Origin of the sequence: Streptomyces sp. WZ.A104, from assembly GCF_002382885.1 — a bacterium.
Taxonomy (GTDB): Bacteria; Actinomycetota; Actinomycetes; order Streptomycetales; family Streptomycetaceae; genus Streptomyces.
Genome location: NZ_NWVL01000022.1, coordinates 1 through 105,823, shown reverse-complemented (window position 1 = coordinate 105,823; position 105,823 = coordinate 1). Strand labels below are relative to the sequence as shown.

86 protein-coding genes and 2 pseudogenes are annotated in these 105,823 nt (G+C 69.9%); 38 read left to right on the top strand and 50 right to left on the bottom strand.

Annotated elements, in window-relative coordinates; all coding sequences use genetic code 11:
• Window positions 1–207 (bottom strand): annotated as a pseudogene (locus CIB93_RS14655) (MFS transporter); the annotation flags it as partial.
• Between the two features lie 231 nt (window positions 208–438).
• On the opposite strand from CIB93_RS14655, the gene CIB93_RS14650 reads away from it, so the two are divergent.
• Window positions 439–1,371 (top strand): NAD(P)H-binding protein, encoded by a 933-nt coding sequence (locus tag CIB93_RS14650; protein ID WP_257002193.1) that lies wholly within the window; start codon window positions 439–441, stop codon window positions 1,369–1,371.
• Here the strand turns inward: CIB93_RS14650 and aroB are convergent.
• The 7 genes from aroB to CIB93_RS14615 form a co-directional block, all read right to left on the bottom strand.
• Window positions 1,269–2,432 (bottom strand): 3-dehydroquinate synthase, encoded by a 1,164-nt coding sequence (aroB, locus tag CIB93_RS14645; RefSeq protein ID WP_096627247.1) that lies wholly within the window; start codon window positions 2,430–2,432, stop codon window positions 1,269–1,271. The genes CIB93_RS14650 and aroB overlap by 103 nt on opposite strands.
• Entirely contained in the window at window positions 2,429–2,956 is a 528-nt protein-coding gene (locus tag CIB93_RS14640) for a shikimate kinase (RefSeq protein ID WP_096627246.1), read from the bottom strand. The genes aroB and CIB93_RS14640 overlap by 4 nt, the downstream gene beginning before the upstream one ends.
• A complete protein-coding gene (gene aroC / locus CIB93_RS14635; RefSeq protein WP_096627245.1) occupies window positions 2,953–4,137 on the bottom strand; it encodes a chorismate synthase in 1,185 nt (394 codons plus the stop codon). The genes CIB93_RS14640 and aroC overlap by 4 nt, the downstream gene beginning before the upstream one ends.
• A 61-nt stretch (window positions 4,138–4,198) precedes the next feature.
• Entirely contained in the window at window positions 4,199–5,482 is a 1,284-nt protein-coding gene (gene aroA / locus CIB93_RS14630; protein ID WP_096627244.1) for a 3-phosphoshikimate 1-carboxyvinyltransferase, read from the bottom strand.
• Window positions 5,479–7,641, bottom strand: a complete 2,163-nt coding sequence (tkt, locus tag CIB93_RS14625) for a transketolase (RefSeq protein WP_096627243.1) — start codon at window positions 7,639–7,641, stop codon at window positions 5,479–5,481. The genes aroA and tkt overlap by 4 nt, the downstream gene beginning before the upstream one ends.
• Window positions 7,642–7,931: 290 nt before the next feature.
• Window positions 7,932–9,137: a transposase gene (locus CIB93_RS14620; RefSeq protein WP_257002192.1), complete on the bottom strand. Its 1,206-nt coding sequence runs from the start codon at window positions 9,135–9,137 to the stop codon at window positions 7,932–7,934.
• 118 nt (window positions 9,138–9,255) lie between these two features.
• A complete protein-coding gene (locus tag CIB93_RS14615; RefSeq protein ID WP_096627242.1) occupies window positions 9,256–10,446 on the bottom strand; it encodes a transposase in 1,191 nt (396 codons plus the stop codon).
• Window positions 10,447–10,633: 187 nt separating this feature from the next.
• Between CIB93_RS14615 and CIB93_RS14610 the strand changes: the two genes are divergently transcribed.
• Both CIB93_RS14610 and CIB93_RS14605 read left to right on the top strand, forming a co-directional pair.
• Complete coding sequence (locus tag CIB93_RS14610) at window positions 10,634–11,287, top strand: TetR/AcrR family transcriptional regulator (RefSeq protein ID WP_096627241.1); 654 nt, start codon at window positions 10,634–10,636, stop codon at window positions 11,285–11,287.
• Between the two features lie 90 nt (window positions 11,288–11,377).
• Complete coding sequence (locus CIB93_RS14605; protein ID WP_107470959.1) at window positions 11,378–12,151, top strand: SDR family NAD(P)-dependent oxidoreductase; 774 nt, start codon at window positions 11,378–11,380, stop codon at window positions 12,149–12,151.
• A gap of 144 nt (window positions 12,152–12,295) precedes the next feature.
• On the opposite strand, the gene CIB93_RS14600 is transcribed toward CIB93_RS14605, so the two are convergent.
• Entirely contained in the window at window positions 12,296–13,285 is a 990-nt protein-coding gene (locus CIB93_RS14600) for a ScbA/BarX family gamma-butyrolactone biosynthesis protein (protein ID WP_096627240.1), read from the bottom strand.
• 155 nt (window positions 13,286–13,440) lie between these two features.
• Between CIB93_RS14600 and CIB93_RS14595 the strand changes: the two genes are divergently transcribed.
• Entirely contained in the window at window positions 13,441–14,064 is a 624-nt protein-coding gene (locus CIB93_RS14595; protein ID WP_096627239.1) for a ScbR family autoregulator-binding transcription factor, read from the top strand.
• A 50-nt stretch (window positions 14,065–14,114) separates the two neighbouring features.
• Here the strand turns inward: CIB93_RS14595 and CIB93_RS14590 are convergent, their stop codons facing one another.
• From CIB93_RS14590 to CIB93_RS14570, 5 genes are all read right to left on the bottom strand, one after another.
• A complete protein-coding gene (locus CIB93_RS14590; RefSeq protein WP_096627238.1) occupies window positions 14,115–15,134 on the bottom strand; it encodes a 4'-phosphopantetheinyl transferase superfamily protein in 1,020 nt (339 codons plus the stop codon).
• 13 nt (window positions 15,135–15,147) lie between these two features.
• Window positions 15,148–15,843: an acyl carrier protein gene (locus CIB93_RS14585; RefSeq protein ID WP_096627237.1), complete on the bottom strand. Its 696-nt coding sequence runs from the start codon at window positions 15,841–15,843 to the stop codon at window positions 15,148–15,150.
• A gap of 92 nt (window positions 15,844–15,935) precedes the next feature.
• Window positions 15,936–17,828: an anthranilate synthase family protein gene (locus CIB93_RS14580; protein ID WP_096627236.1), complete on the bottom strand. Its 1,893-nt coding sequence runs from the start codon at window positions 17,826–17,828 to the stop codon at window positions 15,936–15,938.
• 38 nt (window positions 17,829–17,866) lie between these two features.
• The gene (locus CIB93_RS14575; RefSeq protein ID WP_096627235.1) at window positions 17,867–18,532 is read right to left on the bottom strand and encodes an isochorismatase family protein; all 666 of its coding nucleotides are present in this window, start codon (window positions 18,530–18,532) and stop codon (window positions 17,867–17,869) included.
• A 76-nt stretch (window positions 18,533–18,608) separates the two neighbouring features.
• A complete protein-coding gene (locus CIB93_RS14570; protein WP_373558751.1) occupies window positions 18,609–19,751 on the bottom strand; it encodes a 3-deoxy-7-phosphoheptulonate synthase in 1,143 nt (380 codons plus the stop codon).
• 603 nt (window positions 19,752–20,354) lie between these two features.
• Between CIB93_RS14570 and car the strand changes: the two genes are divergently transcribed.
• The gene (gene car / locus CIB93_RS14565) at window positions 20,355–23,798 is read left to right on the top strand and encodes a carboxylic acid reductase (protein ID WP_306454817.1); all 3,444 of its coding nucleotides are present in this window, start codon (window positions 20,355–20,357) and stop codon (window positions 23,796–23,798) included.
• A gap of 133 nt (window positions 23,799–23,931) precedes the next feature.
• On the opposite strand, the gene CIB93_RS14560 is transcribed toward car, so the two are convergent.
• The 3 genes and pseudogenes from CIB93_RS14560 to CIB93_RS14550 form a co-directional block, all read right to left on the bottom strand.
• A complete protein-coding gene (locus tag CIB93_RS14560; protein ID WP_096627232.1) occupies window positions 23,932–25,059 on the bottom strand; it encodes an SPFH domain-containing protein in 1,128 nt (375 codons plus the stop codon).
• A 28-nt stretch (window positions 25,060–25,087) separates the two neighbouring features.
• Window positions 25,088–25,525 (bottom strand): NfeD family protein, encoded by a 438-nt coding sequence (locus CIB93_RS14555; RefSeq protein ID WP_096627231.1) that lies wholly within the window; start codon window positions 25,523–25,525, stop codon window positions 25,088–25,090.
• A 214-nt stretch (window positions 25,526–25,739) separates the two neighbouring features.
• A pseudogene (locus CIB93_RS14550) lies at window positions 25,740–27,907 on the bottom strand (DEAD/DEAH box helicase).
• Window positions 27,908–28,237: 330 nt separating this feature from the next.
• Here CIB93_RS14550 and CIB93_RS14545 point away from each other — a divergent pair.
• Entirely contained in the window at window positions 28,238–28,975 is a 738-nt protein-coding gene (locus CIB93_RS14545) for an alpha/beta fold hydrolase (RefSeq protein WP_096627230.1), read from the top strand.
• 70 nt (window positions 28,976–29,045) lie between these two features.
• On the opposite strand, the gene CIB93_RS14540 is transcribed toward CIB93_RS14545, so the two are convergent.
• From CIB93_RS14540 to CIB93_RS14505, 8 genes are all read right to left on the bottom strand, one after another.
• Window positions 29,046–29,939 carry a cytochrome c biogenesis CcdA family protein gene (locus CIB93_RS14540; protein ID WP_096627229.1) on the bottom strand — a complete coding sequence of 298 codons (894 nt, stop codon included), beginning with the start codon at window positions 29,937–29,939 and terminating at the stop codon, window positions 29,046–29,048.
• 5 nt (window positions 29,940–29,944) lie between these two features.
• A complete protein-coding gene (locus tag CIB93_RS14535) occupies window positions 29,945–30,532 on the bottom strand; it encodes a redoxin domain-containing protein (protein ID WP_096627228.1) in 588 nt (195 codons plus the stop codon).
• Window positions 30,533–30,619: 87 nt separating this feature from the next.
• A complete protein-coding gene (locus tag CIB93_RS14530; protein ID WP_257002190.1) occupies window positions 30,620–31,168 on the bottom strand; it encodes a Crp/Fnr family transcriptional regulator in 549 nt (182 codons plus the stop codon).
• Window positions 31,169–31,510: 342 nt separating this feature from the next.
• Window positions 31,511–32,299 (bottom strand): class I SAM-dependent methyltransferase, encoded by a 789-nt coding sequence (locus CIB93_RS14525; RefSeq protein WP_096627226.1) that lies wholly within the window; start codon window positions 32,297–32,299, stop codon window positions 31,511–31,513.
• Complete coding sequence (locus CIB93_RS14520) at window positions 32,296–33,864, bottom strand: radical SAM protein (RefSeq protein WP_096627225.1); 1,569 nt, start codon at window positions 33,862–33,864, stop codon at window positions 32,296–32,298. Before CIB93_RS14520 ends, CIB93_RS14525 begins: the two co-directional genes overlap by 4 nt.
• Before the next feature lie 30 nt (window positions 33,865–33,894).
• Window positions 33,895–34,212 carry a mercury transporter gene (locus CIB93_RS14515; RefSeq protein WP_143660047.1) on the bottom strand — a complete coding sequence of 106 codons (318 nt, stop codon included), beginning with the start codon at window positions 34,210–34,212 and terminating at the stop codon, window positions 33,895–33,897.
• A 20-nt stretch (window positions 34,213–34,232) separates the two neighbouring features.
• Complete coding sequence (locus tag CIB93_RS14510) at window positions 34,233–34,685, bottom strand: MauE/DoxX family redox-associated membrane protein (RefSeq protein ID WP_096627223.1); 453 nt, start codon at window positions 34,683–34,685, stop codon at window positions 34,233–34,235.
• A gap of 265 nt (window positions 34,686–34,950) precedes the next feature.
• Window positions 34,951–35,520 (bottom strand): SRPBCC family protein, encoded by a 570-nt coding sequence (locus CIB93_RS14505; RefSeq protein WP_096627222.1) that lies wholly within the window; start codon window positions 35,518–35,520, stop codon window positions 34,951–34,953.
• A 162-nt stretch (window positions 35,521–35,682) separates the two neighbouring features.
• Between CIB93_RS14505 and CIB93_RS14500 the strand changes: the two genes are divergently transcribed.
• Together CIB93_RS14500 and CIB93_RS14495 are read left to right on the top strand one after the other, a co-directional pair.
• A complete protein-coding gene (locus CIB93_RS14500; protein ID WP_096627221.1) occupies window positions 35,683–36,354 on the top strand; it encodes a CDP-alcohol phosphatidyltransferase family protein in 672 nt (223 codons plus the stop codon).
• Window positions 36,355–36,672: 318 nt separating this feature from the next.
• Complete coding sequence (locus CIB93_RS14495; protein ID WP_096627220.1) at window positions 36,673–37,950, top strand: APC family permease; 1,278 nt, start codon at window positions 36,673–36,675, stop codon at window positions 37,948–37,950.
• Window positions 37,951–38,251: 301 nt separating this feature from the next.
• Here the strand turns inward: CIB93_RS14495 and CIB93_RS14490 are convergent, their stop codons facing one another.
• Window positions 38,252–38,563 (bottom strand): PadR family transcriptional regulator, encoded by a 312-nt coding sequence (locus CIB93_RS14490; protein WP_096627256.1) that lies wholly within the window; start codon window positions 38,561–38,563, stop codon window positions 38,252–38,254.
• Between the two features lie 508 nt (window positions 38,564–39,071).
• Here CIB93_RS14490 and CIB93_RS14485 point away from each other — a divergent pair.
• Window positions 39,072–39,653, top strand: coding sequence for a Uma2 family endonuclease (locus tag CIB93_RS14485; RefSeq protein ID WP_096627219.1), 582 nt, complete (start codon window positions 39,072–39,074; stop codon window positions 39,651–39,653).
• A gap of 235 nt (window positions 39,654–39,888) precedes the next feature.
• Here CIB93_RS14485 and CIB93_RS14480 read toward each other — a convergent pair whose 3' ends face one another.
• The 7 genes from CIB93_RS14480 to CIB93_RS14450 form a co-directional block, all read right to left on the bottom strand.
• Window positions 39,889–40,989 (bottom strand): tyrosine-type recombinase/integrase, encoded by a 1,101-nt coding sequence (locus tag CIB93_RS14480; RefSeq protein WP_257002188.1) that lies wholly within the window; start codon window positions 40,987–40,989, stop codon window positions 39,889–39,891.
• A 401-nt stretch (window positions 40,990–41,390) separates the two neighbouring features.
• On the bottom strand, window positions 41,391–43,535 hold the full coding sequence (locus tag CIB93_RS14475; protein ID WP_096627218.1) for a DEAD/DEAH box helicase: 2,145 nt from the start codon (window positions 43,533–43,535) through the stop codon (window positions 41,391–41,393).
• A gap of 17 nt (window positions 43,536–43,552) precedes the next feature.
• Window positions 43,553–45,160, bottom strand: a complete 1,608-nt coding sequence (locus CIB93_RS14470; RefSeq protein WP_257002187.1) for a serine/threonine-protein kinase — start codon at window positions 45,158–45,160, stop codon at window positions 43,553–43,555.
• A gap of 116 nt (window positions 45,161–45,276) precedes the next feature.
• The gene (locus CIB93_RS14465) at window positions 45,277–48,513 is read right to left on the bottom strand and encodes a type I restriction endonuclease subunit R (protein ID WP_306454814.1); all 3,237 of its coding nucleotides are present in this window, start codon (window positions 48,511–48,513) and stop codon (window positions 45,277–45,279) included.
• Window positions 48,510–49,796, bottom strand: a complete 1,287-nt coding sequence (locus tag CIB93_RS38435; RefSeq protein WP_218839776.1) for a restriction endonuclease subunit S — start codon at window positions 49,794–49,796, stop codon at window positions 48,510–48,512. Before CIB93_RS38435 ends, CIB93_RS14465 begins: the two co-directional genes overlap by 4 nt.
• Window positions 49,793–51,796, bottom strand: coding sequence for a class I SAM-dependent DNA methyltransferase (locus CIB93_RS14455; protein ID WP_096627253.1), 2,004 nt, complete (start codon window positions 51,794–51,796; stop codon window positions 49,793–49,795). The genes CIB93_RS38435 and CIB93_RS14455 overlap by 4 nt, the downstream gene beginning before the upstream one ends.
• A gap of 121 nt (window positions 51,797–51,917) precedes the next feature.
• Entirely contained in the window at window positions 51,918–54,002 is a 2,085-nt protein-coding gene (locus tag CIB93_RS14450; RefSeq protein WP_096627216.1) for an N-6 DNA methylase, read from the bottom strand.
• Between the two features lie 136 nt (window positions 54,003–54,138).
• Between CIB93_RS14450 and CIB93_RS14445 the strand changes: the two genes are divergently transcribed.
• A complete protein-coding gene (locus tag CIB93_RS14445) occupies window positions 54,139–54,978 on the top strand; it encodes a hypothetical protein (protein ID WP_096627215.1) in 840 nt (279 codons plus the stop codon).
• A 256-nt stretch (window positions 54,979–55,234) separates the two neighbouring features.
• Here CIB93_RS14445 and CIB93_RS14440 read toward each other — a convergent pair whose 3' ends face one another.
• Window positions 55,235–57,391, bottom strand: coding sequence for an AIPR family protein (locus tag CIB93_RS14440; protein WP_096627214.1), 2,157 nt, complete (start codon window positions 57,389–57,391; stop codon window positions 55,235–55,237).
• 489 nt (window positions 57,392–57,880) lie between these two features.
• Here CIB93_RS14440 and CIB93_RS14435 point away from each other — a divergent pair, with 489 nt between their 5' ends.
• A complete protein-coding gene (locus CIB93_RS14435) occupies window positions 57,881–58,387 on the top strand; it encodes a hypothetical protein (protein WP_096627213.1) in 507 nt (168 codons plus the stop codon).
• Window positions 58,388–58,459: 72 nt separating this feature from the next.
• Window positions 58,460–59,068, top strand: coding sequence for a phosphoribosyltransferase (locus tag CIB93_RS37470; RefSeq protein ID WP_141746022.1), 609 nt, complete (start codon window positions 58,460–58,462; stop codon window positions 59,066–59,068).
• Here CIB93_RS37470 and CIB93_RS37920 read toward each other — a convergent pair.
• Window positions 59,046–59,528: a hypothetical protein gene (locus tag CIB93_RS37920; RefSeq protein WP_176735293.1), complete on the bottom strand. Its 483-nt coding sequence runs from the start codon at window positions 59,526–59,528 to the stop codon at window positions 59,046–59,048. The genes CIB93_RS37470 and CIB93_RS37920 overlap by 23 nt on opposite strands.
• 24 nt (window positions 59,529–59,552) lie before the next feature.
• Here CIB93_RS37920 and CIB93_RS14430 point away from each other — a divergent pair, with 24 nt between their 5' ends.
• Window positions 59,553–60,617, top strand: a complete 1,065-nt coding sequence (locus CIB93_RS14430; RefSeq protein WP_179500105.1) for a serine/threonine-protein kinase — start codon at window positions 59,553–59,555, stop codon at window positions 60,615–60,617.
• A 113-nt stretch (window positions 60,618–60,730) separates the two neighbouring features.
• Here CIB93_RS14430 and CIB93_RS14425 read toward each other — a convergent pair whose 3' ends face one another.
• Window positions 60,731–61,087, bottom strand: coding sequence for a hypothetical protein (locus tag CIB93_RS14425; protein ID WP_096627211.1), 357 nt, complete (start codon window positions 61,085–61,087; stop codon window positions 60,731–60,733).
• Between the two features lie 370 nt (window positions 61,088–61,457).
• On the opposite strand from CIB93_RS14425, the gene CIB93_RS14420 reads away from it, so the two are divergent.
• The 4 genes from CIB93_RS14420 to CIB93_RS37465 all read left to right on the top strand — a co-directional run bounded on the left by CIB93_RS14420 (window position 61,458) and on the right by CIB93_RS37465 (window position 64,543).
• Window positions 61,458–61,715, top strand: a complete 258-nt coding sequence (locus CIB93_RS14420) for a hypothetical protein (protein WP_143660046.1) — start codon at window positions 61,458–61,460, stop codon at window positions 61,713–61,715.
• 181 nt (window positions 61,716–61,896) lie between these two features.
• Window positions 61,897–63,516: a DUF262 domain-containing protein gene (locus CIB93_RS14415; protein WP_096627209.1), complete on the top strand. Its 1,620-nt coding sequence runs from the start codon at window positions 61,897–61,899 to the stop codon at window positions 63,514–63,516.
• Between the two features lie 6 nt (window positions 63,517–63,522).
• Window positions 63,523–64,340 (top strand): IS5 family transposase gene (locus CIB93_RS14410; RefSeq protein ID WP_373558750.1). Its coding sequence is split into 2 segments (ribosomal slippage): window positions 63,523–63,870 and window positions 63,873–64,340, totalling 816 coding nucleotides; the frame shifts between segments, so codons are not numbered across the junction.
• Window positions 64,337–64,543 carry a hypothetical protein gene (locus CIB93_RS37465; RefSeq protein ID WP_143660045.1) on the top strand — a complete coding sequence of 69 codons (207 nt, stop codon included), beginning with the start codon at window positions 64,337–64,339 and terminating at the stop codon, window positions 64,541–64,543. Before CIB93_RS14410 ends, CIB93_RS37465 begins: the two co-directional genes overlap by 4 nt.
• Window positions 64,544–64,733: 190 nt before the next feature.
• On the opposite strand, the gene CIB93_RS14405 is transcribed toward CIB93_RS37465, so the two are convergent.
• On the bottom strand, window positions 64,734–65,270 hold the full coding sequence (locus CIB93_RS14405; RefSeq protein ID WP_069739098.1) for an NUDIX domain-containing protein: 537 nt from the start codon (window positions 65,268–65,270) through the stop codon (window positions 64,734–64,736).
• Window position 65,271: 1 nt separating this feature from the next.
• The gene (locus CIB93_RS14400; protein ID WP_096627252.1) at window positions 65,272–66,627 is read right to left on the bottom strand and encodes a transcriptional regulator; all 1,356 of its coding nucleotides are present in this window, start codon (window positions 66,625–66,627) and stop codon (window positions 65,272–65,274) included.
• A 223-nt stretch (window positions 66,628–66,850) separates the two neighbouring features.
• Between CIB93_RS14400 and CIB93_RS14395 the strand changes: the two genes are divergently transcribed.
• The 4 genes from CIB93_RS14395 (at window position 66,851) to CIB93_RS14380 (ending at window position 69,863) form a co-directional block, all read left to right on the top strand.
• Window positions 66,851–67,600, top strand: a complete 750-nt coding sequence (locus tag CIB93_RS14395; RefSeq protein ID WP_096627207.1) for a hypothetical protein — start codon at window positions 66,851–66,853, stop codon at window positions 67,598–67,600.
• Window positions 67,601–67,676: 76 nt separating this feature from the next.
• A complete protein-coding gene (locus CIB93_RS14390; RefSeq protein ID WP_069739100.1) occupies window positions 67,677–68,588 on the top strand; it encodes a phosphotransferase family protein in 912 nt (303 codons plus the stop codon).
• A gap of 1 nt (window position 68,589) precedes the next feature.
• Window positions 68,590–69,282: a class I SAM-dependent methyltransferase gene (locus tag CIB93_RS14385; RefSeq protein WP_096627206.1), complete on the top strand. Its 693-nt coding sequence runs from the start codon at window positions 68,590–68,592 to the stop codon at window positions 69,280–69,282.
• A gap of 35 nt (window positions 69,283–69,317) precedes the next feature.
• A complete protein-coding gene (locus CIB93_RS14380; protein WP_069739102.1) occupies window positions 69,318–69,863 on the top strand; it encodes an HAD domain-containing protein in 546 nt (181 codons plus the stop codon).
• Between the two features lie 91 nt (window positions 69,864–69,954).
• Here CIB93_RS14380 and CIB93_RS14375 read toward each other — a convergent pair whose 3' ends face one another.
• The gene (locus CIB93_RS14375; RefSeq protein WP_256095017.1) at window positions 69,955–70,458 is read right to left on the bottom strand and encodes a DUF2716 domain-containing protein; all 504 of its coding nucleotides are present in this window, start codon (window positions 70,456–70,458) and stop codon (window positions 69,955–69,957) included.
• A 181-nt stretch (window positions 70,459–70,639) separates the two neighbouring features.
• On the opposite strand from CIB93_RS14375, the gene CIB93_RS14370 reads away from it, so the two are divergent.
• Window positions 70,640–71,338: a hypothetical protein gene (locus CIB93_RS14370; protein ID WP_069739104.1), complete on the top strand. Its 699-nt coding sequence runs from the start codon at window positions 70,640–70,642 to the stop codon at window positions 71,336–71,338.
• 165 nt (window positions 71,339–71,503) lie between these two features.
• On the opposite strand, the gene CIB93_RS14365 is transcribed toward CIB93_RS14370, so the two are convergent.
• The 4 genes from CIB93_RS14365 to CIB93_RS14350 all read right to left on the bottom strand — a co-directional run bounded on the left by CIB93_RS14365 (window position 71,504) and on the right by CIB93_RS14350 (window position 76,086).
• Window positions 71,504–73,201, bottom strand: a complete 1,698-nt coding sequence (locus tag CIB93_RS14365; RefSeq protein ID WP_096627205.1) for a relaxase/mobilization nuclease domain-containing protein — start codon at window positions 73,199–73,201, stop codon at window positions 71,504–71,506.
• Window positions 73,191–73,766, bottom strand: a complete 576-nt coding sequence (locus CIB93_RS14360) for a hypothetical protein (protein WP_096627204.1) — start codon at window positions 73,764–73,766, stop codon at window positions 73,191–73,193. Before CIB93_RS14360 ends, CIB93_RS14365 begins: the two co-directional genes overlap by 11 nt.
• A 315-nt stretch (window positions 73,767–74,081) precedes the next feature.
• Window positions 74,082–75,476, bottom strand: a complete 1,395-nt coding sequence (locus CIB93_RS14355; RefSeq protein WP_373558752.1) for a DUF3631 domain-containing protein — start codon at window positions 75,474–75,476, stop codon at window positions 74,082–74,084.
• A 415-nt stretch (window positions 75,477–75,891) separates the two neighbouring features.
• Window positions 75,892–76,086 (bottom strand): AlpA family transcriptional regulator, encoded by a 195-nt coding sequence (locus CIB93_RS14350; RefSeq protein ID WP_030808354.1) that lies wholly within the window; start codon window positions 76,084–76,086, stop codon window positions 75,892–75,894.
• A gap of 121 nt (window positions 76,087–76,207) precedes the next feature.
• On the opposite strand from CIB93_RS14350, the gene CIB93_RS14345 reads away from it, so the two are divergent.
• Together CIB93_RS14345 and CIB93_RS14340 are read left to right on the top strand one after the other, a co-directional pair.
• Window positions 76,208–76,708 carry a helix-turn-helix transcriptional regulator gene (locus CIB93_RS14345; RefSeq protein ID WP_096627202.1) on the top strand — a complete coding sequence of 167 codons (501 nt, stop codon included), beginning with the start codon at window positions 76,208–76,210 and terminating at the stop codon, window positions 76,706–76,708.
• 24 nt (window positions 76,709–76,732) lie between these two features.
• Window positions 76,733–77,851: a site-specific integrase gene (locus CIB93_RS14340; RefSeq protein ID WP_096627201.1), complete on the top strand. Its 1,119-nt coding sequence runs from the start codon at window positions 76,733–76,735 to the stop codon at window positions 77,849–77,851.
• Between the two features lie 108 nt (window positions 77,852–77,959).
• Here the strand turns inward: CIB93_RS14340 and ychF are convergent, their stop codons facing one another.
• The gene (gene ychF / locus CIB93_RS14335; protein WP_096627200.1) at window positions 77,960–79,048 is read right to left on the bottom strand and encodes a redox-regulated ATPase YchF; all 1,089 of its coding nucleotides are present in this window, start codon (window positions 79,046–79,048) and stop codon (window positions 77,960–77,962) included.
• A gap of 426 nt (window positions 79,049–79,474) precedes the next feature.
• On the opposite strand from ychF, the gene CIB93_RS14330 reads away from it, so the two are divergent.
• Window positions 79,475–80,089, top strand: coding sequence for a DUF6542 domain-containing protein (locus CIB93_RS14330; protein WP_096627251.1), 615 nt, complete (start codon window positions 79,475–79,477; stop codon window positions 80,087–80,089).
• A 182-nt stretch (window positions 80,090–80,271) separates the two neighbouring features.
• Here the strand turns inward: CIB93_RS14330 and ppgK are convergent, their stop codons facing one another.
• Both ppgK and CIB93_RS14320 read right to left on the bottom strand, forming a co-directional pair.
• Window positions 80,272–81,024 (bottom strand): polyphosphate--glucose phosphotransferase, encoded by a 753-nt coding sequence (ppgK, locus tag CIB93_RS14325; protein WP_096627199.1) that lies wholly within the window; start codon window positions 81,022–81,024, stop codon window positions 80,272–80,274.
• Between the two features lie 38 nt (window positions 81,025–81,062).
• On the bottom strand, window positions 81,063–82,103 hold the full coding sequence (locus tag CIB93_RS14320; protein ID WP_373558749.1) for a 4-hydroxy-3-methylbut-2-enyl diphosphate reductase: 1,041 nt from the start codon (window positions 82,101–82,103) through the stop codon (window positions 81,063–81,065).
• Window positions 82,104–82,199: 96 nt separating this feature from the next.
• On the opposite strand from CIB93_RS14320, the gene CIB93_RS14315 reads away from it, so the two are divergent.
• From CIB93_RS14315 to CIB93_RS14300, 4 genes are all read left to right on the top strand, one after another.
• A complete protein-coding gene (locus CIB93_RS14315) occupies window positions 82,200–83,564 on the top strand; it encodes an APC family permease (RefSeq protein WP_096627197.1) in 1,365 nt (454 codons plus the stop codon).
• Between the two features lie 240 nt (window positions 83,565–83,804).
• Window positions 83,805–85,016, top strand: coding sequence for an exodeoxyribonuclease VII large subunit (gene xseA / locus CIB93_RS14310; protein ID WP_096627250.1), 1,212 nt, complete (start codon window positions 83,805–83,807; stop codon window positions 85,014–85,016).
• A gap of 65 nt (window positions 85,017–85,081) precedes the next feature.
• On the top strand, window positions 85,082–85,342 hold the full coding sequence (locus CIB93_RS14305) for an exodeoxyribonuclease VII small subunit (protein ID WP_096627196.1): 261 nt from the start codon (window positions 85,082–85,084) through the stop codon (window positions 85,340–85,342).
• A gap of 186 nt (window positions 85,343–85,528) precedes the next feature.
• Window positions 85,529–86,119 (top strand): malonic semialdehyde reductase, encoded by a 591-nt coding sequence (locus tag CIB93_RS14300; RefSeq protein WP_096627195.1) that lies wholly within the window; start codon window positions 85,529–85,531, stop codon window positions 86,117–86,119.
• A 164-nt stretch (window positions 86,120–86,283) separates the two neighbouring features.
• Here the strand turns inward: CIB93_RS14300 and CIB93_RS14295 are convergent, their stop codons facing one another.
• Complete coding sequence (locus tag CIB93_RS14295) at window positions 86,284–86,823, bottom strand: DUF4245 domain-containing protein (RefSeq protein WP_096627194.1); 540 nt, start codon at window positions 86,821–86,823, stop codon at window positions 86,284–86,286.
• Window positions 86,824–86,992: 169 nt separating this feature from the next.
• Between CIB93_RS14295 and glpX the strand changes: the two genes are divergently transcribed.
• Window positions 86,993–88,024 (top strand): class II fructose-bisphosphatase, encoded by a 1,032-nt coding sequence (gene glpX / locus CIB93_RS14290; RefSeq protein ID WP_030580130.1) that lies wholly within the window; start codon window positions 86,993–86,995, stop codon window positions 88,022–88,024.
• 105 nt (window positions 88,025–88,129) lie between these two features.
• Here glpX and CIB93_RS14285 read toward each other — a convergent pair whose 3' ends face one another.
• Window positions 88,130–88,501 carry a WhiB family transcriptional regulator gene (locus CIB93_RS14285; protein ID WP_096627193.1) on the bottom strand — a complete coding sequence of 124 codons (372 nt, stop codon included), beginning with the start codon at window positions 88,499–88,501 and terminating at the stop codon, window positions 88,130–88,132.
• 174 nt (window positions 88,502–88,675) lie between these two features.
• A complete protein-coding gene (locus CIB93_RS14280) occupies window positions 88,676–89,377 on the bottom strand; it encodes a DUF1707 domain-containing protein (protein WP_096627192.1) in 702 nt (233 codons plus the stop codon).
• Between the two features lie 188 nt (window positions 89,378–89,565).
• On the opposite strand from CIB93_RS14280, the gene CIB93_RS14275 reads away from it, so the two are divergent.
• Window positions 89,566–91,233, top strand: coding sequence for a fumarate hydratase (locus CIB93_RS14275; RefSeq protein WP_096627191.1), 1,668 nt, complete (start codon window positions 89,566–89,568; stop codon window positions 91,231–91,233).
• Between the two features lie 98 nt (window positions 91,234–91,331).
• Here the strand turns inward: CIB93_RS14275 and CIB93_RS14270 are convergent, their stop codons facing one another.
• Window positions 91,332–92,333: a LuxR C-terminal-related transcriptional regulator gene (locus CIB93_RS14270; protein ID WP_096627190.1), complete on the bottom strand. Its 1,002-nt coding sequence runs from the start codon at window positions 92,331–92,333 to the stop codon at window positions 91,332–91,334.
• Window positions 92,334–92,415: 82 nt separating this feature from the next.
• On the opposite strand from CIB93_RS14270, the gene CIB93_RS14265 reads away from it, so the two are divergent.
• The 7 genes from CIB93_RS14265 to CIB93_RS14235 all read left to right on the top strand — a co-directional run.
• A complete protein-coding gene (locus CIB93_RS14265; RefSeq protein ID WP_096627249.1) occupies window positions 92,416–93,867 on the top strand; it encodes an MFS transporter in 1,452 nt (483 codons plus the stop codon).
• Window positions 93,812–97,018: a type I polyketide synthase gene (locus tag CIB93_RS14260; RefSeq protein WP_096627189.1), complete on the top strand. Its 3,207-nt coding sequence runs from the start codon at window positions 93,812–93,814 to the stop codon at window positions 97,016–97,018. The genes CIB93_RS14265 and CIB93_RS14260 overlap by 56 nt, the downstream gene beginning before the upstream one ends.
• A complete protein-coding gene (locus tag CIB93_RS14255) occupies window positions 97,015–102,660 on the top strand; it encodes a MupA/Atu3671 family FMN-dependent luciferase-like monooxygenase (RefSeq protein ID WP_096627188.1) in 5,646 nt (1,881 codons plus the stop codon). Before CIB93_RS14260 ends, CIB93_RS14255 begins: the two co-directional genes overlap by 4 nt.
• The gene (locus CIB93_RS14250; RefSeq protein ID WP_096627187.1) at window positions 102,657–103,958 is read left to right on the top strand and encodes a M18 family aminopeptidase; all 1,302 of its coding nucleotides are present in this window, start codon (window positions 102,657–102,659) and stop codon (window positions 103,956–103,958) included. The genes CIB93_RS14255 and CIB93_RS14250 overlap by 4 nt, the downstream gene beginning before the upstream one ends.
• Before the next feature lie 74 nt (window positions 103,959–104,032).
• Window positions 104,033–104,758 carry a thioesterase II family protein gene (locus CIB93_RS14245; RefSeq protein ID WP_096627186.1) on the top strand — a complete coding sequence of 242 codons (726 nt, stop codon included), beginning with the start codon at window positions 104,033–104,035 and terminating at the stop codon, window positions 104,756–104,758.
• Window positions 104,755–105,594, top strand: a complete 840-nt coding sequence (locus CIB93_RS14240; RefSeq protein WP_096627185.1) for an SDR family oxidoreductase — start codon at window positions 104,755–104,757, stop codon at window positions 105,592–105,594. Before CIB93_RS14245 ends, CIB93_RS14240 begins: the two co-directional genes overlap by 4 nt.
• Window positions 105,595–105,634: 40 nt before the next feature.
• Window positions 105,635–105,823: hypothetical protein (locus CIB93_RS14235; RefSeq protein WP_143660044.1), on the top strand; the 189-nt coding region annotated here is incomplete at its 3' end.

The window sequence follows — 105,823 nt, the reverse complement described above, 5'->3', positions numbered from 1 at the left end:
GGCGCCCGCCGATCCGATACCGAAGAGCATCGCGCCGCCGAGCAGGAACTTCAGCCGGCCGTGCCGGTCGCCGAGGTTGCCGAACGCGATGAGCAGCGAGGCCACCACGAAGCCGTAGATGTCGACGATCCACAGGGACTGGCCCGCGCTGGGGGAGATCGCCTCGTTGATGCTCGGCATCGCGAGGTAGAGCACGGAGTTGTCCATCGCCACCAGCCCGACCAGGCTGAGGACCAGGGTGAAGCCGAGCCAGGCCCGGCGGGGTGTTGTGCTGTTCGTGGTCAACGTACTTCCTCCAGGGTGAGTGCGGCCGGGCCGCGGAGCGGCGGGGGGGAACGGCCGCCCGACAAAAAACATAGTGCTCATTATTATCTTTGCATAGTGATCGCCCCCGGGCCAGCCGTGGTGATAGTCATGGAGCCGGAGAGAGGAGAGGCCTTGCGTATTGCACTGACGGGCGCGACGGGGACGGTGGGGAGCCGGGTGGCCCGCCTCCTCGCCCCGCAGTACGACCTGCGCTGCCTGACCCGCTCCCCGGAGCGGGCGGCGGCCCGCCTACCGGTGCCCGGCGCGGCCGTCGAGGCGGACCTGGACGACACCTCCTCGCTGACGCGGGCGCTCGCCGGGGCGGACGCGCTCCTCGCGGTCACGTTCGACCCCCTGCGGGACACCCACGACGAGCACCTCCTCACCGCCGCGCGCCGGGCCGGCGTCCGCCACGTCGTGAAGGTCTCGGCCCTCGCGGTGACCGACCCGCAGGCGCAGGACGCGATCACCCGCTGGCAGCGGGCGTGCGAGGAGCGCGTACGGGCGTCCGGGATGTCCTGGACGCTGCTGCGCCCCCGCGCCTTCATGTCCAACTGCCTGGACTGGACACGGTCCGTGCGCGACGAGGGCGTCGTGCGCACGCTGCACGGCGCTTCCGCGAACTCCTGCGTCGACCCCCGGGACGTGGCGGAGGCCGCCGCCCGCGCCCTGACCTCCGCGGAGTGCGCGGGACGCGCGTACGCGTTGACGGGACCGGCCGCCCTGTCTGCCCGGCAGCAGGCGGCGCAGCTCGGCGAGGTCCTCGGCCGTCCGGTACGCCACGAGGAGCTGACCGAGGCACAGGCCCTGGCCGTGTGGCGCTCCCGCTACCCCGACGCCCTCGCGGCGGCGCTCCTCGAAAGCGCGGACCGGCAGGCCCGGGGAGCCAAGAGCGCCGTGGACCACGGGGTCCGGGAGGCGACCGGCCGGGAGCCCGGTACGTTCCGGGCGTGGGCGCGCCGTCACCGCTCGGCCTTCCGCGCGGCGGAGCCGGTGGAGGCGGCCGGGGAGGAGCCGGTGCGGGAGGCCGGGGAGGCCGCCGTCGAGGCGCAGCCCCCGGCGTAGACGGTGTGCAGGAGCGCCGGGTCGGGGCCCGCCAGCACGGCGGGCCTGGCCAGGCCGTCCAGGACGATGAAGCGCAGCAGATCACCGCGCGCCTTCTTGTCGAGCCGCATGGTGGCCAGGAGCCGGGTCCACTGGTCACCCCGGTAGGTCACCGGGAGGCCCACCGAGCGCAGGACCGTGCGGTGCCGGTCGGCGGTGGCCTGGTCCAGGCGGCCCGTCGCCCGGCCGAGTTCCGCGGCGAAGACCAGGCCGACGGAGACAGCCTCGCCGTGCCGGAGGCGGTAGCCCTCGTTCCGCTCGATGGCGTGGGCCAGGGTGTGCCCGTAGTTGAGGATCTCGCGTCGGCCGGACTCCTTGAGGTCCTCCGACACGACGTCCGCCTTGACCCGGATCGCCCGCTCGATCAGCTCAGCGGTGTGCTTCCCCTCGGGGCTGCGGGCGGCCTCCGGGTCGGCCTCGATCAGGTCGAGGATGACCGGGTCGGCGATGAAGCCCGCCTTGATGATCTCGGCGAGGCCGGAGACGTAGTCGTGGACCGGCAGCGAGTCGAGCGCGGCGAGGTCGCAGAGCACGCCTGCCGGAGGGTGGAAGGCGCCGACGAGGTTCTTGCCCTCGGCGGTGTTGATGCCGGTCTTGCCGCCGACGGCCGCGTCGACCATGCCGAGGACGGTGGTGGGCACCGCGATCCACCGCACCCCGCGCAGCCAGCTGGCCGCGACGAAACCGGCCACGTCCGTGGTCGCGCCGCCGCCGATGCCGACGATCACATCGCTGCGGGTGAAACCGGCCCGCCCGAGGGCCGACCAGCAGCGGGCGGCGGCATCGGCGGTCTTGGCCTCCTCCGCGTCCGGCACCTCGACGGCGATCGCCTCGAAGCCCTGGGCGGCGAGGTCCGCGCGTACGGTCTCGCCCAGCGGGGCCAGCGCCGCCGGATGGATCACCGCGACGCGGTGGGCCGGCCCGACCAGCTCACCGACGGCACCCATGAGCTGACGCCCGACGAGGACGTCGTACGGGTCGCTCCCGGCGCTCCCCGCGACGGGGATGCGGACGACGGTCATGGCAGGGCCCCCACGGACGCGCCGATCAGCTCGGACTGCACCGCCGAGGCGACCTGCCCCGGGGTGCGCCCGTGTGTGGACACCACGGCTCGGGCCACTGACAGGTACAGGGGGCGCCGCGTGGCCATCAGGCCGAGCCACCGGTTCGCGAAGTCGTCCCGCAGCAGCGGCCGGGAGTCGTCGTCCCCCAGGCGTTCGCGGACATCGGCGAGGGTGGCGTCCAGGAAGACGACCGGCAGCCCGCGCAGCGCCTCGCGCGTCCCCGCCCGCACCACGGCCCCGCCGCCCAGGGCGAGCACCCCGGAGTGCTCGTGCAACGCGGCGCGGACCGCCTCGTGCTCGATGGCACGGAAGTGCCGCTCGCCCCGTTCGGCGAAGATCTGGCTGACGGTCCGGCCGGTCAGCCGCTCGATGTCCTGGTCGGTGTCGCGTACCGCCGTGCCCGTACGCGCCGCGAGGATGCGTGCGACCGAGGACTTGCCCACGCCGGGCGGGCCGACGAGCACGGCCAGGGGGGAGGTCATGCGATCTCCAGGTGGGCGAGGAAACCGGAGACGTTACGACGGGTCTCGGCCACGCTGTCGCCGCCGAACTTCTCCGCCACCGCGTCCGCGAGGACCAGGGCCACCATCGCCTCCGCCACGATCCCGGCGGCGGGCACCGCGCAGACGTCCGAGCGCTGGTGGTGCGCGACGGCCGCTTCGCCGGTGCTGACGTCCACGGTGGCCAGGGCGTGCGGAACCGTCGCGATGGGCTTCATCGCGGCCCGTACGCGCAGGAGTTCACCGGTGGTCAGGCCGCCCTCGGTGCCGCCGGAGCGGCCGGAGGAGCGCCGGATGCCGTCGGCCGTGGGCACGATCTCGTCGTGGGCCTGCGAGCCGGGCACGCGCGCCAGACCGAAGCCGTCGCCGACCTCGACCCCCTTGATCGCCTGGATTCCCATGAGCGCGGCGGCGAGCCGGGCGTCCAGGCGCCGGTCCCAGTGCACGTGCGAGCCGAGCCCGACGGGCACCCCGTGGGCGACGACCTCGACGACGCCGCCCAGGGTGTCGCCGTCCCGGTGGGCCTGGTCGATCTCGGCGACCATCGCCTTGGACGCGTCGGCGTCCAGGCAGCGCACCGGGTCCGCGTCGAGCCGCTCCACGTCGCCGGGTCCGGGCACGTCCCCGTACGGGGCCTGCGCGGCGCCCAGCTCCACGACATGGCTGACGATCTCGATCCCGGCCGTCTCCTTCAGATACGAGCGGGCCACCGCCCCGAGCGCCACCCGCGCCGCGGTCTCCCGGGCGCTGGCGCGCTCCAGCACGGGGCGCGCCTCCTCGAAGCCGTACTTCTGCATCCCCGCCAGATCGGCGTGGCCCGGACGCGGGCGGGTCAGGGGGGCGTTGCGGGCGAGGCCCGCGAGTTCGGCGGGGTCGACCGGGTCGGCCGCCATGACCTGCTCCCACTTGGGCCACTCGGTGTTGCCGACCATGACGGCGACCGGGGAGCCCAGGGTGAGGCCGTGGCGTACGCCACCGAGGAAGGTCACCTCGTCCTGCTCGAACTTCATCCGCGCGCCCCGGCCGTAGCCGAGCCGCCGCCGGGCCAGGGCCTGCGCCACCAGCTCCGTGGTGACCGGGACCCCTGCGGGAAGCCCCTCCAGCGTCGCGACGAGTGCGGGGCCGTGCGACTCCCCCGCGGTCAGCCAGCGCAACCTGCTCATCCTTTCCCTGCTTTCCTGTGGGCTTTGGACTGCGCCTTCCTCCGGCGCGCGTACGTGGTCATCAGCGGTACTCCGGCACTTCGTAGTACGGGAAGAGCCGCGCCATCTCCTGGTGGAAGCCGGGGAAGGTCTTCGTGACGCAGGACGGGTCGTCGAGCGTCAGCGGAACCTGCGCGGCCAGCCCCAGGACCGAGAACGCCATGGCGATCCGGTGGTCGCGGTGGCAGGCGATGCGGGCGGGCCGCAGCGGGCCGGGGTGGACGGTGACCGAGTCCTCCGTCTCGTCCACCCGGATGCCGCAGGCGCGCAGGTTCTGCGCCACCGCCGCTATGCGGTCCGACTCCTTGAACCGGGCGTGCCGCACCCCGCCGATGGTCAGGGGCGCGTCGGCGAGCGGAGCGATCGCCGCGAGGGTCATGAAGGTGTCGGAGATGTCGCCCATGTCGAGGGTGAGACCGCCGCGCAGCCGTCCGGTGCCTGTCACGGTGACGTCCCGGTCCGACACCTCCACTTGGGCGCCCAGCTGCCGCAGGGTGTCCACGAACCGCAGGTCGCCCTGGAGGCTGCGGCCGCAGAGGCCGGGCACGGTCACCCGGTGCTCGGTCGCGGCGGCGGCCGCGAAGACGTACGAGGCGGTGGAGGCGTCGGGTTCGATGACGACGGCGGCGGGCCGGTAGCCGCCAGGCCGCACCTCGACCACCCCGTCCCCGGACTCCTGGACGTCCGCGCCGAAGCGCCGCATCAGGGCCAGCGTCATGTCCAGGTAGGGGCGGCTGACGGAGCCGCTCAGGTCGGCCCGGACCGGCCGCCGCATCAGGGGGGCGGTCATCAGCAGGCCGCTGAGGAACTGGCTGCTCATGGAGGAGTCCACCCTCAGCTCGCCGCCCTCCAGGCCACTGGCCCGTACGGTCAGCGGGAAGCGCCCCGGGACCGGGGTCTCCAGCTCGGCGCCGAGCGCGGTCATGGCCTTCATCAGCGGGCTCAGCGGCCGGGCCCGGAGCTGTTCGGAGCCGTCGAAGGTGAAGGTCCCCTCGCCCGCCGCGCTGAACGGGGGCAGGAAGCGGGCCGCCGTACCGGCGTCGGCGCACCACACCTCGCCCGTGCCGACGGGGCCGCGGCCGTTGCCGGTCACGTCCCAGAACTGGTCGCTGGGGCTGGTCTCGACCGCCACGCCGAGGCTGCCGAGGGCCGCCCTGAAGGCGAGGGTGTCGTGGCTGACCAGAGGGGCCCACAGCGTGCTGGTGCCCTTCGCCGCAGCGGCCAGGAGCAGGGCCCTGGTGGTGATGCTCTTGGAGCCGGGGATACGCGCGGACAGCGGGCGCAGCCGGGATATCTGCGGTGTCATCGGCGGGCCGCCTTCTCCATGGCGGTCTCCACCTCGGCGGCGACCGCCTCGGGGGTGAAGCCGAACTCGCGGAAGAGCAGCGCGCCGTCGGCCGAGGCGCCGAACCGCTCCAGGGACATCACGCGCCCCGCCTCGCCCGCGATGCGGTCCCAGCCCAGACCCACTCCGGCCTCGACCGTCACCCGTACGCGTACGTCGGGTGGCAGCACCTGGTCCCGGTAGGAGCGGTCCTGCTCCATGAACCACTCCAGGCAGGGCATCGACACCACCCGGGCCGCGACACCGCGCTTCGCCAGCAGCTCCTGGGCGGCGACCGCCAGGGACACCTCGGAACCGGTGGCCACGAGCAGCGCCTGCGGAACCCCGCCCTCGGCCTCACGGAAGACGTAACCGCCTCGCGGGACAAGCTCGTTGGGCGGGTAGACGGGCAGGTTCTGCCGGGACAGCACGATCCCGTGCGGGGCCGGGTCGGCGCTGTGCCGGCGCAGGATCTCCGCCCAGGCGGCCGCCGTCTCGTTGGCGTCGGCGGGGCGTACGACGTTCAGCCCGGGGATGGCCCGCAGGGTGGCGAGCTGCTCGACCGGCTGGTGGGTGGGGCCGTCCTCGCCGAGCCCGACCGAGTCATGGGTCCACACATAGGTGACCGGGAGCCGCATCAGCGCGGCGAGCCGCACGGCGGGGCGCATGTAGTCGGAGAAGACCAGGAAAGTGCCCCCGTAGATGCGGGTCGCGCCGTGCAGCGCCACCCCGTTCATCACGGACGCCATGGCGTGTTCCCTGATGCCGAAGTGCACGGTACGGCCGTACGGGTCGGCCTGCGGCAGGGCGTTGCCCAGTGGCAGGAAGGACGAACTGCTGTCGATCGTGGTGTTGTTGGACCCGGCCAGGTCGGCGGAGCCGCCCCACAGCTCGGGCAGCAGCGGCCCCAGCGCGGCGAGTACGGTGCCCGACGCCTTGCGGGTGGCGACGGAGGTGCCGGGCTCGAAGACGGGGAGCTTGTTCTCCCACCCGGCCGGGGGCTGCCCCTGGGTGATCCGGTCGTACTCCGCGGCCCGGCGGGGGTGGGCGTCGCGCCACTGCGCCAGCTTCCCGGCCCAGGCGGTGTGTGCGGCACGGCCGCGGACCAGGGCGGTCCGGGTGTGCGCGAGGACCTCGTCCGGTACGTGGAAGGAGCGGGCCGGGTCGAGGCCGAGGACCTCCTTGGTGGCCGCGACCTCCTCCGCGCCGAGGGCGGCCCCGTGCGCGGCGGCGGTGCCCTTGGCACGGGGGGCGGGCCAGGCGATGACCGAGCGCGCGGCGATCAGGGTGGGCCGGTCGCGCACCTCCTTGGCGGCGAGGAACGCCTCGCGCAGGGCACGGGGGTCCAGGTCGCCGTCGGGCTTCGGCTCCACCCGCTGCACGTGCCAGCCGTAGGAGGCGTACCGCTGGAGGACGTCCTCGGAGAACGCGGTGCTGGTGTCCCCCTCGATCGAGATGTGGTTGTCGTCGTAGAGCACGACGAGGTTGCCCAGCTTCTGGTGTCCGGCGAGCGACGAGGCCTCGGCGCACACGCCTTCCTGGAGGTCGCCGTCGCCCGCGATGACCCAGACCGTGTGGTCGAAGGGGGAGGTGCCGGTGGCGGCCTCGGGGTCGTAGAGCCCCCGCTCGTAGCGGGCGGCCATGGCCATGCCCACCGCGTTGGCGATGCCCTGCCCCAGCGGCCCGGTGGTGGTCTCCACCCCGGGGGTGTGCCCGTGCTCGGGGTGTCCGGGGGTGAGGCTGCCGTGGCGGCGGAAGGCCTTGAGGTCGTCCAGGGTCAGCGGGTAGCCCGCCAGCATCAGCTGGACGTACAGCAGCAGGCTGGCGTGACCGGCGGAGAGGACGAACCGGTCCCGCCCCTCCCAGCCGGGGTCGGCGGGGTCGTGGGCCATGACCTTCTGGAAGAGGACGTACGCGGCCGGGGCGAGGCTCATCGCCGTTCCCGGGTGTCCGTGCCCGGCGTGCTGCACGGCGTCCATGGCCAGGGCGCGGGCGGTGTCGACGGCCCGCTGGTCGAGCGCGCTCCAGTCCTGTGCGCTCCGGTCCTGTGCGCTCCAGTCCTGTGCGCTCCAGTCCTGTGCGCTCCAGTCCTCGGGGTGCTGCGTCGGCTGATCCTGTGCGGTCTGCGGTGGTGACTGCATGGGGTCGTCCCTACGGAGTTCGGCGGTCCGGGAGAACCGCGGGGGCTGGTCATGAAGCGCTGCTCGCGGCAGCGAGGTCGAGACGTGCGTGAGTGAGCGAGGGAGGAAGTGGGGGGGTGCGGGTGCGGGGGTTGGTCCCCTGCCCCGGGCCGGTCCTCGGTGCGGACAGCGCCGCGGCGGACCGTGTGCGCCGGACGGGCCCGGCGGCGGGGCGCCGGTGGGGGGCCGTTCCTCGGCTGCCGCTCCAACTTATGGGCCCGTGGGTGGGGACCCAAGCCGGACTTCGATAACTAGCCCGCGATGTACGGCAGGTGCGAGGTGCGGTCACCCAGGACGGTGACGGCGTGGGCGGCCGAGGCGAGCGTGACGTGCCGGTGCCAGCCGTTGAAGGAGCGCCCGGTGAAGTCCCGGATGCCCACGCGGTCGGCCACCACCGTGGCATCGTGGGCCGCCCGGTCCGTGAGCTGCCGCAGCCTGGCCAGGTACTCCATGGGGACCGTGGTGAGGTTGGACAGCCACAGCTCGGCCGGCCAGCGGCTGCCGTAGTCGCCCACGCCCAGGAGCACCAGCTGCCGGTGTTCGGAACCCCGGGGATACGAGGGGAGTTCGACGCGTACGGCGGCGGCGAGGGGCATGTCCTTCACCACTCCCGACAGGGGGCGCCTGCCCGGCACCGGTCGCCGCATGTTCCCGGCCATGGCCATGATCCGGTGTGCGGGGAGCGTGCTCTGCTCCCGCCCCGACATGACCCGGTCGGTCACGGTGAGCAGGGTGTCCCCGCCCACCCTCGCCATGAGCGGAACGTGCGTGGTGGCCAGCGTCTTCAGGAGCGGCTCGGACGCCTCGTCCAGGTCGAAGACGACGGGCCGCACCGGCAGCCCCCAGCCGAGCTGGGTCTCCCGGGACGCCTCGACCGCGCAGCCGTGCAGACTCTCCGCGCTCGTACCCTCCGGGACCGCCGCCTGACTGCGCCGGGCGTCGTCGGTGTGCCACGAGGAAGGCAGCTGTAGCCGCCAGTTGACCGGTACGCCCGCGGACTCCGACGTCGCCCAGACGCCGATGGCGCGCTGCGCGTTCAGGGTCTGCCCGAGCGCTGGGGAGAAGTGCCGGCCCACCCCCACGGAGTTCTGTCCGGCCTTGGGGATGGTCATGGGTCTTACTACCCAGGCCCGGGTCGGCAGGGAGGCGTCCACGGCTTCGGCCAGCGCCCGGCGGATGGGCACCCAGTCCCAGGTGGAGTCGCTGATGAAGTGGTGCAGGTTCTGCTCGGAGGCCTGGGTTCCGAGCAGCTTGGCGATGTTGCGGATCGACTTGCGCCCCTGGACGGTCAGCAGTCCGTCCAGATACTGGAGGCCCTTGCGGCGCTGGTCGCTGCGGGGCAGCGAGGCGAAGACCCTGGAGGCCAGCTCGGCGAGGACCAGGTCGCGGGAAGGGGAAGGCGGCAGAACCGGCAGGGCGTGACCGGTACGGACAGCGGGCGGGCAGTGGTCAATCATGGGCTTCCTCACTGTTGCCCGAGGGCGGAGCCCCCGGAGGGATCGACGGCAGGACGGCGCGGTGTCCGGCTGAGCGACACCTCGGCCACGGCAGGCCCCACGGCAGGCCCCTGGTGGGTCAGGGACCGACGGGCCATCCCTGCGGCGCGCTCGCGCCACGCAGTTGGCGGTAGAGGTAGGCGGCGGAGGCCAGCGTCATGTGGTGATGCCAGCCAGGGAAGGAACGGCCCTCGAAGTCCAGGAGCCCGAGCTCGGTCTGCACGTCCCGGACCGCCACATCGGTCAGGACGGTGCGGTGCGCGAGCCCGCGCACGGTGGTCGGCGGTGCGTCGCGGAGCGAGGTGATCCAGAACCGGGAGGGCCGTTTCGGCGCGGTGGCGACCTCCGCGACCAGCCGGTGCGATTGGTGCACGGCGGTTGCCGGGGGGCGCGACGGGAGGAGACGTACGGCGGTCGAGAACAGCTGCGCCCGCCCGGGCAGTGCGGAGGCGGTCTGCCGGCAGCGCGCCGCCACGAGAGCCGCCGCGTCGCCCGGGGAAGCGGTGGCCGGGGACGGGGCCGCCCCTCGGGGGGACGCCGGTGTGAGCGGCTGTCCGGGCGGCACCTCCAGGATGAAGTCCCGGCTCTGCCAGGTGAGTTGGGAGGCCAACTGGTGGACGCCGGGGGCGAAGTCGCGTCCGAGCACCACGGGCGCGGACTCGGCCACCCCCGCGGCGGCGAACTGCTCCACCATCTCCAGCACGAGGGCCCAGGCGGGCCGGGGCGTCACCGCGTCCGGAATCCGCGCGCGGCGGCGCCGCTCGGGGTCCTCGCACCAGGTGTCGTCGAGGAGGAGGCGCCAGCCGACCGGGATGCTGCGGCCGCCACCGGAGAGGAACAGACCGATGCCGACCTGGCAGTTCACCCGTCGGCCGGTACCCGGGAGGATGCCCGCGCGCAGGCCCACCGAATGGCTCCCCCGCTTGCGCAGCAGCACAGGCCTGGCCGTCCAGACGGCGTCGGGCAGCAGTCCGGCCGCGATCCGGGCCAGCTCCACCCGTGCGGGCGCCCACTCCCAGGGGCTGGCACTGATGAACTGCTGGAGCGCCTGCGGCGCACTCTCGGGCAGGTCCAGCGTCCGGGCCATGCGCCGCACGGTCTTGCGCCCGGGCGTGGTCAGCAGTCCCCTGAGATAGGCGTCCGCCCAGCGGCGCTGGTCACTGCGGGGCAGATACCCGAAGACCCGCTCCGCGTAGGCGGTCAGGCCCTCCGGCCCTGCGCGCCGCGCGCTCTCCGGTGCGCCGAGGACCGCCGTGGCCTGTGCAGACATGACTGGCTCCTTGAAGGCTCCTGGCCGGCGGTGGTTGCCGGCGACATCCAAAACATAACCATCATTCTTATTCTTTTGAAGAGTGAGGATGCCTTCCGGGTGCAAGTTCGTCAACTCGGCGTTGTGAACGGCGGATGACGCGGGGAGCGTAGGGAGTTGATCAGCGAACCAGGAGTGGGAGGTCACGGTGGCACCGGACGGAACGGGAAGGAGGCCGGCGAAACAGCAGGAGAGGTCCCTGCTGACGCGCGGCGCTCTGCTGGACGCCACCGCACGGGAGATCGACCGGCACGGCTACGGCAGCATGGTCATGCACCGCATCGCCCGCGAGGCCGGTGTCACGACGGGTGCGCTGACCTTCCACTTCCCCACGAAAGGGCAGCTCCTCGCCGAGCTCGGGGAGCTCGGCCTCGCCCGCGTCGAGGAGCGGGTGAGCGAGGTGGCCGAGCTCCCGGTGACCCCCCTGCGCAGGGCCCACCTACTGCTCCTGGCCCTGCTCGAACTGCTCCACCGCGATGTCGTGGCGCGTGCGGCCGTACGGCTCTCCAGCGAGATCCCGGGGGCCGACGACTGGTCGGACTCCTGGCTCCGGCCGGTACGGGAGATGTTCCGCAGCGCGGGCGAGGAAGGGCAGTTGAGGGCGGGCGTCACCCCGGAGGCGGTGGCGCAGATGGCCCTGCGACTGGCCGCCGGGACGGAGGTGCACGCCCGGGGTGACGGCGCAGGACCCGAGGACGCCGAGGCCGCCAGGGTGCGCTTCACCCAGTTCTGCGACCTGCTCCTGTACGGCATCTCAGCCATCCGCCCACCCGAGCCGGACCCCGCTAGTAAAAATACATAAGAACCATTATTCTTTTCCTGTCCAGGGGGCCGCCCGCGAGGGCGGCCCTTGGGGGGTCAGAAGCAGTCCATGGGGAGTGGGGAACTCGGCATGACTAGGGACACAGGCTTGCTGCGGGACAGAGTCATGATGATCACGGGGGCATCCAGCGGGATCGGGGCGGCGGCGGGGCGCGTATTCGCCGACGAGGGCGCGACTGTGGTGCTCATGGCGCGGCGCGAGGACCGGCTGCGCGAGCTCGCCGACCGGATAGCCGCGGGCGGGGGGCGCGCGATGGTCGCCGCGGGGGACGTGACCCGGGAGGGCGAGGTCGAACGGGTCGTCACCGAGGCGGTGGCGCGCTTCGGCCGGCTGGACGGCGCCTTCAACAACGCCGGATACGCGACGTCCGGCAGCTTGCTGCACGAGACGGACGGCTCGGTCTTTGAACAGATCATGGCCGTGAACGTCAGGGGCGTGTGGAACTGCATGCGCCACCAGATCCCCGCGATGCTCGGCTCCGGCCGCCCGGCGTCGATCGTGAACACCTCCAGCGTGGCGGGCGTGCAGGCCACGGGCGCGTCCTCCGCCTATGTGGCGGCCAAGCACGCGGTCCTGGGGCTGACCCGGGCGGCCGCGGCCGAGTACGGCCGACGGGGGGTCCGCGTGAACGCCCTGGTGGTGGGCAGCACGCGCACCGAGATGATGGACCAGGTACTGAAGGACACACCCTCGCTGGAGGAGGACTTCGTCGGGCGCTCCATCCAGAAACGGATGGCCGAACCGGAGGAGATCGCGCGCAACGCCGCCTGGCTCTGCAGCGATCAGGCCTCGTTCGTCACGGGCGTCGCGATGCCGGTGGACGGCGGCTGGACCGCCGCCTGACGCCCGGCGGGTTCACACCACGGCAGCGGCGGCCCGCCCCCGGGAAGGGGGCGGGCCGCCGCTGCCGTATCGATAAGGACGGATGCGGGCGGCCCCGCCAGGGCGTTCACGCGAACATGCGAACCCCCACCGGGGAACGGCCCTCTACCGGGGGAACGGAATGACGTCCCCGCCCGCCCGCACCAGGGCGGCGGGCCCGGGGCCCGCCTTCCGGGCGAGCCGCACCGTGGCGGTGAAGCACTCGACCCCGTCCTGCCACAGCGAGACGACCGTACGCCGGCGCCCCTCCGGGTCCGGGTCCAGCGGGCGCGCCTCGATCCGGCACGGAGCGTCGAGCTCGACGTAGCGGTGGAAGGAGGTCTCCATGCCCGTCACGGACTGGGGGTGGTCGGAGGGGAGCATCAGGGCGGCCTGGCGGGCGGCCTCCAGGAGGAGCAGGCCCGGGGCGTGGTCGAGGGGGTGGTCGAAGAAGAGGGGGTGCGTGGTGTCCACCCGCAGCCGCCACCGGCCGAGGCCCACCGCGGGGCTGAGGACGACATCGCGCAGCCGGGTGCGCCCCAGGACCGACGGCGCGATCGGCGCGATGGGGGCGGCGGGCAGGGCGGTGACGGCTTCGGGGGTGCCGCGGCCCGCCCGCAGTCGCCGGTAGACGGCCGGGGACTGCACGGTCAGGCGCGTGGTGCACTCGGCGAGCGGCCGCCCGCCCCGGACCACGGATATGAGCAGGGTGAGCGCTGCCGCCCGGCTGCCGCGACGGGTCGACTCCAGGCAGGTGACGTGGAGTTCGACGGGTCCGCTCCGGTCGCCCGGGGCCAGGGCCGCCGGGGTCAGCTCGTAACCGAAGTCGTCCCACAGCAGGTGATGCCCGAGAGGGACGTCGTAGGCGCTGTGGCACAGCAGGGGGAAGGACTGGCGCACCGTCTCGGTGAGGAGGAGCAGGTCGAGCGCGGCCCCCCTGGCCGCGTAGTACTCGTGCACCTCGGGCCAGTGGGCCGAGACCACGAACCCGTCACTTCCGTCGGGCCGCAGACCGGTGAGCAGCACCGATCCGGGGCGGGCCTTGTGAACAAGCTCCCCCGCGACGAACGCGACGGGCGGGGCAAGGGTGACGGTGGCGGTGGCGGTGCTTGGCATACGGATACTCCCCCGGGTAGAGAGGCATGAGAGGTATGGGCACAAAGCGCACGGTTGGTACGGGGCGCACCTGCCTGGACGACCGGGGCCCCGAGAGATAAAATAAGGATGATTCTTTTTTTTGTCCAGACTTTACCGGCGAACGGAGCCCGAACATGGAACGTCAGATGCAGGACCGTGCGCTGCGCACACGTGAATTGCTGTTGCGCGCCGCGGCGGAGGAGTTCGACGCGGCCGGGTACGCGGGGACGGGGCTCAACAAGATCGCGAAGCGGGCCGGGCTGACGGTGGGGGCGCTGTACTTCCACTTCGAGTCGAAGGAAGGCATCGCGAGGGCGGTCATGATGGCGCAGCCCGAGAGCATCGAGCCGCACGTCGACACCCAGGGCCTGCAACGCATCGTGGACATCACCCGGGTGTGGTCGCACCAGCTCCTGAAGGACCCGCTGCTGCGCGCCGGTGTACGGCTCTCGGTGGAGCAGGGCAGCTTCGGCGTCAACGACATCTCGCCCTACCTCCAGTGGCGGGACGTCATGGAGCAGTGCCTGTGCGATGCCCGGGACAGCGGGGAGCTGCTGCCGGGGGTCGACCCGAGGTGGGTGGCCGAGTTCGTCGTCAGCGCGTGCACCGGCGTCCAGCTGTACGCGCAGCTGGTGAACGGCCGGAAGGACCTGCCGGAGCGCACGGTCGAGATGTGGCGGCTGCTGCTCCCGGGGATCGCCACGCCCGGGACCCTGCCCCGTATCGATCTCAGCCCGCGGCGCGGCGACAAGTCCTGAGCCGGCCGGCCGTTCAGTTCCCCGTGCGGCCCGCCACCGCCCGTGCCGCGTCAGCGGCCGGCGACCGGCTCCGGCAGCCCCAGCAGCTCCGGCGCCTTCCGGCTCCAGGGGAAGCCGCGGTGCAACTGGAGGACGGAGGGTACGTCGGCGTCGGCGAGGAGTGCCACTGCCGCCAGCACACCGGGCTCGGGTTCGAGCTCCAGGAACCGCCACGGCAGGGCCGCTTCGGACTCGGGCGGCCTGAACGCCAGGACCCCGCGCTCCTCGTGCAGGGTGAAGGAGAAGCTGTCGAAGGGGAGCCCGAGGCCCAGCCCGCGCGCCTTGGAGTACGCCTCCTTCAGCGTCCACAGCCGCAGGGTCCGGCAGTCCCGGGTACGGCCCGGCGCGGCCCGCGCCACCCAGTCCCGTTCGTCCTGCGCGAAGGTCTCGATGATCGCGTCGAGCCCCTGCTCACCGCGGTCGACGCGCTCCACGTCCACCCCGATCCGGTGGCTGCGCACCACGCCGAGCAGGTTGTGGCCCTCGGCATGGGACAGGTTGAAGTCCAGCTCCTGACCGCCGCGCGGCAGTCCGACGGGGGGCCGCTCCAGGAACGGCCGCCCCCGTGCGGACCGCCAGATCACGGCTTCCGCCTCGGGCAGGCCGCTCTCCAGCGCGAGTACGCGCCGAACGAGGGCGTGGGCGACCAGATACTGCCGCCGGTCGTGTTCGAACAGAAAGCGGCTCGCGGTCTCCTGCTCCTCCTCGTCGAGCCAGTGCCGGGCCAGGGTGACGGCGAGTGCGGAGTCGAGCTCGTCGTTGGAGCAGTACCAGAGCTTGATGGGCTCATGGGCCCCGCCGGGCAGCGGCAGGAACACCGGAGCCGCCGCACCTGACACCGGAGCCGCCGCCGCACCGGACGCCGGGGCCGGGGAGGCGGATACCGGGGCCGGGAAGCCGCCGTCCGCTGCCGGGAAGCCGCCGTCCGCTCCGCGTCCGGGTGCCCTTCGCCGTTCCGCGAGGAGCCACACGGCCTGCTCGCGCTCCAGGAGGCCGGCCTTGAACCGGGTGAGTATTTCGCGTTCGTCCATCGTTGTCGCCCGTTCACGCCTGGTGAGGCAGCCGCGTGAGCGCCTCGTCCACCGAAAGCCGGTCCGCGCGCACCGCGTCGAGGAGCGCGCCCAGTTCTTCGTCGGCCGCCGGGCCGCCGACGGCGGGCGGCCCCTCCGCCTTGGCTACGCGCGCGATATGAGCGGCCATCGCGGCGAGCCCGGGGCGGTCGAGCAGGGTGACGGCGGGCTCGTTCATGCCGTACGCGTCGTTGATGGCGGCGACGAACTTCGCCCCGCGGATGGAGTCGACGCCCAGCAGGTTGAAGGGGGCCGAGGGGTCCAGGGCCGCCGGCTCGCAGCCCAGTATCCCCGCCAGACGCTCGCGCAGAAAGCCGAGGATGTCCTGCGTGGCGTCGGGCGTGACAGACGTGGCGGGCTCCGGGGGCGCCGTGTCCCGTTCCTCCACGACACCGGCCTCGCGTGCCACCTGCCCGGCGAACGCCAGCAGCGTGGGGTGGGCGAACAGGGCTGTGGGCTTGAGGCCGGTTCCGTAATGGGCGTTGACCACGGAGACGAACTGGAGGGTCGCTACGGACCCGATGCCCATCGAGCGGAACGTCAGCCCGGGATCGAGCTGCTCGGGCCGCACCTTCAGCACGTCGGCGAGCAGCGATATGAGCTCGGCGACCACCGCGGCCGGTGCCGCGTCGAAGGTCGCCGAGGCGAGAGTCTGGTCTTGAAAGGACATGCGTGGGCTCCAAGTATCCGTCTGTCCGTGTATCCGTGCGGGGTGCGGCGGCTCCCGGGCCCGGCCGTTTCGCCGGGCCCGGGAGCGGCCGGTCAGCCGACGCGTGCGGCGGCCAGGCTCTCCAGGAGCGCGGCGATGACCCCGGGGCCGTTCTGGGTCAGCACGGACTCGGCGTGGAACTGCATGGAGGCGAAGCCGCGGGCGTGCAGACCGTGGACCTCACCGGTCTCCGGATCACGGCTGATCCGCACCGGCCCGTGCTCGGGGTGGTCGAACCCGTCCTCCTCGGCGTGCGCGGCGAAGGTGTTGTAGAAGCCCACCCGCGCACGTCCGCCGAACCAGTCGATCTCGTGCTGGACGCCCTGGTTGGGGACCGGCCTGCGGTGCAGGGGCAGGCCCAGGACGGTGCTGAGCACCTGGTGGCTCAGACAGACGGCCAGGAAGGGGCGGCGCTCCGCCAGCAGCCCGGTGACGGCGGCTCGCAGATGGGCGATCTTGGGGTGGTCCGTCTCGCGCGGATCGCCCGGCCCGGGCCCTAGGATCACCAGGTCGTGCGCGGTCACGTCGTAGGGCTCGTCGAAGCGACGCACCGTGACCTCGCACCCGAGGGAGCGCACCTGGTGAGCGATCATCTCGGTGAAGGTGTCCTCCGCGTCCACCACCAGGACCCGCAGCCCCGCCAGGGGCTGTTCCTGCCCGGAGTGGCCGCCCGGATCGCGCAGCCAGAAGTCGGCGATCCCCCCGTTCCGCCGGTCGAGCGCCGTGCGGACGGCGGGGTGGGCACCGAAGCGGAGGGGCTCGGGTTCACCGAGCGCCGCGAGCAGCCCCGCCGCCTTGGCCCGGGTCTCGCGCACCTCGGACTGGGGGTCCGAGTGGCGCACCAGGGTCGCGCCCGTCCCGATGCTCATCCGTCCCGAGGCGTCGATGTCGGCGGTACGGATGAGGATCGAGGAGTCGAGGGTGCGGCCCCCCGCGGCGTCGCGCCCGATGAGGGCGGCGACCCCGCTGTAGTAGCCGCGCCCGACGGGCTCGTAGCGGCGGATCACCTTGGCCGCGCTCTCCAGCGGGGAGCCGGTCACGGTCGGGGCGAACAGCGTCTCGCGGAGGATGTCGCGGACGTCCCGGTCGGTCGCGCCCTCGATGAAGTACTCGGTGTGCGCCAGGCGTGCCATCTCCTTGAGGTAGGGGCCGACCAGCCGGGCGCCCGAGGGGCAGACGCGCCCCATCATCTTCAGCTCCTCGTCGACGACCATGTAGAGCTCGTCGGTCTCCTTCCGGTCGTCGAGGAACTCCAGGACGCCGTCCAGGGAGGGGCCGTCGGCGGGATAGCGGTAGGTGCCGCTGATCGGGTTCATGACCGCCACGCCGCCGTGCACGCTGATGTGCCGCTCGGGCGTGGCGCCGACGAACGTACGCCCGCCCGTGTGCACGAGGAACGTCCAGTACGCACCGGACTCGCGCTCCATGAGCCGCCGGAAGACGGCCAGGGCCACCTGCCGCGAGAAGCCGGGCAGTTGGGCGACGAAGGAACGCTTGATGACGAAGTTGGCCCCCTCTCCGGTGCCGATCTCGGTGTCGATCACGCGGCGCACGATGTCCGCGTACTCCTCGTCGGGCACGTCGAACCGCCCGTCGACGAACTTGACCGGCCCGCCCGGGAGCCGGGACAGCGTCGCGCCGAGCGGCACCGTCGCCTGCTCCCGTACGGCCATGGAGAGCAGGGACTCGCCGTCGGCGCGGGCCTGGTACCCCCGCTCGGTGATCTGCCCGTACGGGATCATGACCAGCAGGTCGTGCCCCGCACCGGGCGGCGGGTCCTCGGCGAGCGGCAGATCCTTGAGCGCGGCGACCTCGGTCACCTCGCCGAGGAGGATCTCCAGGGTGTCGGCCCCGGCCTGCTCCGGCCTGTGGAGCAGGGCGAAGTCGTCGGCGCCGCCGTCGAGGATCCGCGCCAGGAGGTCGGGGGTTTCGTGTACTGATGCCATGGTCTTCCCCGTGGGGTGAGGTGGTACGGACTGCGCGTTCACCGGCCGGCTCCGGACTCGCCGGGTTCGCCGAGCTCACCGAGTGCGGTCTTGGTCGTGAGCACCCGACCGGCGCGCCGTGCGACGTAGTCCAGGGCGAGGCGGTGGTCGTCGGCCGAGAAGTCGGCCACGGCGTCGGCAACCAGGAAGGGCTGGATGTCGTGGGTGTACGCGTCCACCGCGGTCATCAGGACGCCGATGTGCGCGTAGACGCCGCAGACGATCAGCTGGTCGCGCCGGTGGAAGCGCATGCGCTCCAGCAGGTCGGACCGGTGGAAGGCGCTGTACCGCCACTTGGTGAACTCCCAGTCGCCCGGACGGGATTCGAGCCCGGGGACGATCCTGCGGTCCTCCGGGGTGGGGTTCATCCCCGGCCCCCAGAAGTCGCGGAGCAGACCGCGCTGCCGCGTGGTCATGCCGCCGGGCTGGGCGGTGTAGGCGACGGGGATGCCCAGCTCGGCGCAGCGGTCCCTGAGGAGGGCGGCGTTGGAGACGAGGGCGCCGCCGGGTTCGCCGGTGCGGGGAAAGGGCCTGAGGAAGAACTCCTGCATGTCGTGGAGGAGCAGCACGGCCCGGTCCGGGTCGGGCGCCCAGCTCACGGTGTTGTCGGGGAGGTCCCCTTCCGCCGGCATGGGGTAGGGCTCGACGGGCGGTATGTGAGGCACGGGAAGTCGCGTCCTTTCCGTGGTGACTGGTGAGTGGTGAGTGGTGACGGGATGTGTGAGGGAGGTACGGGGAGGGCTATCCGCGCCAGGCGGAGACGACCTCGACCGCCTGCTGGGGGTTGAGCCGCGGGTCGCAGAAGCTCAGGTACTTCTCACCCAGCCGCCCGAGCTCGGCTTCGTCGCGCACGCACTCGACCACCGCCTCCGGAGTGGTCTCCAGGTGCAGCCCGGCGGCCACCCCGCCGTTCTGCGTGACGGCCTCCTGGAAGTTCACGACCTCCTGGACCACGGTCTTCACGAGGCGGGTCTTGGTCCCGTCCGGGCCGCTGACGGTGTTGCCGTGCATGGGGTCCGACATCCACAGCACGGGGTGCCCCGCGTCGTGAACCGCCTTGACCAGCGCGGGAAGGGTGCGGGCCGCGTGGTCCGCGCCCATCCGCGAGATGAGGGTGAGGCGACCGGGCTGGCGCTGGGCGTCGAGCCGGTCGCACAGGGCCAGCAGCTCGTCCGGCGTCATCGTGGGTCCCACCTTGACCGCGACGGGGTTGGAGACGGCGGCGAGCAGCGCGATGTGCGGGCCGTCGAGCTGCCGGGTGCGCTCCCCCACCCAGGGCCAGTGGGTGGAGGTGAGGAGCAGCGAGCCGTCCGATTCCCGCCGCAGCAGGGGGAGTTCGTAGTCGAGCAGCAGCGTCTCGTGGCTCGTCCAGACGGGCACGTCGAGGTCCGTCCTGCTCTCGGTGCCGCGCCAGCCCAGGAAGTGGATGATGTCGCTGGCGGAGCGGTACCCGGACAGCAGGTTCCGGGGGTCGGGGCGGCGCAGCTCGGCGTCGGGCTCCGGGCGGTTGACCATGTGGCCGCGGTAGACGGGGAGTTCCTGCCCGTCTACCTTCTCGACGGCCGCCGAGCGGGGCTTGGCGTACTGCCCGGCGATCCGGCCGACCCGCAGCACCGGCAGACCGGAGGCCAGGCGCATCGTCCCGGCGAGGACGTCGAGCAGCGCGCCCTTGCGCCGGACGTCCGTCGGAGTCGCCTCCGCGGGGTCCTCCGCGCAGTCACCTGCCTGGACGATCTGGAGGCGGCCCGCGGCGGCCTCCATGAGCAGGGTGCGCAGCCGCTGCGCCGCCTCGGCGTCCACGAGGGCGGGCATCCGGCTCAGGTCCGTGCGGACCGCTTCGAGCTCGGGGTGGCCTTCCCAGTCGGGCTGCTGGAGTGCGGGCATGGAACGGAGATAAGAGACTATGTCGATCATTGGGTTCCCTCGCGTGGGCCGGACACGGGCGGTCCGGCTGTCGACAGACCTGGTGGTGCGCCAAGGAGCACGGAAAAGCAGGCGCAGAATCGGACGCGGAAGCACATGCGGATGCAGATGCGGATGGTGATGTCGCGCGCCCTTCGGCGGCTTTCGGCCGGAGAGTTCTTTCCCGGCATGAAAGCCCATGGAGATCCCGGGGTGTTGAGCCGCGTATCCATTGCTCAGCTCAGACGTGGAAATCCGGCGCTTCTCGCACCGCCGGCCGACCGGGACCATCTCTCGGACGGGTATCACTCTTGAGCCACGGCGGCCGACGGACAACCCGGCGGAACATAGTCCGTCAGGTGGACGGCGTCCCCGGGCCCAGCTCCTGCCGTTCGGCGGATCACCCAGGGCGGACCTGACGGACTCCAACTCATGGGCTCGAATGTTCGGTTCGGCCCCGCCTAGCATCACGGCGCGCCCTGGGCGATGGGGAGGGGATTTCGCCGGCCGCGCCCCGCGGGGCGATTCCCTGTTCGTCCGGCCTCAAGCGTCCGACGTCAAGAGTCGGCGTAATCCAGTGATGCGATACGGAGATTCATCATGCGACTTGCGCGAGTGATGGCCGACATAATGGAGCAGTTCGCCGAACGCCCCGCCCTCGGGGAACGCGCGAAGGAACTCGTCGAGGAAGCCGGTACGGGCCGTACCCGTATCGGCCTGCTGCCCCGGTACGAGATGACCACCTACGGCGAACTCTGGCAGCGGGTCCGCTCGGTGGCGAGCGCCTGGCACCACGACGGCAGCCCCTACGCGGTACGGGCCGGGGACCGGGTGGCGATTCTCGGTTTCGCCAGCATCGATTACACGACGGTCGATCTCGCCTGCGCCCATCTCGGTGCGGTCAGCGTTCCTCTCCAGACCAGCTCCGCGGTGTCACAGCTGAACGCCATCGTCGAGGAGACCGAGCCGGTCGTCGTCGCGACGAGCATCGAGCGCCTGGACACGGCGGTCGAACTGGCCCTGGCGAACCCGTCGGTGCGGCGCCTGGTGCTGTTCGACTACGTACCGGAGGTGGACGATCAGTCCGACCGGTTCACCGCGGCCCGGGAACGCCTGGCGGAGCACGGGCGCGAGCCGGTCATCGACCTCCTGGAGGACGTACGCGCACGAGGGGCCGAGCTCCCCGAGGCGCCGCTGTTCGACATCGAGGGCGACGAGGACCCGCTCGCCATGCTCATCTACACCTCGGGCAGCACGGGAACCCCCAAGGGCGCCATGTACACCGAGCGGCTGGCCCGGGCCATGTGGGGCGGGGCCTGGTCGCAGCTGTTCTCGGACGAGCACGCGGCGAACCTCCACTACATGCCGATGAGTCATGTCGCCGGACATTCCTCGCTGAAGAACACCCTGGCGCGCGGCGGCACCACGTACTTCACGGCGAACAGCGACCTGTCCTCCTTCCTGGAGGACATGGCGCTGGCGAGGCCCACGGAGATGTCGCTTGTTCCGCGCGTGTGCGAAATGCTCTTCCAGAAGTACCAGAGCGAACTCGACCGCCGGTCGGCCAAGGGCGGCGACGGAGACCTGGAGCGGATCGAGACCGAGGTCAGGAAGGACATTCGCGAGAATGTCCTGGGCGGCCGTGTCGGATGGGCCAGTTGCGGATCGGCCCCGCTCTCCGCCGAACTCAAGGAATTCACCGAATCCCTGCTGGGGATCGAAGTGCACATCATCTACGGTTCCACCGAGGCCGCCGCCGTCTCGGTCGACGGAAAGCTCCTGAAGCCCCCGGTCATCGACCACAAACTCGTCGACGTACCGGAACTCGGCTACTACCGGACCGATTCACCGCACCCCCGGGGTGAACTCCTCCTCAAGACCGAGGCGATGGTGCCCGGCTATTACAAGCGGCCGGATCTCAACGCCGAGATATTCGACGAGGACGGCTATTACCGTACGGGCGACATCGTCGCGGAGATCGAGCCGGGACGTCATGTCGTCGTGGACCGGCGCAAGAACGTACTCAAGCTGTCCCAGGGCGAGTTCGTCGCCACCTCCCGCCTGGAGGCGGTCTTCGCGGTCAGCCCGCTGGTCCGGCAGATATTCGTGTACGGGAACAGCGAGCGGTCCTATCTGCTCTCGGTGGTCGTCCCGACCGCGGATGCCCTGGAGCAGTCCGGCGCCGACGAGACGACGCTCAAGAAGCTCCTCGGGGAGTCGTTCCAGGAGATCGCGAAGGAGGTCGGGCTGAACTCCTACGAGATACCGCGCGACTTCCTGATCGAGACCGAGCCGTTCAGCCAAAGCAACGGCCTGCTCTCCGACCACCGCAAGCTCCTGCGCCCCCAGCTCCTGGAGAAGTACCGCCCGGCCCTGGAGGAGACCTACTCCGCCATCGCCTCCAGGGAGAAGGACGAGCTGCGCGACGTACGCCGCGGCGGCAAGGACCGGCCGGCGCTGGAGACGGTGCAGCGGGCGGCCCAGGCGCTGCTGTCCACCGCGACGTCCGGGATCGGCCCCGGCACGCGCTTCCGGGAGATCGGCGGGGACTCCATGTCCGCGGTGACCTTCTCCGATCTTCTTTACGACATCTTCGGCATCCGCGTCCCCGTGGACGTGATCATCAGTCGCGGCACGGACCTGCGGCGGATCGCGGGCTATGTGGAGGAGAAGCTCGCGGCAGGTCCCGGGCGGGTGAGTTTCGCGTCGGTCCACACGGAGGGCAGCACGCGGGTCCGGGCCGTGGACCTGACCCTCGACAAGTTCATCGACGAGGAGACGCGTGCCGCCGCCCCGGCCCTGCTGAGGACCGTGGGACAACCTCGCACCGTGCTGCTCACGGGGGCCGGCGGCTATCTGGGCCGGTTCCTCTGCCTGGAGTGGCTGCGGCGGCTCGCCCCAGTGGGCGGCAAGCTGATCTGCGTGGTGCGCGGGACGGACGACGCCGCGGCCCTGGCACGGCTGGTGGAGGCCTTCGGCGACCAGGACGGGGCCGGGGACGGCGAGCCCGCCCGGACGTTCCAGGACCTGGCCCGCGACCACCTGGAGGTCCTGGCGGGCGACATGGCGGAGCCCCGGCTCGGCCTGGACGAGCAGGTGTGGCAGCGGCTGGCCGGCGAGGTGGACCGGATCGTCCACGCCGGCGCCCTGGTGAACCACGTGCTGCCCTACAACCACCTCTTCGACGCCAATGTGGTCGGGACCGCCGAGCTGATCCGCCTGGGGCTCACAGGCCGGCTGAAGCCGTTCACGTACATATCGAGCGTGGCGGTCGCGGCGTCGCTGCCCGGCGGCGGGGCCCTGGACGAGGACTCCGACGTCCGCGTCGCCCTCCCCGACCAGCCGGTCGACGACGGTTACGCCAGTGGCTACGCGACCAGCAAGTGGGCCGGTGAGGTGCTGCTGCGGGAGGCGCACGACCTGTACGGCCTCCCGGTCACGACGTTCCGCTCGAACATGATCCTGGCGCACACCGGTTACGCGGGGCAGCTGAACGTCACCGACATGTTCACGCGGCTGCTGCTGAGCCTCATCGTCACGGGCATCGCCCCGCGCTCCTTCTACGAGACCGACGGCACGGACCGCCGCCCACGCGCCCACTACGACGGCCTCCCGGTCGACTTCACCGCAGAGGCCGTGGTGACGCTGGGAGGCGAGGCACGGGCGGGGTACCGGACCTACAGCCTGGTGAACCCGCACGACGACGGCATCTCGCTGGACACCTTCGTCGACTGGCTGAACGAGGCCGGTCACCGCATCGACCGGGTCGAGGACTACGACGACTGGCTCGCGAGGTTCGAAACGGCGCTGCGCGCGGCTCCGGAGCCGCAGCGGAAGCACTCGATCCTTCCGCTGCTCGACGCACACCGGACTCCGGAGCCTGTCATCAGCGGATCGGCCATTCCGTCCGCCCGCTTCCAGGCAGCGGTAAAGGAGGCGGGCCTGGGCCCGACGGGCGCTGTCCCGCAGCTCTCCCCGGCGTTCATCAAGAAGTACGCGGAGGACTTGGGGCACCTGATCGCTCCGTGACCTCCGTGACCTCCGTGACCTCCGTGACGGAGGGGGGCGGTGCGCACACCTGACAGCGGGGCTGGGCGCACCGCCCGGCGGGAGGGACGCTCAGCCGTACCCGTACCGGTAAAGGTCGCGAGTGGCCCCGCTCTCACTCACCGTCGCCGTCGCCGGAGGTCCGCCCCCTGGAATTCGTCCCGGGCAGGCGGGCCTCCCCCACGGCCTCGGCCTCGGCCTTCGCGTCGCTCACGGCGGCGGCGGCCTGCATGGCGACCTCGTTGGCGGCCTCGGCGGCGTCCAGCGACAGGGACGAGGCGGCCTCCAGCTCCGGCGCGGCGCCCTCGCCCGAGGCGGACGTCCCCGCGGCGGCCGCCTCGTCGTCCTCGGCGGACGGAGGAAGCCCCGTGTTCGACTGGTCGCCGAAGGCGCTGGTCACGGCGCGGACTGCCTCGGTCAGCTCGCCGGGGATCACCCAGAACGTATTGTTCTCGCTCTTCGCGAGGTGCGGGAGCGTCTCCAGGTACTTGTAGGCGAGAACCTTCGCGTCGGCGTTGTTGCGGTGGACGGACTTGAAGACGAGCTCCACCGCCTTCGCCTCACCGTCCGCGCGCAGGATCATGGCCTGCTGCGTGCCCTGTGCCTCCAGGATGTCCTTCTGCTTCGTACCCTCCGCGGTGAGGATCTTGGCCTGCCGCTCCCCTTCGGCGTGGAGGATGGCCGCGCGCTTGTCACGCTCGGCACGCATCTGCTTCTCCATCGCCTCTTTGATGGTGTTCGGCGGATCGATGGCCTTGATCTCGACGCGGTTGACCCGGATGCCCCACTTGCCGGTCGCGTCGTCGAGGACCGCACGGAGCCGGGCGTTGATCTCCTCACGGGAGGTGAGGGTTCCCTCCAGGTCCATACTGCCGATGACGTTGCGCAGGGTGGTCACCGTGAGCTGGTCGATCGCCTGCAGATAGTCGGCGACCTCGTAGGCCGCCGCCCGCGGATCAGTGATCTGGTAATAGAGCACGGTGTCGATGTTCACCACGAGGTTGTCCTCGGTGATCACCGGCTTGGGGTCGGACGAGTACACCTGCTCACGCACGTCGAGCTTGGTGTTGACCCGGTCCGCGACCGGCATGACGAAGTTCAGACCGGGCTGGAGCGTCCGGCGGTACCGGCCGAACCGCTCGATGTTGTAGCGGCGCGCCTGCGGAACGATCCGTACCGTGGCGGCGACAAGAAAGACGACGACGATCACGGCCACAAGAATCGGGATGACAACCGGATCCATGCTTCCTCCTTCGCTCGTGTCCAGCCGTTCACGGGAGGAGCTCGCGGGGGTACACGACAGCGGTGGCGCCCTCGATCTCCATGACGTCCACCAGTGCTCCCACCGGGATCACATGGGTTTCGTCGAGAGCACGGGCGGACCATTCCTCACCGGCTACCTTGATCAGCCCGTGGGTCGCGGTGACCTCCTGCACGACCTCGGCCCGCTTGCCGATCAGCGCGTCGCTGCCCTCGTGGGTGAGGGGTGACTGCGCCATGGCCCGCAGGGCGATGGGACGGACGACGAGGAGACCTGCTGCCGCTGCCAGTCCGAGGGCCACCAGCTGGCCGAGAAGACCGATGCCCACACCGGCCACGACAGCCGCGACCAGCGCCGCTCCGGCCAGCAACCCGAAGACCAGCGTCAGGGTGAAGAACTCCGCAGCGCCCAGCGCCGCGGCGGCGAGCAGCCAAGCAAGCCACGGCATCGAATCAGCCTCCCCAAGGGGACCTATACACCAATCTACCCTCCGGACACCGACCGGAACCGCTCATGCGTACGTCCGTACGAAACCGGCGACGCCCCGGGCCGGGCCCCGGCCCGCTTCGCCGAGTCCGTCAACGACCTGGGCGACCACGGCCGAGCGATCCTCCGCTCCGGTTCTGGCGGGTGGGCGCCCCCACGGCCCGACTGCGCCCGATTCACTCGGTCGGCATGAGCCTCTCGTCCGTCATGCCGAGACGAGCCTGTTCCTCCTCGACGATCCGGCGTGCCAGCTCGGTGTCCGACACGTCGACCGCGTCCGGGGTGGCTTCGGCCACGGCGCTGCGGCGGGCGTAGGCGTCGAACAGGCGCGTCTCTCCACCATGCGTTCGTCCACGCCCCCGGTGGCGAGGAGACGGTGCACGCGAACGGGCCTGACCTGGCCCATACGGTGGGCCCGGGCCACCGCCTGATGCTCGATGGTCGGCTTGATCTGGGGTTCGCAGATGACGACCACGGATGCGGCCTGCATGTTGAGGCCGATGCCCGCTGCCTGGATCTGCCCCAGGAGCACCGCAGGGCCCTGAACACCGGCGAAGTCGTCGACGATCTCCTGGCGACGCCCGGCCGGGACGCTTCCGGTCAGCGGACCGAGCACCGGAGTGGCCCCGGTGGTTCCGGCCGCGAGGGCCTCCCGCACAACGCCGAGTACGTCCTTGAAGTTGGAGAAGACCACCGTCTTCTGCCCGTTCTCGCCTGCCTCCTGAACGATCTCCCGGAGCCGGTCCAGCTTGGCCGACTTCTCGGGGCGCATGTACGCGGCCCTGCGCATGGCCATGAAGTTGCCCGCGCGCACGGCTTCGCGGTACGCCTCCTCGTCCGATGCGCTCAGCTCCTCCCACTCGTCGGTCTGCTGGAGGCTCGGGAGTTCCGTGAGCACGTCCTCCTGGTTGCGCCGCAGGTAGACCGGGGCCACGGCCTTGCGGAAGGCCACCGATCCGGCCAACGCGTCCCGCTCACCTAGGGAGTCCGCGACGTCGCCGTCGAGCATCCGGACCAAGTTGCGGAACTCCACGACCCTGTTCTCCATCGGGGTTCCGGTCATGAGAAGGGTGCGCTCACAACGCTCCGCCCACAGGCCGACCGCTTGGGACCGCTTGGTCTTCGGGTTCTTCACGGCGTGCGCCTCGTCGACCACCAGCAGCCCGACCTCCCCGCCGCCCGGTGCGGGAAAGCCGCGCAGCGCGTCGAACGTGGTCACCCCAACGCCGCCCCGCCCCTTCCAGTCGGCGAACGCGTAGTGCCGGTCGGGTCCGTGGAGCACCATGACGCGCAGGGCGCTGCGGGCCCCGATCTCCCGCGTCCAGTTCACGAGGACGCTCGCCGGGCAGACGACCATGAAGTGACTCTGTCCCTCGGCGGCCAGGTGGGCGAGGACGGCGATCGCCTGGATGGTCTTCCCGAGGCCCATCTCGTCGCCGAGTATCACCTTGCGCTGCGCAAGCGCGAACCGTGCGCCGAACGCCTGGTAACCGCGCAGGGAGACCCGCCGGTGGGTGTCGTCGAGGTGCTGGGTCCGTACCCGCTCCGCGATCTCGTCCGACAGGAAGCCCTCTGCGGCAGCCGCGTCCGGCAGCCGCCCGGAGATCTCGGCGAGCAGGCTGTAGTACTCGGCGGAGCGGAGTTCGAAGTCCACCCAGGCCGCGACGTCGGACGAGAGCCCCCGAAGCAGGTCCACCGACGCCTGGGCGAGCAGCTCGGGCAGACCGGCCCGCTCCGCCTCGTCCACCAGCGACCGGATCTCGGCGACCGCCGCCCACGCGCGGGCCTTCTTCTCCCGGCCGGCCAGAAGCATCCGGACCCTGCTGGCGGCGGGCCTCGAGTCGGCCAGCAACGGACCGAGCCGTTGCGCCAGCTCGGTGGCCTTGTCGACCGCACGCCGGGCCTCCGGGCCCGCCTCCACCAGGACGTGCAGGGCCATGACGAGCGCGGTGGTACGCGGCTCCGGCCGGTCCACGTCGATGTGGACGGCCACGGTCTCGTGCACAGCCTCGGAAAGCCGGCGCGCGGCGGCGAGCATCTGGTCGACAGTGCGCTGCCCGACACCGGGAATCTGCCGCAGCCGGTAGGGGCCTGCTTCCAGGACGCTGCCCAGGGTGCGCAGTCCGCTCTTCTCGACGCTCCCCAGCCGCAGCCGCCCTTCGGTGACGTCCTGAAGCCGGGCGACGGGAATGGCGTCGAGCTCCCGCTTCACCGCCGCGTCGTGGATCGGCTTCAGTGCCGCGCGTACCGCCTCCACTGCCCGTCCGTGGTCACCGGCCACCGCCTGCGCCGCCTCATACAGTCGCGCTCCCCTGGCGACTGTGTCCCGCTCGCCACGCCCCACGCTTCCCGCCCCTCTCCGGCCCTCCCCGCATCCTCCCACCGCCCGCACGGGCCCCGACGGGCGTTCGCAGCTCCCTGCGGACCGATCGGACCCCACGGGGAGCTGTTCACCCCGAAGCCGTACGACCGCCGGCAGGATTGGCACCAAGGACCGCCGCCATCGCCCGCAACGCGCCCCGGCCTGTCACTGTCCCGATTGCCCACTGCCCACCCAGGCGGAACGCCGACGCCCGCCCCCCGCCCACCCCGTAGCCAGACCCCACCCACCAGACACCACACACAGAAAACCGCGCTGGGACAGGGGCTCACCGCGCGCCGCTACGCTCGCCTCATGAGCGAGATCGTGGTGGTGCGGGATGGCTCCGGGCCGGAGATCCTGCTTGTGCATGGCGGTGCGGGCCCGCGGACGACGTGGGGCCCTGTAGCTCCACTGGCCGACCGGTGGACACTGGCGTACGTTCATCGCCGCGGATATCCGCCGAGCCCACCACCGCGGAAACGGCAGGACTTCGCGGTGGACGCCCTGGACCTGGCCCCGCTGCTCGTCCGTCGGCCCCACGTCGTGGCCCACTCCTACGGCGCCCTCGGTGCGTTGGCCGCAGCCGCTGCCGCCCCGGGCAGCGTGCGCTCGCTCACCCTGATCGAGCCACCGCTCAACTACCTTGTCCCTGATGACCCCGAGGTGGCACGGCTCGAACGCCTCGGCGATACGGTCCTCGCCCGCGGTATGGATACGGCCCCGACCCAACTGCGGGAGTTCCTCCAGCTCACAGGTGCGCCCGTGGTCGATGGTCCGCTCCCCGAAGACGTGGTCGCCGGTGTTCGACGGGCGCATGGTGGCCGACCGCCCAGCGAGGCGCGCCCGCGGCTCGACGTGATCCGGGACGCCGGCGTCCCGGTACTCGTCACGTCCGGAGACCACGCGGCCGCGCTTGAGCGGATCTGCGACGCCCTCGCGGATGCGCTCGGCGGGGAGCGCAGCGTGCATCCGGGCGCCGGTCACTTCGTCGCCGCAGCACCGGGCTTCGCCGACCGGCTTGAGACCTTCCTGTGCGAGAACGTCACGTGACGATCGGGGCCGGCTCCGCATGACGACCCGCAGACCGTCGCCGAGACCGGCTGCGCCGCCCAGGGCCGGCTCAGGCCGGGTCTTCGGGTGCGCGAGATGAATCGAGCTCCGTAGCGTCGGGCTTGCGTGTGGCCCTGCGTCTGCGGAACACCAGCGCCGCGATCAGCAGGGCCGCGAACAGGGCGGCCAGCGCTGCCGGACCGATGCTGTCCACGCTGTCGGCGATCGCTCGCTGGACAGTCGCCGCCGCCTCGATGACGGGGTCCACGGTGGCGGGGTCGCGCTGCACGCGGATTTCGTACCAGCCGTAGTACGCGACATACGCACCGACGAGGAGGAGGAGTCCCCCGCCGAGGCGGGGGGCGATGGCACCGGCCCGGCGGAGGTGTGTGACGGCGGTGGTGCGAGTGAGGGCGACGGTCAGCGAGGCGGCGCCGACGATCAGGCCCATGCCGCCGGCGTAGGCGGCGAAGAGGAGGGTGCCTTCGGCCGTGGAGCCGCTGCGGAAGGCGGAGACGACGATGGCGAGGAACGGGGCGATGGTGCAGCCCAGGGAGGCGGTGGCGTAGGCCATCCCGAACAGTGCCATCGACGGGACCGAGCGGGTGACGGTCGGGGCCCGGCGAACTTTCGGCATCAGGGCCGGCAGTTGGCGTCCGGCCAGCATCCAGGCGCCTGCGGCGGCCATGAGCAGTCCGAAGGCGATGGTGAACCAGGGCAGGTGCTCCTGGACCTGTCCGGCGACGGGCTGGATCGCGAGGCCGAATATGCCGAAGAGGGCGGCGAAGCCGACGGTCATGGCGGCGGTGGCGGTCAGGGCCCTGCCGATGGCGACGGTCCGGGTGGGAGTGTCGTCGCCGAGGACGAGGAGGGAGAGGTAGGCCGGGAGCAGGGCGAACCCGCACGGGTTGACGGCCGCGAGCATGCCCGCGGTGAGGGCGAGGGCGAGGGGCAGGTCGGACATGGGGTTCAGCCGGTGAGTCCGGCGACCTTCTCCCCAAGTCCCTTGCCTCCGGGCAGGACGCCCTCGTAGACCGTCTTGCCGTCCTTGTCGAGGATGACGTAGCGGCTCTGCTCGGTGACCTTGAACCGCTTCCAGACCTCGCCCTTCTCGTCGGAGAGGTGGGGGAAGGCCGAGGTGCCGGTGTCGGCGACGAAGTCCTTCATGGCCGCGTTCTTGTCCAGGCCCGCCACGCCCACGACGTTGGCCTTGCCCGCGTAGTCGGCGGCGACCTTCGCGGTCTCGGCGGCCTGCGCCTTGCACTTGGGGCACCAGGGCGCCCAGAACCACAGCACGGTCGGCTTACCGGCCAGCGTCTTGGCGTCGAAGGGCTTGCCGTCCACCGTGGTCGCGGTGAACCGCAGTACCTGCGGTACCTGCGCCCCCGTGTCTCCGCTCTCGCCCGTTTCGGCGGATGCGGGCGGCTGCGCCGGGGAGGATGCGGTCGAGGCGGACGCGCCCTCCGCCGCGTCGTCGGAGCTGCTGCCGGAGCCGCATCCCGTCAGGGTGATCAGTGCGGCGGTGAGGGCGGCTGGGAGGAGGGTGCGGGCGCGCATGGAGGACTCCTGTGTGCTCGGGATGGATGTGACTGTAGATCCATCACGCCGCCTCACGGGCGCTGGTGGTCTTACGGTTCGGTGACGTCAGCCCGCGGCGTCCCTGAGCCGTTCGGGGTCGAGGACGGTAGTGCGCCCCCGGGCCAGGCGGAGCAGGCCGTGGTCGGCGTAGTCGCGCAGCACCTTGGTGCAGGTCTCGCGGGGCGTGCCGGCGAGGACGGCGAGCTGTTCGTGGGTGAGGGCGATCTGCGGGTGGCGTCCGACCGGCCGCAGCGGGCCTGCTGGGGGCTGTGCGCTGGTCAGGGTGGTGAGCGTGGTGGCGATACGCTGAGCGACCGTCTTGAACACGCTGCCGGACAGGCGCTGTTCGAGGTCGGCCGGGCGGCGGCCGAGGATCGCGGTGATCCGGGCGGCGATCCGGGCGTCCGCCAGCAGGAATCTTTGTACGTCCGCGCGGCTCATCACGCACACCATGGTGTCGTCGAGAGCTTCGGCGTAGGTGTCGTACATGCGCTGTCCGAGCAGCACCATCTCGCCGAAGATGGTGCCCGGGGAGATGATCGCGGTGGTCAGCGCACGGCCGTCGGCGGAAACCCGGAAGACACGTACCCGGCCCTTCTTGAGGATGAACAGCACCTCGGAGGGCTGGGTGGGCAGCTGGCCAGCGCGTCGGTGCTGCTGGCCAGGCAGTAGGGCAAAGCCGCGCCGTCGACGGCTGTGCGGCGCGGTGCCGCGCCCGGTGGCGGGGTGCCGGGTCCGGGTGTTGACGCGGGAGCCTCATGGTTCATCGGGCCGGACCGGTGTGCTTGCCGCGTACACCGGGATCGCGGCGCTCTTCGTGGATGCCTGCACAGTGGCGGCCATGGTGATCGTCCTTCCTCCAGCGGTGACATTCCGCTCTCGTCACCGACGCCAGGACTCAGGGCACGTGTGGGTATGTGAGGGCGCTTACGTACCCGGGGGTAGTCCGCTCGGCTGTCAGGGGGACTTCACCGCGGTCAGCAGGGCGTAGCCGAGTACGCCGTCGGTGACGGCGGCGCGGGCCGCGTCCAGCACGGCCGGGGCCGCGGCCAGGTCCACGCCGGCGTCGGCGAGGCGGTCGGGGGCGGTCATGCGCAGCAGGCCGAGGCGTGCCTGGATCTGGTCGATCATGCGGAGCATCGCCTGGTCGTGCCGCTCCGTGACCGCGCTGCGGAGCCCGGCCGCGGCCAGGATCCGGGTGTACTCGTCCAGGGACCGGGCGTCAGCGACGCAGGCGATGCGGGCCCTGAGGCCGCGGAGCCCCGGCGGGAGCCGGTCGGAGTCGGCGGTGACGTCGGTGATGCCGAGGCGGCCGCCGGGTTTCAGGACCCGGGCGAACTCGGCCGCGGCGCGTTCCTTGTCGGGGAAGGTACACAGGGCGCACTCGCTGACGACCCTGTCGAACCCGGCGTCCGGGTAGGGCAGGTGCTCGGCGTCGCCGGTGGTGAAGACGGCCCGGCCGACCAGCCCGGCGGCCTCGGCGGCCCCCCGGGCCAGGGCCGTGTTCACCGGCGCGTAGTCGACGCCGTCCGCCTGTACGCCGTAGGCGTCGGCAAGCAGGAGCGCGGTGGTGCCGCGGCCCGAGGCCACGTCGAGTACCCGCATGCCGGGGGCGAGCGCGAGACGGTCGGCGAGGCGGCGCGTGAGGGCGGTGCCGCCGGGGTGGTAGGAATCGCCGAGCAGCATCGCGACGATGTCCCTGGAGTAGGCGTCGGCGCAGCAGGATTTGATCTCCTCGTGGTTCACGGCCGGCGCTCCTCAGCCTCGGTACGCGTGGTCTTGGAGCCGTACGGGGTCGCGGTGAGCCGGTCGGCCAGCGGCAAGGCGTTGGGGGCGACCGGGGCGACAGCGACGCCGGACATCTGCTCGCGGACCTGTTCGCGGTAGCCGACGGAGTTGTAGGCGCAGAAGGGGATGAGGCGTCCGTCGGGGGTGATCTCCTCGACACAGCACTTCATCAGCTGTTTGACGTTGAGGGTGTAGGGGTCCTGGAAGTCCTGTACGACGATCATGAATGCCTTGTCGTTCAGGTCCTTCACCGCTTGCGGGAGGTCGATGCCGCAGGCGTCGGCGCAGTCCAGGGCCTCGGCGGTGGCCCGTAGCTTCTCCTCAGTCGTCGCCGTTCCCATGAACGCGGACGCGGACCACAGCTTCTCCAGGGCCTCGCGGATGCCGTCGTCGGGCATGACCCGGTTGGTGACGTAGTCGAGGTAGTCCTCCACGTTCAGCAGCCGCGGGATCGGGACGACAGTGCGGTTGCCCGGTTCGCCGTCCACCAGGAGGTAGGTGATGGAGCGGCAGGTGGGGAAGCAGCAGGGGACGGGGAAGAAGTCGCCCTTCTGGAACCAGTCCGGGCGCTGGGCGCTGATGAGGCGGATGACGTCGGGGTTGGTGAGCCGCTGGAGCGGGTCGAAGGCGACGTGCCTGCCGGAGTGGGTGACCGGCTGGAATGCGACGGAGCGGACGGCGGGGTGGCCGATGCCGTACTCGATGATCGCCCCGAGTTCGTGTTCGTTCAGGCCGTGTTCGACGGCCGCGACAAGGGTGACGGTCAGTCCGTACTCGGCGCAGTTGTCCAGGGCCCGCTGCTTGAACGTGCGCAGGTCCCGGCCGCGGATCTCCAGATGGGTGCGCTCGTCGAAGCCGTCGAACTGGAGGTAGACGTTCACTGACTTCCCCGGCACCCGGTTGCGTTCGCCGAGCCGGGCGACGAAGTTCTTGTCGTTGGCGAGGCGGATGCCGTTGGTGTTGAGGTTGACGTTCTTGATGGGGCGGGCCTGGGCGAGGTCGATGAAGTCGAGGATGTGCTTGTGGATGGTGGGCTCGCCGCCGGAGAACATCACCACCTCCGCCTCCCCCTCGGAGGCCACGAAGACGTCGAGCATCCGCTCGCACTGCTCGTGGGTGATGGAGTAGCCGTCCGGCTGGTGGCCGGAGTCGGCGAAGCAGATCGGGCAGTCCAGGTTGCAGCCGGTGTTGACCTCGATGATCCCCAGGCAGGCGTGCTGCTTGTGCTCCGGGCACAGCCCGCAGTCCGACGGGCAGCCGTCCTTCACCTCGGTCTGGAAGGTCAGCGGGATCGTGCCGGGCTTGTTGAACCGGGCAGATGACATGTACTCCTCCGCGTCCCCGTAGACCAGCGCCTCGAACTCGCCGTGCTCCGCACAGCGTTTCCGCAGGTACACCTTGTCCGCGCGGATGTTGACCTGTGCGTCGACGGGCGTCTTGCACAGGGGGCAGATGGACTTGGTGAACTCCACGAACACCTCGTCGCGGTCCGACTTGCGCTTCGGCGCTGGCGCCTGGGGCATCGAGGAACTCCTCTTCCTTGGACTCACCCTTCAGCGGACGTCACCGCTGGGGTCGATGTCTTTGGGTGGCTGTGGCTGCGCCGGGACGGCCGGGCAGCGGCCATCCGGCCCGGCGCCGCGGGCGCGACGGGTCCGGCAGCGCAGGGCGTAGTCGGCGCCGACAAGCAGCAGTACCGCGCCGACGGTGACCAGCCAGGGATTGGCCGGCGCCTCACCGACGGCGCCAAGCGCCACGCCCGCCACGCCCGCCAGGAGCAGCGGGCCCGCACAGCAGTGCACCATCGAGAGCCCGGCACTCACGGCCGCCGCCGGGGTGCCGAGACCGGTACGGTCACGGGATGCGGACACCGCCACCCGCCTCCTCCCGGTCACCACGCGCCGGGGCATGCGCCCGGCGGGCGGAGTGGCTCAACTCGACGCCGTACGACAAGGGCGGAGTGGATCAACACGGCGGCGTACAACAAGGCCAGTGCGTCCTGGAGCAGCACGATCCAGCTCAGACGCTGCGTGAGGTGGATGCCGAAGCAGCCGCAGTTCGCCACCGTCAGGCCGCGTGCGTATGCCTGCACAGCCAGCCCCGTCCACACCAGCGACACGCCCGTGTACACCCACACCGGGGCCAGGGCCTTCGACCGGGGGCGGACCAGGAACCAGGCTCCGCACACCGCCTCGCCCGCGATCAGCGCCACGGCCAGCACGGTCGCGGCGCCGCCGGTCACGAGTCCGTACGAGGACAGAATCCGCGGCATGTGCCCGAGGGAGGCCATCTGGCCCACGGCCATCGCCGTGTACACCGCTCCGAGCGCGACCCTCAGCACCATGGTCCGACCGTAGGGTGCCGACAGCGGCGAGAACTGTAAGCGCGCTCACCGAACCGTCGCCTCGCCCCTGGCACGACCGGAGACGCGAAGCGGCGTTCGCACGCTGCGCGAGCCGCGTCCCAGCCGTCTCGGAAGGTGCCAGGTCGACGTTCAACCGCCCCGCAGGGCCTCAGTGGAAGACGCCCTCACCGACCTCGGCCCCGGCGACTGACCGCACAGCCACGCCATCGCCACCGTCGGCCCGCCCCGGGGCACGGCCGGCCGCTCACCTCGGAGCCGCTCGCCGCTCCGCCTCCTGCCGGACCGAGGCCAGGGAGGCCGCGACGGTCGCCTCCCACCGCGGGGCGACCAGGCCGCCCCACCACTGCCCGGCCCGCCACAGATCCGTGGCGAGTTCACCCGTGTAGACCAGCCGCGTACCGGACTCGCGCTCGGTGAGGGTGAACGACTCGGTGACAGCGGGCACCGGCCCGCGCACCAGGCGGAAGTCGACCCGCTCCGGGCGGGTGAACCGCACCGTCTCCACCGTCGTCGCCGTCAGCCGCCCGCCCGCGACCGGGGTGCGATGGGCCGCCAGCACCATGTCCGAGCCATGCTCCAACACCTGGACCTTTTCGCGCATGCCCCGGGTCGCCCGCCCCAAATACGGCTGGGCGATGACGTCGAACACCACCTCACGCGGCGCCGCGATGTCGACGGTCTGCGGCCCCAGCGGCCGTTTGCGCCGCCCGACGCCCACATCCAGCGGCAGTGCCCCGGTCACCAGTCCCAGATACCCGGCCCCCGCGCCCGCGCACGCTGCGGCCGCCGCCCCCAGAGCACCGATCCACGCCATCGTCCCGACCTCTCCACGCGTACGTCCCTGTGTCCCGGCCGACGCTAGGCCGGACATCCCCGCCGATCAGTGAGCGTGCTCACCTTCCCCCGGGCGCGTCGGCCCTACCCTGAGCACCTGAGCGCCTGAGCCCGATCCCCTGGTGGTGGAGGACGGAGGAGCGTGGAGTCCGTATCCGAGTCGGCCGACAGCCGTGCCGCAACGAACGCGCTGCTGGCCGGCCTGTGCGCAGACGGCCTCGCCCCGGCCGCCGTCGTGCGCTTCCTCGGGCTCGCCGCACACCGGTCGCTGCGCCAGGCCGCCCGCCGCCCCCGTGCTCTGGCCGAGCTCACAGTCCTGCACGGCGCCCTGTTCGTGCTGGCGTCGGGCAGGCGGCCGGGACGGCGTTGGGTGGCCGCCGGCTGGGTCCTCGCGGTCCTGCACCTGGGGCTGCTGGAGCACCGCACCCGCCTCGCCACCGCAGACGTCCTGACGCTGATGCGCGGCAATCTCCCCGCCCTGCCCGGCGGAGCCGGGCGTGCCTCCGGGGTGCTGGCGGTCGGTCTCGATCTCGCCGACGGGCGCCAGGCCCGCCACCAGGGCACAACCTCCCCCTTCGGTGAGTACGCCGACACCTTCGCCGATGCCGCCTACTGGACGTGGCTCACTCTGCGCCACGAACCCAGCCGCACCCTACGTACGGCGGCCATCGCCGCCTGGGCACTCCCCGTCGTCACCGTCACCGGGCTCGCACTGCGCCGCGGAACCATGCCCGAGCGCCCCCGCCCCGTCCTGCTGCGCCCGGCCGCCGCCCTACAGGCCGTCGTCGCCCTGAGGCACCTCACCCGCCGCTGACCGCCAGGCTGTGGTGGCGGGCCACTCCCTTCCAGAAGCACAGCCACCTGGTCCTGCTCGGCGTGAGGCTCTGCCGGTGCACCGATTCGGACGGGTCGGCGCAGTCGGGCATTCATTACGCGGCATTCACCCTGGACGCCATGACACTCCCCGTGGTCCGTTTGGATCAACGCACGCACAGAAGGGCCGGGCCCCCCGCGGCTGGTCGCTGCCGGTCGCCGCTGGCGCTCAGAGCCCTGTGGCCCGGCGACAGACTCATATATCGTCTTCCGATATCGGAGCTCGTTAGTGGTGGCTCCGCCGCCCAGGGAGTGGTCCATGAGCAGTCCAGCAACCCCCGCCGCCGATGTCCCGGGAGGGCTGCGGCGGCACCTCGGCGTGAGTGACGCCGTCCTGATCGGTCTGGGATCGATGATCGGCGCGGGGATCTTCGCGGCGCTCGCCCCGGCCGCCCGCGCCGCCGGTTCCGGACTGCTGATCGGCCTGGCTCTGGCGGCGCTGGTGGCGTACTGCAACGCCACCTCCTCCGCGCGGCTCGCGGCCCGCTACCCGGCCTCCGGCGGCACCTACGTATACGGCCGCGAACGCCTCGGTGACTTCTGGGGCTACCTGGCCGGGTGGGCGTTCGTGGTCGGCAAGACCGCCTCCTGCGCGGCGATGGCGCTCACGGTCGGTTCGTACGTGTGGCCGGGCCAGGCCCAAGCGGTCGCGGTCGCGGCGGTGGTGGCGCTGACCGCGGTGAACTACGCCGGGGTGCAGAAGTCCGCGCTGCTGACTCGCGCGATCGTGGCCGTGGTCCTGGCCGTGCTCGCCGCCGTGGTGGTCGCCGCGCTCACCTCCTCCGCATCGGACGTGGCCCGGCTCGACGTCGGCTCGGACGCCACCTTCGGCGGCGTGCTGCAAGCGGCGGGCCTGCTCTTCTTCGCTTTCGCCGGATACGCGCGCATCGCCACCCTCGGGGAGGAGGTCCGCGACCCTGCTCGCACCATTCCTCGGGGCATCTCGATCGCGCTGGGCATCACCCTCGTCGTCTACGCCCTCGTGGCGACCGCCGTCCTGATGGCGCTGGGCCCGAAGGGGCTGGCGGACGCGACCGCGCCGCTGTCGGATGCCGTCCGGGCCTCGGGCGCCGACTGGCTGGCTCCGGTCGTCCGTGTCGGAGCGGCGGTGGCCGCGCTCGGCTCGCTGCTCGCGCTGATCCTCGGCGTCTCCCGCACGACCCTCGCCATGGCCCGCGACCGGCACCTGCCGCACGCCCTGGCCGCCGTCCACACGAAGTTCCAGGTCCCGCACAGGGCCGAACTCGTCGTCGGCGCCGTCGTCGCGGTCCTCGCCGCCACGGCCGACGTACGCGGCGCGATCGGCTTCTCCTCCTTCGGCGTGCTGGCCTACTACGCCATCGCCAACGCCTCGGCCTGGACCCTCACTCCGGCCGAGGGCCGCCCGCCCCGGACCGTCCCCGTCCTGGGGCTGGCCGGGTGTCTGGTCCTGGCCTTCGCGCTGCCGCTGACCTCGGTTGTCTCGGGTGCCGCCGTGCTCGCCCTGGGGGCTGCCGCGTACGGCGTGCGTCGCGCGGTCGCTGCCCGCAGGCCGTAGTCCGGCGCGCCACGCCCGGGCGGCGGGCAAGTATCCCCGCCCCTCTGCCTCCCGGGACGACATCGGCATCCGATACGCCCCGGGAGGCGCATCCCCCTATGGCACAGTCCAGCATCCGGCAAGCGAATCTGACCACGACCAGTGCACCCCCGCCGCGACGGTCCTTATCCGCGCCTACGTTGGTGCCGTATTCCTGCCCGAGGGCCTGCTCCTCGTCGGCGCGGGCGCCTACTCCCCCGACACCCGCCCGGCCCGCACGCAGGCCGCCACCCCGGCAAGCTCACCGGCCGTCTTCGACTGATCAGGCCGGGGCGTCGTCGTCTCCGAGGACCTCGCGGGCCAGCTCCTTGAGGGCTCTGCGGTCTTCGGCGAGGGCCTTCTTCCCGGCCTCGGTGGCCCGGTAGACGCGCCGCGCCCGGCCGTCGACGACCTGCTGCTCGGAGGTGAGCAGTCCGTCGGCCTCCAGACGGTGCAGTGTGGGGTACAGGGTCCCGGGGCTGATCTGGTAGCCGTGGCGGGCCAGTTCCCCCGTCATCCACGCGCCGTGGATCTCCTCCTCGGCCGCGTGGTGCAGGATGTGCAGCCGCACCGCGCCCCGCTGGAACTCCCGCACCCCGTACACCTCCACGCCGCTGTCCCGGCAGTGACGAAACCGATATCGGCCTTCGAGTCTACGCCGCCGGGGGCTCTTCCCGGCCCGCCCGGCAGCAGACCACGGCATGGCAGTGAGGAGACGTACGGCGCCTGACCGCCACACCGGCCCCTGCGAGTCCGGCACTCCGCGACGACCTCAAGGGGCGTGGCCTGATGCCGCCGATGACGTACGGTTCCACCTGCTCCCGTTGGGCCTTCTCCGTGAGGACGTTGGCCCGGGCAACCGCCCTCGCCCGACGCTGGTTCTCCACGCGGGCCCAAAACTTCTCCACGCGGGCCCGAAACACGGCCGTCGTGGAGAAGACAAGAGCCGCCAAGGAAATGCCCACCGCGGCGACCTGAACCGCTGAGTCGCTCACGACGGGATGCGAGGCAGGTGGCTGGCTACCGCGTGGAAAGCCACCGAAAGTCGTCCGGCCGAGATCGCCGGCTCCCCGGCCTGAGCTCCAGGCCGCTACCGTCAGGCCATGACCGCACTGCCCGACTGGATGCGCCCGCCGCGTGCGGAAGGCTGGTTCGCGGACGACCTCGACCGCCTCCCTGAGGCGCCCCGCCACACCGAGCTGATCGACGGAGCCCTCGTCTTCACGATGGCGCCCCAGATGTGGTGGCATGGCCACCTCGTCACGATGCTCACGGTCGCGCTCATGGAGCAGGTGCCCGCCGACTCCGGAGTCGGCCGCGAGATGACCATCAAGCTCGACCCGCGCAACCGTCCCGAACCGGATCTGCTGGTGACGACGGCCGCCTTCGACGGGGACAGCACCTGGTTCGCGCCAGAAGACGTCCAGCTCGTCATCGAGGTCGTCTCCCCCGATTCCGCCCGTCGCGATCGCACAGTAAAGCTCCGCAAGTACGCGGAGGCCGGCATCCCGCACTACTGGTGCATCGAGGACGAGGGCGGGGCACCTGTCGTCCACGTCTACGAGCTCGACGACCCCACCGGCGCATACGCGCCCGCCGGGATCTTCCGAGGCACCCTCCAGCGCCCCGTGCCCTTCGAGGTCAGCCTGGACCTCGACAAGCTCACACCGCCCCGAAGCAGCTGAAAAGCCGGCACGGGCACACGGAAGGGGTCGGACTCGCCAGAGTCCGACCCCTTCTGGTCTGCTCGTTCGACGAACCTGGCCAACGTGGAGCAACGGAGCGACTACACGTTGAAGCGGAATCTGTAGCACAGAGCTCCCACCTGCGGAAACGCGGGTTTTGCAGGGGTCATCCCAGCACCATCCCAGCACGGGCGTCTCATCCCAGCACCACGCAGGCCCGACGCCTCTCGTACGCCTACGCTGCTCGAGCGTCAGCGCTCCAGCTCGCCTCCGCCGCCGGCAGGGACGTCGCGTCCAGGGGCGCGGGCCGCATGGCGCGCTGCAGTACCTCCCGGCAACGGTCCCACGCGCTGGGCAGCAGATGCCCATAGATGTCGACCGTCGTCTTGACCGAACGGTGCCCGAGCCAGCGCGAGACCTCATGGATCGGCACGCCGTTAGCCAGGGCCGTGGAGGCGAAGAAGTGCCGCAGGCTGCGGGGCGTGTACTTGGCATTGCCATCCAGATCGACAAGGCCGGCCGAGAGGCATGCCTTCTTGAACTGGTATCCGTAGGACGCGATGGACGGCATTACGCCAACGCCAGGCTGACGCGAGGCAAAGAAGGTCTCGAGCCGAACCCGTTTCCCCTTTTGCCCAGTGAAGACGACGGGCACCGGCTTCCACTTCAGGAGGTGCGCGTCGATCTCCTGCTCAACGAACAGGGCGGTTGGGACGTCTCTGTACTCCTTCTCCAGCCGATGCTTGAGCGGCACGAAGGGTGTCTGGCAGTCCTCACGGTGCGCCTTGGCACTGACCTGCCATCGAATCCTGACGTAGCCAGGCCGCCTGCACTCTGTGGAGAAAGCCAGGGCTTCACTGGGGCGCTGGCCTGTGCCGGACTGAAGGTAGACGGTGAGGCGGAAATGTGGCGCGATGTGCGCAGCAATCAGATCCACGTCGGCCGACGTCGGGACTTCGTCCTCGTCCACCGCCACAGCCTCGCTCCGGGAAATACGGATGCCCCGGGCAGGGTTCTCCGTGACGCGCTTGTCGGCGACGGCCGCCTCCATGATGGCGGCCACCATCACCATGCGGTCATTGACAGTCGATGCAGCCAGCCCCGCGCCGCCTCGGTAGATGTCCTTGACGAACCTCTCGAAGTCCCGCCGCGCCAGCCCAGCCAGGGACTTACAGCCGAGGCGCGGCACGAGATGGTTGCGGATGAACCCATCGTAGTTGCGACGGGTCGATTCGCCGATGACTCGTCGCTCAAGCCAATCCTCAGCCCAGACCGACAACACCATGGCACCGCGCGCAGGATCCACAAAGACACGAGCCTTCTTGTCCTTCTCCACACCAGTGGCGAAGGCGTCCGCACCGTCGAGGCCGATCCTCCGCAGAAACGACTTCTCCCGCTGCCGCCCACTTCTGCCGCCTGGCTCCCGATACCGCACGGTCCACGCGTGACCGCACCTTGGACGCTCACACGGGTAGTGCCGATCTCGGGCGTCCCGCTTGCACCTCTGAAAGACACTCGCCACCAACACTCCGATCAGCCTGGCCCCCGACCTAAAGCGTTTCCATCACTTCGTAACCAGACAAGATGCACGACGCTAAACCGCCCCTTTCAGCGAAAGTGACGCTTGATGCGCGGACGAAGCAACCGTGCTCTCGTGACCGTAAGATTCCCCCGACGGCTGGGCGCCGGGCCCTAGCCTCAAGCTGGAGCGCCAGTGCGGCGCACACGAGGAGACTCCTATGCCGCTCCCACTTCAGCGAGAAAGCGACTCGCTGGACCGCTCCACGACACGTGCAGTCGGTCGCGTGCGCGCGTACAGGCTACGAAGAGCAGACAACGCTCCGCTGTCAGATCCGTGTGGTGCTGGATGGGGTCAAGTTCCATTGGCGTGATGGCTCCTGGGTACGGAACCGTCCCTTCACCCACCCCAACGACCGCCACACACCTGAACTCCAACCCTTTGAGAGAATGCATGGTTGCGACCCTGACGCCCTCAGCGTCTGCGCTTCCATCTTGCCGTAGCCGGACCGCAGGGATTCCCTCGTCCCGCAACCGCTGCGCCACGCGGTACACGATCTTGTTGAACCGGGCAGCCACCGCGATATCAGAGAACTCAACTCCGCTGTCGGCCCACTCTCGGATGCGCGCCACCAGCTCAGCCAGTTCCGCATCCGGGTCAGCCGTGGCACGCACGGTCGGGCGGGCGCCGCGGAGCGAGGACCGGAAACCTGCCAGCGTGTCCGCACTCCCGTTCTCCAATTGCTCCACAGGCCGACCGTCCAGCAACGTCACCGCCCAAGCGAGAATTTCCTGCGTGCTGCGGTAGTTCTTGTGCAGCCGGGTGGAGCGTCCGGTCACGGCGACCCCCAACGATCGCAGAGACACCTTCGAGTCGTAGATGCGCTGATGCGGGTCGCCAGCAATGAACAAGTCGTCAGGGCGATGGGGCGCCACGGCCCGCAGTAGCCTCCACTGGGCGGGGTGCAGGTCCTGTGCCTCGTCAACGACCACATGCCGGTAGGGCGGCACTCCGGATGCGGTGACCCGCAACGCCGCTTCATCGCACACACCCAGATGCGTACGCGCGGAGCGCTTGTCGAGCGCAACCTGGAACGCCTCCACCGCCTGCCAGACCTCGTGCCGTAGAGCGGAGGCGAGCCGGGAGCCCCGACCGCTTCTGGACGCCTCACGGTAGGCGTCGAGCGAGCGCAGACCCTGCGCCAAGATGACATGCTTGTACTCTTGGGCCAGGAACTGGCCGTTCCACGGCAGACCCAGCTGGTCGCCGATCTCTCCCCAGAGAGCAGTCTCCTGAGCCCCGTCGAGGTAAGAACGCCGGACGGTGTCATGTGGTTCAACAATTTCTCGTGCCAGGGCGTTGACCGTCGACACGTCCACCCGACCACGCAGCTCCTCGTCCTCAATCAGCAGGGCCAGCCCCTCGCGAAGAGCCGATGTGAGCGCCCCGGTGTACGTGGTGAGCAGGATGCGCTCGCCGGTCCGTAGATGCTCCAGGAGGTGCTTGACCCGATGAAGTGCCACCACAGTTTTCCCCGTGCCCGGTCCACCGGTCACTTGGGCAGGACCCGAGTAGCTGGGCCGGTACGCCATATACCGCTGAGACGGATGCAGGAAGATCCTCCACGCGGCGAACGGCTTGCCGAGGATGTCGGACAGTTCTCCCGGGCCAGTCACCAGGGCGATACGCGATGGGGTGTTCCGCATCGCGCTGGACAGGTCTGTACGGTCCACCGTAAGCGCGCCGTTCCGGGCACGGAAGGCGACCAGCTCACCCCATACCGTCTGCACGCTCAGTCCCTCGGCGAGGAACTGCAGCACCTGCCACTGATCCTCCGGCATCAACGGAGCGAATGCATCGAGCTGCTTCTTGGAGGTCAGAGAACGGGCCGCGCGCAGCACATCATCCTCGATACCCAGACCACGAAGATCTCCGTCCGGGTGACGAGCGAAGAGAGGTTCCGCCGCGGCGGTGGCCGCCTCCGTCTCCCATGCCGGCACCAGCTGCTCCACTGTGACGACGTCACGGATCTCCAGTCCATGGGTCACCGCGTTTACGCTCGGCACCTGCTTGGAAGCCCAGGCGTAGGCGTCGTCGTGCGCCATCACACGCAGCAGCAGAAAGTCCTCGCCGGTGCCCGGCGCGAGTACGACTCCCCGGTAGAACCTGTCGATACGGCAGGTGTAAATATGCTTGTCCCTGGCCCCCTTGGGCTGCTTGAAATCGAGTCCGGCGTCCGACCAGAGCTGTTTGAGCGTGAGCTGCTGGAACTTCAGAGCCGTCTTCACGACCCCGGACCGCGCCTTGGAGTCGAGCTTCCCGAATTCATCAAGGAACCGGACCGAGAGAGCCAGCTGTGCCATGCGAGATGCTCCTTCGGTCAATTTCTGCGTGTGACGGCCCTGCCGGAGCCGGTTGTACGCGAGGTCCGCAGCCGGATACGCACGAGTGCGTCCCGCACCTGGGCGGTCTCCGGGGCGTCCGGTCCGTACTCGGCCATTAGGTCCCGGTACAGCGGCATCAACACCTCAACCGCCTCCCGGAGCCGGTCGACCGCCTGAAGCAGCAGGCCGACATGCCTGCGTACCTCAAGGACATCCATGTCGCTGTCCGGCAGCCCCTGCCTCATCTGTCCCAGTACGGCCTCGAACTCGGCCAGCGCACCTTCGCTGTCGCCGAGCTCCATCCGGCAGAAGGCGGCCTGCCTGCGGCAGTAAAGGGCATCCTCGCCACGGTTAGGACCTGCGGCTTCCAATACTTCAACGAGTGCCTCGTACTCCGGCAGTGCTCGTCCGTAGTCATCGTCACAAAAGAGCGCGAGCGCGTGGACAAGACGGAGGCCGACCATCAGCGGTTCGGAAGCGCTACGCACCGCAGCAGCGCGGGCCAGGACGTCCTCCAGCATTCCGGATGCCTGGGAGAACCGCTCCTCCTCGACGAGCGCCGCTGCGTGCCCGCGGGCCTGCTGCAGTTCCTCATCCGGTACAGCAGGGGCGGCCGACCGCAGTGGCGAGTCCACAGCGGTCGGCGTGTACACAGCCTTCTCGCTCGGGCGGGGACGGGGCGCGAGCGGGCGACGGTAAGGCCCCGTGGGGTCAGTGGCTTCCTGCCCCCGCTGCTCGGTGGTCCGCTCAGGGTCGGGTGCGGGGAGAAAGGGCACCAGACGGTCGTAGACATCCTGGGCTGAGTCAGGCCGCTGATGGGGCACCTTGGCCAGCAGATCCAGAACCAGCCGCTCCAGTGCCGTGTCCACCTCAGAGCGCAGCCCGCATAGCGGCGCCGGCGCCCGGTACATATGGTCCTCCATCAGCTGGAACTCTGCCTCGGCCGTGAACGGCGGTTTCCCGGCGAGCAGTTCATGAAGGATGCAGCCCAGCGCATAGAGATCGCTGCGCGGACTGACCGCGGCCGCTTGGATCTGCTCGGGCGACATGTAGCGGCGGGTGCCGATGATGTGCCCGGTGGACGTCAGCTTGGTGACATCGGTTCCGAGTACCGCGGCGACTCCGAAGTCGAGAACCTTCACGGTGCCATCCCCGGCGACCATGATGTTGTCCGGCTTCAAGTCGCGGTGAACGACGGGCACGGCGTGAGCGTACGAGAGCACCGAGCAGACCTGCGCGGCGACGGAAACCGCCCAGGGGACCGGCAGCACACCGGGCCTGGCGAGGATGTCTGTGAGCAGGGCGCCACGCACCAGCTGCATCACCATGTAGACGCCGTCCGCCGCCCGGTCGAGCACCGCGTCATGGACGGCGGGCACCCCTGGGTGGTCGAACTTGGCTGTAACCCGGGCTTCCCGCTTGAAGCGCTCGGCCAGCTCTTCCGCGTCCGGGCCCGGCGTGGTCAGGTCCCGGCGGATGAGTTTGACCGCTACGTCCCGGTTCAGAATCGGGTCGTAGCCAAGCCAGACCTGTCCCATACCCCCGGTGCTGATCCTGGTCCGCAGCTCATAGCGTTCGGCGATGACTCGTACTTCTGGCGCCACCTGCGCTGCCCTCCCCGTGCCCCGTGATCATGTGTGCCCAGTGTGGCGCGTGTCGCCGTAAACCGTCCACGGTTACGGGGAGTTGCCGTGGACGGTTCGCGCTGCCCGCGGCGGGTTCAGGCCGCGTCGTCCATCCCCAGTTCGCGGCGCAGCATGCGGAAGGCGTGCCGCCGCAGGTCACGCTTGATCGACTCCCGGTGATCGCGGTCGTCGTGGAAGTAGTGGTCCCCCAACTCACGAACGGAGTCGATATGCTTCATCATCTCGGCGTCCAGCACCGGGTCGATGACGTGCTTGAATCCGTCCTCGTCGTCCTGCGAGGCGGACCGCCGCACCTTCTCGTCGGCCATCACCGCCCGCAGCGGCACGATGAAGTCGTCCTCGGTGAAGTCCGTACCGAACCGCTCGTTGAATTGGTCGATCACCTTGGCCAGCGGCGATTTGTCGGGTTCAGCCGCCCCACCGGCACCACTGCCGAAGCCCTTCAGTTCGACCGCGCCCTCGGCAGTCAGGCTCACGTTGACCTCCCCAACCTTCTCCAGGCGCACGGCCTCAAGCCGGGTTTCTCCGATATCCACCCCACCTCCCTCGCGCGGGGGCAGCCTGCGCAGCAGATGCTGCCCGAAGAGGTGCAGGCGCTCTAGATCGATGTCGATGTACGGCACGATCTGCGCAAGGAAGCTGTACTTGCGCACATAGTCGGCGAGGTCGGCCCGGAACTGCTCGGCGCTTTCGTGCTCGGCCGGCACTTCGCTTTCCCTGAGCACGATGAACCTGTCGCGGGCGGGGTCGGTGTGCCGGTAGAGCTCCGCGTGCAGCTTCTCCCAGCGGGTGCCGTCCCCGGCCGCCGCGTCCTGTGCCCTGAGGTACGCCGCAACGAACGACTGCATCTCGTCGACGAGCAGGATCGGCGGATCCATGACTTGATGCTGCGCGTCATAGATCAGATTGGGGTCGGTGGGCATGGTCTGGGCTTCTTCGAAGAACGGCCGGAACTCGCTCTGGATGTCGTGCGCGTCATTCGCGAAGTCCAGGACGCAAAGATCCTGCTGGTCCTTGAGAGGATGCGTGCGGTTAAGGCGGGAGAGCGTCTGCACAGCGGCGACACCCTTCAGCTTCTTGTCGACGTACATCGTGGTCAGCAGCGGCTGGTCGAAGCCCGTCTGGTACTTGTCCGCGACCACCAGGATCCGGTACTCGCGCCGGCTCCTGGCTGACGTGCCCTTCTTGTCATCGGCCGCGGTGTACGCGAACCTCTTGCGTAGCTCGCCCTCCGAGAAGCCGTTGAGCTTCGCCTCGGTGACCTCCTCCTCTCCCTCCTTGAGAGAGCCGGAGAAGGCGACCAGCACCCCGGGGTCCGGATAGCCGTTGTCGTCGAAGTACTTGACGATCTGCCGGTACAGCTGGAGCGCGCCGTACCGCGAACGGCACACCACCATGGCCTTGGCCCGCCCTCCCAGCCGCCTGCGGGTGTGGGCCATGAAGTGCTCCGCGATCACCCTGGCCCGCTGCACGGCGGTCTCGGTGTGACCGTGCGCGGTCAAGGCGAGCAGTGCGTTGGCCTTCTTCTTGTCGACCTCGCGGTCCGCCTCGTGCGGGTCCTCGTTGACCATCTGCCAGTACGTCTCGTACCTCACGTACTGGCACAGCGGGTCAAGGATGAACCTCTCTTCGATCGCCTGCCGCATCGAATAGGTGTGGAAGGGCTCATAAAGGCCGGTGAGCGGGTTCTTGGTGCCGAAGAGCTTCAGCGTCTTGTGCTTGGGGGTGGCGGTGAAGGCGAAGTAGGAGAGGTTCGCGCTCTGGCCACGGGCACGGGCGGACGCGGCGAGACGCTCGTCGGTGGTGGGCTCCGACACTTCCGCCTCGGCCTCCGTGGCTCCGGTCTCTTCGTCGTCGGCGTCGAGGCCGAGATCGCGCAGGGCCTTCTTGACGTCGGTGGCGGCTTCGCCCGACTGGGATGAGTGCGCTTCGTCGACGACGATCGCAAAGCGATTGCCGCGTATCTCGACGGGCGACTTGCGCAGGTAGGCGAGCAGCGCGGGGAAGGTCTGGAGGGTGACGATGAGGATCTTCGCCGTTTCCTGCGCGAGCGCATCCGCCAGCTGCGACGACTTCGAGCCGCCCTTGCCGCCAATGCCGAGGACCAGGCCATTGGTCTGCTGGAAGTCACCTATGGTTTCCTGCAGCTGATCGTCCAGGACGGTACGGTCCGTGATCACCAGTACCTTGTCGAAAACCGACTCGTGTCGTGCATCGTGCAGGTCGGAGAGCCGGTGGGCGAGCCAGGCGATGGTGTTCGACTTGCCGGACCCCGCGGAGTGCATGACCAGGTAGTTGTGCCCCGCCCCGTGCCGCGCGGCGTGCGCGGTCAACTCCCTCACGGCGTGCCACTGGTGGAAGCGCGGAAAGATCAGCTTCTTGACGGTGCTGCCGTCATCCTTCTTCTCCGTGCTCTGGTGAACGTACCGCTCCAGAAGATCCAGCCAGGTGTCCGGGTGCCAGATCTGTTCCCAGAGGTACGAGGTCCGGTACGTGCCGGCGGGAGCCGCGTCGGGGATCGCCGGATTTCCGGCACCGCCACGGTTTCCGGGGCCGTCGGAACCGGTGTTGAAAGGCAGAAAGACGGTGTCCCTACCCTTCAACTGGGTGGTGAGGAAGACAGCGTCCGGGTCGACCGCGAAGTGCGCGAGGGCGCGCTTGGCGAAGAGCGGTTCCCGGTGGTCCCGGGTGGTCCGGTACTGGTGCATGGCCTCGGCTGTACCGGTGCCGGTGAGCGGGTTCTTCAACTCTGCGGTGGCAACGGGGATGCCGTTGACGAAGAGAGTGAGGTCGGGCTTGTTGCCCTCGTCGTTGCTGGTCGCGCCGTCCGGCACACGGCGGGTGGCGTAGACGAGATCACGGACTACGGTGAGCCGGTTCTTGCTGTACAAGGTGAGGGCGCCGGGGTCGATCGTCTGTGACGGCTTGAAGTAGGCGAGGTCGAAGTGGATGCCGTGCGCCTTGACCCCTTGGCGGAGGGTCTGGAGGGTGCCCCGTTTGTCGATCCACCGGGCGAGGTGCTCGGCAAACGCACGCTGGGCGATGTCGGGGTCGTCGTCGTAGTAGCCGGCGTAGCTCAGCCAAGCCTTGTTCTGGGTGGCCCCGATGAAGGCGAAGACCTGCGCGGTGTCGAGGGCGAGGTCACGGCGGTAGTCGGAGCTGAGGCCCATCCTCCAGCGGAGGGCGAGGCCCCCCTCCCAGCCGTGGGCGAGGAGCCGCTCGATGATCGCGACGCGGAACGCCTCTTCGTGGTGAACCTTGTGCTGGGGTTCCTTCGAGCCTTTGTTGCTGAACGGGTTGCTGTGAATCACGGAACTCGCACCCCCCGTGCGGTTGTTACATCAATTTGGCCGGTCACTGCGGCGGTAATCAGGGCGCGGCGGCGATCAATCAGCAGGTCGATTTGACGCCGAATAGTCGACTTGAGCTGCTCAGTGGACCGAGCCGCATCACTCATAGTGGCAACGAGTTGCTTCTGGGCAGTCATACACGCCACCGGAATAGGCCAATTCTTGATATCCTCGCCACGAAGCTTGACCATTGACTGCGAGGACCCACGCGCATCAGCCTTAACCAACGCCCGAATTCGGCCACTGAGTGCGACTTCTGCGACATAGTCAGCATCGAGGGTCGGATCAAGCAATACGCGATAGATAAGGTCAGGCAGTAGCCGCCGCGCAGGCGTTTCTCGCACTACGGCTACATCCCCCACGAGATCTGGTGTATTGGCTCGGGTCACAAGAAAGTCTCCCGGCTTCACTTCATTCTGATGGGCAATGTTGCCCAATTCTGGAAGCCGTTTATTTTCCTCAGCGGCGAACACTCCCCGTTTCACGCTGCTGAGCTTCAACACCGCCCACTCGTCAGCTCCGGCTGGACTGTTGTCACACTGAGGACTCGCACCTTGCTCAATCCTTGCAGTGAAGCGACGCAGGGGAACTAGCGAAAAACGCTCGGCGTACTCTTCAACGAGGGCATCACGGATCGCTGAGAGACGCCTATCGAGGATGGCGAGCTGCGTGAGCCTGGCGCTCACAACGTCATCAATAAGAGCGACCTCTGCATCAAGGAAGCCGGAGATCCTACGCTGTTCCTCAGCAGGCGGAAGGGGTACTGGCGCATCGCCGAGTCGATCGCGATTCAACTCGATCTGGTTCGTCGCCCCTACTACCAACGCCGCATAGATGTATTCCTGAAAGGGAATCGATGACAGCCAGTAATAGAGAAATCTGGGCCCCACTTCGGAGGGGATCACTCGCGCCACGGTCACATGCGTGTCCGCCATGCAGGGAATCCCTTCTGGGGCACCCTGGAAGAAGCCAATTCGCCCCAGGGTTCCGGTCCCAGTGGAGTTGATGAGGATATCTTCGGACACCAAGTAGCCCTTAAGCTTGCGGGGTTCCCCAATCGCATTGTGAAACCGAGTCCGCGCCCAGTCCAATCCCCCAGGTTGATTAGCCGCCTGACTAATAGCACGCACGGGGCCATCGTCAACGTAGTCCGGAGCAGATCCCCGGTTCAGCAGGGACGTGACGCGCTTCAGACGGGAAGCGGTCCAGCCCTCCGGCAGCGTAGTTCCAAGCACCTCGGTCACTTCGTCACCTCCCCGAGCAGCCGCTGAATCTCGGCCTCCAGCGACGCCAGCTCCGCGTCAATCTCTTTCAACGGCCTCGGCGGCTCATACACATAGAACTGCCGCGTGAACGGAATCTCGTAGCCGATCTTCGTCTTTTCGTGGTCCACCCACGCGTCCGGTACATGCGGCAACACCTCGCGCTTCATGTACGCGTCGATGTCCTCCTCCAACGGCACGTTCTCGTTGTCACGGAGGTCAGGGTCCGGCTCCGGGTGCGGGTCGCCCTTCTTGAGGTACTGCTCCTCGCCCTCGGGGTCGCGCACCCCCACCACATCCCGTAGCGCCTTCTGGAAGGGCTTGCCCGTCGGCATCATCAGGCCCGTCGGCACCATCGCCTGACGAATCGCGTCCCACGCCTCCGCCTTCGTCGCCCAACGCTCGCCCACCAGCGACTTCAGCGCATCTGCGAACGAACCCGCATCAATCGCCTTTTCGATCGCAGCGGAAGCCCGGAGCGCAGCCAGCGTCTCCTGCGTGATCTCAAAGTGCAGCTTCAACGGCCTTTCCACGATGATGCGTTGGTAACCGAACCTCTTCGTCTCAAAGATCTTTACGTTCTCCGGCAGGGACAGCCGCTCGTCGGTCGCCGCAGCCACCGCCTTCATGTACATGCCCGTCACCGCTGTAATCTGGGCATCGGAGATTACCTTGCGCTTGTCGCCCAGCGATTTACGCATCCTCGTCGACTGGCCTCGCGCGTCCAGCAAGATGACCTTGTCCTTGAGGCTCCGGTGCTTCCTGTTCGACAGGATCCAGAAGTAGGTGGAAATCCCGGTGTTGTAAAAGAGCTGATCCGGCAGCGCCACGATAGCCTCCAGCAGGTCCTCTTCCTCCAGGATCCACCGACGGATGTCGGACTCGCCGGAGCCCGCCCCGCCGCTGAACAGCGGCGACCCGTTGAAGACGATCGCGATACGGCTTCCGCCTTCGAAGCCGCCCTTCCCGTCAGGATGCGCCGGCTTCATCTTCGAAATCATGTGCTGGAGGAAGAGGAAGGAACCGTCGCTGATCCTTGGCAGTCCCGCGTGAAAACGATCTCCGTTTCTGGCGAAGCGTTCCACTTCCTGCTTGACCTTCTTCCACTCCACTCCGAACGGCGGGTTCGCGACCAAGTAGTCGAACTTCTGGTCCTTGTGGCCGTCCTGAGTGAAGGAGTTCCCGGACTTGATGTTGTCCGGTTCCTGCCCTTTGATCAGCAGGTCGGACTGGCAGATGGCGTGCGACTCGGGGTTCAGTTCCTGCCCGTACAGCCCGACGGTCGTATGCGGAGCCTTTCGCTTGATGTGGTCCTCAGTCTCGCTGAGAATGCCGCCCGTCCCGCAGGCCGGGTCGAGGACCGTCCGCGTCTTGCCCGCACCCAGCGCCCCCTCATCCGGGGCTAGCAGCAGGTTCACCATCAACCGGACCACCTCGCGGGGCGTGAAGTGCTCACCAGCGGGGTTGTCCTCGGAGAACTTCCGGATGAGCTCCTCGAAGATGTAGCCCATCTGGTGGTTGTCGATGCCGTCCTTGTCGTCCGGCCGCTTCGGCAGCCTCAGATCGATCTTGGCGAATTCACCGACGACCTGATATAGCAGCCCCCTCTCCTGAAGATCGGAGATGTGCTGGTCGAAGTTGTACCGGTCAAGGATCTCCCGAGCGTTCTCAGAGAAGGCGCCGTAATACGACTTCAGCAGTGTCTTTGCCTGCGAGTGGTCCCGGCCGATGCGCTCGAAGGTGAGATTACTCGTGTTGTAGAAACCGTGCCCCGCAACTTCGCAGAGCCTCATCTCCCGGTATGCCTGCTTGCGTCCCCGCTCCTCCAGTTCCTCGACCTCCGCAAGCACTTCGGCCTTCGTCGGCTCCAGCACACAATCCAGTCGCCGCAGCACCGTGAACGGAAGAATGATCTTCCCGTAGTCATGCGCCCGGAAGTCGCCGCGCAACAAGTCGGCGACCTTCCAGATGAAGTTGATCATCTCCGAGTGCCTGCTGTGGTCCTGCTCCACCGTTGTCCTTCCGGGCCGCCGGGGCGGCGAATACTTCAGTGCGGTATGTACGCGGTCAGTGTGTCGTGTGTGCGGGACGGCCCGCATGGGTTCAGGCCGGTGGCGGTGGCCGCAAAGCGCCTGCTGTGAGCGCGGCCCGCAACTTCCCGGCCGTCTCCTCACCCTGGAGCGCAGCCCGGCGCAGAGCCGTTGTAAAGGTGTGCAGCCGCCGGAACGCCGCCCCGTATGTCTGCTGCTCCTCAAGCGGCAGCAAGGGAACTTGGAGCCTGCGCGGATCCACCCGAACGATCGACGTCCCCTGGCTCGCCCGCTGCACATTGGCCGGGTCGGCGAGGAAGCCGGCCAGGAACCACGGGTCGAGCCGCGCCTCGTCCGGGCGCAGCAGGTGCAGGTTCCTGCCGAGCAGCGCCCCCGCGTCGGTGTCGTCCGCAACCCGCGCGGCGGTCCTGTCCGCGGACAGCAGGGTCCCGGGGATGATCACGTCCCCGACCTTGATCCGCACCGCGTCCTCATCCCCTGCCGGACCGCGCCCGGACGGGGAGCGCCCCTCGTTCACATCCGCAGCCGTGAGGACGGGATCGTCGCCATCCGAATCCCCGCTGCCGCCCTTCGCCTTGGCCCTGAGCAGAGTCAGCGCCCCCGTACGAATCAGATCGGCGAGCGGGGCCATCGTCCATGGCCCGCCCGTCCGGGAGACTCCCCAATCATCGCTCGGGGCGAGTGCCGATGCCTGCGACAGTACGGAGCCGAGGCTGTCTCGACGGCCGCTCAGGGTACGACGGAGGTCGGCTACCGGCGGCAGGTCGCGCTCCCCCGCGAGTCGTGGCGCGGGCGTGAGGTCGACTGTGTCGTCGAGCAGATCCGTGATCGGAACGGCACGGTAGACGCCTGGCATGGCAGGGCACTTCTCAGGCGCTGTAAGCAGCTCTCGGTAGGTGACGGAGGGGCGCCCGCCACGGCTGTTCATGTCCGGCAACGACTTGCAGTTCATGAACAACACATGGCTGGCCTCTGCACCGTTGCCCCCGCCCGGCCTCCGCAGCACCCACAGATGCAGCCCGATGTGCGCCGGCGGAGCGGCCCCGGCAGGCAGCGCCAGCACAGCGCGCAGCGCGCCGTGCCGTACGAGCGCCGCCCGGATCCGCCGCCCCGAACTCCGGGAGGCGACGGACGGCGGCAGCAGCATGACCACCACACCACCCGGGCGCACCCGCGACAGGCAGTGCTGCAGCCAGGCTAGCTCGGACTCGGACCGGGACGGCAGGCCGTACTCCCAGCGGGAGTCGTAGGCCAACTCGTCCGCGCCCCAGTCACGTTCGTTGTACGGGGGATTGCACAGGACCGCGTCGAACTCCCCACCCGTATGCCGGGATCGGGCGAGAGCGTCCTCGGCGTCGACAGAGCAGTGCCCCTTCCCGCCCAGCCGGAGGGAGAGCCGGGACGCGGCCAGCTGGGCCAAATGCAGCTCCCGGTCCTGGCCGTCAAGCTGCGTGGCCCCCTGGATCCGGGCCGCCTCCAGCAGGTCCCCCGTCCCGCATGCCGGGTCGAGTACGGCGCTCAGCGCGTCGTCCGGCGAGGCGGCCTTGGCCAGTGTCGCCATGAAGTGAGCCACCGCCGCCGGGGTCCCCGGCCTGCGCCATCGCGACTCCTTCGCGTAGCGGTCGAGCAGGTCCGACAGGACTTCGTCCGGCGTCTGCCGTGTCGCGGCAGCCGCAAGCTCACGCGTCAGCGACGCGGAACGTAGTAGGGCGACCGGCTCAGGCATGTCCTGAAGTGCTCTGCCGATCTCGTCGAGCATGCCGACACTGAGACCCTCGGCGTCCACGCCCGGCCCTTCGGCGTAGTGAACGTAACGCGTCTCCCGTGAGGTGTGACCTTCATGTTCCAGGAAGGCGAGGAAGAGCGCGGCCCGGGCCATCGCTTCAGTCAGCCCCGACCCCTCGGCCTCTCGCAGCAGCTCACGCCACAACCGCTGCTGCTCGGTGAACTGCGGTAGGCGGCCATGCTCGGCCAGCCACCCCTCCACATCCTCCAGCGTGAACGTGGGGCGCGATTCCGTACCGCCCGTGGGAGCAGGGAAATCGGAGTGGCGGCGCCGCCAATTGGTCACGGTCGCGCGGCCGACGTCCGCGATACGGGCGATGTCGGAGGTACTTACCGTGGTCGGTGCGGCCATCAGTAGCCCCCTTCGTCTTCATCGAACACGCACGAACAGTACAGCATGGCAGAATGTCGTTTGACAATGCTTTCAAGCGATGCTGTCATCGTTGCTATCGACGAGTGCTGCCGGTGATGGCAATGGAGGGGACGTCATGCAGAGCAACGTAGAAGTGATCACGCCCGAGCTGGCCCGCGACTGGCTGCTTCTCAACACCAAGAACCGCCCGCTGAGCAAAGCGTTCGTCCAGCAGCTCACCCACCAGATCGAGCGCGGCGAGTGGCAGCTCACCCACCAGGGCATCGCCTTCGACGACCACGGCACACTGATCGACGGCCAGCACCGGTTGGAGGCGGTGGCGAAGGCGGGCGTCCCCGTGCAGTGCGTGGTGACACGCGGAGTGGCGCAGTCCGCGTTCACCGTGATGGACAACGGCCGCAAGCGCAGCGGGCGCGACGCGCTGGCCCTCGCGGGCGAGGAGCACAGTACCCACCTGGCGGCAGCCCTGCGCGGACTGCATCTCTATCTGACCGCCCCGGACTCCGCGTGGAGCGGGCAGAGCGCCGCCGTCAGTAACGATCTGCTGCTCACCGTCCTCGACCAGCACCCCGGTATGCGGGACGCTGTCCGGGCGGCGATCCCGATGAACAGGGCTTTCCGCATCACCGTGACGGCCGCCGCGGTCGGCTGGTACGCGACCACCGACGCCCGTCCCGAGCTCGATCAGCTCCCCTGGCACGAGGCCCTGGTCACCGGCGCGGGGCTGCGCATCGGTGACCCGCGGCTGACTCTACGCAATACGCTGCTGAACCTGGCGGCCGGCAAGACCCACCGCAGGCGCGACGACTCGCGGGAGCACCTGCTCTACTACCTCAAGTCCTGGAACGCCTGGGTCGAGGGCCGCGACATGAAGCTGCTCCGTCGTTCACCAGGCGAGACGATGCCACGCATCTCGCAGCACACGGCTCGTCCCCGATTCGCAGAAGGGGCCTGAAACATCCTGGAGAAGTTCGGCATCAGGGACAGTGGGGGGCAGCCGCCCAAATCAGCTCACGCGTCGTCGGACGGGACTTCGACTTCCGATTCACGTTGAGGCCGTGCACTTTGCGTATCGAAGTCACCGATGCTCGCGCAGGGTGCCGCGCGCTCCTCGCTAGCACCTCGCCCACCGGATGCCGAAGCGAGAGGAGGCCGAGGCGTAGCTGGTTCGCCGATCGCGTCACTGTGTCGGGCGTTGCCGCAAGCTGCCCTTACTGGAGCGACTCGAACTGTTCCTCCTCAGGCAAGGACTCCGTCAGGAGCTGCTGCCAGAGCTGCTCTGCAAGGTCAACAAGCGTTCCATCCTCGCCCAGCACACCCCACTGTTTTGGCCCCTGGACCGCGCTCCACGCCTCGCGCCACTCGGCCTGCTGCCAGATATGAGTGACCAGGCCGCTGGGCGAGTAACGGCTCCCGTCAGCCTCCCAGAGCAACGGCTTGCGCCGGTCGTTGACCCAGGTCGCGTAGGCCCGACGCGGGTCAGCGTTCAGCCAGTCCCCGATGGCCTGCTCCTCCGTCGCGCTGGGGTGGTACATCAGCCTGGTACCGGATGGAATACGGTCATGGTCGATCAGCAGGGTCACGGTATTGGGGCGCCTGGGCGGCTTCGAGTCGTCCCGCTGCTGGTACGCAGCGAGGTCTCCGGCATCCGTACCGTCGGAGAGCGCCTGAAGGACGGCGGCGACCAGTTTTCGGGAGCGTTCCTCGCTGGCGAAGGTGCTGGTGATGTAACTTCCGCCCCCAAAAAGGTGGTTCACCAGCGGGATAAGCTGGGCAAGCGTTGCGCCGACCCGCGCCGGTACGTCCTCCAGAGAGGACTCCCAACCTGAGTCTGGTTCGTCGATTCCCTCTGAGCCGACCTGCTGGGCGACCATGTGCGCCACCAGCAGAGCACCACTGTCAGCGATCGAACCCGCCCGTCCGGTGAGCGTGGAGCGGACCTCGTGCAAGGACTCCCGCACCCGCCGCATAAGTAGGACGCTACGCCAGATCTGATAAGCGCTGGGCCTGCGCCCGAACAGCCGGGTGTAGATGCCTCCAGGACCGTCCTCCCAGAGCGCGTCGGCTGAACCCTTCACCCGTACCGCCAGGGCCGGGTCTGGGTGAGCGCAGGCAAGGGCGGTGGCGGCCTCGCGGACCGAGCATCCGAACGCCGGCGACGGCTCAATCTCACCGCGCTTGAATACGTAGTCCTTGTCAAGAGAGAGTCGGAAGTCCTCACGGATCAGGCTCTGTACTGGCTTGATCGCGATGAAGTCCGACCGCTCCATGTGGTTCTGCGTGTTGGTCGCCTCGGTGATCTCGCCCGCGAACCCCTCCGGGGCACCGGAAACTGAGATGATCCGGACGGTGACGTACGCCTCTCCCACCGCTTCTTCGTTCTGCTGGAACGCCCGGTGGGCAGAACTGACGGTCTGCGCACCGTTGACGACGCTTGCGTTTTCGAGGACCAGCTTCACGGGCTCACTGGGTTTCTGCTTCGCGAAGAAATGCGGCTCGATCTTGTCGCACTGAACCGTGATGCCGTTATGGCGGTACCAGAAGCCCTGCGGATCCCGTATCAGACTCTCGACGAGCGTCTGGTTGACTCCGGTCAGGCCCAGCGATCTGCGGACGTTGCGGTCGTACAACCGCTCTCCGTTGTCGGCGTACCACTGAGCGAGTTCGTCGGCCGCCACCAGCCCCGAATATGCCTGAAATGGGGTTTCCCGGGAATGCCAGCCCTGCGTCATGGTGGCGGTGAGGGTGATCGGCTCTGGGGTGAGGTCCTCGCGGACGGCACGGTGGAAGTCCGTCTGGTTCAACACCCGGTGCTCGATGGAGCGCGTGTAGCCGCCGAACTCCTCAGCCGCTTCGACGAGTATGGCCTCGGTCTCCGTAGACAGGTGCCCCTCGCCCATGACAGCGATGACGAGGACCACCTTGCAGGTAGGCACGTCAAGCACTGACCGCACACGGTCAGCGAGACGGCGGAACCGTTCGTTGAACTGATCGAAGTCCCGGTTGTCGAGCTTCTTCAGGCCGTGCACCAGCTTGTGTGCGGCACTCGTGTCAAAGCCGGCCTTGCCTTTGTCGCTCCATTTGGCCTGGATCAGCCACAGTTCAGGAGCGGAGGCGGAGAAAGCGACGGCGTCGATACCGAAGTCGTCCCGGCCGTCGATCACCGACTCGGCAGCTTCCTCGGACGTACAGTCCGTGAGCATGCGAGCCGCCCTGGCGGACAACGCACGCGAGTTGAAGGCATTCTCACGTTCCAACGGCTGACGTTTCTCGTAGTCAGCGAGCGAGATCAGCGGATCGAACTCGCGCTTCAACGCATCGCGAACATGCCGGACTTCCAGCGGCATTGCCTGCCCGCTCTTGCTCATCCCTGCCCCCAGTCACGACCACGCGTTTGAACTTCTCTTATGCTACGAGAAGCGTGGGCCGGCGGGACTGAACGGATGAGTTGGCGTCACGGCTCGTACTGACGGCGAGACGCACCAGCCGCTCGTTTTCGACGCTCCCGGCAGGCGCCCCGCCGCTGGCAGTGACGCAGACCCCAGGAGGACAGCTTAGGCCCTTCGTGCACCGTCAAAGATGGCGGGCATGACTGATGAGGTCGGAACGAGGTCATCCCGGCCTCATCACTCACTTGTACTTTCGGGCTGAACTCCACCACATCAGCGACGTGGTGGAGTTCAGTTGTTGAAGCGGAATGTCTGAAGCCAGATCCTGACCTGCGGCGGAGCCCCTTCTGGGGCTCTGACCTGGGGTTTCCTCGTTGGCATGCGTTGGCTCCCGACAGCCGTTTACGGGTGTCCTGCGGACTGGCTGCGGACCGGGCGCACCCGCCGCTCGCCCGGCACAATGCTCAGATGCTCGATTTCGACCTCGCCACCTACGCCCTCGAGTGGCTTCGTGGCCATGCCGCGATCAACGCCAGCCACGGCGACCGGCTGCGTGCACTGGTCGGGAAGACACTGACACGTACCTGGCTGCTTTGGGACGTCGCGGACGACACATGGTTCGCCGACGGTCCTGTTCTGCTCGACTTCGACGGGGAGCAGGTCGAGATCCAGCACCAGAAGTTCGACGACATCTCGGTGGGCTGGAACTCCCTCACCCCCCACGGGTCCGCCCGTTGGCCTGGGTTCGACCTCTGTTGGCGCCACGATGCAGTGCCAGCCCTGACCTCTCTCCATGGCCAGGTGCTACAGGAGACCGAGCTCCTGGAATGGCAGGGCAACGACACGGCGCAAGGGATGGTGGCCATCGGGTTCGTCTTCCCGCACGGCCGGGTCACCGTCTTCAACGCGCTCGACGAGAACGGCCTGAGCTTCACGGCGCCCGAGCCCTTCTACGAGTGCCACCCCCTGGAGTAGCTAGCCTTGTACGCCCTCTGGATGCTGCGCTCACTCGCTTGATCGGCTATCGGCGGCACGCTCCCTGGAGACGTGACACGCCTCAGGACGGGTGATGGGTTGCCGTTCGGCTTGCCGCGCACAGCGGCCGAAGGCAGTGTCGTTGGTAACGGAATCAGCGTCGGTATTGGCACGCCGCCGTTGCCCATCAAGACTGCACATACCGAAGACCAGCGTTCCTATGGGGGTGTACCGATGAGCGACCTGCTGGACGCGGTGGACACGGCTCGCAACAACATCGAGCGCCTCACCGATCCAGGCGCACTACGCGACGCCACCGAGCAAGTGATCACTGTCGCGCGCCAGTGCGGCGCCCAAGCGGTCCTTGCCGCCAGCCCCGTTGCCGAGCGCCTAGTCGGCGCACTCCTGTCTTCGTGCAGCGACTTGGTCAGCTTGTCCTCGCAGACAGCCACAGCCTCACAGAACGTACTGATCGTGGACGTCAACCTTGCCAGCGGCACTTCGGTGGCACAGGCTGCCCGCCACGCCCGCAGCCACGGAGCACGACGCATCCATGCAGTCGTCCTCCATCAACTGACCGCGGTTGCAGCCCAGGCCGAGGACTGCGGCGTAGATGCGTTGGACGTCCTCGGAGAACGACCGCCGACCCGCTCGTCTTCTACGACAGATTCGGGTCTGTAGTAGATGCAGCGGGCAAGGCCGTGAGGGCCGCAGCAGCGGCCGCCGATCGCCTAGAGTCCAGCGCCTTACCACGTGCGAGCGCCTCCGCCTTGCTCAGGCCAAGCGCCTCGCCGACTTCCTTGCCGTTGCGGTACACAACCTGCTGGATCTTGTGATCACGGCACACGTACCCGAGAGCACCTTCGATCATGAGGCGATGGCGGGGTGCCGCCTTGCGGTTCCCGGCGGGGCTAACGTCCGCGACGCAGATCACTACGGCGTTGGGGTTCAAGGCCGAGAGCTTGCTGCTGAGCATGCGCCCCAGGTCTTCAACCTGGTCGATGACCTCCAACGCCGCCGTTCGAAGCTCACAAGCCTCCTGAATCTGGGGCTCGCCCTGCGACCCCCTGAGAACAACGCAGGTAACTACAGGGCCTCGCCCTGCCGCTGGAAAGCCCACACTGATCCCGAGTACCTCCATGCACAGCACTATAGAGTGACGGGCATGTCGGGAACGGTCATCGCCCAGGTCGGCAACCGCCAGGTCGGGAACCGCATCAGTGATCGCTACAAGGTGTTGGAACGCCTTGGGGGCGGGGCTGGTGGCCAGGTCTATCGGGTCGAGGACGAGCATCTGCGCACAGTGGTGGCGCTCAAGCTCTTCGAACCGCAGTCAGGTCAGCCAGCCACGTGGGACGAGGCCCAAGCGCTCAAGGAGCTGCAGAGCCAGTACCTCCTCCCCGTCTACAACGCCGACATCGCCAGCGGGACCGACATCCGCTACATCACGATGCCCGTCATGGACGGCGATCTTGAATCGGCTTCAGCACCGTTCGGCGTCGACATCGCTAAGGCGGTTCGCTGGGGCCAGCAACTCGGGCACGGACTTGAGCGCGTCCACGCCGCCGGCCTACTGCATCGCGACGTCAAACCAGGCAATGCGTTCGTCGACACCGGCAACAACGTCCTGCTGGGAGATCTTGGTTTTGCCGCGCGGATGGACGCTGACGGCTATACCGCCGCGAACGGAACATACGCCACCGTAGCTCCGGAAGTACTGAGTACAGGCAAATGCTCGGTGGCCTCAGACGTCTACTCGCTGGCTGCCACCATGTTCTACCTCCTGTCCGGGCAGTACCCGAACGGACCGAGACCCCTGGGACTAAGCGCCCGCAAGGATCGAATCCTCCACGGCCAGTTCGACAAACTGCGCGATGTCGCCCCGCATGTCTCCCAGGGCCTCGGCAGCGTTGTTGAACGAGGACTCTCCCTCGATCCAGTTGCTCGTCCCAACAGCGCGCAAGCTCTCGCAAACCAACTCGCTCAATGTTCACGCCCTCACAGATCTTGGCGCCGCGTCACACCCCACGACGGTCACGACCAGTGCTTTGAAGGGGGCGCCACCAATACGGCGAAGGCAGTCTCGGTCTGCGCGGTGCAGGACGCACGCGGCCGCTACAGCGTCGAGGTGCGCCACGAGACAGGCCGGCGGGCACGCCAGCACGAGAAGAGCGGCGTCCAACGAGACAGCCTTCCTGCCACATTGCGCACTGTGCTTCGCAACGTCTAGCACGGCGCCGAGGACCGCAGAATTCCGTACCGTGCTGTCCCGCCCACCCGCACGAGTGAGCGGGTTACTGGATGCCTCCCCGCCAAGCTACACACGCTTACGGGCGGAAGCAGTCACGGCCTCAGCAGCCGAAGCTGCGGGTCACAGCAAACGAGCCCCATCGATGCCGCGAGATCGGCGGCGTAGGCCGAAGCCTCCTCGGCCATGCTGTACCGCATCGGGAAGTAGATGAACGGCCCGGACGCCTCGCCGATCAACGGCCCCGTCGACCAAGGGGAGGTGTCCTCCTCGTCCTCCGTGAGATCCACCCACCGCGCCAAGAGCCCAGCAACGTACTCCGCGATACGCGGTGAGTGTGGAAACTCTTCCTCCGTGTCGATGTAGCGGTCGTACATCTGCGCGAGGACCTCGCCCGCGATCACATCGTCAGTGGGCTTGCTGCCTTCCCACACCGCCAGGTCGTAACTCATGGCCGAACTGTGCCACGCCCTACTGACAGCACCCGCTGGCGTCGACCAGCAGGCCAGCCGCACCAGACGTCCGACGGCGCTGTTACGTTCCGTCCCATGACCGCATCAGACGACCTGCTCCGCCGGGCCTTCCCTTGCCACCGCGCTCGCCCGGCCTGGCGATTTCGACGTCGAGCGCCGGGATCCCGTTGAGGACCTTGCCCTTCCCACCGGGATCCCCCTACACCCGATAGCCGGCTGCGGAGCCGGCGGCACATACTTCCTGTGCGGGGAAGCCAGGGCCGAGGAAAGGCCCGTCCTGTACGCCGACTCGGAGGGCCAGGCCACTCTGATCGGCGCCGACCTCGTCGAGGCCATCACACTCATCGTGGTGCTGCCCTTCTGGCGCGACCTGGCGAAGGGCTTCACGATCAGCGAGCTGGGGGCGGACATCCGCGCCCACCGCCCCGACTTCAACACCAAGCGCGATCGCCTCCTGCACGCCCTCGGACTCGCCCCTGCCTCCGAGGAAGATGCCGCCTCTCGGCTCTTGGCCGTCGCCGCACGCACGACCCCGGACTACGTACCGCTCGTTCCGGACGACAACCACCTGCCGTACGAACCTCTCTTCGAGGACTGCGACAGTTAGCGGAACGCAGCCCCGTGTTCCGCATGACGCCCTCTGGCCTTGGAATGCGCTCCTCGCTCGGCCCAGACACGGGGCGGCGCTCGAAGGAAACAAGGCCAAGGTCCCAGGCTCGCTGGCAGACCGGACCGCCAGAGGACCGAGATGCCTGCGCCGCGGTCAGTTGGCGTGCCAAACTGAGCGCATGGCCGAACTCGACTCACAGCCCAAGTCTATTCAGTCCATCTACGCCTGGTATAGCGAGGACAAGATTTGGGTCAATCGCCGATATCAGCGGAAGCTCGTATGGACCCTAGAAGAGAAACAGCGGCTGATTGAGTCTGTGCTCAAGAGGTATCCGATCCCCGCTATCTTGCTGGCCGAGCGGGAAGGCGGGGAGTACGAGGTAATCGACGGACTGCAGCGGCTTCACACCATCGTCTCTTTCATCGAAACAGGATTCTCGACGATCGATGACAGGTATTTCGATGTCGCCCAGTTCGTTACAGCAAAGACGCGCGCTTCGGAAGAGAAGGTATTCTCCGTAACGGACGGTACCACCCTCTCAGCTCGCGAGGTGGGGACGCTCCTCGACTATTCGCTTGCGATCTCGGTCATGCGTGGCGCCACGGATGACGAAATCGACGATGTGTTCGCACGCATCAATACTTACGGACACCAGCTGAGCGATCAGGAACGCAGGCAGTCGGGAGTGCGGGATGAATTTTCGGCGCTTGTGCGTGAACTCTCTTGCGACATCCGCGGAGACGCTTCGAGCGACATCCTCAGCCTAGACAAGATGCCGTCCATCAGTATTGATCTACCCAAGACAAAGCATGGGTATGAGGTTGCAGCCGAAGATGTCTTCTGGGTTGAGCAGGGAATCCTGCGATCCACCGACCTTCGAGACTCGATGGACGAACAATGCGTTGCAGATATCGCGGCCTCCATCATTGGCGGCAGTCTCGTTGAGAGATCCAAGGTCGCACTCGACGAGATCTACCAGACGGGATCGGAGGATAACCAGCGAATCATCCGGGCGCTGGACAGCTACGGGGCCGACAGGTACGCGGCAGAATTCAAGCTGTGCATCGACGAGATTGACGCAGTCTGCACCGAGGGAAGCGATCAGAAGCTGCGGGGGATCATTTTCTCCAAGAAGAACACGAACCCCTTCCCCGCAGTATTCGCCGTGCTCTTTGTCGCATTTCACGAACTTCTCATCGGCGAGAACAAGAAAATCGCGAGCTACAAGGGGGTAAAATCTGCCATCACGGACCTCGATAGGCGCATCGAAACAAGCCGCGCCTCGACATCCCCCGACGAACGCCGTAGAAACGTGGACACCATCAAGGGTCTAATTCGCCCTCATTTCATCGATAGCGAGCCTCGGGATATATACGGCGATCACACGACGACGGACATCGATGCTGCGATCAGGCGCTCAGAAATCGAGGCACCACACTACGAACTGAAGCAAGGGATGCTTCGGCTCTACGGTGACCGTGAAATCGACCAGACCGTATTCGATAAGGTAATTCGCACAATCTGCGCCATCGCCAATAACGGCAAGGACCGGGCCGGAACGATCCTCATTGGTGTCGCAGATAAAGAGGCCGACGCGAAGAGGGTACATTCGCTCGACGGCGTGGAAGGCCGCAAGGTAGGCCACCGCATCGTTGTCGGAGTACACAGGGAAGCGAAGGTGCTCGGCGAGACGCCAGAAAGATACTTCGGCCGCTGGAAAGACGCTATTCGCTCCTCAGGGCTATCCCAGGGCCTTAGAGGATGTCTCACGTGGCACACGGCTGATGCGGCATCATGATCGGTCGTGAGCGCTGACTTGTCTCAGCGGCTGGTGCCTGACGAACTGTGGGAACTGGTCGCCCCGTTGCTGCCGCCGTTCGCCGCTCGTCCACAGGGTGGCGGGACCGCGCCGTGTGACGAACGGGCCGTATTCACGGCAGTGGTGTACGTGCTGACCAGCGGTTGTGCCTGGCGGTATCTACCGCCGACGTTCGGGACGTCCCCAGCGACGGCGCATCGCCGGTTCACGGTATGGACCGAGGCGGGCCTGTGGCGTCGGCTGCACCGGGCGGTCCTGGACGAACTCGGCGCCAGGGGCGAGGTGGACTGGACGTCGGCGATCATCGACGCGGCGTCCGTCCGCGCGAAAAGGGGGGCTCGCTGACCGGGCCTAACCCGGTCGATCGCGGCAAGAAGGGCAGCAAGCTGCACGTCCTGTCCGACGCCCAGGGCATCCCGTTGGCCCTCGCGGTGTCCGGGGCGAACCTGCACGACAGCCAGGCATTGAAGCCGCTGATCCTCGCAATACCCGCCATACGCTCCCGGCGCGGACCACGCCGACGGCGGCCGGTCAAGGTCCGCGCGGACAAGGCGTACTACTCCGCCGATCACCTGGCCTGGCTCCGCGGCCGGGGCCTGATCCCGCGGATAGCCCGACCGGGCATCGAGTCCGGCGAGCGGCTCGGCCGCCATCGCTGGAAGATCGAGCGATCGATCTCCTGGCTGTTCGGCTACCGCCGGCTCACCGTCCGATACGAACGTACGAGCAGTCACTTCCTGGCCTTCCTCGGCCTCGCCGCGGCCCTGACCTGCTACAGGAAACTCGCAAAACTCGCCACGTGAGACATCCTCTTAAGGACAGCGTTCTCGCCAGCTTGTCTCATTCCGATTACTACGGACTCGGTGTGATCGTTATCCGAATTCCCGAGCAGCAGGAGGTATCCCTCCTCGACGGCAAGATGTTCATCAGGGAGGGCGACGACACTGCAGAGGTGACCGAGGTCTCTAGGATGCTTGAAATCGGCAAGCGATTCACCGCAGGGTAGCTACACCATGCGCAAGCGTAGAAGCAGAATTTAAGCGGGGGGGCAACTAGGCTAACCTCGCCGGGCGTCGCCCTCTGTGTTCCAGCCCCGTAACCGACGCTGGAACACAGAGGGACACTCAAGGAGCCGCTCCTGCTGGCGCGGGCAAAAAATCCTGAGACCCTGGGTCAAAGGTGAATCAGCGTAATTCTCATGCTGGCGCCCAGCCGTCCAAGGAAACCTCGGAGCCGTTGTTAATGTACTGGTGGAGTGCGCTGGCGGTGGTGTCCACGAAGTTCTCGGGAATGGCGTCGGCGTCGACCCAGCGGACCTGGGAGTGCTTGCGGGGTTCGCGGTTTTCGGGTTCGCCAGTCCATTCGTGGGCGGCGAAGACGACCGTGAGGAAGCCGTTGGGGGCTTCGACACCCCAGGCGCCGTGGATGATGTGGGCGACCTTGAGGGACTCGGGCTTCACCGTGAGGCCGGTCTCCTCGTAGAGCTCACGGACCGCGGTTTCGGTGATGGGCTCGCCCGGCTCGCTCTTGCCGACGGGGAGGTCCCACATGCCCTGGGCGAACTTGGCGTTTTCGCTGCGCTGGAGGAGGACGACGCGGTTGGTCGCCTTGTCGTGGACGATGACGGCGGCGACCAGCAGGGTCATCGATTCGAGCGCCGGCTTGAGGGCCTTCGGCTGGTCGTCGGTCTGCTGGGTCACAGTGTTCCCTTCGTCGAGCGGGTTGTTGGGCATGTTAGGCGAGGGCCTCGCGGGCGCGGCGGGCCAGATCGGCGGCACCGGGAACGCGGCGGCGCTGGTAGACCGCGAGCGTGGAGCGGATTGAGGTGATCGCCTTGCGGGTGCGGTCGGAGGTCATGCCCTCCATCAGGACGAGGGCCTGTGTCCATGCGGCGACCGCTTCGTCGGCTCGGGCCTGGGCGGCGAGGCTGTCGCCGAGGTCGGCGTGGGTAAGGGCGTGGACGCGCTTGTACTTCTCCGGGTCCCAGCGGGTGAGGGCGTCGCGGTGCTGATGCTCGGTACCGATGTGGTCGGCGAGATCGGTCAGGGTGCGTGCGGTATGGCTGGCCACGGTGCCGGCGGCGGGGCCGCTCACGCGGGAGTAGCTGGGCTGGGGACCATCGTCTCGTAGGAGGGCGTCCTCGGCAGCGAGCAGGGCGCGCGCGGCCAAGGGGTGCCCATCGACGGCTGCGTAGGCGCGGGCGTGGGTGATGTGGAGGAGAGCCTCGGTCTGGCCGTCGACGTGGCCGAGACCTGTGCGGAGCGCGCCTTCGACGAGGTCGACGCAATGGTGGGGCTGCTTGAGGCTGAGGGCCTGGTGGGCGAGGGCACGCATCATCCAGGCGGCGTGGCCGTGGGGGTCGGCTTCGCAGGCGAGCTTGTAGCCGACCTGGTAGTAGCGCTGGGCGGCGCCTTCTTGGCCGAGGTCGTGGTGCTTCCACCCTGCGAGGTAGGCGAGTTCGGCGACGGCGCCGAAGGCGGCCCGGCGTAAGGCTTCGCTGGGGAAGCGTCCGCGCAGCATGGGGGCGGCGGTGTCGGCGAGGTACGCGGTGACGGTGGTCAGGCCATGGCCGCCGCCGAGGCGCTCGTCGGCGGCGCTGAAGGCCGCGGTGATCTGCCGTACGACGTCCACATCCTCCGTCCCGACCATGGACGTGCCGGTGCGGGCGCGGAGCATGCGGGCAGTGGCGTCGTGGTCGTATCCGAGCGGCATGGCGACGCCGGCGGTGGTGAAGGCCGCGATGGCGAGGAAGCGGCGGCGCTCGACGTCGGCCCGGCCCAGGTCGGTGGCGGCGAGGACAGGGTCGGATTCCGCCGACGCTTCGTCATCGCTGGTCTGGAGGCTGATCTCGGTCTGGGTCACCGTGCGCCCCGCTCGGCGGGACAGCGCCTCGGCCAGGTACTGACCTACCCGGCCCGACGGGGCGCGGGTGCCGTTCACCCAGTGCGAGATGGCCGACTTGTTGGTCTGGAGGATCTCGCCGTTCTCGGCCGCGATGCGCCGCACGTCTCGGGCGAGGGCCTCGTAGGTGCAGCCGACCGCCGCGATGACGTCGCGCAGACGGGAGTTGGGAACTCTCGGCGCCGCCACGATCGCCTCCACTCCGGAGCTGTAAACCGCGTATACCGCTTCAACTGCCTTCCACCGTACCCACTGAGCGTGACCACCGGTTCACTTATCAGCAGCCGCCCGGAACGGCACGACCGTGATCCAGGCTCCCCCTTGGTCCGGGCGGCACCCCGAAGTTCCGTACGCCCACACCGGGCTCGGGCATTCCTGTGCCCGAGCCCGGCCAATCAGAGACGGAGACACGGTGACCACCATCGACACCACGGCCATCACGGTCGAGCTGCCCGAGGCGTTCGACCCGCGCTGGAGCCGCCTGCCCGGCATTCAGGTCGACGGCCGGCGCATCACGATCGACCCGGCCGAGTACTTCTTCCGCTTCGAGTCGAGCACCTGGCTCGTCGCCGACTGGGAGCTGGTCAAGGCCCAGCTCCTGGAGGCGGACGAGACGACCGAGAGCGCGGTCGAGCAGCTCGCGCTCGACTTCATCAAGCAGCACGGTGAGTCGACCTCCGACGCAGCCCGCGTCGTGGCCACCGCGTACGAGGTGTACGCGTACCTCTTCCGCGACGAGCACCTGGCCGGCCTCGGCCTGCCGCAGATCACCGCCGACCACCTGCGGATGCTCCGCGAGGCGGCTACGCTTATGGCGCTCAACAAGGTCGAGCTGGACGGGTACATTTCTAACGTCGGCCCGTGCTGGTTCTTCCCCGCCGCCACCTCCGTCGTCTTCGACCTGGACGACGAGACGGGCGGGATGCTCGACGAGGTCTACCACGGCGGCTGGTTCAACGAGCACCGCCGGATCGAGTCCATCAAGGCCCACGCCGCCCTCGGCGGCCGGCTCGTGCACGGCTGCCAGTCCGTGCCGGACCAGTCCGGCGGCGTCGTCGCGCCCTACGGTGCCTCGATGGCGAACTTCCGCGACGACCTCGCCGCGTTCAAGGCGGGCTGGATCGAGCAGGTCTACGCCCACCGCGTGAACCCCGCCGCGTAACCCATCCGATCAGGCTTCCGGGGCGGGCCGGCATCCCTCGCCCGCCCCGGACGCCACCGTCCCCCGGAGCCCTCACGTGACCACGAATCCCAGCACCGAACTCCTCGACAACCTGCTCACCGCGACCGGCCAGACCACCGCCGCACGGGAGGAGGTACGCGTGTGGTCCATGTCCGGCGTCGAGCGCGTGGCCTTCCCCGACGGCTCCACGGCCATCTTCAAGTACGCCAAGAAGCCCTTCGACAGCGAGGACCAGGCCCTCCGCCTGGCCCACACCCTCGGCGTACCCGTCCCCCAGGTCCACGCCTCCGCCGTCCTGGACGGCTGGCTCGGCATGCTCATGGAGGACCTCGGACCGTCCGTCCGCGAGGCCGACGACCTCGACGGCGTCGCCGCGGCCGTGATCCTGCACGGCACCCGTACGGCTCCGCCCTTGCCCGTTCTCGGCCAGGAGCGGCTGCGGACGCTCCCGGCCCGGGCGCTGGAGCACCTCGAACGGCTGCGCAAGGCCGACCGGTGGCAGGATGCCGACGACGTCGAGGACGCGCTCGACCGGATCGCCCAGGCCGCCGAGGCTCGCTCGGCCGGAGCGACGCTGGAGCCGTTCGGCTGGGTGCACTCCGAGTTCCACCCCACCAGCCTCCACATCGGCGAGCGCGGCTGGCGGCTGCTCGACTTCGCCCGCACCTTCACCGGCCCCGGCCTGCTCGACCTCGCCAGCTGGCACGGCACCATCGAGCCCCCGCACCCCGTGCGCCTGCGCGTCTTCCTGGAGCAGTACGTCACCGCCGGCGGCACCCCCGACGCCCTCGCCCCGCGCGGAGGGCTCACCGCCGAGAACTGGGCCCTGGGCTGGCACCGCATGTGGGCCGTCGAGTGGTTCATGGAGCAGTCCATCCGCTGGATCGACGCCCCGGCCACCGACCCCGCCTACACCAAGGCCGTCCGCCGCCACCTCACCGACGTCCTCCACCTCCTGGAGATCTGACGTGCTCGCCCAGGCATCCCCCTGGCACGCCCACGCCGCCCAGCGCACCGCCGCCGGCCTCGCCGAACCCCTCTCCGTACCCGCACGGATGGAATGGACCACGAGACCCGGCCAGGGGCCCGGAGCTGACGTCCTCGGCCCCGACCTGCGCGGCAAGCGACTCCTGGAACTCGGCTGCGGCCCCGGCCACAACGCCGCCCACCTCGCCACCCGCCACGGAGCCCACGTCACCGGCGTCGACCTGGTCGGCCTCCAGGTCCGCCGCGCCCGCTCCCACTACGGACGGCTGAACAACCTCACCTTCGTCGCCGGCCACGCCCTGCACTACCTGCACACCTCCGACGAGCAGTTCGACGCGATCTACTCCGTCTTCGGAGCCATCGGTCTCGTCGCCCCCGAGCTCCTGCTCCCGGTCATTGCCCAGCGCCTCACGCCCGGCCGGGTGCTCGCCTTCTCCGTCCCGCACCCGCAGCGTGGCGGCCGAAGCCCCTCCGGCGACGACCGGCCCCGCCGCGACTTCGTCACCCTGCCCGACCGCACTCGGCTCCCCATCACCCGATGGGAGTTCGATACCGACCGTTGGGAGAGGCACCTCAGCCGGGCGGGCTTCTGGCTCACTTCGGCCCAGGAGTTCCACGACCCCCGCATGGGCCACTGGCCCACCACCCTGCTGATCCGCGCCCGCAAGCTCTGACCAGCCATTCGCCCCGGCTTACCTTGGAGGAACCGATGCGCCCGCCCTATCTGCTCCTCGACATCGACGGCGTCCTCATACCCTTTCCCAACGCCGACGGCTCGACCCCGGCCACCCACGCCCGCCACGACGTCGTCCCCGCCGGCCGCAGCGCCGACAACCCGATCACCGTCTGGCTCAACCCCAACCACGGCCGCCTGCTCATGAACGTCATCCGCACCGGCCTGGTCACCCCGATCTGGTGCACCAGCTGGCGCCAGGACGCCACCACCCTCATCGGCCCGCTCCTTGGCCTTCCAACCCTGCCGTACGTCGATCTTCCGCGTCCGCAGATCACCACCAGCCACCCCAACGGCTACCTGTGGAAGCGCGACCACGTCGACGCCTGGCTCGGCGACGCCCCCGCCGTCTGGATCGACGACGACTTCACCGGTCTCGACCACGCCTGGGCGGAGGAGCGCACCGCCCGCGGAACGGCGACCCTCCTCGTACAGCCCGACCCACACCTCGGGCTTCAGCCCGACCACCTGACCGAGGTGACGAAGTGGGTCGCGCAGGTACCCACAGTCCGAGCCGCCTGACGACTGATGCCCTCGCTGCTACGGGCAGCGAGGGCATCAGGGTGCGTTGTTGGGTCTGACTACCGGGGTGCCTTTGGAGTCGGGATCCAACTCAGGCGGTGCCGACTGCCCTGCCGGACCTACGGATCGGCTGGCCGAGAAGCTTCTCTACCTCCGCGGATGCGGCGTCGAGGAGTTCCTGACCGAACAGACAGAGGGACTCTTCCCAGGGGTGCCCAAAACTGCCTATACGGAAGTCTTCCGAGAGGCAGATGTAGTAATCCCCGTCGGGGTACGGACTCAAAGGCCATGCCGGCTGCCCAGGGTCACCGACGCCCTGCGGTGCGAAGCGATACGACGTGTGCTGCCAGTCGAGCGCGAGCAGCGTTCCGCTCGGGCCAATGCAGGAAGTCAGCCCCTGCTCGACCACCTCGACCAGGCGGTCCAAACGCTCGTATTCAGGGTCGTCGTCAAGCGCGGCAAGGCTCCAGGTAACCGATGCGACGGGCTCCTTGATGGCTGGCCACTTGAAAGAACTCGTACTCGGCTGGAACTTGAACTCGTCGTAGAAGCGGTCCCAAACGCGTCGATACTCGGCCTCAAGCAGCTCGACCACGGGACTCTCCATCATGGCCCGATCCTATCGAGTCGCCCGTGTGAGGATCGGAGATAGATCCTTTACGAAACCTCGAACCCCCTCCACTCCGGCCATCAAGGCATTCCGTGAGAGGTGGGGCACGGCCTGATAGCCTGCGATCTTCGCCGGTCACCCGGTCGGAGTCCCCCGGCAGGTCTTCATGTCTTGCTCTGAGCAGCTCATGACAGCTCTCGATGCCCTGGACCACACCTTCGCCTCAGAAGATCCCTTCCTCGTCACAGGGTGCACGTACTGCTACGTCGAGAAAGACTTCGCCGAACTCTCCGGGCCACTGCACCTCATAGCCGACGACCTTGTCTCCTCCGTTGCCGCAGAGGTACCTGATCATTGGGGAGACTTCCCTCGTCTCTATCGCCGCCTCGTCCCGCGCATCATTCGCCCACTCGTCACTGGCCAGCTCCACGTCGACGAGGAGCTCATCGCCTCCCGCCTGGTTCAGGCGGGCTGGACTACCTGGGACTTGCCCCTGACCGAGGCCCTACGGGACGTCTGGTCCGCTTGGTGGCAGAGCACGCTGCATACCCACCCCAGCCCCGTGCCCGTCAGGGATTCCCTCAGCCTCATCACCGTGGCCACCAACAGCATGCGTCCTTGGCTGGACACATGGACCGCGACCAATACCCCAGCCGCCGACGCGCACTTGGCAGACCTCGTTAACGACGTGATGTTCGAGTTCGAGATCACCGACTTGCGCATGGGCTTCTACGATGAGTACGACGCCGCTGCCGAGCTGCTGGGCTGGCTTCTCACCGAAGTGCGCGATCGTGTCGTCGACACACGTCTCGACGACCCCTTCCTCTCTGAGCACCTTCAGGCAACCGCTCAGCGCTCCAGCTGATCTGGTACGCCATCCGGACTGAACTGAAAGCCCCGTCTCCGCAGGGTTGGGCGTTCCCCGAGGAAGCACTTGCGATGTTCCCTCGGGGAACATGTCGCACCAGGGGGCTGTGTCGGCCTTCGCCTGCTGGACCCTTCGTCGGGAATCTGGCTGGGAGAAACCGGGTCAGCGGTGCCGACTACGCTCTTCGGGCCTCGTAGCCACTGGCGTGGCCGGAGGATGCGGCGTGGCAGACCTGGCCGATGTGCGGCTGATGGTGCTTCGGCTGCGAGCGGCTTGCGTCCGCCTGTTCGGCTGAGCGGTGATGCGCCAGTTGAGGACCTCGGCGGGGCGCTCCGCGCTGTCGAGTTCCCGCTGGGCGCCCACCTTTGCCAGAAGACGTCGGGGATTGTGGCCGGCGGTCTCGGCGTGGGCGAGGGTGGTGGTCAGGGCGGTCCAAGTGGGGTCGGCGAGGATCCGGTCGGCGTGGTTGGGGAGGGCCGCGCGCACGTCTTGCTCGTAGCGGCGGGCGGTTGCGGCTCGTGGTGCGCGACGGGTCAGGTCAGCCAGGACGGGTGCGGCGACCTGTTGGTAGCCCGCCTGGAGGTGGCGGAGGGCTTCCTCGGCCGCAGCGGCCTGCTGTTCGTGGCCGCGCTGCTCGTGCCACGTGGCGGCGGCGCGGGCCAGGTGCACGGTGGCGAAGAGTAGGGCGATGGCGAATCCGCCCGGCTCGCCGGAGGCGTAGGCGAGTTCCTTGGCGGCCTTGCGCAGGGCGGTGGCGGCCTGGTGGTCGGCGCGGGTGGCGGAGCGGCGGGCGCGGTTGAACGCCATGGCTGCCGACCGCAGTTCCGCCCTGTGTGGGCCGGTCGTGGCGCTGGCGATGTTGTACAGGGCGTCGCCGAAGGCGGCCAGGTGGCCCTGGGCGGCGGCATCGTCATCGGAGTCGAGGACAGTGCGGGCCGCGTGGATGGCGGTGGTGGTGTGGCGCCATGGGTCGGCGGGGTCCACCACATGCCGGGGGCGGTCGGCCAACTTCTGGTCGGGAAGGCGTTCGCGTAGGCGGTTGATGGAGAGGTCGGGGGCGAGTTTGGAGCCGCCGTACCAGACGGGTTCGCCAGCCGCGTTGGTGTCGCCAGGTGCGGCGAGGCTGTAGCCGATCACGTCGCCGGTCTCGGGGCCGAGGCGCGTCTTGACCTTGATGCCGAGGGACTGCAGCACGGTGAAGTAGTCGGCTTCGGTCCGTACGGCGGCAGCGACCGCGTACGCCTGCTCGCGCAGCCACTGCCGTGCCGTGACCGTCTGGCCCTGGCGTTCCGCCTTGGCGCGTTCAGCGCCGGTGGGAGTGCGGGGCGCGGTGAGGTCGCCGGACTTCAGGCGGCGTAGGCCGAACTCGGCTTCAATCTTGCGGCACTCGGCTTGGGCGCGCTGTCCGTCGCGGTTGGTGCGCGGGCGGCGCCCGTCGGCGCGGACGGTGGTGGCCATGATGTGGATGTGGTCGTCGGCGTGGCGCACGGCGATCCATCGGCATGCCTTATCGTCGCCTTCGGGGGCGATGCCGGTGGCGTGGACGATGCGGCGGGCGACCTCGGCCCACTCGGCGTCGGTGAGGTAGCGGTCGCCGGGCGCGGTACGGACCGGGCAGTGCCAGACGTGCTGAGGTGGTTTCCTGCCGCCCAGCTCGCGGGTGCGCAGGTCGACGTGGTGGTCGAGGCGCTTGGCGAGCTGGGAGTAGGTGGCTGCCGGGTCACGGCCCGGGTCCGGGGCGCCGGCCATGTCCCAGGCGGCGACGATGTGAGGGTCGGTGTGTTCGTCGCGGCGGCCGGGGCCGAAGAGGTAGACGATCAGTCCGCGGGAGTCGGAGCCGGTGGAGACGTCAGGAACCATGCGCGGTGCCTTCCGCCAGAAGCTGGTCGATCAGTCGGTAGCTGCTCTCGGCTGCTTGCTCGACGCGGTCCAGCACCGCCTCGGCACGATCGGGCACTGTTCCTCGGTGGATGGCTGCGCTGATCTGGTTGAGGTTGCCGCCGATGCGGTTCAGCGCGACCGTCTGCGCCTCGACGGCCTCGATCAGCGGGCGGACCGGGTCGTCCTCCGGGCTACCGACCAGCCCCGCCTTGCCCAGGGCGACGGCCAAGGCGGCGTCCCCGACGAATCCGGCGAACTTCTGACCGCGCTGGTGAGCGGCAGCGCTGATCACACGGACGGCAGTCCGTGTGAAGCGGATGGTCTTCTCCTGGTCGCGCTTCTCCACGGTGCGCTTGCGGTTCATCAGCGCGGGCAGGACGGGGGCGTCGAGATCCCGCCAGGAGGGCTGCTCGACAGGCGGCGGGATATCGGTCTGCGGCTGAGTGCTCGGGGCGACGGAGTTGGCTGCGGGCAGGCAGCTGGTCTCGGCTGTGCCCTTCTCCGGCTCGGGCGCCCCCTGGCGCTCGGCCTTCTCCTCCGCCACCCCCGGGGCGGGGGCAAGCGCGGACGAAGCATCGTTAGAGGCTCGTTCGCTCCAGCTTGCTGCTGATCGGCGGGTCAGGCCGAAGAATCCCTTGCGGCGGCGGGTGGGGGAGTTGTCAGTGCTCGTGTCGGGCATGGTGGCGCTCCGGTGGTCGTGTGCGGTGGGGCTTCGTCACGTCCGTTGCAACCGTCCCGTAGCTGGTCAGGACAGGTACGGAGAAGGTCGAAGGTACGGAGTGATCCGTATCGGCAAGGAACTCCGTCCCCGCGCTGACCTGCGCGGGGACGGATGCGACGGATTGATACGGAGCTGGTGTCAGCGAGTGGGCCTGGGGCCTGCAGGCCCGCCGGGAGGACCGATGGGCAACGTCCCCGACGGAGGGGCCGGCGGCTTGCCCTGGGGTCGACGTGCGAGCGCGGCCTCGCCGGTTGCGGGTGCCGGTGGGGCGGGGTCGGGGCAGTAGCGGGCCCAGACGTCGACGAACTGGTTGCGGGCGTACGCCTTCGCCTGCCTGCCGTTCTCGAAGCGGTGGTTGGCCGGGCTGACGCCGAAGTCGCGCAGCAGGTTGGCCAGGTGGTAGGCGTTCAGACCCTTCGTCCCGTACTCGGCCCACGGCGCCTCTGCGTCCTGGATGAGGGCGGCGAGCAGGTCGTGGCTGCGCAGTGCCTCCACGTCGCCGTGTTGCTCAAAGACACGGCGGATGTCCCGGAGCAACCGGGTCTTCAACGTCGTCTGCTCGTCCTGGACCAGCTCGGTGCGGGTCATCGACAGGCAGGCGGCGCGGGCCAGGGCGGGCCAGTGGCCGCCGGCCAGGTCGGCGACGATGACCAGCGGCTCCCAGGTGTCCGCGGCTCGGTCTTCGACCGGCATCCGTGGCACCAGCCGGTGCGCTGCCCCGCGCAGTGGGGTCAGCCACGCGGCCAGTCGGTCGCGCAGCGCGTTCAGTTCCGGGACGGAGTGCCGGGAGCGGAAGGGAGTGACCTTCTCGCCGGGCTTGCGCTTCTGCATGCGGAGCAAGACGGCGCGGTCCATGATCGTGTCCGGCAGGTCGCCGATGCCTGCCAGCGCCGCCATGGCGAAGGTCGGGAACGCGGTCGGCTTGTGCTCCGGGCCGGAGATCCGCCAGGCGGGGCGGTTGCGCTGGTGTCCGGCGTTCAGCAGGCCGCGCAGGTCCTCCTTGTCGCCGGCCTTGGGGCCGAAGATGGTGTCGGCCTCGTCCACCAGCAGTGTCGGCGGGTCCTCGCCGATGATCCGGAAGACCACCGCCGACGAGGTGTTCACCGTCATCATCGGCCGGGACACGGTCTCGTGGAGCACGTCCAGGACACGGGACTTGCCGCAGCCCTTGGTCGGCCCCACCACCGCCAGACGCGGAGCGTGCTGGAGGGCGGGCTGGATGTGGGAGGCCGCCACCCACAGGGTGACCGCGGTCAGGGCCTCCTCGCTCGGCAACACCACGTAGCGGCCGATCGCGGCGCGCAGCTCGTCCAGTACGACGGTCCCGTCCTGGTCCCGGTCCGCCGAGAAGCCAGCACGCTCGCGCTCCTCGGTCCCCGGTCCGGGTTCGGGGACCGTCCCCGGAGCACCGTGGTGACTCTGGTCAACCCGGACCGACGGTCCGGGTTCCCCGGCCGACCGACCAGAACTCTCCGTCCGGTCCTCGGCTTCCGGACCGGGTGCATGGTCCGGGTTCCCGATCCGGTCTGTCAGGCCGCTGAGCTGCGCGTTCTCCGCCGGTCCGGGTTCCTGGTCCGGGTTGCCCGGAACTTCGGTCCGGGTTTCGGTCGCGGACCGGTCCGGTCCCGGACCGACCGGACCAGCGGCACGGTCCGGTCGGTCGCCGGTCCCCGGAAAGGCGGGCCTGCCGTCCGCTCGATCTTGACCGAGCCACGGGATGCCCTGGCCGGGGACCGCAGCGATCGGCCAGACGACCTTGTGGGATGTGTTCGAGGTGGAGGGGGACGTAGAGTCCTCCATCGACGTTCCTTTCAGGTGAGGGGCGGGACGGGCAAGGTCCCGCCCCTCACCGGTTCGTTCGTTCAGGGATGGGCGACGTGCAGGGGAATCTCCGGCCCTCGGCGTTGGCGCGCCGGGGGCCGTTGCTGTGTCCGGGGCTGTCGGCGGCTCATGAGGCCAGGCCCCACTCGTCTCGGCCGTCGATCAGCGTGCGCTCGTAGCGCAGCAGCTCGGCCTCGGGGTAGAGCACCCTCTTGCCGACCTTGATGCCACGCGGCCCCTTTCCGATGTGGCGCCAGTAGCGGACGGTGCTCTCGGCAGTGCGGTAGCGCTCGGCGACCTCGGCGGTGGTCAGGTATCGCATGCATTCCCATTCGGCTAGGCAGCGATTCGATCTGCATAAAGTTGTACCCCAGGATCGGCGGTTACCCAAATCGAGAAGTCCATGTTTCAATTGGGATAGCGACGGTGACGATGGAGGCGTGATGGCAGGCGACAGGCCCGAGGGCGGCGAGGTGCCGCTGCTCTACAGCGAGGGAAACGTGGCCGCGCGCGTGGCCCTGGAGCGCGAAGTCAGAGGGTGGAGCACGACCGAGCTGGCGGAGCGGGTGACCAGAGCCGGCGTCAAGATGAACCAGACTGCGGTCTGGCGCATCGAGAACGGCACGCCCCGCCGCCGCATCAACCTCGACGAGGCCCTCGCCTTCTCCCGCGTCTTCGAGCTCCCCCTCGAAGAGCTGATGTCCCCGCCTCTGGAGGGGCTCGACATCGACGGCCGGCGCCTCGTCCAAGAGGCCGTCGAAGCGTTCTACGAGGCCCGAGACGCGCGCGACCGTCTCCATCACGCCGTGGTCGCCATCGCCGACCACATCAAGGCCCATCCCGACAGCTCGCGGGCCATCCACGAGCAGTGCCTCCGCCTCATGGGCGACGAGCGGGACGCTCGCACTCTCAGCAGCGACATCGAGGACGGTGGCCACTACTGACAACCGACACGAAGGAGAAGCCACTTGGCCAACATCCAGAAGCGCCCCAACGGCAAATGGCGAGCCCGCTACCGCGACCTCGACGGCAAGGAGCACGCCCGCCACTTCGACCGCAAGATCGACGCCCAGCGATGGATCGACGAGGTCACGGCCAGCCTGGTCACCGGCCAGTACGTCGACCCGCGGTCGGCGAAGAAGCCCTTCAAGGAGTACGCGGAGGAATGGCGGGCCATCCAGCCGCACCGGCCTTCCACTGCCAAGGCGGTGGCACAGCACCTGCGCTGCTACGTCTACCCGGCCTGGGAGAAGCGGGCGCTCGGCGCAATCAAGCCCGGCGATGTACAGAGCTGGATCACCAGCCTGACCACCACGCACGGGCTGGCCGCCAGCACCTCACGGACGGTCTTCAACACGGTCAACGCCGTCTTCCGGGCGGCCGTCCGTGACCGGATGATCCCTCACAACCCGTGTGCCGAGGCGAAGCTGCCCTCAGTGCCCCGGAAGAAGGTCGTGCCGCTGGCCGTCGAGCAGGTACGGACGCTGTCCGAGGAGATTCCCGCCCGCTACAAGGGCCTCGTGCTGCTCGGCGCGGCCACCGGACTCCGCCCCGGTGAGCTGTTCGGCCTTCAGGCGCGTCACCTCGACCTGCTGCATGCCACAGTCTCGGTCGAGCAGCAGATCCAGCAGACCGCCAAGCACGGCGTGTACGTCTGCCCGCCCAAGACCGCTCGCTCGCATCGCACAGTCCCGCTCCCCCGCATGGCGGTGGATGCGATGAAGGCCCACCTGCGGGACTTCCCCGCCGATGGGCCCGAGGGCTGGATCTTCACGGCGCCGCAAGGCGGGCCCGTGGTCTACACGCACTTCATGGACGGAACCTGGCGGCCCGCCTGCGCCAAGGCTGGCATACCGAAGGGCACCGGACCCCACGCCCTCCGGCACCACTACGCCAGCCTGCTGATCAAACACGGCGAGTCCGTGAAGACGGTCTCCGAGCGTCTCGGCCACACCAACGCGGCCATGACGCTGAACATCTACACCCATCTGTGGCCGGACTCCGAGGAGCGGACCCGGGCCGCCGTCGACAAGGCGTACGCGGACCAGTCCGCCGATGCCCGGCCACAGGTCGACGAAGCGGCGTAGCCGCTCCCCCGCGCGCTGACCGAAGTCAGCGCGCTGCGGACTCCGTGCGGACCGGAAAGGCCGGCCAACCCGCTCCGTCGCAGGTCAGACGGCCTTTCGCCGAACGTATTAGACGTTGAAGCGGAACTCCACCACGTCCCCGTCCTGCATGACGTAGTCCTTGCCCTCCATGCGGGCCTTGCCCTTGGCACGGGCCTCGGTGACCGAGCCGGTTTCCACCAGGTCATCGAAGGAGACGATCTCCGCCTTGATGAAGCCCTTCTGGAAGTCGGTGTGGATCACACCGGCCGCCTCCGGGGCCGTGGCGCCCTTCTTGATGGTCCAGGCCCGGGCTTCCTTGGGGCCTGCCGTGAGGTAGGTCTGGAGGCCCAGGGTCTCGAAGCCGACGCGGCCGAGGGTGGCGAGGCCGGGTTCTTCCTGGCCCATGGACTGGAGCAGTTCGAGGGCCTCGTCGTCGTCCAGTTCGATCAGCTCGGACTCGATCTTGGCGTTCAGGAAGATCGCCTCGGCGGGGGCGACCAGGGCGCGCTGTTCGTTCTTGAAGTCCTCGTCGACCAGCTCGTCCTCGTCGACGTTGAAGACGTAGAGGAAAGGCTTGGTGGTGAGCAGGTGCAGCTCGTGGAGGAGCTTGCCCTTCTCGGTGCCCGCCGAGATGCCTGCGGCGAACAGGGTCTGGCCGGTCTCCAGGATCTTCTTCGCCTCCTCGACCGCGGCGAGGACCGCGACCTTCTCCTTCTGGAGGCGGGACTCCTTCGTCAGGCGCGGGACGGCCTTCTCGACGGACTGGAGGTCGGCGAGGATCAGCTCGGTGTTGATCGTCTCGATGTCGTCCTTCGGCGAGACCTTGCCGTCGACGTGGACGACGTTCTCGTCCTTGAAGGCCCGGATGACCTGGCAGATCGCGTCGGACTCGCGGATGTTCGCGAGGAACTTGTTGCCCAGGCCCTCGCCCTCCGAGGCGCCCCGGACGATGCCCGCGATGTCGACGAAGTCGACCGTCGCCGGGAGGAGCCGCTGGGAACCGAAGATCTCCGCGAGCTTGTTCAGGCGCGGGTCCGGGACTCCGACCACGCCGACGTTCGGCTCGATCGTGGCGAACGGGTAGTTGGCCGCCAGCACGTCGTTCTTGGTCAGGGCGTTGAACAGGGTCGACTTGCCGACATTCGGCAGACCGACGATTCCGATCGTGAGCGACACTTTGGCGACTTCCTGGAGTGAGGAGGGGGTCAGGGGCGTCCGGGTCCGGCTCGGCCGTTCGGGCCGGGTCCCGGAGTGGACCGATTCCCCAGTTTACGGGCCTCCCCCGCGGGCCCGAACAGTGCGGCTTTCCGGCCCCTCCCGCCGGTCCGAACAGTGCGGCCTTCCGGCCCCTCCCGCCGGTCCGAACAGTGCGGCTTTCGGCCGTGTGACATCGAACGCAACCCCAAGGTCGGCCAAAGCGCGTGTCCATCGCCTGATTCCCCCCGTCCCGCGACCTACGTTGGGCAGGTGGAGCAGCACAGGACACGTCCCCCGCAGCGCCGGCCGTCCCCGCGGGCCGCGACCGCCCCGCCCGCGCCCGGTGCGTCCGCGCCGCCTCCGCCGGGTGGTTCCTTCGGTGAGAGTTCCGCCGTCTACCGGGTGCTGGGCAGGCCCGGAGGGCGGGCACGTGCCGTGCCGCCCGTGGTCCTCGCGCTGCGGCGGTTCCCCAATCCCCGGCTCACCGGGATCGGTGCCGGACTGTTCGCCGCCCTCACCATGTTCGTGCTCGCCTGTATCGACCGGTTGCTCTTCGGCGGCTCCGAGCTTGTGTACGGACTCCTCTTCCTGCCCGTGAGCGCGCTGACCGCGCTCTGGGTCAGGCCCGCCGACCTGGTCACCGCCCCGATCAGCGTGCCCATCGCCTTCGCCGTCGGCATCTTCCCGATCTCCGGGGGCTCCGACGGCTTCGGCGGGCAGGCCATGGGCCTGGTGACCGCCCTCGCCGTCCACGCCGGCTGGCTGTACGGAGGAACCCTCGTCGCGGGCCTCATCGCCTCCGTACGCAAGGTGCGGCAGATGCGTGCCCGGCGGCGGTATCTGCTCTCCCAGAGGTGGGGCGGCGAGCCGGGGAGAGCTCCCCGTGCTGCCTCTGCCGGCGCCGGTACGGCCGCCACCGCGGCTGCCACCGCTGGTGCGGTCGGTGGTGCTCGTGCCGGTGCCTCCAAGCCCGTACGCGCCGGGGCGGGGCCGACCTCACGCCGTTCCCAGCGGGGCTGACTGCGGTGTCCGCGCGGCTCTGAGACCCAAGTGGTCCCTGCCTCAGGTCCCTGTCCGAGGTCCCTGCCTCAGGTCCCTGCCTCGTTGTCCGTGCGGCGGCGTTGTCCGTGCGGCGGCTCCGGGGTTCCCACGTGACCATCTCCGTACGGTCCGAGGGGCCCTGCCGCGGCCCCTCACCTGCCTCAGGGCCGCCCGTGCGCCGTGCCCGCCGCCGCCATCGCCGCTCCCACGATCCCCGCGTTGTTCTGCAGCTGCGCCGGCACCATCTCCGCCCGCACCTTCTCGATCAGCGGCAGGAACTTCTCCGCCTTGCGGCTCACGCCGCCGCCGATGATGAACAGCTCGGGCGAGAACAGCATCTCCACATGGCGCAGGTACTTCTGGACCCGGTGCGCCCAGTGCTGCCAGCTCAGGTCCTCGTCCTCCTTGGCCTTCGTGGAGGCGTGCTTCTCCGCGTCGTGGCCGTTCAGCTCCAGGTGGCCCAGTTCGGTGTTGGGGACGAGGGCGCCGTCGGTGAAGACCGCGCTGCCGATGCCCGTGCCGAACGTCAGCACGATGACCGTGCCCTTACGGCCCTTGCCCGCGCCGAAGGTCATCTCGGCGACCCCGGCCGCGTCCGCGTCGTTCAGGATCGTGACGGGCTGCCCGATGCGCTCGCCCAGCAGCGTGCGGGCGTCCGTGTCGATCCAGCCCTTGTCGACATTGGCCGCGGTGCGGGTGACCCCGTCCGTGACCACCCCCGGGAACGTGATGCCGATGGGGCCCGACCAGTCGAAGTGACCGACCACCTCGGCCACGCAGTCGGCCACGCCCTTGGGCGTGGCCGGGTGCGGTGTCAGCACTTTGTGGCGTTCCCGCGCCAAGTCTCCGCGGTCCAGGTCCACGGGAGCGCCCTTGATCCCGGATCCGCCGATGTCCACGCCGAAGATCTCCATGGAATCCACCGTACGGGCAGGCCGGGCCCCTTGCCCGGCTACTCGGCGGAAAGGGCGGCTGCCTCGGCGCGCAGGTCGCGGCGGAGCTCCTTGGGGAGCGAGAAGGTGATCGACTCGTCGGCCGTCTTCACCGTCTCCACGTCCGCGTAACCGCGCTCCGCGAGCCACTCCAGGACCTCGTCCACCAGCACGTCGGGCACCGAGGCCCCGGAGGTCAGGCCGACCGTGGTCACGCCCTCCAGCCATGCCTCGTCGATCTCGCTCGCGAAGTCGACCAGGTGGGCGGCGGGGGCGCCCGCGTCGAGGGCGACCTCGACCATGCGAATGGAGTTCGAGGAGTTCTTGGAACCGACCACGATGACCAGCTCGGCGTCCTCGGCCAGCTTCTTCACCGCGATCTGGCGGTTCTGCGTGGCGTAGCAGATGTCGTCGCTGGGCGGCGAGAGGAGGTTGGGGAACTTCGACTTCAGCGCGTCGACCGTCTCCATCGTCTCGTCGACGGAAAGGGTCGTCTGGGAGAGCCAGACGACCTTCGACTCGTCGCGGACCTCGACGTTCGCGACGTCCTCGGGGCCGTCGACGAGCTGGATGTGGTCGGGGGCCTCGCCGGAGGTGCCGATGACCTCTTCGTGGCCCTCATGGCCGATCAGGAGGATGTCGTAGTCCTCCTTGGCGAACCGGACGGCTTCCTTGTGGACCTTGGTGACCAGCGGGCAGGTCGCGTCGATGGTGGCGAGCTTGCGCTCGGCGGCCTCCGCGTGGACGGTGGGCGCGACTCCGTGCGCGGAGAACATCACGATGGAGCCCTCGGGCACCTCCGCGGTGACGTCCACGAAGATCGCACCCTTCCTCTCCAGGGTCTGCACGACGTACTTGTTGTGCACGATCTCGTGGCGGACGTAGATCGGGGCCCCGTACTGCTCCAGGGCCTTCTCGACGGCGATCACGGCACGGTCCACGCCCGCGCAGTAGCCACGGGGTGCGGCGAGCAGGACACGGCGGGTGTTACTGCGGCGCGTAGCGCCTCCGCTCGGGGCGGCGGCGGGTGACGGGCTGGGCGTTGCAGTCATGCGTCCCATCGTAAGGCCGTGCCGAACAGGCGCCACGACGTCCCGGCGGAGAGACTGGTGGTCGCGGGTGAGCGGTTGGTGCCGGACGGTGATGGTGGAGGGTTCATGACGTCGGTCTCCGGAAGCAGCGTCGAGGCGGGGCGGCTGCGGCGGACGCTCGGGTTCCGGGATCTCGTCGTCTACGGGCTGCTCTTCATCGCCCCCATGGCCCCCGTCGGGGTGTTCGGCACCCTGGACGCGAAGTCCGGCGGCGCGGTCGCGCTCGTCTACCTCGTGGCGACCATCGTCATGGCGTTCACCGCCTTCAGTTACGCCCAGATGGTCCGGGTCGCCCCGCTGGCCGGTTCGGTGTTCACGTATGCGCGGAAAGGGCTCGGGGAAGGACCCGGGTTCATCGCCGGGTGGATGGCGATGCTCGACTATCTGCTCATCCCCGCCGTCGCCTATCTCTTCTCCGGGATCGCGATGAACGCCCTGGTCCCGGAGGTCTCGCGGTGGGTGTGGACCGCGCTCGCGGTGCTCGTGACCACGCTGCTCAATCTCTGGGGCGTGCGGGCGGCCGCCAGGGTCGGCTTCGCCGTGCTGGCCATGGAGATCGTGGTGCTGCTGGTGTTCGTGGTGTCGGCAGTGGTCGTCCTCGTACGGGACGGGGCGCAGCGCGGCTGGCTGACGCCGCTGGCCGGGGACACCGCGTTCTCCATGGCGGCGGTGCTGGGGGCCGTGTCGATCGCCGTGCTGTCGTATCTGGGCTTCGACGCCATCGCCTCGTTCGCCGAGGAGGTGACGGGCGGCTCGCGGAAGGTGGCGCGGGCGGTGCTCTTCTGTCTGGTGCTGGCCGGAGTGCTGTTCGTCGTCCAGACCTACCTGGCAGCGCTGCTGGAGCCGACGAGCTCGGCGGAGCTGGCCGCGGATCCGGCGGCCCAGGGGTCGGCCTTCTACGACGCCGTCGACGCCTCCGTCGGGACCTGGCTGCATGACCTGGTCGCGGTCAGCAAGGCGATCGGCGCCGCGTTCGCCGCGCTGGCGGGGCAGGCGGCCGCCGGGAGGCTCGTCTTCGCGATGGCCCGGGAGCGGCGGCTGCCGGCCGTCCTCGCGAAGGTCGACCCGAAGTCGGGCGTGCCGCGGCTCGCGATCCTGGGCACGGCGGCCGTGACGATGGTGGCCGCCGTGTGGGCCGCCCGGCGCGACGACGGCCTGGACCATCTGGTCTCCGTCGTGGACATCGGCGCGCTCACCGCGTTCGTGATGCTGCACGCGTCGGTGGTCGGCTGGTTCGTCATCCGCCGGATGGCAGGGCCGCCGGTGTGGTGGCGGCACGTCCTCGTCCCGGTGTTCGGCGCGGGCATCCTGGTCGCGGTCATCGTGGAGGCGACGACGAGCGCCCAGTTGGTGGGGCTCTGCTGGTTCGGCGTGGGGCTGGTGGTGCTGGCCGTACAAGGGGCGGGCGGTCGGAGCCGTACGGGGAGGTGAACGGCCGGTCCCGGGTCGTACGGAGGCGTGAACGGCCGGTCCCGGGTAGTACGGAGGCGTGAGCAGCCGGTCCGGGGTCGTACGGAGGCGTGAGCGGCCAGTCCCGGGTAGTACGGAGAGGTGAACGGCCGGTCCGGGGGCGTACCCGTCGGGTCCTGCCCCGAGGCGAGCCTCCGGTTCCGTGCCGTATGGGCGCGCGGCCCCCTCGTCCTGTCGGTGGCTGCCGATACGCTCGCCCGTATGGCTCTCAACACGTCCGCCGAAGCACCGCTGCCCGTCGGTGAGGTGTCACGGCTCATCGGGGGGTGGATCGACCGGCTCGGTGCCATCTGGGTGGAGGGGCAGATCACCCAGCTGTCGCGGCGGCCGGGGGCCGGGGTCGTCTTTCTGACGCTGCGCGATCCGTCCCACGACATCTCCGTGAGCGTGACCTGCTTCCGGCAGGTCTTCGACCGGATCGCCGATGTGGTGACGGAGGGCGCACGCGTCGTCGTCCTCGCCAAGCCCGAGTGGTACGCGCCCCGGGGGCAGCTGTCGCTGCGGGCCACGGACATACGGCCGGTCGGGATCGGCGAGCTGCTCGTGCGGCTGGAGCAGCTGAAGAAGTCGCTCGCCGCCGAGGGACTCTTCGCGCTGGACCGCAAGAAGCCGCTGCCCTTCCTCCCCCAGCTCATCGGGCTGGTCTGCGGACGGGCCTCCGCCGCCGAGCGCGACGTCCTGGAGAACGCCCGCCGTCGCTGGCCCGCCGTGCGCTTCGAGGTCCGCAACACCGCCGTGCAGGGGGTGAACGCGGTCGCTCAGGTGGTGCAGGCGGTCGAGCAGCTGGACGCGCTGCCCGAGGTGGACGTGATCGTGGTGGCCCGGGGCGGCGGCAGCGTCGAGGACCTGCTGCCGTTCTCCGACGAGCAGCTGGTCCGGGCCGTGGCTGCCTGCCGTACGCCGGTGGTCTCCGCGATCGGGCACGAGCCCGACTCCCCGCTGCTGGACCTGGTGGCCGACCTGCGCGCCTCCACGCCCACGGACGCGGCCAAGAAGGTCGTCCCCGACGTGGGTGAGGAGCTGGAGCGGGTGCAGCAGCTGCGGGACCGGGCGCTCCGGACCGTACGGGGCATCCTGGACCGCGAGGAGCGCGGGCTCGCGCACGCGCTGGGCCGTCCCGCGATGGAGCGCCCGCAGCGGCTGGTGGACGAGCGCGAGGCCGAGGTGGACGCGCTTCTCGGGCGTAGCCGCCGGGTGCTGGGCCATCTGCTGGACCGGGCCGACTCGGAGCTCTCGCACACCCTCGCCCGGGTCGTATCGCTGTCACCGGCCGCGACGCTGGAGCGGGGGTACGCGGTGCTCCAGCGGCCCGACGGCCATGTGGTGCGCTCCCCCGACGAGGCCGGGGCCCCCGGCGAGCCGCTGCGGGCGCGGGTGTCGGAGGGCGAGTTCACGGTGCGGGTGGACGGGTGAGGCCCGCGGACACGAAGCCCCCGCGGAGCGGTGGGGCACAGGACGACACACCTAGGGTGGATCACATGACGGACGACAGTACGGCGGCGGCTGCCGCGACGGGCACGCTCGGGTACGAGCAGGCGCGCGACGAGCTGATCGAGGTCGTACGCCGGCTGGAGGCGGGCGGCACGACGCTGGAGGAGTCGCTGGCCCTGTGGGAGCGGGGCGAGGAGCTGGCCAAGGTCTGCCGACGCTGGCTTGAGGGCGCCCGGGCGCGGCTGGACGCCGCGCTCGCCCGCCCGGAATCCGGCTCCGGCGGCTCCGGCACGGCCGCCGATGGCTGAGCACCTCAACGGCCCTACCTCTCAGAGACGCGGGCAGGCAGGCGGGCGCAGGCCGTTCACCTGCCCGCAAGGCTCTCGGCCTGTGGAGTGGATCACTCTCGCACCGATTTAGTTGAAAGTTAACCTATTCCTGGCTTACGGTCGGTGCATCGCCAACCCCTGCTCCGCCTGGAAGGTACACACCAGATGTCGCTCGTTCTCGACCCCGCCGCTCAGGACCTCCTCTTCCGCGAGGCCCGCACCGCCAACACCTTCACCGACGAGCCGGTGACCGACGAGCAGGTCCAGGCGATCTACGACCTGGTCAAGTTCGGCCCGACCGCCTTCAACCAGTCGCCGCTGCGCGTCGTCCTGGTCCGCTCCGCCGAGGGCCGCGAGCGCCTGGTGCAGCACATGGCCGAGGGCAACCGCCCGAAGACCGCCACCGCCCCGCTGGTCGCGATCCTCGCCGCCGACAACGAGTTCCACGAGGAACTCCCGGCGCTGCTTCCGCACTTCCCGCAGGCGAAGGACCTCTTCTTCTCCGAGCGCCCGGCCCGTGAGTCCGCCGCCGGTCTCAACGCCGCGCTCCAGGCCGCCTACTTCATCATCGGTGTCCGGGCCGCCGGTCTGGCCGCCGGCCCGATGACCGGTTACGACGCCGCGGGCATCCAGAAGGAGTTCCTGGACGGCGACCACACCCCGCTGATGGTCGTGAACATCGGCAAGCCGGGCGAGGACGCCTGGTTCCCGCGCAGCCCGCGCCTCTCCTTCGACGAGGTCGTCACGACCGTCTGAGCGCGGATCGCTCGCCCGTCCGGAGAACCGCCGTACGCGTCCGTACGCCGAGGGGCCCCTGAACACACGATGTTCCGGGGCCCCCTTCGTGCGTGAGTACGACTCGTGGGCGGCCCCGGCGCGGCCCGTGGTGCCCGCGGGGCCCCTTCGCAGTTGCGTACCGCTCAGGGAGCCGCCGCCTCCGTCTTCAGCGCGGCGGCCATCTCGATCAGGCTCTCCTTGGGCGCCGAGCCCGTGACCACGGTGGTGTGGCCCTTCTCCTGGAGAACGAGGGCGTTGTACTTCGGGCCCTCCCAGACCTGCCACGTGCGGCCCGCGACCGCTTCGGTGGCCCCGGTGTCCTTGGCCTTGTGGGTGACCTCGGGGACGTACTCGCGCGCGGGAGTGATGGACTGCTCGACCGCGACGTACCTGCGGTCCGGGTCGAGGAAGCCGAGGTGCCAGGCCTTGCCCGCGGTTCTGTCGTACGTCACGGACGTGGCCTTCCACTTCTCGGGCAGCCCTTCCGGCGCGGCCACCGGGTAGGGCGCGGTCGTGCGCACCGTCGCCAGTTCCACGGAGAAGTCGACGGCCTTGATCGGGTCGGCGTTCTCGTCGTGCGGAATGAAGATGTAGATGACGCCCGCACAGGCGGCGGTCACCAGGGTCGACAGGAGCATGTTCCTGGCCGTCTGCTTGCCTCGCTTGCTTGCCACGGGGTCCATGGTGGCACGCACCCTCGCGCGCCCGGACGCAGGGTGGGGTGGGGCGGTGTCCGGCGGGCGGGTCACCCGGCGTGCTCATGCGTGACCCGCTCTGCTCATTTTATCGACCTACCGATAGAGTCACAGCACCCTCATATCCGGTCGTCGCCGTACAGAAAGGTGCGCTCCGATGTCCGAGCATCATCTGCCGTCCCAGCTAGAGGTCTCCCCGGAGGCCCCCGACCGCAACCTGGCCCTGGAGTTGGTCCGGGTCACCGAGGCCGCCGCCATGGCCGCCGGGCGCTGGGTGGGCCGCGGCGACAAGATCGGCGCCGACGGCGCCGCCGTGAAGGCCATGCGGACCCTCGTCTCGACCGTCTCGATGAACGGCGTCGTCGTCATCGGTGAGGGCGAGAAGGACGAGGCCCCCATGCTGTTCAACGGCGAGCGGGTCGGCGACGGCACCGGCGCCGAGGTCGACATCGCCGTCGACCCGATCGACGGCACCACGCTCAACGCCAAGGGCATGCCGAACGCCATCGCCGTGCTGGCGGCCGCCGACCGCGGCGCGATGTTCGACCCGTCCGCGGTGTTCTACATGGACAAGCTGGTCACGGGGCCCGAGGCGGCGGACTTCGTCGACATCAACGCACCCGTGTCGGTGAACATCCGGCGCGTCGCGCGGGCGAAGAACTCCACGCCCGAGGACGTCACCGTGGTCATCCTGGACCGCCCCCGCCACGAGGGCATCGTCAAGGAGATCCGCGAGACGGGTGCGCGGATCAAGTTCATCTCCGACGGCGATGTCGCGGGCTCGATCATGGCGGCCCGCGAGGGCACCGGCGTCGACCTGCTCATGGGCATCGGCGGCACGCCCGAGGGCATCATCTCGGCGTGCGCCATAAAGTGCCTCGGCGGCGTCATCCAGGGCAAGCTCTGGCCCAAGGACGAGGCCGAGCGGCAGCGCGCGCTGGACGCGGGCCACGATCTGGACCGGGTGCTGTCGACCGACGACCTGGTCAGCGGCGACAACGTGTTCTTCGTGGCGACGGGGATCACCGACGGTGAGCTGATGCGCGGTGTGCGGTACCGCGCGGAGACGGCGACCACCGAGTCGATCGTGATGCGCTCGAAGTCCGGCACGATCCGGACCATCAGCTCGACGCACCGGCTGTCGAAGCTGCGCGCCTACAGCGCCATCGACTTCGACCGCGCGAAGTAGCTCCGCGAGCGAGGGGGCCGAGGGGCGCGGGCGGAGATGCAGCGGGGAGGGGGTGCGGGAGCGACGAATCGCTGCCGCATCCCCTCCCGTACGTTCTCCGTGCCTTCAGCCCGCCGCGGCTATGTGCTCGGCAGTCGTCGCGGCCGTCAGCTCGATGTCGCGCCGGCGGCGCCGGGCCAGGGCCACACGGCGTTCGGCGGCGGTGAGCCCGCCCCACACCCCGTACGGCTCGGGCTGCATCAGCGCGTGCTCCCGGCACTCCACCATGACCGGACAGCGGGCGCAGACGCGCTTCGCGGCCTCCTCGCGGGCCAGCCGGGCGGCGGTCGGTTCCTTCGACGGGGCGAAGAACAGGCCCGCTTCGTCACGGCGGCAGGCCGCCTCCGAATGCCAGGGGCCCGCATCGTCCTCCCGAGCGGGGGTCCGCTGGGCCGGAACGGCGGCGACCTGCAGAGGCTGATGCGGCGGTTGCAGCACGGTCTACTCCTGACGACGGCTACGGCTTCGCGAGCGAGAGACGATGCAGCACTCCCTACCCGCTGTGCGTACGCCTATGCACTGCGTGGCGCCGACGCGCTACGCGGCACAATGCGCCCGCGCAGCACACTGGCCGATTAACGCCGGTTAACGGCGCCGCCTGTCGCACGGCATTCAGTGACCGAAGTGTTTGCGCAGCCGCTTCTGGAGGTCCGCGACGAACTTGCCCCTCTTGGGCTTCGCCTCCACGCTCCCGAACACGGAATAGCCGTTCACGACGACGACCGGTGCTTCCGGATCGGCCGATTCGAGCGTCTTCACCTCGAAACTGCCGAACACGCCCGTTCCGTTGCCGCGCAGCGAGATGTTCTCCGGGACCCTGATCTCGACGCTGCCGAAGATGGACGTCGCGTTGATGACGGTGAAGCGTTGGCCGAAAAGCGCTTCGGTCAGATCGATCTCCACGCTGCCGAAGAGCGCGAAGGCGTTCGTCCGGCCGCCGACCCGCCAACGCCCCTTGCGGACGGAGCTGCTGAAGACCGCGACGAGATTGTCCGCGGGGCCCTCCGGGACCTCGGGGCCGTAGCTGTACGGGCGGGGGCCAGGCCGCTCGGCGGTGGGAACGGAGGACGCGGGCAGGTCACGGACCAGCGGCTGGAGTTCGCCGACGGTCTTGGCGCGGTAGACCAGATCGACCCGCTCCGCGTGCTCGTCCGCCGTCAGACGGCCCTCGGCCATCGCCTCCCGCAGGATGTCCGCGATCCGGTCGCGGTCCGCGTCGGAGGCGCGCATGCCGTCCGCGTCCGCGGCGGCGGGCGGCGGAGCTGTCGGCACTGTCGGCGCGGCGGGCTGCTGAGGCTGCTTCTCCAGATCCACCGTCCCAGCCTACCCAAACGCGATAGATCGCGACTACCCCTTCAACCGGCGTGCCCCACGGGCCGGGAACCCCGGCGGATTCCAGGTGAGCCTTACCTCACAGGATCGGCGCCGTGGCGGCGTTCTACCCTGGTTGATGCGCTGCCCAAGGGAGGTCAGCCGCTGTCGCCGAGTGAGGAATGGCCGTAATGCCAGAGTTTGCGTACTCCGATCTGCTCCCCCTGGGAGAGGACACCACGCCGTACCGCCTGGTGACCGCCGAGGGTGTCTCCACCTTCGAGGCCGACGGCCGTACGTTCCTCAAGGTCGAGCCGGAGGCGCTGCGCACGCTGGCCGCCGAGGCGATGCACGACATCTCGCACTACCTGCGCCCGGCCCACCTGGCGCAGCTGCGGCGGATCGTCGACGACCCGGAGGCCTCCTCCAACGACAAGTTCGTGGCGCTGGACCTCCTGAAGAACGCGAACATCGCCGCCGCGGGCGTCCTGCCGATGTGCCAGGACACCGGTACGGCCATCGTCATGGGCAAGCGCGGGCAGAACGTGCTGACCGAGGGCGGTGACGAGCAGGCCCTGTCGCACGGGATCTACGACGCGTACACCAAGCTCAACCTGCGCTACTCGCAGATGGCCCCGCTGACCATGTGGGACGAGAAGAACACCGGCTCCAACCTCCCGGCCCAGATCGAGCTGTACGCCACCGACGGCGGCGCGTACAAGTTCCTCTTCATGGCGAAGGGCGGCGGCTCGGCCAACAAGTCGTTCCTCTACCAGGAGACGAAGGCCGTCCTGAACGAGGCCTCCATGATGAAGTTCCTGGAGGAGAAGATCCGTTCGCTGGGGACCGCGGCCTGCCCGCCGTACCACCTGGCGATCGTGGTCGGCGGCACCTCGGCGGAGTTCGCGCTGAAGACCGCCAAGTACGCCTCCGCGCACTACCTGGATGAGCTGCCCGCCGAGGGCTCCCCCACCGGGCACGGCTTCCGGGACAAGGAGCTGGAGGAGAAGGTCTTCGAGCTGACGCAGAAGATCGGCATCGGCGCGCAGTTCGGCGGCAAGTACTTCTGCCACGACGTGCGTGTGGTGCGCCTGCCCCGGCACGGCGCCTCGCTGCCCGTCGCCATCGCCGTCTCCTGCTCGGCCGACCGCCAGGCCACCGCGAAGATCACCGCCGAGGGCGTCTTCCTGGAGCAGCTGGAGAAGGACCCGGCGCGCTTCCTCCCCGACACCACCGACGAGCACCTCGACGAGGCCGGGGATGTCGTTAAGATCGACCTCAACCGGCCGATGGACGAGGTGCTGGCCGAACTGACCAAGTACCCGGTCAAGACCCGGCTCTCGCTGACCGGCCCGCTGGTCGTGGCCCGTGACATCGCGCACGCCAAGATCAAGGAACGCCTCGACGCGGGCGAGGAGATGCCGCAGTACCTGAAGGACCACCCGGTCTACTACGCCGGTCCGGCGAAGACGCCCGAGGGGTACGCCTCCGGCTCCTTCGGCCCGACGACGGCCGGCCGCATGGACTCCTACGTCGAGCAGTTCCAGGCGGCGGGCGGCTCGAAGGTGATGCTCGCCAAGGGCAACCGCAGCAAGCAGGTCACCGACGCCTGCGGTGCGCACGGCGGCTTCTACCTCGGCTCGATCGGCGGCCCGGCGGCCCGCCTCGCGCAGGACTGCATCAAGAAGGTCGAGGTCGTCGAGTACGAGGAGCTCGGCATGGAGGCGGTCTGGCGCATCGAGGTCGAGGACTTCCCCGCGTTCATCGTCGTCGACGACAAGGGCAACGACTTCTTCACCGAGCCCGCCCCGGCTCCGACGTTCACCAGCATTCCGGTGCGGGGGCCGGGTCTGGGCTGACCCGTCGCGCAGCTGGTGTGGGGGCCCGTCCGGACGGACGGGCCCTCACGGCGTTTCGGCAGGCCCCCACGGCGTTCCTCAGTCGTCCACGGCGTTCCTCAGTCGTCCAGCAGGCCCGACGTCGCCACCAGATAGCCCAGTTGGGCCCTGCTGGTGCTGCCCAGCTGCTCGGAGACCCTACGCATGTGCTCGGCCACGCTGCGGCGGCTCAGGCCGATCCGGCGGCCGATGGCGGCGTCCGTCTCACCGTTCACCACGGCCTGGAGGATGGCCCGTTGGAGGTCTGAGGTGACCACGGGGGTACGCAGCGGCGCGCGTTCGGGGCGGACCGGGACCGCGCGGGCCCAGGCCTCGTCGAAGTGGCGCACCAGGAAGCGGACCAGGGACGGATGCTGGACGCGCAGCGCGTGGTGCGGCTCGTCGGAGAACGGGATGAAGGCGAGGTCCCGGTCGAAGACGATGAACCGGTCGACGACCTCGGCCAGCGTCCTGATCTCGGCGCCCTCGGCGGTCACCTGGTCGATGTAGTCGAGCGTGGTGCGGTCCGAACGGACGGTGTGCTGGTAGAGGGTGCGCTGCCGGATGCCGCGGCGCAGGTTTCCCAGGTCGCGCGGGAGGGACTCCGCCAGGACGTGGGCCGGGCGGCCGCCGCCGGGATGGGCCGTACGGACCTCGGTGCGGCAGCCGCTGACCCCGGCGTCCAGCGCCTTGCTGATGACGGCCTCCCCGGAGAGCCGGGTGAGGGCCGGGCGTTCCTGGCGGTGCACATCGGCGTACAGGCCCTCGAAGGCGGCGAGGGTGGCGCGGGCGGACCGCAGGGTGCGGCGCTGTTCGACGATCGCTTCCTCGATCGGGGCGAGCGCGGCGAAGGACGCCGTCTCCGGCGGTACGGGAATGAGTCGGCCGGGCGCTTTCCGGTCGGCCACGAGGAGGTGCAGGGCGCGCAGGCAGGGCGGCACCGTCCCGGCCGGAAGGCTGCCTTCCGTCAGCGCACGCCGATAGGTCGCGAGCGCCGCCTCGCAGGGTTGTTCCGGTATCGACCGGTCCGACGGTGATTCACGGCAATCACATACCGGTGAGAGGGAATGATCGTCCTTCACAAGGATGCAGATTACCTTTGTGCAATCGGGAGTCTGCCGCCGAGCGCCGGTCTTCGATGAGGATGTGCGGGTGACATCTCGAATCGGCAGCGCGGACGGTCCGGCGGCGAACGGGACGGGCGGCGACTCCCCGAACGCACGGGACACCGCGGTCTCCGAGCGGCGTTTTCGATTCCTCGTGGCCGGATACGCGCTGTCTTCGTACGGCACGTTCCTGAATATGGTGGCGCTGAATCTCTTCGTCTACGAGACGACCGGCCGGGCGCTGGCCATGGGGCTGTTCATGGCGGTGCGGCTCGCCTCGGGATTTGTGGCGGGATTGATCGTCGGCGGCCTTCTCGCCCGTTTCACCGCGAAAAGCATCATGCTGTGGGCGAATGTCGGCCAGGCCTGCGTGATGCTGGTGCTGGTCCTGGCGCCGGACAGTCTGCTGACCGGGGCGCTGATGGCCGTCTCGGTGGTGATCGGGGCGTGCGGGACGCTGTTCATGGTGGCCCTGCGCAGTTCCATCCCGGAGATGGTCGGTGAGGACCGCAGGTCGTGGGCGAACTCCCTCTCGATCACCGGCCGTTCGCTGGCCATGGTGGCGGGGTTCGCCTCGGCGGGCGTGGTGGTGTCCCTCGTCGGGTACACGGCGGCGTTCCTGATCGACATGGCGACCTTCGTGGCCTGTGCGGTGACGGTGGCTGTGCTGCCGATCGCGGGTGGCAAGGGGGCGGGGGCCACGCCCGGGGCTTCCGGGACGGCGGACGAAACGGCGAAGGAGCCGGGCACGGGGGCCGCCGGCAAGAAGGACGCGGAGAGGACCGGGCGGCGGTGGACGCCCGTGGCGTTCCTGGCACTCGCCGCCGCGCCCGGTCTGGCGCTGATGGTGGCGCTGCGCGGGGTGGACGCGTTCGGTTCCTCGTCGCACAACGCGGCGCTGCCGATCTACTCGACCAGCCTGGACTCATCGAACCCCGCGGTGTTCGTCAGCGCGTTCTGGTGTGTGTGGGCGCTCGGCAACATCGGGGCGCAGCAGGTGATCCAGAGGTACACCCAGCGCACCGGCCGGTCGGTGGGGCCGCTCGGTTTCGGTTACGGCACGGTGGTGATGTCGGCGGCGTTCATCGCGGCGTTCGCCGGGTTCCCGCCGGCGGTGACGGCGGTGATCGCATTGATCGCGGGAGCCGCGGACGGCCTGACCGAGGTCTCGTACACCTCGCATCTCCAGACACTTCCGGCCACCTTGCGCGGTCACGCCTTCGGTCTTTCGGCCACTTTCGAGAACCTCGGTTTCGGCGTCGGCATGATCCTGGTGGCGGCGGCCCTCGACCGGTTCTCCCCGCTGGCCGTGGTGGGCTGGTCCCACGGCGCCGCCATCGTCGTCGCCGCCGTGTTCCTGGTGAGGGTCGCGGGACTGCGACGGGCGGACCGCGGGGGGCTTCCGCGGAACGCGGAGGGCGCGGGGCGTGCGGGGCTGCGAAAGGAAGAGGCAGTTGAGGGACGACCGGATCGCGGTGATCGGGACGGCGCTGAGGTTCCCCGGGGCTGAGAGCCCCGAGGCGTACTGGCGCGACATCCGGGCGGGGGTCTCCCGCGTACGCCGGTTCACCCGGGCGGAGTTCGCGGCGGCGGGGGTGCCGGCGGAGGAGTACGGGCAGCCGGAGTACGGCGGGGCGAGCGCGCTCCTGGCGGACGTGCACGGCTTCGACGCCGGGTTCTTCGGGATGAGCGGGCGGGAGGCGGACCTCACCGACCCGCAGCAGCGGCTGTTCCTGGAGTGCTGCTTCCACGCCCTGGAGGACGGCGGTTACGCGGGCGGCGGCAACGGCGGTGCTGACGCGGGTGGCGACCGTGCGAGCGCCGGTTCCGTACGGATCGGGGTGTACGGAAGCTGCGGCTACCGCCTGTACTCGCTGCACAGCTATCTGGCGACGCACCTGGCGGCCGAGGCCGGCTCGGACGACTGGATGACGGCGAAGCAGGTCCAGGTCGGCAACTACCCGGACTTCACCGCCACCCGGGCGGCCTTCCGGCTCGGTCTGACCGGTCCCGCGCTCACCGTGTCGACGGCCTGCTCCAGCGCACTGGTCTCGGTCCACCTGGCCTGCCAGGCGCTGCGTGCCGGGGACGCGGACCTGATGCTGGTGGGCTCCGCGGCCCTGCACCTGCCGCAGGTCAGCGGCCACGTGCCGGTGAAGGGCTCCACCCTCTCCCCCACCGGCACGGTCCGGGCCTTCGACGCGGACGCGGACGGCACGGTCGGGGGCAACGGGGCCGCCGCCGTCCTCCTGAAGCCGCTGGAGCGGGCGCTGGCCGACGGCGACACCGTGCACGCGGTGATCCTGGGCTCGGCGGTCACCAACGACGGTGCCGGCAAACGGGGGTTCGCCGCGCCCGGGGTCGCCGGGCAGCGGGACGCGGTGCTCGGGGCGCTGCGCGCGGCGGGCGTGGACGCGGCGTCGATCGGCTACGTGGAGGCGCACGGCACGGGCACGCTCAAGGGCGACCCGATCGAATTCGCCGCCCTGACCGAGGCGTTCCGCCGCCATACGGACCGGACCGGCTTCTGCGCCCTCGGCTCGACCAAGCCCGCCATCGGACATCTGGACAGCGCGGCGGGGCTCGCGGGGCTGGTCAAGGCCGTCGAGGTGCTGCGGCACGGGGTGGTCCCGCCGCTGGTGAACTTCTCCCGGCCCAACCCGGCGCTCGCGGTGGCGGACAGCCCGTTCCTGCTGCCGGTACGGGAGTCTCCCTGGCCGCTGGCCGGGGTGCGGCGGGCCGGGGTGCACTCCATCGGCATGGGCGGGACGAACGCACACGTGATCCTGGAGCAGGCGCCCGAGGCCGCTCCGGCGGGAGCGGGCGAGCAGCCCGCCCCCGTACCCGCGCTGCTGCCGCTCTCGGCGGCGGACGGGGACGCGCTGCGGGCGTACGCCGCCTCGCTGCGCGACCGTCTGGCGAGCGGCACGGCGCCCGCCCCCGCCGATCTGCTGACCACCACCGCGCTCGGGCGGCGGCTCCTGCCGCACCGCCTGGTCGTCACCACGGCCGACCCGGTGGCCGGGCTCGACGCGTTCCTCGCCGGGGCTCCGGCGGGCGAGGCGTACGCCACCGGGGTCGCCGACGACGTGAAGGACCCGGTGTTCCTGTTCAGCGGGCAGGGCGGCGGCCACCCGGGCATGGGCGCGGAACTCGCCGCGCGCTTCCCGGTCGTGGCCGAGGTGCTGGAGTCCTGTGCGGGGGTGTACACGCAGGAGACCGGCCGGGGCGACTTCCTGGACCGGATCGTCGCGGGACGGGGCCCCCAGCGGTGGGACACCGCCTTCGCGCAGCCCGCCCTGTTCGCCCTCCAGCTCGCCCAGGTCCGGCTGTGGGAGAGGCTCGGGATCACCCCGGGCCGGGTCGCCGGGCACAGCGTCGGAGCGTACGCGGCGCTCTGCGTGGCCGGGGCGCTGGACACCGAGGACGCGATGCGCCTGGTGTGCGGGCGCGGGCGGCTGATGGAGGAGGGGACGGCCCGGGGCGCGATGGTCGCCGCGTTCGTCGCCAGGCCCCGGGTGCGCGAGCTGCTGGCCGCCGTCCCGGGCCTGGAGCTCGCCGTGGTCAACGGGGCGCGCCACCATGTGCTGGGCGGTCCCCCGGAGGCGGTGGACGCGGCCCGGGGGCTGCTCGTGGCACGGGGTGAGGCACATGAGGTGCTGGCGGTGGACCGGGCGTTCCACACGGCACTGCTGGACCCGGTGCTGGAGGAGTTCGGGCTGCTCGCCGACAAGACGGAACTGCGCCCGCTGCACACGGAGTTCGTCGACGGCGTCGACGGTTCGGTGCGCCCCGCAGGCTGGCGCCCTGATGCCGCGTACCTGGTCGCGCAGGCCCGCCGTACGGCCGACTTCGCCGCCGTCCTGGACCGGCTGGCCGGGGCCCCGGTGCTGCTGGAGCTGGGCCCGTCGGCCGTGCTGACCGGGATGGTCCGCCGGTCGCTGCCGGACGCGGTCTGCGTACCGGCCCGGCACTGGGAGCGGGCGGTGGCCGCACTGCACTGCGCCGGGGCGCCGGTGGACTGGGCCGCGCTGCTCGACGGGTGCGGCGGACGGCGCGTCCGGCTGCCCACGTACCCCTTCCGGCGCCGCTCCCACTGGAGCGGCCCGGTCCCGTACACACCGACCACACCGCTCACGGAGCTGCCTGCCCCGCACGGCAGGGCAGCTCTCCCATCCCCACGCACCACGGAGGACCGCATGACCGAACAGGCCGTACTGGACAGGGTGCTGGAGCTGACCGCGCGCCACCTCGGCCACCGCCCCGCCGAGGTCGGTGCCGACCGCACCTTCGTGGGTCTCGGCGCGGACTCGCTCCAGCTCATCGGGATGGTGCGGCAGTTGGAGGCCGAGTTCGCGACGGAGATCAGCATGCGGGAGATCCTGGAGGAGGCGGGCACACCCCGGCTGACGGCCGCGCTGATAGCCGGGCGGAAGGCGCCCGGGAATCCACGGGAGACGGTGAAGCCGGCGGCCGGGCCGCGTGAGGAGCCGGTTTCGGCGTCCGGCGAGCCGGTGTACGCGACGCGCGCCGAGGTCGCCGCCCTGTCGGAGCAGATACGTCAGCTGGCCGAGACCCAGGCCGCGATGCTCACCCAGCTCTCCGAGGCGGTCGCCCTGCTGACCGGCCGCGCCGGGACCACGGGGACGGACGCGCGATGAGCGCGACGACGAACGTGTCCGCCGACGCCGTGGCCAGAGCGGCGGAGCTGTCCCGCAGCCTCACCGCCCAGCTGGCGGCGGCCCGCGACCAGGCGGCGGAAGCGGCGGCACCCGCCGCCGGAACGACCCCGCACGGCCCCCGGCTCGTCGTCGACGCGGCGGGCGGGATGGCCGGGTCCGGCGCGGACGAGGCGCAGCGGGCCCACACCGCTTCCCTGATCCGCCGGTTCACCGAGCGCACCCGCACCTCCAAGGAGCTGGCCCGGCGGCACCGTTCGGTGCTCGCCGACAGCCGGGCCGTCGTGGGCTTCCGGGACGCCACCAAGGAGATGCTGTACCCGGTCGCGGCCCGTTCGGCGCGGGGCTCCCGCCTCATCGACGTGGACGGCAACGAGTACACCGACATCACCATGGGGTTCGGCGCCCTCCTCCTCGGCCATGAGGCGCAGCCCGTCACCGACGCCGTGGGCCGCCACCTCGCCGCCGGGCTGCGCTTCGGTCCCCGCTCCCCCGACACCGGGGAGGCCGCCGCCCTGCTCGCCTCGCTGACCGGCCTGGAGCGGGTCGCCTTCGCCTCGTCCGGTACGGAAGCGAACTCGGCGGCCGTGCGGCTGGCCCGCGCCGCGACCGGGCGCGACAAGATCGTCATGTTCCGGGGCTCGTACCACGGGCACATCGACTCCGTGCTGGGCCGGCCGGGCGGCCCCGGGCAGCACGCGGTGCCCGTCTCCCGGGGCATCCCGGACAGCGCGGTGGCCGAGCTGATCGTGCTGGAGTACGGGGAGCAGGAATCCCTGGAGACGATCGACGCCCTCGGCGACTCGATCGCGGCCGTGCTGGTGGAGCCCGTGCAGTGCCGCAACCCGGGGCTGCGGCCGGTGGAGTTCGTGCGCTCCCTGCGCGAGCTCACCGCACGCCGGGGCATCGTGCTGCTCTTCGACGAGATGCTGACCGGGCTGCGCCCCCACCCGCGCGGCGCACAGGACCACTTCGGCGTGGTGCCGGACCTCGCCACGTACGGCAAGGCGCTCGGCGGCGGCTTCCCGATCGGGGCGATCGCCGGGCGCGCGGACCTGCTCGACGGGGTCGACGGCGGTTTCTGGCAGTACGGGGACTCCAGCAGGCCCCCGCGCGAGACGACGTTCTTCGGCGGTACGTACATGCAGCACCCGCTGTCCATGGCGGCCGCCCGCGCGGTGCTCACCCATCTCACCGAGCGGGGCCCCGGACTCCAGGAGCGACTGAACGCCCGCACCCAGGGCCTGGCCGACCGGCTCAACTCCTTCTTCCGGGACGAGGAATTCCCGCTGGAGCTGGCCCACTTCGGGTCGATGTTCCGCTTCGTGCACCGCGCCGACCTGGAGTTGCTCTACCACCACCTCCAGCTGCGCGGTGTGTACGTCTGGGAGTGGCGCAGCTTCTACCTCTCCACCGCCCACACGGACGAGGACGTGGACCGGATCGCCGAGGCGGTGGAGGGTTCGCTGCGCGAGCTGCGCGACGGCGGGTTCTTCCCCCGGGCTTCCCGGCCGCCGTCGCCCGCCCTCCAGCGGCAGGCGGACCGCCCCGCCCCCGGCTTCGGCGTCTACTTCTTCGGCGACTACCCGCAGAGCGACGAGAGCGGCGGGAGCGGCGCTCCCGCGGCGTACGACACCGTCTTCGAGACCGCGCGCTTCGCCGACGAGCGCGGCTTCTCCTCCGTGTGGCTGCCCGAGCGGCACTTCGACACCTTCGGCGGGATCTTCCCGAACCCCTCCGTCCTCGCCTCCGCCCTGGCCCGGGAGACCGAGCACATCCGGATCAACGCGGGCTCGGTCGTCCTGCCGCTGCACGATCCGGTGCGGATCGCGGAGGAGTGGTCGGTGGTCGACAACCTCTCCGGCGGCCGGGTCGGCATCGGCTGTGCCACCGGCTGGCACGCCCGGGACTTCGTCCTGCACCCGGACCGGTTCGCCGACCGGCGCGCCATCGCCTTCGACCACCTGGACCAGGTGCGGCGGCTGTGGCGCGGCGAGGCGGTGCGGCGGCGTACGGGCGAGGGCGCGGAGGCGGAGATACGCGTCCGGCCGCGCCCGGTGCAGGACGAGCCGCCGTTCTTCCTCGCCACCTCCGGGCAGCGCGCCTCCTACGAGGACGCGGCCCGGCGGGGGCTGGGGGTCGTCACCCATCTGATGAGCCAGAGCGTGGACGAGCTGGCCGCGAACATCGCGCACTACCGGCGTACGCGGGCGGCGTGCGGGCTCGACCCGGAGGCCGGGCGGGTGACGGTGCTGGTGCACACCTATCTGGGTGAGGACCACGCCACGGCGCGGGCCGACGCGCTGGAGCCGATGGTGCGGTATCTGCGGTCCTCGCTGATGATGCGTTCGGCCGCCACCGCGCTGGACCTCGGGCGCGGGGACGTGGCGGCGGCGAGCGAGGAGGATCTGGACTACCTGTTCCGCAGGGCGTACGACCGCTACTGCGACCAGCGGGCCCTGATCGGTACGCCGGAGAGCGTCGCCCCGTTCGTGGCCGCGCTGCACCGGGCCGGGGTGGACGAGATCGCCGCTCTCGTCGACTTCGGGATGGACCGGGAGCGGCTGCGCGCGGGCCTGGAGCACCTGGACGTCCTGCGCCGCCGGACGCGGGAGCGGGGCGGCGAGGATGCGGAGACCGTCGCGCCCGCCACCTCGGCGCAGCGGCGGCTGTGGCTGGCCGCGCAGTTGCTGGCGAACCCGGCGGCGTACAACGAGACCCAGTCCGTGCGGCTGCGGGGGCCGCTGGACGAGGCGGCGCTGCGGACGGCGGTGGACGGGCTGGTCGAGCGGCACGCGGGGCTGCGGACGGTGTTCCGGCCCCAGGACACCGGGAGCGGGCAGGACACGCGGGGCGACGGGCCCGGCGCCTCCGGTCCCGGTGTCGTGCAGGTCGTCCGGAACGGGCTGCGCATCCCGTTGACGGTGACCGATGCCCGGGGGCAGGACCCCGGGCGGGCGATCGCAGCGCTGCTCTCCGAGGAGAGCGCCCGGGCCTACGACCTGGCCGAGGGCCCGCTGTTCACCCCGCGGCTGCTGCGGCTGGCCGAGGACGACCACGTCCTGGTCCTCGGCCTGCACCACATCATCACCGACGGGCACTCGGCGTCCCTGATCGCCGCTGACCTCCAGGAGCTGTACACGGCGGCCCGCGCCGGACGCCCGCCGGTCTTCGAGCGCCCCGCCGGGACCACCCTCGGGGCCCCCGAACCTCCCCACGACCCGGCCGACCTGGTCTGGTGGCGCGCGCACCTGGGCGAGAGGCCGCCGGTCCTGACACTGCCGACGGACCGGCCGCGCGGCCGCCGGGTGGCGGGGCGCGGCGGGGCGGCCGCCCGGACCGTGGACCGGGAGCGGGCGGACCGGCTGCGGGAGTGGAGCGGGCAGCAGGGCGTGACCCTGTTCGCCACCCTGTGCACGGCCTGGCAGCTGGTGCTGCGGCGGCGGGCGGGGCAGGACACGTTCCTGCTCGGCACGACGTTCGGGCGGCGGCGGCCTTCGACGGCGGACGCGGTCGGCTTCCATGTGGCGCTCCTGCCGCTGCGGCTCTCCGCCACGGACGCGACCCCGCTGCCGGAGGCCGTACGGGCCACCGGCCGGGCGCTGTTCGAGGCGGACGAGCACAGCGGGGTGGACCTGGACGCGCTGCTCGCGGCCGTCCGTCCGGCCCCGGGGAACCCGCGCCCGCTGGTGACGGTTTCAGTCGATCTGGACCGGGCGCCGCTGGCCGGAATCGATCTGCCGGGGCTGCGTTCGGAGGCGGTGGCGGCGGGCACGGAATCGGCGCCCCTGGAGCTGGCGCTGATGGCCGCCCATGCCCCGGACGGAAGCCTGCGGCTGCGGCTGCGCTACGACGCGGATCTGTTCGACGCGGAGACGGCTGACGGGTATCTCGCGGAGCTGGCAGCGCAGTTGGACGCGGTGACGGCCGCGCCGCACGGGGAGCCCGCCCCCGAAACGGCCGCTTCGCCGCACGGCGAGCCCGCCGTCGGCACCGCCGCCCTCCTCCGCGAGGTCTGGGAATCCGTCCTCGATGTGCGCGGCTTCCCCGCCGACAGCAACTTCTTCGATCTGGGCGGCAATTCCATCGCCGCGATCCGTCTCGTCAACCGGGTCCGCGACGCCCTCGGCACCGACTACCCGCTCGCGGACTTCTTCGCCGAAGCCACCCTGCGGGCCATGACCGAGCAGCTGACCGGCGGCGGCCGCCCCACGGCGGCGGGGGACACGGCCCTCGTCGACCGCACCCCCGTCAGCGACCAGCAGGCCCGGATGATCGCCGGGCACCACGCCATGCCCGACCCGGCGGTGTGGAACGTGCCGACGCGGATCACGTTCACCGGGGCGCTGGATCCGACGGCCCTGCGGTCCGCCGTGTCCGGGGTGATCGCCCGGCACGACGCACTGCGGACCCGCTTCGCGCAGGAGGACGCGCCGGACGGGCCGTGGTGGCAGGAGGTGGTGGCGGCGGAGCCGGTGGCCCTGCCGGTGGAGGACCTGACGACGCTGCCGCCCGGCGAACGGCGCTCCCGGGCGGACGCCCTGTGCCGGGCGGACGCGGCGGCCCCCTTCGAGCTGGGGCAGCCGCTGTTGCCGAGGCTCCGGCTGCTGAGGGTCGAGGCGGACCGCTGGGAGCTGATGTTCGTCCTGCACCACGTCTGCGCCGACGGCTGGTCGCTGTCCGTGCTGCTCGCGGAGATCGCCGCGCTGTACACGGCGGCCGCCGCGGGTGTCCCGCACGGGCTGCCCGATCCGGCGATGCAGGCCCCCGGGTACGCGCGGTGGCAGCGGGCGAACCACGATCCGGCGGCCGAGGAGGAGCGCGCCGCGTTCTGCGCCCGCTACCTCGACGGGGTGCCGTCCGCCGTTCCCGTACCGACGGACCGGCCGCGTCCGCAGAAGCTGAGCGGGCACGGGGACACCGTGCGCGGGGTCGCGTCCGGTGCGGTGCGGGCGGCCGTGGAGAAGCTGGCGGCCGACCGGCGCACCACCCCGTTCGCGGTCGCGGCGGCGGCGCTCGGGGTGTTCCTGACCCGGCTGTCCGGGGAGCCGGACACCTTGCTCAGCGTGCCGTACGCCAACCGCGAGGGCACCTCTTCGGAGTCGCTGGTCGCCATGACGTCCACGGCGGTGATGGTCCGCGTACGACTGGATTCAGCCAATCTTGCAGAGAGCTGTGGGGACTTCGCGGTCCGTACGGGCGTGGGGGCGCTCGGCGCCATGGCGCATGTGCTGCCCACCGCGCGCATCATGCAGGCGATGCGGGACGCGGGCGCTGTCAGCGTCCCCGACCGGGTACCGCACGTTCTGGCGTTCCAGAACTCCGTGGACACGGACATCGAGATCCCCGGCCTCCGGGTCGAGGTGGCCGATCTGGCACCGCCGCTTTCCCGCAGCGAGCTGTGCTTCGGGCTTGCGCCGCGCCGTGACGCAGCGAAGGGTTATCGAACGTTCCTGGAATTCTCCACCGACCTGTGGGACCACGAGACCGCCCACGACCTCCTCTCGTCGTACACCGATCTGCTCGCGGAGTTCTGCGCCCGGCCCGACCGGCCGGTGCGGGAGCTCCTTGAGGAGCCCCTCTCGCAGCCACTGCCGAACACCGGAAAGGCGGACGCCGTATGACTCCGGCCCCCCACCGCAGCCACACCGACGACCTGCTCGCCTTCATCGCCGCCAGCCCCTCCCCGTACCACGTGGTGGCCAGTGCGGCCCAGCGTCTGGAGAAGGCCGGGTTCCGCGAGCTGCGCGGCACGGACGACTGGACCGGCGCGACCGGTGGCTGCTTCATCAGCCGCGCCGGTGCGCTGATCGCCTGGTACGTCCCCGAGGGCGCGCCCGCCCACACCCCGTTCCGGATCGTCGGGACCCATACCGACTCCCCGAACCTGAGGGTCAAACCGGCCCCGGACAGCGGGACTTCGGGCTGGCGGCAGATCGGGGTGGAGATCTACGGCGGGGTCCCGCTGAACACCTGGCTCGACCGGGATCTCGGCATCTCCGGGCGGCTCGCGCTGCGCGGCCCCGACGGCACCCCGCGCAGCCGGCTGGTCCAGATCGACGAACCACTGCTGCGCATTCCCCAGTTGGCGATCCACCTGGACCGTACGGTGAACGAGGGCGTGGCACTGGACCGGCAGCGGCACATCGCGCCGATCTGGGCGCTGGGCGACCCTCAGGAGGGCGAGCTGCTGCGCCGGGTCGCCGCGGGCGCCGGGGAGGACCCGGCGGACGTGCTGGGCTGGGACCTGATGCTGCACGACATCCAGCCGCCCGGATACCTGGGCGTGGAGCGAGAGTTCGTCGTCGCGTCCCGGCTGGACAACCAGATCTCGGTGCACGCGGGAGTGAGCGCCCTGGTCGACGCGGCGACGGGAGCCACCCGGCCGTCCTTCGTGCCGGTGCTGGCCGCGTTCGACCACGAGGAGGTCGGCAGCGGTTCCGAGACGGGGGCGCAGAGCCCGCTGCTGGAGCGGACCCTGTCGCGTTCGGTCTCGGCGCGCGGCGGCAGCGAGGAGGACTGGTCGCGGGCGCTTGCGGGCGCGTTCTGCGTCTCCGCCGACATGGCGCACGCGGTGCACCCCAACTACGCGGAGCGGCACGACCCCGACCACCGGCCGCTGCCCAACGGCGGCCCCACGGTCAAGGTGAACGCCAACCAGCGGTACGCCACCGACTCCACCGGCATCGCGATGTTCACCGCGGCCTGCGAGCGGGCCGGGGCGCCCTGGCAGCCGTTCGTCTCCAACAACGCGATGCCCTGCGGTACGTCGATCGGGCCGATCACCGCGGCGCGCCTCGGCGTCACCACGGTGGACGTCGGGGTGCCGGGGCTGTCCATGCACTCGGCGCGCGAACTGTGCGGGGTGCGTGACCCGGGCTACCTCGCCGCGATCCTGACCACGATCATGGTCGGGGACTGACCGGACCTCCCGGGCGGCAGCGACCGGCGCGGGATCCGTACATACAGACAGCGAAGAAGAGAACAGGAACGACCGTGGCCGACGAAGAGACCGTCCTCATCTGCCTGCCCTTCGCCGGGGCGGGCCCCTCCGTCTTCACGCCCTGGCAGGCGGCGGCGCCGGAGGGACTGCGCGTCCTCCCCCTCTCCCTGCCGGGCCGCGAGAAGCGGTTCCCCGAGCCCGCGCACACCTCGGCGGCCCCGGCCGTGGACGACGCGTTCGCGCAGGTGACGGCGGAGCTGGGCGAAGCGGGCGGCCCGGTCGTCCTGTTCGGGCACAGCATGGGCGCGGTACTCGCGTACGAACTGGCGCACCGGATCGAGCGGTCGGCCGCGGCCCCCCGCCTGGACGCCCTCGTCGTCAGCGGCTCGCCCGGCCCCTGGACGCCGCGCACGGACCGGGCGGGCGATCTGCCGGACGAGGAGTTCGCGGTCCGGGTGCGGGAGTTCGCCGGGTACGACCACCCGGCGCTGGAGGTCCCGGAGATGCGGGAGCTGCTGCTGCCGACGCTCCGGGCGGACGTCCGGCTCCACGAGTCGTACGCCCCGTCCGGCGACCGGCCGCTGGGGGTGCCGGTCATCTCGGTCCGGGGCCGGGAGGACACCCTCGTCGGGGCGGCACAGGCGGCCGAGTGGGGCCGGGCGACGACGGGGAAGCTGACCGTGGCCGAGCTGGACGGCGGGCACATGTATCTCACCGAGCGGCCGGGCGCGCTGCTGGAGCTGGTCGCCGCCGAGGTACGCGCGGCGCGCGGCCGATGACGGGCGGCGGGGGGCGGCTCGCCGGGCGGACGGCGCTGATCACGGGTGCGGCGCGCGGTCTCGGCCGGGCCTGTGCGCTGACGTTCGCCCGCGAGGGAGCCGACCTGCTCCTGCTGGACGTGGCGGGCGAGCTGCCCGGGGTGCCGTATCCGCTCGGCTCCGCCTCCCAGCTCGCACACACCGCGGACCTCTGCCGCGAGGCCGGGTCCGCCGTGCTGACCCGGCAGGCCGACGTCCGGGACCTGGCGGCGCTCCAGGAGGCGGCGGACGCGGCCGAGGAGCGCTTCGGGTGGATCGACGTCCTGGTCAACAACGCGGGGATCGCCGCCCCTTCGGGCCGCCCGGCGCACGAGATCGGCGAGGCCGAGTGGCAGCTGATGATCGACGTGGACCTGAGCGGTGCCTGGCGGGCGATCCGGGCGGTGGGCGGCCGGATGGCCGCTCAGGGGTCCGGTTCGATCGTCAACATCGCTTCGACGGCGGGGCTGGTGGGCTACCGGCACTTCGCGGGCTACGTGGCGGCCAAGCACGGTCTGGTCGGCCTCACCAAGGCGGTCGCCCTGGACTACGCGCCGCGCAAGGTCCGGGTCAACGCCGTGTGTCCGGGCTCGGTACGGGACGACGCGGCGATGGAGGGCCGGATGCTGGCGGAGATCGCCCGCTCGCTGGAGGTGCCGGTGGGTGAGCACGAGGAGACCTTCGTCCGGGACCAGCCGATGAACGCGCTGGTCGAGCCGGGCGATGTGGCGGCCGCGGCGCTCTGGCTGGCCTCGGACGAGTCCCGCCAGGTGACCGGCAGCGTGGTCACCGTGGACGGCGGCTTCTTGGCCCGCTGACCTCTCCGTCCCCTCCCCCGCGCCCCGAGGAGCCGTGCACGTGCCGCCCACCCACCACACCCTGACCGTCCGCCTGCCTTCGGCCGCCACGGACGCCGAGCTCGCCGCCGCCCTCACCGCCGCCGCCGGGCTGTGGTGGCCCGGCGATCGCCGCCGCCCCCGGCTGTGGCCGGAGGCGGTGCCCGCCCCGGCCGGATCGGACGCGGCCGTCCGCCGCCGCGCGGCCGAG

Coding starts and splice junctions, on each gene's coding strand:
- aroB (WP_096627247.1), bottom strand. CDS start 2,432: ATGACCGTCGTCCGCATCCCCGTCGCGGGGAGCGCCGGGAGCGACCCG.
- CIB93_RS14640 (WP_096627246.1), bottom strand. CDS start 2,956: ATGACCTCCCCCCTGGCCGTGCTCGTCGGCCCGCCCGGCGTGGGCAAG.
- aroC (WP_096627245.1), bottom strand. CDS start 4,137: ATGAGCAGGTTGCGCTGGCTGACCGCGGGGGAGTCGCACGGCCCCGCA.
- aroA (WP_096627244.1), bottom strand. CDS start 5,482: ATGACACCGCAGATATCCCGGCTGCGCCCGCTGTCCGCGCGTATCCCC.
- tkt (WP_096627243.1), bottom strand. CDS start 7,641: ATGCAGTCACCACCGCAGACCGCACAGGATCAGCCGACGCAGCACCCC.
- CIB93_RS14620 (WP_257002192.1), bottom strand. CDS start 9,137: ATGATTGACCACTGCCCGCCCGCTGTCCGTACCGGTCACGCCCTGCCG.
- CIB93_RS14615 (WP_096627242.1), bottom strand. CDS start 10,446: ATGTCTGCACAGGCCACGGCGGTCCTCGGCGCACCGGAGAGCGCGCGG.
- CIB93_RS14605 (WP_107470959.1), top strand. CDS start 11,378: ATGACTAGGGACACAGGCTTGCTGCGGGACAGAGTCATGATGATCACG.
- CIB93_RS14600 (WP_096627240.1), bottom strand. CDS start 13,285: ATGCCAAGCACCGCCACCGCCACCGTCACCCTTGCCCCGCCCGTCGCG.
- CIB93_RS14595 (WP_096627239.1), top strand. CDS start 13,441: ATGGAACGTCAGATGCAGGACCGTGCGCTGCGCACACGTGAATTGCTG.
- CIB93_RS14590 (WP_096627238.1), bottom strand. CDS start 15,134: ATGGACGAACGCGAAATACTCACCCGGTTCAAGGCCGGCCTCCTGGAG.
- CIB93_RS14585 (WP_096627237.1), bottom strand. CDS start 15,843: ATGTCCTTTCAAGACCAGACTCTCGCCTCGGCGACCTTCGACGCGGCA.
- CIB93_RS14580 (WP_096627236.1), bottom strand. CDS start 17,828: ATGGCATCAGTACACGAAACCCCCGACCTCCTGGCGCGGATCCTCGAC.
- CIB93_RS14570 (WP_373558751.1), bottom strand. CDS start 19,751: ATGCCCGCACTCCAGCAGCCCGACTGGGAAGGCCACCCCGAGCTCGAA.
- CIB93_RS14560 (WP_096627232.1), bottom strand. CDS start 25,059: ATGGATCCGGTTGTCATCCCGATTCTTGTGGCCGTGATCGTCGTCGTC.
- CIB93_RS14555 (WP_096627231.1), bottom strand. CDS start 25,525: ATGCCGTGGCTTGCTTGGCTGCTCGCCGCCGCGGCGCTGGGCGCTGCG.
- CIB93_RS14545 (WP_096627230.1), top strand. CDS start 28,238: ATGAGCGAGATCGTGGTGGTGCGGGATGGCTCCGGGCCGGAGATCCTG.
- CIB93_RS14540 (WP_096627229.1), bottom strand. CDS start 29,939: ATGTCCGACCTGCCCCTCGCCCTCGCCCTCACCGCGGGCATGCTCGCG.
- CIB93_RS14535 (WP_096627228.1), bottom strand. CDS start 30,532: ATGCGCGCCCGCACCCTCCTCCCAGCCGCCCTCACCGCCGCACTGATC.
- CIB93_RS14520 (WP_096627225.1), bottom strand. CDS start 33,864: ATGCCCCAGGCGCCAGCGCCGAAGCGCAAGTCGGACCGCGACGAGGTG.
- CIB93_RS14510 (WP_096627223.1), bottom strand. CDS start 34,685: ATGGTGCTGAGGGTCGCGCTCGGAGCGGTGTACACGGCGATGGCCGTG.
- CIB93_RS14505 (WP_096627222.1), bottom strand. CDS start 35,520: ATGGCGTGGATCGGTGCTCTGGGGGCGGCGGCCGCAGCGTGCGCGGGC.
- CIB93_RS14495 (WP_096627220.1), top strand. CDS start 36,673: ATGAGCAGTCCAGCAACCCCCGCCGCCGATGTCCCGGGAGGGCTGCGG.
- CIB93_RS14485 (WP_096627219.1), top strand. CDS start 39,072: ATGACCGCACTGCCCGACTGGATGCGCCCGCCGCGTGCGGAAGGCTGG.
- CIB93_RS14475 (WP_096627218.1), bottom strand. CDS start 43,535: ATGGCACAGCTGGCTCTCTCGGTCCGGTTCCTTGATGAATTCGGGAAG.
- CIB93_RS14455 (WP_096627253.1), bottom strand. CDS start 51,796: ATGATCAACTTCATCTGGAAGGTCGCCGACTTGTTGCGCGGCGACTTC.
- CIB93_RS14450 (WP_096627216.1), bottom strand. CDS start 54,002: ATGGCCGCACCGACCACGGTAAGTACCTCCGACATCGCCCGTATCGCG.
- CIB93_RS14445 (WP_096627215.1), top strand. CDS start 54,139: ATGCAGAGCAACGTAGAAGTGATCACGCCCGAGCTGGCCCGCGACTGG.
- CIB93_RS14440 (WP_096627214.1), bottom strand. CDS start 57,391: ATGAGCAAGAGCGGGCAGGCAATGCCGCTGGAAGTCCGGCATGTTCGC.
- CIB93_RS14435 (WP_096627213.1), top strand. CDS start 57,881: ATGCTCGATTTCGACCTCGCCACCTACGCCCTCGAGTGGCTTCGTGGC.
- CIB93_RS37920 (WP_176735293.1), bottom strand. CDS start 59,528: ATGGAGGTACTCGGGATCAGTGTGGGCTTTCCAGCGGCAGGGCGAGGC.
- CIB93_RS14430 (WP_179500105.1), top strand. CDS start 59,553: ATGTCGGGAACGGTCATCGCCCAGGTCGGCAACCGCCAGGTCGGGAAC.
- CIB93_RS14425 (WP_096627211.1), bottom strand. CDS start 61,087: ATGAGTTACGACCTGGCGGTGTGGGAAGGCAGCAAGCCCACTGACGAT.
- CIB93_RS14415 (WP_096627209.1), top strand. CDS start 61,897: ATGGCCGAACTCGACTCACAGCCCAAGTCTATTCAGTCCATCTACGCC.
- CIB93_RS14405 (WP_069739098.1), bottom strand. CDS start 65,270: ATGCCCAACAACCCGCTCGACGAAGGGAACACTGTGACCCAGCAGACC.
- CIB93_RS14380 (WP_069739102.1), top strand. CDS start 69,318: ATGCGCCCGCCCTATCTGCTCCTCGACATCGACGGCGTCCTCATACCC.
- CIB93_RS14370 (WP_069739104.1), top strand. CDS start 70,640: ATGTCTTGCTCTGAGCAGCTCATGACAGCTCTCGATGCCCTGGACCAC.
- CIB93_RS14365 (WP_096627205.1), bottom strand. CDS start 73,201: ATGGTTCCTGACGTCTCCACCGGCTCCGACTCCCGCGGACTGATCGTC.
- CIB93_RS14350 (WP_030808354.1), bottom strand. CDS start 76,086: ATGCGATACCTGACCACCGCCGAGGTCGCCGAGCGCTACCGCACTGCC.
- CIB93_RS14345 (WP_096627202.1), top strand. CDS start 76,208: ATGGCAGGCGACAGGCCCGAGGGCGGCGAGGTGCCGCTGCTCTACAGC.
- ppgK (WP_096627199.1), bottom strand. CDS start 81,024: ATGGAGATCTTCGGCGTGGACATCGGCGGATCCGGGATCAAGGGCGCT.
- CIB93_RS14320 (WP_373558749.1), bottom strand. CDS start 82,103: ATGGGACGCATGACTGCAACGCCCAGCCCGTCACCCGCCGCCGCCCCG.
- CIB93_RS14315 (WP_096627197.1), top strand. CDS start 82,200: ATGACGTCGGTCTCCGGAAGCAGCGTCGAGGCGGGGCGGCTGCGGCGG.
- xseA (WP_096627250.1), top strand. CDS start 83,805: ATGGCTCTCAACACGTCCGCCGAAGCACCGCTGCCCGTCGGTGAGGTG.
- CIB93_RS14305 (WP_096627196.1), top strand. CDS start 85,082: ATGACGGACGACAGTACGGCGGCGGCTGCCGCGACGGGCACGCTCGGG.
- CIB93_RS14300 (WP_096627195.1), top strand. CDS start 85,529: ATGTCGCTCGTTCTCGACCCCGCCGCTCAGGACCTCCTCTTCCGCGAG.
- CIB93_RS14295 (WP_096627194.1), bottom strand. CDS start 86,823: ATGGACCCCGTGGCAAGCAAGCGAGGCAAGCAGACGGCCAGGAACATG.
- glpX (WP_030580130.1), top strand. CDS start 86,993: ATGTCCGAGCATCATCTGCCGTCCCAGCTAGAGGTCTCCCCGGAGGCC.
- CIB93_RS14275 (WP_096627191.1), top strand. CDS start 89,566: ATGCCAGAGTTTGCGTACTCCGATCTGCTCCCCCTGGGAGAGGACACC.
- CIB93_RS14255 (WP_096627188.1), top strand. CDS start 97,015: ATGAGCGCGACGACGAACGTGTCCGCCGACGCCGTGGCCAGAGCGGCG.
- CIB93_RS14250 (WP_096627187.1), top strand. CDS start 102,657: ATGACTCCGGCCCCCCACCGCAGCCACACCGACGACCTGCTCGCCTTC.
- CIB93_RS14240 (WP_096627185.1), top strand. CDS start 104,755: ATGACGGGCGGCGGGGGGCGGCTCGCCGGGCGGACGGCGCTGATCACG.